The 115343-nt window shown below is 70.7% G+C and carries 94 protein-coding genes and 1 pseudogene (1 of these 95 only partly in view); 58 read left to right on the top strand and 37 right to left on the bottom strand.

What is annotated here, in order from left to right; genetic code table 11:
- Positions 1 to 102 precede the first annotated feature (102 nt).
- From IEY88_RS11680 to IEY88_RS11640, 9 genes are all read left to right on the top strand, one after another.
- Positions 103 to 1074 carry a TerC/Alx family metal homeostasis membrane protein gene (locus tag IEY88_RS11680; RefSeq protein ID WP_229693289.1) on the top strand — a complete coding sequence of 324 codons (972 nt, stop codon included), beginning with the start codon at positions 103 to 105 and terminating at the stop codon, positions 1072 to 1074.
- A gap of 149 nt (positions 1075 to 1223) precedes the next feature.
- Positions 1224 to 2030, top strand: a complete 807-nt coding sequence (locus IEY88_RS11675; protein WP_189154712.1) for an IclR family transcriptional regulator domain-containing protein — start codon at positions 1224 to 1226, stop codon at positions 2028 to 2030.
- Positions 2031 to 2104: 74 nt separating this feature from the next.
- Entirely contained in the window at positions 2105 to 3523 is a 1419-nt protein-coding gene (locus IEY88_RS11670; RefSeq protein ID WP_189154711.1) for an amidohydrolase family protein, read from the top strand.
- The gene (locus IEY88_RS11665; RefSeq protein ID WP_189154710.1) at positions 3523 to 4656 is read left to right on the top strand and encodes a CaiB/BaiF CoA transferase family protein; all 1134 of its coding nucleotides are present in this window, start codon (positions 3523 to 3525) and stop codon (positions 4654 to 4656) included. Before IEY88_RS11670 ends, IEY88_RS11665 begins: the two co-directional genes overlap by 1 nt.
- The gene (locus tag IEY88_RS11660) at positions 4653 to 5429 is read left to right on the top strand and encodes a citryl-CoA lyase (protein ID WP_189154709.1); all 777 of its coding nucleotides are present in this window, start codon (positions 4653 to 4655) and stop codon (positions 5427 to 5429) included. The genes IEY88_RS11665 and IEY88_RS11660 overlap by 4 nt, the downstream gene beginning before the upstream one ends.
- Positions 5430 to 5432: 3 nt before the next feature.
- On the top strand, positions 5433 to 6299 hold the full coding sequence (locus IEY88_RS11655) for a dioxygenase family protein (protein WP_189154708.1): 867 nt from the start codon (positions 5433 to 5435) through the stop codon (positions 6297 to 6299).
- Positions 6284 to 7180, top strand: a complete 897-nt coding sequence (locus tag IEY88_RS11650) for a quinone oxidoreductase family protein (RefSeq protein ID WP_189154707.1) — start codon at positions 6284 to 6286, stop codon at positions 7178 to 7180. Before IEY88_RS11655 ends, IEY88_RS11650 begins: the two co-directional genes overlap by 16 nt.
- A 41-nt stretch (positions 7181 to 7221) precedes the next feature.
- The gene (locus IEY88_RS11645) at positions 7222 to 8661 is read left to right on the top strand and encodes an FAD-binding oxidoreductase (protein ID WP_189154706.1); all 1440 of its coding nucleotides are present in this window, start codon (positions 7222 to 7224) and stop codon (positions 8659 to 8661) included.
- A 126-nt stretch (positions 8662 to 8787) separates the two neighbouring features.
- The gene (locus tag IEY88_RS11640) at positions 8788 to 9459 is read left to right on the top strand and encodes a DJ-1/PfpI family protein (RefSeq protein ID WP_189154705.1); all 672 of its coding nucleotides are present in this window, start codon (positions 8788 to 8790) and stop codon (positions 9457 to 9459) included.
- 125 nt (positions 9460 to 9584) lie between these two features.
- On the opposite strand, the gene IEY88_RS11635 is transcribed toward IEY88_RS11640, so the two are convergent.
- On the bottom strand, positions 9585 to 10487 hold the full coding sequence (locus IEY88_RS11635; RefSeq protein WP_189154704.1) for a S1 family peptidase: 903 nt from the start codon (positions 10485 to 10487) through the stop codon (positions 9585 to 9587).
- A 149-nt stretch (positions 10488 to 10636) separates the two neighbouring features.
- On the opposite strand from IEY88_RS11635, the gene IEY88_RS11630 reads away from it, so the two are divergent.
- A complete protein-coding gene (locus IEY88_RS11630) occupies positions 10637 to 11908 on the top strand; it encodes a cation:proton antiporter domain-containing protein (RefSeq protein WP_189154703.1) in 1272 nt (423 codons plus the stop codon).
- Here the strand turns inward: IEY88_RS11630 and IEY88_RS11625 are convergent.
- On the bottom strand, positions 11854 to 12300 hold the full coding sequence (locus IEY88_RS11625; protein ID WP_229693288.1) for a GNAT family N-acetyltransferase: 447 nt from the start codon (positions 12298 to 12300) through the stop codon (positions 11854 to 11856). The genes IEY88_RS11630 and IEY88_RS11625 overlap by 55 nt on opposite strands.
- Positions 12301 to 12417: 117 nt before the next feature.
- A complete protein-coding gene (locus tag IEY88_RS11620) occupies positions 12418 to 14697 on the bottom strand; it encodes a M28 family peptidase (protein WP_229693287.1) in 2280 nt (759 codons plus the stop codon).
- A 199-nt stretch (positions 14698 to 14896) separates the two neighbouring features.
- On the opposite strand from IEY88_RS11620, the gene IEY88_RS11615 reads away from it, so the two are divergent.
- On the top strand, positions 14897 to 15766 hold the full coding sequence (locus tag IEY88_RS11615) for an XRE family transcriptional regulator (protein ID WP_189154701.1): 870 nt from the start codon (positions 14897 to 14899) through the stop codon (positions 15764 to 15766).
- A gap of 29 nt (positions 15767 to 15795) precedes the next feature.
- Here IEY88_RS11615 and IEY88_RS11610 read toward each other — a convergent pair whose 3' ends face one another.
- Together IEY88_RS11610 and IEY88_RS11605 are read right to left on the bottom strand one after the other, a co-directional pair.
- Complete coding sequence (locus IEY88_RS11610; protein WP_229693286.1) at positions 15796 to 17796, bottom strand: fibronectin type III domain-containing protein; 2001 nt, start codon at positions 17794 to 17796, stop codon at positions 15796 to 15798.
- Between the two features lie 122 nt (positions 17797 to 17918).
- Positions 17919 to 19205 (bottom strand): MFS transporter, encoded by a 1287-nt coding sequence (locus IEY88_RS11605; RefSeq protein WP_189154699.1) that lies wholly within the window; start codon positions 19203 to 19205, stop codon positions 17919 to 17921.
- A gap of 68 nt (positions 19206 to 19273) precedes the next feature.
- Here IEY88_RS11605 and IEY88_RS11600 point away from each other — a divergent pair, with 68 nt between their 5' ends.
- On the top strand, positions 19274 to 19900 hold the full coding sequence (locus IEY88_RS11600; protein WP_189155377.1) for a class I SAM-dependent methyltransferase: 627 nt from the start codon (positions 19274 to 19276) through the stop codon (positions 19898 to 19900).
- Here the strand turns inward: IEY88_RS11600 and purU are convergent.
- Genes purU through IEY88_RS11575 form a run of 5 tightly spaced genes read right to left on the bottom strand, consistent with a single transcriptional unit; the run spans position 19897 to position 25651 of the window.
- On the bottom strand, positions 19897 to 20739 hold the full coding sequence (gene purU / locus IEY88_RS11595; protein ID WP_189154698.1) for a formyltetrahydrofolate deformylase: 843 nt from the start codon (positions 20737 to 20739) through the stop codon (positions 19897 to 19899). The genes IEY88_RS11600 and purU overlap by 4 nt on opposite strands.
- Complete coding sequence (locus tag IEY88_RS11590) at positions 20739 to 21317, bottom strand: sarcosine oxidase subunit gamma (RefSeq protein ID WP_189154697.1); 579 nt, start codon at positions 21315 to 21317, stop codon at positions 20739 to 20741. The genes purU and IEY88_RS11590 overlap by 1 nt, the downstream gene beginning before the upstream one ends.
- Complete coding sequence (locus IEY88_RS11585) at positions 21307 to 24123, bottom strand: 2Fe-2S iron-sulfur cluster-binding protein (RefSeq protein ID WP_189154696.1); 2817 nt, start codon at positions 24121 to 24123, stop codon at positions 21307 to 21309. The genes IEY88_RS11590 and IEY88_RS11585 overlap by 11 nt, the downstream gene beginning before the upstream one ends.
- Complete coding sequence (locus IEY88_RS11580; RefSeq protein WP_189154695.1) at positions 24120 to 24401, bottom strand: sarcosine oxidase subunit delta; 282 nt, start codon at positions 24399 to 24401, stop codon at positions 24120 to 24122. Before IEY88_RS11580 ends, IEY88_RS11585 begins: the two co-directional genes overlap by 4 nt.
- A gap of 20 nt (positions 24402 to 24421) precedes the next feature.
- Positions 24422 to 25651 carry a sarcosine oxidase subunit beta family protein gene (locus IEY88_RS11575; RefSeq protein WP_189154694.1) on the bottom strand — a complete coding sequence of 410 codons (1230 nt, stop codon included), beginning with the start codon at positions 25649 to 25651 and terminating at the stop codon, positions 24422 to 24424.
- Positions 25652 to 25719: 68 nt separating this feature from the next.
- Between IEY88_RS11575 and IEY88_RS11570 the strand changes: the two genes are divergently transcribed.
- Positions 25720 to 26379 (top strand): GntR family transcriptional regulator, encoded by a 660-nt coding sequence (locus IEY88_RS11570; RefSeq protein WP_189154693.1) that lies wholly within the window; start codon positions 25720 to 25722, stop codon positions 26377 to 26379.
- On the opposite strand, the gene IEY88_RS11565 is transcribed toward IEY88_RS11570, so the two are convergent.
- The 6 genes from IEY88_RS11565 to IEY88_RS11540 all read right to left on the bottom strand — a co-directional run bounded on the left by IEY88_RS11565 (position 26326) and on the right by IEY88_RS11540 (position 33730).
- Positions 26326 to 27936, bottom strand: a complete 1611-nt coding sequence (locus IEY88_RS11565) for a BCCT family transporter (RefSeq protein WP_373294066.1) — start codon at positions 27934 to 27936, stop codon at positions 26326 to 26328. The two genes, IEY88_RS11570 and IEY88_RS11565, sit on opposite strands and share 54 nt — an antisense overlap.
- 20 nt (positions 27937 to 27956) lie before the next feature.
- A complete protein-coding gene (locus IEY88_RS11560) occupies positions 27957 to 29087 on the bottom strand; it encodes an aromatic ring-hydroxylating oxygenase subunit alpha (protein ID WP_189154692.1) in 1131 nt (376 codons plus the stop codon).
- Positions 29084 to 31531: a GcvT family protein gene (locus IEY88_RS11555; protein ID WP_229693284.1), complete on the bottom strand. Its 2448-nt coding sequence runs from the start codon at positions 31529 to 31531 to the stop codon at positions 29084 to 29086. The genes IEY88_RS11560 and IEY88_RS11555 overlap by 4 nt, the downstream gene beginning before the upstream one ends.
- Positions 31528 to 32613, bottom strand: coding sequence for an S-(hydroxymethyl)mycothiol dehydrogenase (locus IEY88_RS11550; protein ID WP_189154691.1), 1086 nt, complete (start codon positions 32611 to 32613; stop codon positions 31528 to 31530). The genes IEY88_RS11555 and IEY88_RS11550 overlap by 4 nt, the downstream gene beginning before the upstream one ends.
- Before the next feature lie 14 nt (positions 32614 to 32627).
- A complete protein-coding gene (locus IEY88_RS11545) occupies positions 32628 to 32777 on the bottom strand; it encodes a hypothetical protein (protein ID WP_189154690.1) in 150 nt (49 codons plus the stop codon).
- 179 nt (positions 32778 to 32956) lie between these two features.
- The gene (locus IEY88_RS11540; RefSeq protein WP_189154689.1) at positions 32957 to 33730 is read right to left on the bottom strand and encodes an IclR family transcriptional regulator; all 774 of its coding nucleotides are present in this window, start codon (positions 33728 to 33730) and stop codon (positions 32957 to 32959) included.
- Between the two features lie 113 nt (positions 33731 to 33843).
- Between IEY88_RS11540 and IEY88_RS11535 the strand changes: the two genes are divergently transcribed.
- Positions 33844 to 34161 (top strand): bifunctional 3-phenylpropionate/cinnamic acid dioxygenase ferredoxin subunit, encoded by a 318-nt coding sequence (locus IEY88_RS11535; RefSeq protein WP_189154688.1) that lies wholly within the window; start codon positions 33844 to 33846, stop codon positions 34159 to 34161.
- On the opposite strand, the gene IEY88_RS11530 is transcribed toward IEY88_RS11535, so the two are convergent.
- Positions 34162 to 34932 carry an SDR family NAD(P)-dependent oxidoreductase gene (locus IEY88_RS11530; protein ID WP_189154687.1) on the bottom strand — a complete coding sequence of 257 codons (771 nt, stop codon included), beginning with the start codon at positions 34930 to 34932 and terminating at the stop codon, positions 34162 to 34164. It abuts the gene before it with no gap.
- Between the two features lie 338 nt (positions 34933 to 35270).
- Here IEY88_RS11530 and IEY88_RS11525 point away from each other — a divergent pair, with 338 nt between their 5' ends.
- Complete coding sequence (locus IEY88_RS11525) at positions 35271 to 36440, top strand: MFS transporter (protein WP_189154686.1); 1170 nt, start codon at positions 35271 to 35273, stop codon at positions 36438 to 36440.
- 5 nt (positions 36441 to 36445) lie between these two features.
- A complete protein-coding gene (locus IEY88_RS11520; RefSeq protein ID WP_189154685.1) occupies positions 36446 to 37057 on the top strand; it encodes a TetR/AcrR family transcriptional regulator in 612 nt (203 codons plus the stop codon).
- Positions 37058 to 37059: 2 nt separating this feature from the next.
- On the opposite strand, the gene IEY88_RS11515 is transcribed toward IEY88_RS11520, so the two are convergent.
- On the bottom strand, positions 37060 to 39957 hold the full coding sequence (locus IEY88_RS11515) for an ATP-binding protein (RefSeq protein ID WP_229693283.1): 2898 nt from the start codon (positions 39955 to 39957) through the stop codon (positions 37060 to 37062).
- Between the two features lie 135 nt (positions 39958 to 40092).
- On the opposite strand from IEY88_RS11515, the gene IEY88_RS11510 reads away from it, so the two are divergent.
- Together IEY88_RS11510 and IEY88_RS11505 are read left to right on the top strand one after the other, a co-directional pair.
- Positions 40093 to 41670: a S8 family peptidase gene (locus IEY88_RS11510; protein WP_189154684.1), complete on the top strand. Its 1578-nt coding sequence runs from the start codon at positions 40093 to 40095 to the stop codon at positions 41668 to 41670.
- Positions 41671 to 41691: 21 nt separating this feature from the next.
- On the top strand, positions 41692 to 43227 hold the full coding sequence (locus IEY88_RS11505) for a S8 family serine peptidase (RefSeq protein ID WP_189154683.1): 1536 nt from the start codon (positions 41692 to 41694) through the stop codon (positions 43225 to 43227).
- 75 nt (positions 43228 to 43302) lie between these two features.
- Here the strand turns inward: IEY88_RS11505 and IEY88_RS11500 are convergent, their stop codons facing one another.
- Both IEY88_RS11500 and IEY88_RS11495 read right to left on the bottom strand, forming a co-directional pair.
- Positions 43303 to 45108 carry a trypsin-like serine protease gene (locus tag IEY88_RS11500; RefSeq protein WP_189154682.1) on the bottom strand — a complete coding sequence of 602 codons (1806 nt, stop codon included), beginning with the start codon at positions 45106 to 45108 and terminating at the stop codon, positions 43303 to 43305.
- Positions 45109 to 45243: 135 nt separating this feature from the next.
- Complete coding sequence (locus tag IEY88_RS11495) at positions 45244 to 46809, bottom strand: phospholipid carrier-dependent glycosyltransferase (protein ID WP_229693282.1); 1566 nt, start codon at positions 46807 to 46809, stop codon at positions 45244 to 45246.
- 166 nt (positions 46810 to 46975) lie between these two features.
- Between IEY88_RS11495 and IEY88_RS11490 the strand changes: the two genes are divergently transcribed.
- From IEY88_RS11490 to dinB, 3 genes are read left to right on the top strand one after another with little or no spacing between them, the layout of a single operon-like run.
- Positions 46976 to 48304: an MFS transporter gene (locus IEY88_RS11490; protein ID WP_189154681.1), complete on the top strand. Its 1329-nt coding sequence runs from the start codon at positions 46976 to 46978 to the stop codon at positions 48302 to 48304.
- Between the two features lie 9 nt (positions 48305 to 48313).
- Positions 48314 to 49276 (top strand): serine hydrolase domain-containing protein, encoded by a 963-nt coding sequence (locus IEY88_RS11485; RefSeq protein WP_189154680.1) that lies wholly within the window; start codon positions 48314 to 48316, stop codon positions 49274 to 49276.
- A gap of 30 nt (positions 49277 to 49306) precedes the next feature.
- Positions 49307 to 50497 carry a DNA polymerase IV gene (gene dinB, locus IEY88_RS11480; RefSeq protein ID WP_189154679.1) on the top strand — a complete coding sequence of 397 codons (1191 nt, stop codon included), beginning with the start codon at positions 49307 to 49309 and terminating at the stop codon, positions 50495 to 50497.
- A gap of 66 nt (positions 50498 to 50563) precedes the next feature.
- Here the strand turns inward: dinB and IEY88_RS11475 are convergent, their stop codons facing one another.
- On the bottom strand, positions 50564 to 50767 hold the full coding sequence (locus IEY88_RS11475; RefSeq protein WP_189154678.1) for a cold-shock protein: 204 nt from the start codon (positions 50765 to 50767) through the stop codon (positions 50564 to 50566).
- A complete protein-coding gene (locus IEY88_RS11470; protein ID WP_189154677.1) occupies positions 50764 to 51012 on the bottom strand; it encodes a hypothetical protein in 249 nt (82 codons plus the stop codon). The genes IEY88_RS11475 and IEY88_RS11470 overlap by 4 nt, the downstream gene beginning before the upstream one ends.
- A 148-nt stretch (positions 51013 to 51160) precedes the next feature.
- On the opposite strand from IEY88_RS11470, the gene IEY88_RS11465 reads away from it, so the two are divergent.
- The 4 genes from IEY88_RS11465 (at position 51161) to IEY88_RS11450 (ending at position 54753) form a co-directional block, all read left to right on the top strand.
- Entirely contained in the window at positions 51161 to 51391 is a 231-nt protein-coding gene (locus IEY88_RS11465) for a hypothetical protein (RefSeq protein ID WP_189154676.1), read from the top strand.
- An 80-nt stretch (positions 51392 to 51471) separates the two neighbouring features.
- Positions 51472 to 53130, top strand: a complete 1659-nt coding sequence (locus IEY88_RS11460; RefSeq protein ID WP_189154675.1) for a glycoside hydrolase family 99 protein — start codon at positions 51472 to 51474, stop codon at positions 53128 to 53130.
- Between the two features lie 67 nt (positions 53131 to 53197).
- Positions 53198 to 54277, top strand: coding sequence for an NAD(P)H-dependent amine dehydrogenase family protein (locus tag IEY88_RS11455; RefSeq protein WP_189154674.1), 1080 nt, complete (start codon positions 53198 to 53200; stop codon positions 54275 to 54277).
- Positions 54274 to 54753, top strand: coding sequence for a carboxymuconolactone decarboxylase family protein (locus tag IEY88_RS11450; RefSeq protein ID WP_189154673.1), 480 nt, complete (start codon positions 54274 to 54276; stop codon positions 54751 to 54753). The genes IEY88_RS11455 and IEY88_RS11450 overlap by 4 nt, the downstream gene beginning before the upstream one ends.
- 18 nt (positions 54754 to 54771) lie before the next feature.
- Here the strand turns inward: IEY88_RS11450 and IEY88_RS11445 are convergent, their stop codons facing one another.
- Positions 54772 to 56286 (bottom strand): GMC oxidoreductase, encoded by a 1515-nt coding sequence (locus IEY88_RS11445; RefSeq protein ID WP_505744120.1) that lies wholly within the window; start codon positions 56284 to 56286, stop codon positions 54772 to 54774.
- Positions 56287 to 56609: 323 nt separating this feature from the next.
- Here IEY88_RS11445 and IEY88_RS11440 point away from each other — a divergent pair, with 323 nt between their 5' ends.
- Together IEY88_RS11440 and IEY88_RS11435 are read left to right on the top strand one after the other, a co-directional pair.
- Positions 56610 to 58550: an FAD-dependent oxidoreductase gene (locus IEY88_RS11440; protein ID WP_189154671.1), complete on the top strand. Its 1941-nt coding sequence runs from the start codon at positions 56610 to 56612 to the stop codon at positions 58548 to 58550.
- A gap of 128 nt (positions 58551 to 58678) precedes the next feature.
- Positions 58679 to 59227, top strand: a complete 549-nt coding sequence (locus tag IEY88_RS11435) for a DUF1062 domain-containing protein (RefSeq protein WP_189154670.1) — start codon at positions 58679 to 58681, stop codon at positions 59225 to 59227.
- Here the strand turns inward: IEY88_RS11435 and IEY88_RS11430 are convergent.
- Positions 59217 to 60080 carry a LysR family transcriptional regulator gene (locus IEY88_RS11430; RefSeq protein WP_189154669.1) on the bottom strand — a complete coding sequence of 288 codons (864 nt, stop codon included), beginning with the start codon at positions 60078 to 60080 and terminating at the stop codon, positions 59217 to 59219. The two genes, IEY88_RS11435 and IEY88_RS11430, sit on opposite strands and share 11 nt — an antisense overlap.
- A 74-nt stretch (positions 60081 to 60154) precedes the next feature.
- On the opposite strand from IEY88_RS11430, the gene IEY88_RS11425 reads away from it, so the two are divergent.
- Both IEY88_RS11425 and IEY88_RS11420 read left to right on the top strand, forming a co-directional pair.
- Entirely contained in the window at positions 60155 to 60760 is a 606-nt protein-coding gene (locus IEY88_RS11425) for a dihydrofolate reductase family protein (RefSeq protein WP_189154668.1), read from the top strand.
- 96 nt (positions 60761 to 60856) lie between these two features.
- A complete protein-coding gene (locus tag IEY88_RS11420; protein ID WP_189154667.1) occupies positions 60857 to 63841 on the top strand; it encodes a TIM-barrel domain-containing protein in 2985 nt (994 codons plus the stop codon).
- On the opposite strand, the gene IEY88_RS11415 is transcribed toward IEY88_RS11420, so the two are convergent.
- A complete protein-coding gene (locus tag IEY88_RS11415) occupies positions 63819 to 64520 on the bottom strand; it encodes a FadR/GntR family transcriptional regulator (RefSeq protein ID WP_189154666.1) in 702 nt (233 codons plus the stop codon). The two genes, IEY88_RS11420 and IEY88_RS11415, sit on opposite strands and share 23 nt — an antisense overlap.
- Before the next feature lie 130 nt (positions 64521 to 64650).
- Between IEY88_RS11415 and IEY88_RS11410 the strand changes: the two genes are divergently transcribed.
- From IEY88_RS11410 to IEY88_RS11400, 3 genes are read left to right on the top strand one after another with little or no spacing between them, the layout of a single operon-like run.
- The gene (locus IEY88_RS11410; RefSeq protein ID WP_189154665.1) at positions 64651 to 65973 is read left to right on the top strand and encodes an SLC13 family permease; all 1323 of its coding nucleotides are present in this window, start codon (positions 64651 to 64653) and stop codon (positions 65971 to 65973) included.
- 4 nt (positions 65974 to 65977) lie between these two features.
- Entirely contained in the window at positions 65978 to 67384 is a 1407-nt protein-coding gene (locus tag IEY88_RS11405; RefSeq protein ID WP_189154664.1) for an acyl-CoA synthetase, read from the top strand.
- Positions 67368 to 68732, top strand: a complete 1365-nt coding sequence (locus IEY88_RS11400; protein WP_189154663.1) for a carboxyl transferase domain-containing protein — start codon at positions 67368 to 67370, stop codon at positions 68730 to 68732. Before IEY88_RS11405 ends, IEY88_RS11400 begins: the two co-directional genes overlap by 17 nt.
- Here IEY88_RS11400 and IEY88_RS11395 read toward each other — a convergent pair.
- Positions 68710 to 69363, bottom strand: a complete 654-nt coding sequence (locus tag IEY88_RS11395; RefSeq protein ID WP_189154662.1) for a winged helix-turn-helix transcriptional regulator — start codon at positions 69361 to 69363, stop codon at positions 68710 to 68712. The genes IEY88_RS11400 and IEY88_RS11395 overlap by 23 nt on opposite strands.
- 122 nt (positions 69364 to 69485) lie before the next feature.
- Here IEY88_RS11395 and IEY88_RS11390 point away from each other — a divergent pair, with 122 nt between their 5' ends.
- A complete protein-coding gene (locus tag IEY88_RS11390) occupies positions 69486 to 70703 on the top strand; it encodes an MFS transporter (protein ID WP_189154661.1) in 1218 nt (405 codons plus the stop codon).
- Here the strand turns inward: IEY88_RS11390 and IEY88_RS11385 are convergent.
- A complete protein-coding gene (locus IEY88_RS11385) occupies positions 70690 to 71271 on the bottom strand; it encodes a helix-turn-helix domain-containing protein (protein WP_268241228.1) in 582 nt (193 codons plus the stop codon). The genes IEY88_RS11390 and IEY88_RS11385 overlap by 14 nt on opposite strands.
- 67 nt (positions 71272 to 71338) lie before the next feature.
- On the opposite strand from IEY88_RS11385, the gene IEY88_RS11380 reads away from it, so the two are divergent.
- Entirely contained in the window at positions 71339 to 72289 is a 951-nt protein-coding gene (locus IEY88_RS11380) for an alpha/beta fold hydrolase (RefSeq protein WP_189154659.1), read from the top strand.
- Here IEY88_RS11380 and IEY88_RS11375 read toward each other — a convergent pair.
- The 5 genes from IEY88_RS11375 to IEY88_RS11355 all read right to left on the bottom strand — a co-directional run bounded on the left by IEY88_RS11375 (position 72279) and on the right by IEY88_RS11355 (position 78032).
- On the bottom strand, positions 72279 to 73751 hold the full coding sequence (locus tag IEY88_RS11375; RefSeq protein ID WP_189154658.1) for an amidase: 1473 nt from the start codon (positions 73749 to 73751) through the stop codon (positions 72279 to 72281). The two genes, IEY88_RS11380 and IEY88_RS11375, sit on opposite strands and share 11 nt — an antisense overlap.
- Before the next feature lie 4 nt (positions 73752 to 73755).
- Positions 73756 to 74622, bottom strand: coding sequence for an alpha/beta fold hydrolase (locus tag IEY88_RS11370; protein ID WP_189154657.1), 867 nt, complete (start codon positions 74620 to 74622; stop codon positions 73756 to 73758).
- Positions 74619 to 76010, bottom strand: a complete 1392-nt coding sequence (locus IEY88_RS11365) for an amidase (RefSeq protein WP_189154656.1) — start codon at positions 76008 to 76010, stop codon at positions 74619 to 74621. Before IEY88_RS11365 ends, IEY88_RS11370 begins: the two co-directional genes overlap by 4 nt.
- Positions 76007 to 76582, bottom strand: coding sequence for a TetR/AcrR family transcriptional regulator (locus tag IEY88_RS11360; protein WP_189154655.1), 576 nt, complete (start codon positions 76580 to 76582; stop codon positions 76007 to 76009). The genes IEY88_RS11365 and IEY88_RS11360 overlap by 4 nt, the downstream gene beginning before the upstream one ends.
- Before the next feature lie 520 nt (positions 76583 to 77102).
- Positions 77103 to 78032: a patatin-like phospholipase family protein gene (locus IEY88_RS11355; RefSeq protein ID WP_189154654.1), complete on the bottom strand. Its 930-nt coding sequence runs from the start codon at positions 78030 to 78032 to the stop codon at positions 77103 to 77105.
- A 218-nt stretch (positions 78033 to 78250) separates the two neighbouring features.
- Here IEY88_RS11355 and IEY88_RS11350 point away from each other — a divergent pair, with 218 nt between their 5' ends.
- The 4 genes from IEY88_RS11350 to IEY88_RS11335 are packed head-to-tail and all read left to right on the top strand — an operon-like array spanning position 78251 to position 83237.
- Positions 78251 to 79861, top strand: coding sequence for an ABC-F family ATP-binding cassette domain-containing protein (locus tag IEY88_RS11350; RefSeq protein ID WP_189154653.1), 1611 nt, complete (start codon positions 78251 to 78253; stop codon positions 79859 to 79861).
- Positions 79854 to 81440, top strand: coding sequence for an ABC-F family ATP-binding cassette domain-containing protein (locus IEY88_RS11345; RefSeq protein WP_189154652.1), 1587 nt, complete (start codon positions 79854 to 79856; stop codon positions 81438 to 81440). The genes IEY88_RS11350 and IEY88_RS11345 overlap by 8 nt, the downstream gene beginning before the upstream one ends.
- 30 nt (positions 81441 to 81470) lie before the next feature.
- Entirely contained in the window at positions 81471 to 82439 is a 969-nt protein-coding gene (locus IEY88_RS11340; protein ID WP_189154651.1) for a hypothetical protein, read from the top strand.
- 48 nt (positions 82440 to 82487) lie between these two features.
- Positions 82488 to 83237 carry a DUF899 family protein gene (locus IEY88_RS11335; RefSeq protein ID WP_229693281.1) on the top strand — a complete coding sequence of 250 codons (750 nt, stop codon included), beginning with the start codon at positions 82488 to 82490 and terminating at the stop codon, positions 83235 to 83237.
- Here the strand turns inward: IEY88_RS11335 and IEY88_RS11330 are convergent, their stop codons facing one another.
- Positions 83238 to 83975 (bottom strand): class I SAM-dependent methyltransferase, encoded by a 738-nt coding sequence (locus IEY88_RS11330; protein ID WP_189154649.1) that lies wholly within the window; start codon positions 83973 to 83975, stop codon positions 83238 to 83240.
- Positions 83976 to 84412: 437 nt separating this feature from the next.
- On the opposite strand from IEY88_RS11330, the gene IEY88_RS11325 reads away from it, so the two are divergent.
- Both IEY88_RS11325 and IEY88_RS11320 read left to right on the top strand, forming a co-directional pair.
- The gene (locus IEY88_RS11325) at positions 84413 to 85729 is read left to right on the top strand and encodes a cytochrome P450 (protein WP_189154648.1); all 1317 of its coding nucleotides are present in this window, start codon (positions 84413 to 84415) and stop codon (positions 85727 to 85729) included.
- Between the two features lie 135 nt (positions 85730 to 85864).
- Positions 85865 to 86791, top strand: coding sequence for a hypothetical protein (locus IEY88_RS11320; RefSeq protein ID WP_189154647.1), 927 nt, complete (start codon positions 85865 to 85867; stop codon positions 86789 to 86791).
- Between the two features lie 50 nt (positions 86792 to 86841).
- On the opposite strand, the gene IEY88_RS11315 is transcribed toward IEY88_RS11320, so the two are convergent.
- Both IEY88_RS11315 and IEY88_RS11310 read right to left on the bottom strand, forming a co-directional pair.
- Positions 86842 to 89319 carry an FtsX-like permease family protein gene (locus IEY88_RS11315; protein ID WP_189154646.1) on the bottom strand — a complete coding sequence of 826 codons (2478 nt, stop codon included), beginning with the start codon at positions 89317 to 89319 and terminating at the stop codon, positions 86842 to 86844.
- A 3-nt stretch (positions 89320 to 89322) separates the two neighbouring features.
- The gene (locus IEY88_RS11310) at positions 89323 to 90054 is read right to left on the bottom strand and encodes an ABC transporter ATP-binding protein (protein WP_189154645.1); all 732 of its coding nucleotides are present in this window, start codon (positions 90052 to 90054) and stop codon (positions 89323 to 89325) included.
- 236 nt (positions 90055 to 90290) lie between these two features.
- On the opposite strand from IEY88_RS11310, the gene IEY88_RS11305 reads away from it, so the two are divergent.
- From IEY88_RS11305 to IEY88_RS11245, 13 genes and pseudogenes are all read left to right on the top strand, one after another.
- Complete coding sequence (locus IEY88_RS11305; RefSeq protein WP_189154644.1) at positions 90291 to 91667, top strand: serine hydrolase domain-containing protein; 1377 nt, start codon at positions 90291 to 90293, stop codon at positions 91665 to 91667.
- A complete protein-coding gene (locus IEY88_RS11300) occupies positions 91667 to 92515 on the top strand; it encodes a serine hydrolase (protein ID WP_373294091.1) in 849 nt (282 codons plus the stop codon). Before IEY88_RS11305 ends, IEY88_RS11300 begins: the two co-directional genes overlap by 1 nt.
- A complete protein-coding gene (locus IEY88_RS11295; protein WP_189154642.1) occupies positions 92512 to 94080 on the top strand; it encodes an ABC transporter substrate-binding protein in 1569 nt (522 codons plus the stop codon). Before IEY88_RS11300 ends, IEY88_RS11295 begins: the two co-directional genes overlap by 4 nt.
- Positions 94077 to 95024: an ABC transporter permease gene (locus IEY88_RS11290; RefSeq protein ID WP_189154641.1), complete on the top strand. Its 948-nt coding sequence runs from the start codon at positions 94077 to 94079 to the stop codon at positions 95022 to 95024. The genes IEY88_RS11295 and IEY88_RS11290 overlap by 4 nt, the downstream gene beginning before the upstream one ends.
- The gene (locus IEY88_RS11285) at positions 95024 to 95200 is read left to right on the top strand and encodes a hypothetical protein (RefSeq protein ID WP_189154640.1); all 177 of its coding nucleotides are present in this window, start codon (positions 95024 to 95026) and stop codon (positions 95198 to 95200) included. Before IEY88_RS11290 ends, IEY88_RS11285 begins: the two co-directional genes overlap by 1 nt.
- Positions 95188 to 97014, top strand: coding sequence for a dipeptide/oligopeptide/nickel ABC transporter permease/ATP-binding protein (locus IEY88_RS11280; RefSeq protein WP_189154639.1), 1827 nt, complete (start codon positions 95188 to 95190; stop codon positions 97012 to 97014). The genes IEY88_RS11285 and IEY88_RS11280 overlap by 13 nt, the downstream gene beginning before the upstream one ends.
- Positions 97011 to 97706 (top strand): annotated as a pseudogene (locus tag IEY88_RS11275) (ABC transporter ATP-binding protein); the annotation flags it as partial. The gene IEY88_RS11280 and the pseudogene IEY88_RS11275, both read left to right, overlap by 4 nt.
- A gap of 8 nt (positions 97707 to 97714) precedes the next feature.
- Entirely contained in the window at positions 97715 to 98746 is a 1032-nt protein-coding gene (locus tag IEY88_RS11270; protein ID WP_189154637.1) for a dipeptidase, read from the top strand.
- A complete protein-coding gene (locus IEY88_RS11265) occupies positions 98743 to 101961 on the top strand; it encodes a serine hydrolase (protein ID WP_229693280.1) in 3219 nt (1072 codons plus the stop codon). The genes IEY88_RS11270 and IEY88_RS11265 overlap by 4 nt, the downstream gene beginning before the upstream one ends.
- Positions 101961 to 103025 (top strand): M20 family metallopeptidase, encoded by a 1065-nt coding sequence (locus IEY88_RS11260; protein ID WP_189154636.1) that lies wholly within the window; start codon positions 101961 to 101963, stop codon positions 103023 to 103025. The genes IEY88_RS11265 and IEY88_RS11260 overlap by 1 nt, the downstream gene beginning before the upstream one ends.
- Positions 103022 to 103819: a GNAT family N-acetyltransferase gene (locus tag IEY88_RS11255; protein WP_189154635.1), complete on the top strand. Its 798-nt coding sequence runs from the start codon at positions 103022 to 103024 to the stop codon at positions 103817 to 103819. The genes IEY88_RS11260 and IEY88_RS11255 overlap by 4 nt, the downstream gene beginning before the upstream one ends.
- Positions 103816 to 104913 carry an o-succinylbenzoate synthase gene (menC, locus tag IEY88_RS11250; RefSeq protein ID WP_189154634.1) on the top strand — a complete coding sequence of 366 codons (1098 nt, stop codon included), beginning with the start codon at positions 103816 to 103818 and terminating at the stop codon, positions 104911 to 104913. The genes IEY88_RS11255 and menC overlap by 4 nt, the downstream gene beginning before the upstream one ends.
- Positions 104914 to 104933: 20 nt before the next feature.
- On the top strand, positions 104934 to 106595 hold the full coding sequence (locus IEY88_RS11245; protein WP_189154633.1) for a PucR family transcriptional regulator: 1662 nt from the start codon (positions 104934 to 104936) through the stop codon (positions 106593 to 106595).
- Here the strand turns inward: IEY88_RS11245 and IEY88_RS11240 are convergent.
- Positions 106501 to 107355 (bottom strand): LysR family transcriptional regulator, encoded by an 855-nt coding sequence (locus IEY88_RS11240; RefSeq protein ID WP_189154632.1) that lies wholly within the window; start codon positions 107353 to 107355, stop codon positions 106501 to 106503. The two genes, IEY88_RS11245 and IEY88_RS11240, sit on opposite strands and share 95 nt — an antisense overlap.
- Before the next feature lie 69 nt (positions 107356 to 107424).
- Between IEY88_RS11240 and IEY88_RS11235 the strand changes: the two genes are divergently transcribed.
- Positions 107425 to 108015: a short chain dehydrogenase gene (locus IEY88_RS11235; protein ID WP_189154631.1), complete on the top strand. Its 591-nt coding sequence runs from the start codon at positions 107425 to 107427 to the stop codon at positions 108013 to 108015.
- A gap of 4 nt (positions 108016 to 108019) precedes the next feature.
- Here IEY88_RS11235 and IEY88_RS11230 read toward each other — a convergent pair whose 3' ends face one another.
- Positions 108020 to 108601, bottom strand: a complete 582-nt coding sequence (locus tag IEY88_RS11230) for a TetR/AcrR family transcriptional regulator (protein WP_189154630.1) — start codon at positions 108599 to 108601, stop codon at positions 108020 to 108022.
- Between the two features lie 101 nt (positions 108602 to 108702).
- Here IEY88_RS11230 and IEY88_RS11225 point away from each other — a divergent pair, with 101 nt between their 5' ends.
- The 4 genes from IEY88_RS11225 to IEY88_RS11210 all read left to right on the top strand — a co-directional run.
- A complete protein-coding gene (locus IEY88_RS11225) occupies positions 108703 to 110226 on the top strand; it encodes an MDR family MFS transporter (protein ID WP_189155371.1) in 1524 nt (507 codons plus the stop codon).
- A 16-nt stretch (positions 110227 to 110242) separates the two neighbouring features.
- Positions 110243 to 110728, top strand: a complete 486-nt coding sequence (locus IEY88_RS11220; protein WP_189154629.1) for a universal stress protein — start codon at positions 110243 to 110245, stop codon at positions 110726 to 110728.
- A 213-nt stretch (positions 110729 to 110941) separates the two neighbouring features.
- Entirely contained in the window at positions 110942 to 113071 is a 2130-nt protein-coding gene (locus IEY88_RS11215) for a DUF8189 domain-containing protein (RefSeq protein ID WP_189154628.1), read from the top strand.
- A gap of 206 nt (positions 113072 to 113277) precedes the next feature.
- On the top strand, positions 113278 to 115343 hold the 5' portion of the coding sequence (locus tag IEY88_RS11210; protein ID WP_229693279.1) for a glycoside hydrolase family 95 protein. Its footprint extends 184 nt past the window's final position; the window shows 2066 of its 2250 coding nt (coding positions 1–2066); its start codon is at positions 113278 to 113280; its stop codon lies beyond the right edge, outside the window.

Here is a 115343-nt window from a genome sequence, read left to right as displayed (position 1 = left end):
CAAGCGCCTGCCCGGTCAGTACGGACATCCCCAAGGTGTCCCCGGGAGGCCACCCCGCAGCGGGTGAAGGAGACCTCGAACGATCCTGTTCGAGGAGGTCCTGTGCCCGTGGCATCCGTGGCATCGCCCGCACTGTGGTTCATCAGCATCGCGGTGCTGCTCGGTCTGCTGGTCGTCGACTTCCTGGTCACGCGGCGCCCGCACGAGGTGTCGATCAAGGAAGCGACCGGCTGGTCCGTCTTCTACCTCGCCCTGCCGTTCGTGTTCGGCCTCTGGCTGTGGTTCGAGTTCGGCAGTGGTCAGTCGCTGGAGTTCATCACCGGGTTCGTGGTCGAGAAGTCCCTCTCGGTGGACAACCTGTTCGTCTTCATGCTGCTGCTCGCGGCGTTCAGCGTGCCGTCCGAGATCCAGCAGCGCGTGCTGCTCTACGGCATCGTCGGCGCACTAGTGCTGCGCGGCATCTTCATCGCGGCCGGAGCGGCGATGCTGTCGGCCGGCACCTGGGCGTTCCTGGTGTTCGGACTCGTCCTGTTCGCCTCGGCGATCAAGATCCTGCAGTCGGCCCTGTCCGGCGAGCCCGCCGAGAAGGACACCTCGAAGATGCGGTCGGTGCGGCTGCTGCGCAGGCTGATGCCGGTCACCGACGACTACCGCGGCACGAAGATGCTCGTCCGCGAGAACGGGCGGCGTGCTTTGACCCCGCTCGCGATCGTGGTGGTGGCGATCTTCGCGACCGACGTCGTGTTCGCGATCGACTCCGTGCCCGCGGTGTACGGCATCACCGAGGACCCGTACCTCGTGTTCACGACCAACGCGTTCGCACTGCTCGGTCTGCGCGCGTTGTACTTCGTGCTCCAGTCCGTCCTGGCCAAGCTCGTGCACCTCAACCACGGTCTCGCGATCATCCTGGCGTTCATCGGGGTGAAGCTGGTGCTGCACTGGGCGCACGGCGTGTGGCCGGCCGTGCCGACGATCCCGACCCCGCTCTCGCTGGCGGTCATCGTGGTGACGCTGGGCGTCGTGACCCTGACCAGCCTCCGTGCCAACCGCAGGGAACCAGCCAGTTTGGACTGATCGTCATGGCCACCGCGCGCCTGATCGGCTTCCTCGTGGACGTCAGCGTGACACTGCTCGTGCTCACCGCTCTGGTGATCGCGTGCGCGGTGCTGCTCTCCAGGCCGTAGGCCCGCGCACAACGGACAGGTGTCCGTTATCGTGGGTCTATGCCTGCTCGACCTGACACCGGCCCCGACTTCATCGAGGCGCTCGCCCGCGGCCTGGAGGTGATCCGCGCCTTCCAGCCGCTGCGCCCGGTGATGACGCTCAGCGAGGTCGCCGCGGCCACCGGGCTCGCGCGGCCGACCACGCGCCGGATCCTGCTGACACTGGTCGAGCTCGGGTACGCGCGGCAGGGCGCGACCGGTTTCGCGCTGACGCCGAGGGTGCTCGACCTCGGCGTCGCGTACGTGCGGTCGATGGGTCTGTGGGACGTCGCGCGCCCGCACATGGAACGGCTGTGCGCCCGCACGAACGAGTCGGTGTCGATCGCGCAGCTCGACGGGTCGGACATCGTCTACGTCGCCAGGGTCGCCGTGCCGAAGATCGTCACGCTGTCGGTGCAGATCGGCACGCGGTTCCCGGCACTGCCGACCTCGCTGGGGAAAGTGCAGCTCGCCGCCTTGCCGCCGGCCGAGCTGGAGGCCGTGCTCGCGCAGCCGACGCGGTCCGGGCTGACGTCGCGGTGGCAGCCGGACGCCGCCGAACGCGACGCGGTGCTGCGGGACGTCCGGGCGCGCGGGTGGGCGATGACCGACGAGCAGCTCGCGCTCGGCATCCGATCGGTCGCGGCGCCCTTGCGGGACGGGAACGGCGCCGTCGTCGCCGGGATCAACGTCAACTGCCACGCGTCCGAGACCTCGGTCGAGCACATGGTCGACCACCACCTGCCCCTCCTGCTGCAGGTCGCGGGCGAGATCAGCGCGGACTTCGCGCGGCTCGGCACGGTGCCGCACGAGGTCGTCGCGTCCTGAGGGGTTGACCGGCGGGCGCCGAAGGTTGAGGATTCAACGGACACCTGTCCGCTAGACGGTCAAGGAGTTCCCCGATGAGTTCCACAGTCCTCAGGAACGGCACCGTCCTGACCATGGACGGCCGTCAGCCCCTGGTCGACCACGACGTCCTCGTCACCGGCGACCGGATCGCCGCGATCGGGCCACGGCTGGAGGTGCCGGAAGGGACCGTGGAGATCGACGCCGCGAACGGCATCGTCATGCCGGGCATGATCGACACGCACCGGCACATGTGGCAGACCGCGATGCGCGGCTACGGCGCCGACTGGACGCTCACGCAGTACTTCGTCTGGTACTACCTCGAGTGGGGCAAGGTCTTCCGGCCGGAAGACATCCACGCGGGCAACCTGCTCGGTGCTGCCGAGGCGCTCGACGCGGGTGTCACCACGACCGTCGACTGGTCGCACGGCCTGCAGACCACCGACCACGCGGACGCCGCCGTCGACGCGCTGCGGGCGGTGCCGGGCCGGTTCGTGCTGGCGTACGGCAACATCCAGGACAGCCCGGCCTCGTGGACGGCCAAGCCCGAGTTCCGCGACTTCGTCTCCCGCCGCATGACCGGCGACGACATGCTGGGCTTCCAGCTCGCGTTCGACGTGACCGGCGACCCGTCGTTCCCCGAGAAGCCCGCCTTCGAGGTCGCCCGTGAGCTCGGCGTCCCCGTCACGACGCACGCGGGCGTGTGGGGCGCGACGAACGACGACGGCATCAGGCTCATGTACGACAACGGGTTCATGACGCCGCAGTCGATCTACGTGCACGCGGCGACCCTGTCCGCCGACTCCTACCACCGCATCGCGGCGACCGGCGGGTCGATCTCCGTGTCGACCGAGAGCGAGCAGAGCGCGGGCCAGGGCTACCCGCCCACCTGGGCGATCCGCGAGCACGGCATCCCGGTGTCGCTGTCGATGGACACGTCGGTCTGGTGGAGCGGCGACCTGTTCTCCGCGATGCGCTCGACATTGGGTGCGGACAGGGCTCGTGAACACATGTCCGCGCACGGCAACAACGACACCGTCACGCACTCGTCGTTGCGGGCCGAGCAGGTCGTGGAGTGGGCGACGATGGGTGGCGCGCGGGCGTTGGGACGCGCCGCGGACCTCGGCAGCCTCGAAGTGGGCAAGAAGGCCGACATCGTGTTGCTGCGCAACGAGAACTCCCCCGCGATGTTCCCGATCCTCAACCCCTACGGGCACGTGGCGTTCCAGGCACAACGGTCCGATGTGGACACCGTGCTCGTGAACGGCCGCATCGTGAAGCGCGACCACAAGCTCGTCGGCGTCGACCTCGGCTCGATCCGCTCCCAGGTCCTGAACACCGTCGACCACCTGCGCGCCCAGCTGGGCGAGGAAGCGTGGCACAAGGGCATGAACCCGGACATCCCGGAGTCCAAGGTGCTGGACAACCCCTACATCTACACCGAGTACCGCGGCGACACCCGGACGTCAGTCTGATGGGTGGTCCACTCGAAGGCCTGCTCGTCGCCGACTTCTCGCGCGTGCTGGCGGGCCCGTACGCGACCATGCTGCTGGCCGACATGGGCGCCTCAGTCGTCAAGGTCGAAGGTCCGGCCGGGGACGAGACCCGCACGTGGACACCGCCCGTGCGCGAGGACGTCTCGACCTACTACCTCGGGATCAACCGGGGCAAGCGGTCGATCGCCCTGGACTTCCGCGACCCGGACGACGCCGCACTGGGACGGGAGCTCGCCCGCCGCGCGGACGTGGTGATCGAGAACTTCAAGCCGGGCGGCCTCGCCAAGTTCGGTCTCGACCACGCGTCCGTCAGTGCGGACAACCCGCGCGTCGTCTACGCGTCGATCACGGGTTTCGGCTCTGGTGAAGGCAAGCACGTCCCCGGCTACGACCTGATGGTGCAGGCGATCTCCGGGCTGATGAGCCTGACCGGTGACCCGGACGGGCCGCCGTACCGCGCGGGCATCTCGGTGTTCGACGTGATGGCGGGCAACCACGCCGTGATCGGCATCCTCGCCGCGTTGCGCCACCGGGACGCGACGGGCCAGGGCCAGCTCGTCGAGGTGAACCTGCTGTCGTCCGCGTTGACGGGGCTGGTGAACCACAGCTCGGCGTACGTCGCGGGCGGTGTCGTGCCGTTCCGGATGGGCAACGCGCACCCCAGCGTGTTCCCGTACGAGCCGCTGCCGACCGCCGACAACGACCTGATCGTCGCGGCCGCCAACGACGGCCAGTTCCGGCGGTTGTGCGAGGTGCTGGGGCTGTCCGAGGTGCCGGACGACCCCAGGTTCGCCCGCAACGCCGACCGCACCCGCCACCGCGAGGAGCTGCGGCCGGTGCTGGTCGAACGGCTGCGGACCCGTGGCGCCGTCGAGTGGTTCGACCTGCTCGTGGCGGCCGGGGTGCCGTGCGGGCCGATCAACACGATCGACGGCGGGTTCGCGATGGCCGAACGGTTCGGGCTCGACCCGGTCGTGGTGGTCGGGGACGTGCCGACGACGCGGCACCCGATCCGCTTCTCGGAGACACCGGCGGTCTACCGGCTGCCGCCGCCGCTGCTCGACGAACACGGCGAGGAACTGCGGAGCTGGCTTAAGGAGGAGCAGGCGTGACGGTCGAACGACCGGTCTACGAAACCGCACTGGGCGCGTCCACGCCCGACACGATCACGTTGCTGGGCAAGGACCTCGCGCGTGACGTGATGGGCACCGTCGGGTTCGGCGAGCTGGCGTTCTGGCTCGCCACCCAGCGGCGGCCGAGTCCCGGTGAGACGCGGTTGTTCGAGGCGGTGCTGGCCGCGCTGGCCGACCACGGGTTCACGCCGACCGCGATCGTCAGCCGCCTGACGTTCCTGTCCGCGCCCGACTCCGTGCAGGGCGCGCTCGCCGCCGGGCTGCTGGGCGGCGGTTCGCGGTTCCTCGGGGTCACCGAGGACGCCGGCCGGTTCCTGAACGCGGTCGTGCGCGACAACCCGTCGCAGGACTGGGACGCGCTCGCGCTGGAAACCGTGCAAGCGCAAGGTAAAGCGCGGATCCCCGGACTCGGCCACCACGTGCACAAGAACGGTGATCCCCGCACCGCCCGGCTCTACGAGATCGCCGAGGAGGAAGGCCTGGTCGGCCCGCACCTCTCGTTGTTCGCCGCGATCGGACGGGTGCACCCGCAGGTGCTCGGCAAGACGTTGCCGCTCAACGGCGCGGGGACGTGCGGCGCGGTGCTCGCCGACCTCGGCCTGCCGCTGGAGCTGTTGCGGGGCTTCGCGTTGCTCGCTCGCACCGCCGGCCTGATCGGGCAGCTCGCCGAGGAGCTGCGCAACCCCGTCGCCAACGAGATCTTCCTTTCCGTCGACGAGAACACCAGGTCCGTCGCACCTGTCGAGGAGTGAGCAATGCAGCTCGTCACCGAGGACAACATCACCGCGCTCGCGGAGCAGCGCTGGGCCACCGCGAAGGACCCGCGGACCGCGCTGCTGATGACCGCGCTGGTCCGGCACCTGCACGACTTCGCGCGCGAGGTGCGGCTCACGGAGGCCGAGTGGATGGCGGCCGTCCAGTGGCTCACCGCGACCGGGCAGATCAGCGACGAGAAGCGCGAGGAGTTCATCCTCGCCTCGGACGTGCTCGGGCTGAGCATGCTGGTCGTGCAGATGAACCACCGGTTCGAGGAGGGTGCGACTCCGGCGACCGTGCTCGGGCCGTTCCACATCGACGGCTCCCCCGAGCTCGGGTTCGGCGGTGACATGTCCGACGACGTCGACGGAACCCCGCTCTACTTCACCGGGACCGTGCGGTCGCTGGACGGGACGCCGGTGGCCGGGGCCGTGCTGGACGTCTGGCAGGCCGACGCCGAGGGCGCGTACGAGGCGCAGCTCGACGTGGACGAGGCGCGGTTGCGAGCGAAGTACCACGCCGAACCGGACGGCACCTACTGCGTCCGCACGATCACGCCCAAGGGCTACTCGATCCCGATGGACGGCCCGGTCGGCGCGTTGATCGGGCAGACCGGGATCAGCCACTTCCGGCCGGCGCACGTGCACTTCCTGCTCACCGCGGAGGGGTTCGAGCCGCTGATCACGCACCTGTTCGAGGAGGGCGCCGAGTACCTCGACAGCGACGTCGTCTTCGGCACCAAGCAGGAGCTGGTCGTCAGCTTCGAGCAGCACGCGCCCGGCCCGACGCCGGACGGTGGCAGCTCCGCCGTGCCTTGGGTTCTGGCCGTGTACGACTTCGTCTTGCAGCCGTGCGCGCCGCAGTAGTCGTTCGTCCCGGTCAGCCTCCGTCGCTCGTTGACCGGGACGAGCCTTCCGGCGAGGTCGTCGTGGACGTCCTCGCCGCACCCATCACACCGTTGGACCGCTTGTGCGCCAGCGGCACGTCGTACTTCGGCGTGCCCGCGACGCCTTATGTTCCTGGTGTGCAAGGGATCGGCACCGTTGACGGACGTGCCGTGTGGTTCCCGACCAGCGCGGGGATGGCTCCCGGCGACGGGAGCATGGCCGAGAAGGCGTTGGCGCGGCCGGAGGACCTCGTTTTCCTGCCGGACGTCGACCCGGTCGTGATGGCCGCGCTCGGCTTGTCGGCCGTGGCCGCGCACAGGGCGTTGAGCTCGCTCACACCGGGCGAGTCCGTGGTCGTGCTCGGCTGCGGCGCGGTCGGTCAGTCCGCGATCCAGCTCGCGCGCCTCGCCGGTGCCGGACGGGTGGTGGCCGCCGTGCGTTCGGCGGAGGGACGCGAACGCGCGGCACGGGCGGGGGCGGACGTCGTGGTGGCGCTGGAGGACGTCGCCCAGGCCGCCCAGGGCGCCGACCTGCTGATCGACCCGTTGTTCGGGCCTCCCGCCGCCGCGGCCGCCCAGGCGTTGCGTCCGGGTGGCCGGTGGGTGAACCTCGGCGGGTCGGCGGGCGAGACGAGCCCGATCACCTCGTCCACGTTGCGCAGCAGGTCGTTGCGGCTGACCGGTTACACGAACAACGAGCTGACCTCGCACCAACGGGCCGACGCCATCTCCGCGGTCGCCCGGTTCGCGGCAGCGGGTGCGCTCACCGTCGACCACGAGGTGGTGCCGCTCGCCGACGTCGCGCACGCCTGGCACCGCAACGCTCACGGCCGGGTCGTGCTGGCCACGCGGTCCGCCTGAGGTGGTGGCACGGAGTGCGGAGCTGATCACGGCGTGCCACCATGGGCCGGGTGGATCGACGCAGGTTTCTGAAGGTCGCGGGGCTTGCCGGTGCCGGTGCGGCGCTCGCGGCCTGCTCCTCCCCCGGTTCTCCCACTCCCCCGGTTCCGCCACCGTCCAGTTCGTCCGTTCCGAGTGGACCGCCCGACTGGACCGCTCTGCGCTCCGAGCTGTCCGGCCGGCTCGTGCTGGCGAGCGACGACGGGTTCGCCTACCAGGGCTTCAACCCCGTGTGGGACGGCCAGAAACCCGCCGCCGTCGCCAAGGTGACCTCGGCCGCGGACGTGCAGGCGTGCGTTCAGGCCGTTCGTGGGCGCGCGGCCATCGCGGCCCGCAGCGGCGGGCACAGCTATGCCGGGTACTCGTCGCCCGCCGGTGGGCTGCAGGTCGACGTGCGCGGGCTGGCCGGCGTCGAGATCCTGCCGGGTGACCAGGTGCGCATCGGGTCCGGTGCCGCTCTGGGGGACGTGTCGAAGGCTCTGCTGGCCTCCGGCCGCTGCCTGCCGACCGGCACGTGCCCGTCCGTCGGCGTCGCGGGCCTGACGCTGGGCGGCGGCATCGGCGTGCTGTCGCGCAAGTACGGGCTGACGTGCGACCACCTGGTGTCGGCTACGGTGGTGACGGCGTCCGGCCAGTTGGTCACCGCGTCCGCGCAGCAGGAGCCGGACCTGTTCTGGGCGTTGCGCGGCGGCGGCGGCGGCAACTTCGGGATCGTCACCGAGTTCGTGTTCTCCACCGTGCCCGCGCCGGACGTCACGGTGTTCTCGCTGTCGTACCCGGACGCGGCGGACGCGCTCGGCGCGTGGCAGGGGTGGATCGCCGAGGCGCCGGACGAACTCTGGTCCAACGTGGTGGTGCGCGGCGGGCCCCAGCCGAGCTGCAAGATCGGCGGGTGCTTCGTCGGATCGGTCGGTGAGCTCGCCGCGCTGGTCAACCGGTTGCCGGCCCCGGCGCAGCGGTTCGTCCAGCCGCAGACCTACGCCGAGGCCGTCCAGTACTTCGCGGGCGGCCCGATCACCCGCGAGTCCGCCGTGGCGTCGTCGCGCATCGTGCGTGAGCCGATCGCCGATCCCGCGAAGGCCGTGGCACTGCTGGCGGGCCAGTCGGACGAGACCTACCTGATCTTCGACGGCCTGCGCGGCGCGGTGGCCGCGGTCGCTCCGGACGCGACCGCGTTCCCGCACCGCACGGCACTCGCGAACGTGCAGATCTACCTCAAGACACCGCCAGAGGCCGCGCAGGAGGCGCGCGGCCGGCTGGCGGCGATCCGCGACGGGCTCGGCGCGCTGGTCGGCGACGGCGGGTACGTCAACTACATCGACCCGCAGATGCCGCAGTGGGCGCAGGCGTACTACGGCGGCAACCTCGCCCGGCTGAAGGAAGTCGCCGCCAGGTACGACCCGGACCACGTGTTCGCCTTCGCCCAGGCCGTGTCCCGGTGACGCCGGACAGGTGAACGCATGACCGGTCCGGCGTGACCCGTCCACTGGTCGGCCGGGGACGCGGGGAAGTTCCCGGCTTCATCCCTTCGAGGGAACCGGAGGCGCTCCCCCACCGACCTGTGAGCCATGGAACGCCGAACCTTCTTGCGCGCGTCCGCGCTCTCACTGGGACTCACCACGACCGCCACCGCGACCGCCGCGAGCCCGTTGCGGGTGCAGGTGCTGATGTTCGACGGGGTCGAGGAGCAGGACTTCATCGCCCCCGTCGAGGTGCTCGGCCTGGCCGGCAAGATCAGCGGAGCCCTTCGCAGCACGCTCGTCTCGACGGACCGCCCGCGCACCGTGACGTGCACGTACGGCACGCAGGTCAAGGTGCCGAACGCCTGGTCGCCGGCCGACGCGGACGTCCTGGTGGTGCCGGGAGGTGGTTACGCCAACCGGACCGGACCGGGTGTGCACCAGCTGATCGGCGACAGGGCGTTCCTGCGCAGGCTGACCGAGTCGAAGGCACTGCCGGTCGGCATCTGCACCGGCACGATGATCCTGTCCGCGGCGGGGATCACCAGGGGCCGCAACGCGACCACGCACTCCGGCGCCAAGGCCGACCTCGCCGCCCAGGGCGCCACGGTGGTCAACGCCCGCGTCGTCGACGACGGCGACCTGGTCACCGGCGGCGGCATCACCTCGGGCCTGGAGGTGGCGCTGTGGCTGGTCGAACGGTTCGTCGGCGCGGAGGTGGCCCAGCGCACCGAGACCGTCCTCGAGTACGAGCGCCGCGGCACGGTCTGGCGCCGCTGAGCGACATCGTTGGCGCACAACGACACCGCACGCGACACCCTCCAGCGCGGTGGACCTTGCTGGACCGCGTCGCGTGCGGCGCCGGATCAGGCCGCGTCCCGTGAGCAGGCGGGACGCCGCCTGGGTCAGGGGATGCGCGCGCCGACCGCGGCGAGCGCCCTGGTGACGGGCTGGAAGAACGTGACGCCACCCTGGCGGCAGTCGCCACTTCCGCCCGAGGTGAGACCGATCGCGTTGCCGTTGGCCGTGAACATCGGCCCGCCGCTGTCGCCGCCCTCGGCGCAGACGGTCGTCTGGATGAGGCCGGTGACGCGGCCCTCCGGGTAGTTCACGGTGGCGTTGAGGCCGGTGACCCGGCCGGCGCGCAGGCCGGTCGTGCTGCCCATGCGCTGGACCTGCGTGCCGACCCGCGCCTCGGCCGCGCGCTGGATCCGCACCTTGCGGCCGTTGCCGGTGTCGACCTCGCTGGGCGCGGCGGTGTCGCGGTTGTTGTAGGTGAGCAGGGCGAAGTCGCCCGCGCCGGGGAAGGTCGAGCGCGCGACCGTGGCGGCGGCCCTGCCGCCCGGTGTCAGGGAGAACTGCCTGCCTGCCGCCGTGCAGTGGCCGGCGGTGAGGATGGCGGGCCGGTTGTCGTTCGTCACGACGTTGAAGCCGAGCGAGCAGCGGTTGTTGCCGGCGAAGATCGCGTCACCACCCTCGGCGAAGAGCCGGAACGTGCCGGCGGTGCGTTGCAGCTTCACACCGGAGCCCATGGAGTTCACCGTGGACACCAGGTTGTCCCACTTGGCGCCGGTCACCGTGCTGTCGGCGGTGACGAGGACCTCGTTCGTCGCCGGGTTCACGGCCCACGCCGTGCCCGGCACGGACGCCTTCTCGCGCAACGTCTCGGTGGCCCGGGCGGGGTCGGCGCGCTGCTCCGGTGCCGCCTGGCTCGCCGTGAACGTCGAGGCGGTGATCGCCACGGCGACCAGCCCGATGGCGCCCGCGATCACCTTGGCCCGGCGGTTGTCATCGTGGTGTTTGCCCATGTGGCGCCCTCTCGTTACCGGACTGAGATCCGCTCATGTCTGGGTGTACGTACAGCGCCGCGTTCCGGTTTAGGTGAATCGCCGGAGTCCAGACGATCGTCGGGTCGCCTGCGGATGTCCTCTTAGGACACGGAGGCCAATATGAGCGGATGAACTCGCTGTTGCTCGCCGCCGCGTTCGCCATGGTCGTGAGGTCGCTCGCCGCGAACCGGCTGGACCGCTGGCTGCTCGGCGCGCCGCTGGTGATGGTGCTCGCCGGGGTCGCGGTCGGGTTGTCCGAGCCGGCCGGCATCGCGGAGGGTCTCAACACCGAGTCGGTGCAGCACGCGGCCGAGATCATCCTCGCGGTGCTGCTGTTCGTCGACGCGACGGAGGTCCGCGCGGGCCGGTTGTGGGGCGCCTACCCCGGGCTCGTGGCGAGGGTGCTGCTCATCGCCATGCCGGTGAGCATCGCGGTGGCCGCCGTGCTGGGGTGGCTGCTGTTCCCCACCCTGCCGTGGGCGGTCCTGGTGCTGATCGCGTGCGTGACCGTGCCGATCGACTTCGCGCCGGCGGAACGCGTCGTGCGTGACCGCGCGCTGTCGGTGCGGGTGCGCGGCACGTTGAACGTCGAAAGCGGCTACAACGACGGCCTCGTGACGCCGCTGTTCCTGTTCGCGCTGATCCTGGCCGGGGACGAATCCCAGGAACGCACGCCGCTCGAGGCGCTGGCCACGGTGCTGCCGTTCGCGGTGAAGGCCCTGGTGGCCGGTGTCGTGATCGGTGCCCTGCTCGGCTGGCTGATGGACCTCGCGCACCAGGCGGGCTGGGTGAGCGACCAGTCCGCGCGCGTCGCGGTGCTGCTGGCGCCGCTGCTCACCTACACCGCGACGGTCGCGATCGACGGCAACGGCTTCGTCGCGTCGTTCGTCTGCGGCATCGCCTTCCGGTACGTGCACCGGCTGCTCAAGGCCCGCCGGGTCCGCACCGGACGGGCCGAGGCGCGCACGGACGCGTTGAACAGCGACCTGCACCTGCTGGAGGACGTCACCGGGCTGCTGACGATGACCATGTGGTTCGTGGTGGGCATCGCCGCCGTGCTGACGTTCTACCTGGGTGTCTCGTGGCAGGTCTTGCTCTTCTGCGCGGCCGTGCTCACCGTGGTCCGGCTCGGGCCCGTGTTCCTCGCCCTCACCGGCTCACGGCTGCGCCGCCGCGAACGCCTGCTGGTCGGCGCGCTGGGCCCGCGCGGCACGACGACGATCGTGTTCGGCCTGCTCGCGTTCAACCGGCTGCCGGTGGGGGACGCCGCCGACACGATCCTGACGATCACGGTCGTGTGCGTCCTGGGCAGCGTCGCCCTGCACGGCGTGGGCGCGACACCGTTTCAAAGGCTCTTGGCGAAGTGGAACGCGGGGATCACGAAGCCCGACGCCAGGTAGAGCCGGTGGGCGTCGTGCCGGGGCGTGCCGGAGTCGAGGTGCACGCCCGCGCAGCCCAGGCGGCGGGCCTCCTCGTCGACCCACCGCAGGAGGGCGCCGGCGTGGCCCTGGCCGCGCGCGGACGGCAGGGTGCTCAGGTCGTCGATGTACAGGTGCGAGCCCGCGTAGAGGCTGTTGAGGTGCCGGAACCCGGCCAACGAGACGAGACGTCTCGTCTCATCGAAGGCCACCACGAGGCGGTAGCCCTCGCGCCGCTGCTCGCGCACGCGCTCGGCGAACTCGTCGGCGTCGGTGAGGTGCGGGCGGAGTTCGTGCATCACCTCGAACGCCTGGACGATGTCTCCGGCGTCGAGTTCGGCGATGGTGCGGGCGGCGGTGTCGTGAGTGGTCACGGGGCTGATGCTCGTCCGGCAAGTGGCATCACAGAAGGCCCATTCACGCCGTAAACCAAGAGTCCACTCACGCGCGAGGGCCCTGGCGGAACCAGGGCCCTCGCGAACCGAGCGCTGCTACGGGGCCAGGTTGATGCCCCACGTGTCGATGGTGCCGACATCGGACGCCGCGAGGTCACGGACGCGGAGCTTCCACGTGCCGTTGGCGCCCTCGCCCGACACGTTGGCCGTGTAGGTGCGGTCGATGTTGTCCGCGGAACCACCCGAGCGGTTGTGCAGCGTGTACGACGAGCCGTCCGGCGCGATCAGCGCCACCGTCAGGTCACCGACGTACGGGTGCACGATCCGCACCGTCACCACCGAGGCGGCGGACGGCGTGGAGGAGCAGCCGGAGATCACGACGTCGCTGTCGACCGCGGCGCCCGCGTCCGGGATGGCGACATCATTGGGGTTCGTGCCGGAGCAGCTGCCGCCACCGCCGCCCGTGACCGTCAGCGAGTAGCCGGCCGTGCGGGTGCTCGAACCGGTCGCGGTGATCGTCACCGGGTAGGTGCCCGGCGCGACGGACGCCGTGGTGCTGATGGTGAGCGTCGAGCTCGATCCCGTTTGGACGGACGCCGGGCTGAACGAAGCCGTTGCGCCGGAAGGCAGTCCGGACGCGGACAGCGTGACGGTCTGCGGGTCGCCGCTCACCGTCGCGGTGCCGACGGTGGCCGAGACGGACGAGCCCGCCGCCACCGAACCGGACGCGGGCGACACCGAGACGGAGAAGTCCGCGCCCGGCGTGCCGGTGCCGACGGCCGACTTCCACACGGTGTAGGCGATGCCGTCGACCGCGCGGTTGAGGTGCGTGTCGCTGATGTTCGCGGTGGTGTCGCACGAGGCGTGGTAGCAGGGGTCGAACGCGGCACCCGAGGTACCGCCCCACTTCGTCGCCTGCGCCGCGGTCTTGCGGGCGCTCGCGCCCATCGCGTAACCGGACGCCGGGATGCCCGCGTTGGTGAAGGACGCGTCGTCGGAACGGTTGCGGCCCTCGGTGTTCTCCTCCGGCTGCAGGCCCAGGGAGTCCCAGTACGCCTTCATGTGCGTGGACTGCGCCGAGGTGATGTTGTTGATGAAGTAGCCGCCGTTGGTCGAGCCCACCATGTCGAAGTTGTGGTAGGTCTTGATCTTCGTGCGCTCGGCGGACGGGAGCTGCGAGACGTAGAAGCGCGAGCCGTTGAGGCCCTGCTCCTCGTCGGTCCACCAGGCGAAGCGGACCTTGTTCAGCATCGACGGGTTGCGCTGGGCGAGCACGAGCGCGGTCTCCAGCAGCGCGGACGAGCCGGAGCCGTTGTCGTTGATGCCGGGGCCCGCGGACACGCCGTCGAGGTGGGCGCCGAACATGTAGACGTTGTTCGCGTTGCCGCCGGGCCACTCCGCGATGACGTTCGGACCGGCGCCGGTGGTGCAGCCGGAGGTGCAGGGCTGCTCGGTGACCGAGTAGCCGGCCGCGGTGAGCTTGTCCTTCACGTACGTCACCGACGCGCGGTAGCCGGCCGAGGTCGAACGCCGGTTGCCGCCGTTCTGCGAGGCGATCGTGCCGAACGCGGTCAGGTGCGCCTTGACGGCGTTGATGTCGATGTCCGGGATCTGCGGGCCGGTGCCGCCGGTGACCGTCAGCGTGTAGGTCGCGGTCTTGGTCGTCGTGCCCGCGGCCCGGACGGTGATCGGGTAGGTGCCCGAGGAGATCGACGCCGTCGTGCTGATCGACAGCGTGGAGTTCGACCCGGAGGTGACCGAGGACGGGCTGAACGACGCCGTCGCGCCGGAAGGCAGGCCGGTGGCGGTCAGCTGCACCGTCTGCGCCTGGCCCGCCGTGGTCTGGGTCTGGACGGTCGTCGAGGCGGAGGAACCCGCCGCCACCGAACCGGACGCGGGCGACACGGCGACGGAGAAGTCGTTGGCCGGGGTGGAGCCGCCGAGGTTCAGCGACCAGGTGTCGATCCGGCCGGTGTCGTTGTTCGCGTTGTCGTTGACCCGCAGCTTCCACGTGCCGTTCGACGTCTCACCGGACAGGTCGACGGTGTAGGTCTGGTCGATGTTGTCCGCGGAGCCGCCGGAGCGGTTGTGCAGGACGTAGGCGGAACCGTCCGGGGCGACGAGCGACACCTGGAGGTCGCCGATGTAGGTGTGGACGATCTTCACCGGCACCGTGGCGGTGGCGGACGGAGCCGTCGGGCAGTCGGAGATGACGAGCGGCGACTCGACGGTCTGGTTGTCGCCGATCGCCACGTCGGTGTCGTTGGTGCCGGAGCACCCGGCTGCCAGGGCGGGCGCGCTGCTCGCAGGGAGAGCGAGCGCGGCCGTCGTGACAGCCACCAACGCCGTGGCGAGCAAGGATCTTCTTCTTCGCACTTCCGGGCTCCTTCGCAGGGCTGCAGGGTCACGCGACGGTAGCTGCCGGAACCCCCGCCGACATCCGGCCTTTCGGATGGTTGTCGTCACGGTTGACGTGCGGTGATCCGCCGATGCCCGGTTTCACTTTTAAGTCCCGGCTCTCGTTGCGCCATCGGGGGGATAGCGTCGGAGCGACCCCGGCCGGAAGGAGACATCGATGTCGCTCCCGCTGCCCGGCTTCGCGGAGAGCCTCCGGTCGGCCGTGGCCGCACGGGGCCTGTCGCTGGAACGGATCCGCGAGCACCTCGCCCGCCGCGGGGTGTCGGTCAGCCTCGCGACGCTGAGCTACTGGCAGACGGGCCGCAGCCGGCCGGAACGCCGTGCGTCGCTCACGGCCGTCGCGCATCTCGAAGAGGTGCTGGACCTCGAAGCCGGTGCGCTGTCCGCGTTGCTCGCGCCCGCGTTGCGCGGCGGTCGCCTGCAGAGCAGCATCAGCGCGTTCTGGCCGGTGCCGTCGGTGATAGACGACGTTGTCGGCGGGGTCGACACGCGCTGGGACTCGCGGCTGACCCGGATCAGCCAGCACGACCGCGTGACGGTCGGATCCGATCGCGGCGAGCGGTCCTTCCTGTCGCGGCAGGTGTTGCGGGCCGAGGAGGACGGGCCGGACCGCTGGGTCGTGATCCTGCACATCGACGAGCACGACCGGGCGCTGCCGGTGATCACGCCGCTGCACAACTGCCGGCTCGGGCGGGTGGTGACACGGCCCGCGGACGGGTTGCTGGTGGCGGAGTTGCTGTTCCGGACGCCGTTGCGCCGCGGGCAGACCGTGATCACCGAGCACGAGCTGGTCAACCAGGCGCCGTGCCCGCTGGCCACCAACTACTCCCGCAAGTTCCGGCGGCCGGTGCACGAGTACGTCCTGGAGGTCGTGTTCGACGCGCTGCCCCGGACGGTGCGCCGGGTCGTCCAGGACGCGGACGGGACGCGGCAGTCGTTCGGCGTCCAGGTGGACGAGGGTGGCTCGGTGCTGGGGGTCGCGCTGAGGTTCGGGCCGGGTTCCTACGGTTTCGAGTGGACCTGGTGAGCGGGGATCACCCACCAGGTCCACCCTTCCTAGACCGTGAGCGACCAGCTGCTCAGGACGCCCGTGTCACCGGGACCGTTGTCCCCGATGCGCAGCGTCCAGGTGCCGCTCGCGGTCTCCCCTGCACCAGGGACCACGGAGAACGTCCTGTCCGCCGGGAACGGGTGGCAGCTGTAGCCGCCTCCGGGCGTGCGCATCAGCGGGTACGCGCGGCCGCTGGGTGCGACGAGCGTGACGTTCAGGTCTTCCAGACAGGTGTGGGTGGCGTCCACCTTGACCGTGATGGGGTTCTTGGCGGAGCCGGTGGCGGTGGATCGCACCGCGCTGATCGCCACCTGGTAGTCACGGATCGGGTAGTCCGTGTCGTTCGTGAACGTGCGGCCGCCCGTGTTGCCGGACGTACGCGCGTTGACCTCGGCTGACAGCTTCGACTGGTTTCCGGCCGCGTCCACCGCACGGACGGAGAACGTGTACGCGGTGTCGGCGTTGAGTCCGGTCACGGTCGCGGCGGTGCTCGTGACCGTCGCGGCGACGGTGCTGCCGTTGAGCACCTGGTAGCCCGTGACTCCCACGTTGTCCGTTGAGGCGTCCCACGCCAGCGAGACGCTCGACGCCGTGACGCCGGTCGAGCGCAGGTTGGCCGGGACAGTCGGGGCTTCCCCGTCCGCCGCGCCCGGCCTGGTGCGGGCGGTGACGGCGGCGCTGGCGGCGGAGGTGTTGCCGGCGGCGTCCTTGGCCTTGACGGTGAACGTGTAGTCGTTGTCCGCCTTGAGACCGCTGATGGTCGCGGTGGTGCGGGTGACGGTCGTGGCGAGCGTGCTGCCGTTGTACACGTCGTAGCCCGTCACGGCGACGTTGTCGGTCGAGGCGTCCCACGCCAGCGAGACGCTGGACGCGGTGGTGCCGGTCGAGCGCGCGTTGGCCGGTGCGCTCGGTGCGGTGGTGTCACCGGAACCGGTCACCAGGGTCAGGTTCCACTTGCGCAGGGCCTCGTTCACCGGCTGGAAGATCGACAGGTCGGCGTCGTTGGTCGGGTTCTGCACGCACTGCGACGGGCCGCCGTCGTGCAGGCCGACCGCCTTGTCACCGAGCAGCCACGCGCCGCCGGAGTCGCCGCCCTTGGAGCACGCGGTCGTCCAGGTGAGCCCCTCGATCACCAGGCCGCCGCCGTAGTCCACGGCCTTGTTCGTGTACTTCACCTCGCCGCACTGCCACTTCGAGGTGTTGCCGGAGTGGCAGACGCGGTCGCCGACCATCGCCTCGGCCGAGCCGGTGACGGTGATCGCGGGCGAGCCGTAGGTGTTGACCGCGGCGGACAGGTTCCAGCCGGACTCGGTCACCGCGACCACGCCCATGTCGCCCTCGCGGGCGTTCACGCTGCGGCTGCCGCCGACGTTCGAGGTGCCGATCCGGTTCTGCTGGCCGGTCTGCCCGTACGCGGCCTGGTTCGCGTCGTTCGTGCAGTGCCCGGCGGTCAGGAAGTGCTTGCCGCCGTTGGCATCGGTCGCGGCGAACCCGACCGAGCAGTACGTCTCCGACCCCGGCCACCACGGGCTGCCGGCCTGCACGGTGCCGGCCTGCTGCCGTTGCTGCGACCGGGTCTCGGCGATGTGGACACCGTCGCCGAGCGCGCGCACCTTCTCCAGGAACCGTTCGGTGGCCTCGGTCTTGCGCGTGGTGTTGACCGTGACGTCGACCTGGTTGTCGCGCACGTCGACGCCCCAGCTGAACACGCCGGGCACGCCGTCGCCGATCAGCTCCTTGACGTCGGCGAGCAGCTTGTCGAGGTCGGCGGCGCTGCGTTGCACGACGACGGCGTTGGCGCCCTGTTCTCGGGCTTGCCGTGCCGCGTTCTCGGACGGGACCGCGAGGGTGAGCTTGCCCGCCGACGCGTCGAACCAGTGCCCGGCGAGCTGGCCGCGCAGGTCCTGGGACAGGCTCTGGAACCGCTGGTGCGCCTCGTCCTGCTGCTGCTGGACGCTGACGTCCGCTGACGCGCTTTGCACGGCCGTGAACGCACCGATCGTCATGACCGATCCGCACGCGGCAGCGACTATTTTGCTGCGCATTCGCATGAGTGGAACTCCTTCAAAGGCAGGGTGGGGAAACGGTATTCCGGCCTGCCCAGAAGGCGCATTGTTTAACTGTTCAGTCAGCGCGGCCAGCGCACGTGGTCGTCGTTGATGCGGAACTCGTGGGAATGCGTCCACACAACACCCGCCGCGTCACGATGTTCGTGTTCGACGACTTCCGGGTCACGCGTGGGCCAGAACCTCACAGCGATCGCCGCGGCCACGGCGGTCACGCCGCCGAGGACGAGGAAGGCCGTCGCGGCGCCCCCGGCCGTCGCCACCCATCCGGCGAGCGGGTAGCAGAAGAGCCAGCAGGCGTGGGACAGCGCGAAGTCCGCGGCGAACAACGCCGGACGGTCGCCTGGGTCCGCCGAGCGACGCAGAAGACGCGCACCGGGCGTGAGGGCGAGCGAGCACCCCGCACCGATCAACGCCCACAACACCAGCAGAGTCTGCCACTGCCCGGCGAACACCGTCCCGGCCGCGAGCACGACCACGAGCATGATCGAAGCGCGCAGCACCACCACGCGATCCGCGAACCGGTCGAGCAGCGCCGGGAGCGTGAGCGCCGCGACGAGCGACCCCATCCCGTTGGCGGCCAGGGCGATGGCGACATCGGACGCGTCGCGGCCAAGCCCGTTCCGTACGTGCGCCACGGTGTTCACGAACACCATCGACCCCGCGGCCGCCGCGGCGAGGTGAACCGCGAGCAGCCCGCGCAACCGTGGCGTGGCGAGGTAGATGCGGATGCCACGGGTGGTGGCGCCGTACCAGCCTCCCCTGCGCGGCAACGGTGTCGGGCGGGGCAACACCACCGACAGCACCAGCAGGGCCGATCCCGCGAACCCGAGCGCGGTGCCGACGAAGAGCTGGTGGAAGCTCACCAAGGCCAGTGCGGCGGCGGCGAGTGCGGGACTGAGCAGACTCTCCAGGTCGTAAGCGGTGCGGGACAACGTGATCGCGCGGGTGTACTCGCGTTCGCCGGGCAGGACGTCCGGGATGGTCGCCTGGAACAACGGCGTGAACGCGGCGGATCCGGCCTGCAGCAGGAAGATGAGCACGTAGACCTGCCACACCTCGTCCACCCACGGCAGCATCGCCGCGACCACGACCCGCACGAGGTCCAGCGCCACGAGAACCGCGCGACGGGGCAACGCGCCGAGCAGGGCCGTGGCGACCGGCGCCACCGTGACGTACGCGATCATCTTGATCGCCAGCGCCGTGCCGAGCACCTCACCCGCCCGCGGTCCGGCGAGGTCGTGGGCCAGCAGGCCGAGTGCGACGGTCGCCAGTCCCGTTCCGGTCAGCGCCACGACCTGGGCGCCGAACAGATTCCGGTAGACCGGATCGCGCAGCACGGAAATCACGGCGGAACTATAAGCACGAGAACAGGTTTGCGTCGACGGTGCAACAGCAGATCATTGGCAACAGCAACATGCTGACAACAAAAGAATGTAGGGTTTTCGAGGTGACCCCCTACGACTCCGTCGCGCCCCTCTACGCGGAGCTCTTCAGTGACATGCTCGACACCAGGCCGCTCGAACGCGCGATGCTTTCCGCGTTCGCCGAACTGACGAACGGCCCGGTCGCCGACCTCGGCTGCGGCCCCGGCCACCTCACCGCACACCTGCGCTCACTCGGGCTCGACGTCTTCGGGCTCGACCTCTCCCCCTCGATGATCGCCCTCGCCCGCGAGGCGCACCCGGACCTGAGGTTCGAGCTGGGGTCGATGACGGCGCTGGAGCTGGAAGACGGAGTTCTCGGCGGCGTTCTGGCGTTCTACTCGGTCATCCACATGCCGCCACCCGAGCTGCCGGTCGTGTTCGCCGAGTTCTTCCGCGTGCTGAAGCCCGGTGGCCACCTGATGCTCGGGTTCTACGCCGGGGACGACCCGGAGCCGCAGGAGTTCGACCACAAGGTGACGCTCGCCTACCGCTGGTCGCCTGCCACGATCTCGGAGCTGCTGCGGAAGGCCGGGTTCGCCGAGGTGGGCAGGCTCGTGCGGGAACCGATCGACGGCGAACGGTTCCTGCAGGCCCAGCTCATCATGCGCAAGCCCTAGCGGAAGACCACCGTCCCGTTGCCGTTGAGCAACACGCGGTGCTCGCAGTGCCACCGAACGGCCCGCGACAGCGCCAAGGCCTCGGCGTCCCGGCCGGCGGCGGTCAACGCACGCGGGTCGTAGGAGTGGTCGACGCGCAGCACCTCCTGCTCGATGATCGGCCCCTCGTCGAGGTCCGGCGTGACGTAGTGGGCCGTCGCCCCCACGTACTTCACGCCCCGGTCGTAGGCCTGGTGGTAGGACTTGGCGCCCTTGAAGCCCGGCAGGAACGAGTGGTGGATGTTGATCACGCGGCCGGCGAGCTTCGCGCACAGGGCGTTCGACAGCACCTGCATGTACCGCGCCAGCACGACCAGGTCGGCCTGGTACTCCTCGACGAGCTCGATCAGGCGTTGCTCGGCCAGGTCCTTGGTGGCGGCGGTGTTCGGGACGTGCACGAAGTCGAGTCCCGCCGCCTCCGCCATCGGCCGCAGGTCCTCGTGGTTCGACACGACGGCGGCGATCTCCCCGCCGAGGCTGCCCGCGCGCCAGCGGAAGAGCAGGTCGTTCAGGCAGTGGCCGGCGTTCGAGACCATCACGAGCAGGCGCGGCGGCCGTTCGTCGTGCAGCTCGAACTCCATCTGGAACTCCGTGGCCACGGCGGCGAACTCGCCCGCGAGCGAGTCGACCGTCGCGTCGGCGCAGGAGAACGCGGTGCGCAGGAACAGCTTGCCGCGCACGTCGTCGTCGAACTGCTGGTGCTGCACGATGTCGCAGCCGTGGTCGACCAGGAACGACGTGACGGCGTGCACGATGCCCGCCCGCTCCGGGCAGTGCAGGGTCAGGGTGAACCGGGGCATCACGGCACCGCCAGGTACTCGGTGCAGGCGTCGGCGAGCCAGGCCGCGAAGTACTCGGCGAACGACGAGCGCACCAGGACCGTGAGCGTGTCCTCGCCGGTCACCTGCAGGACGATCCCGGTCCTGGCGAGGAGTGTCTGCACGCAAGTGCCGACGGGAGCCGCAGCCGGGTGCAGGTCCACGGAACATCCGTGAGCCAGCACTTCTCTGCCTTGCGCCCCTTGAAGAACCACGGTCGTGCGTTGAGCCGAAGTGTCCACGACGGACCCTCTGACAGTCCCGAGCGCGCCACGCAACACCTCCTCGATCGTGACCCGCAGGCCGGGCGAGGCCGTGACGAGGAACTCGTCCGGTCCGAGCCAGAGCACCTCGACGTCCCCGAATCGTCCGGTGCCGGACGTGAAAGTGCAAGCAGCGGAAGGAAAAAGCACACCGAGCGTCGCACCCATCGCCGCGATGGCGTCCGGGTCGGACACGCGGACGGTGAGCTGCGAGCGGAACGGCACCTCGGCGACGTCCAGCACGGGGGCCAGTGCCGCCAGCCGGTCGCGCCAGGCGGCGAGGGGACTAACCGTCACGACGGGCTCCTTCCTTGTCGTACAGCACGGATTCGGTGACGGTGACCGGCACCAGTGAGTCCTCGACGGGCACGTAGAGCGTCTCGCCGATGCGTTCGTGACCCGAGCGCACCAACGCCAGGGCGAACGTCCGGCCCAGCGCCGCGCTCGGGTAGCTGGACGTGACGTGCCCGAGCATCCGGACCGGCGGTTCGGGCAGCCGGTCGGTCTCGACGATCTGCGACCCCTCCGGCAGCAGCACCGCGGGATCGACGGGCAGCAGTCCCACGAGCTGCTTGCGGTCCGAGCGGTTGTTCTCGGCACGGGCGAACGAGCGCTTGCCGATGAAGTCCGGCTTCTTCTTCGACACCGCCCACGACATGCCCAGGTCCTGCGGCGTGACCGTCGCGTCGGTCTCCTGCCCGATGATCGGGTAGCCCTTCTCGGCGCGGAGCACGTGCATGGTCTCGGTGCCGTACGGCGTGATCCCGTACCGCTCCCCCGCCGCCATCAACGCCTCCCACACGGCGAGGCCGTGCCAGGCGGTCACGTTGATCTCGTACGCGAGCTCGCCGGAGAAGCTGATCCGGCAGACCCGCGCCGGCACACCCGCGACCTCGGTGTCGTGCCAGGTCATGAATTCGAACGCCTCGTTGGAGACGTCGAGAGAAGGCGCCACCGCAGCGAGCACGGCGCGGGACTTCGGCCCCACCAGCGGAATCGTGGCCCAGTGCTCGGTGACCGAGGTGCAGTGCACGTCGAGGTGCGGCCACTCCGTCTGCAGCCACTCCTCCATCCAGTCGAGGACCTTCGCCGCGTTGCCGGTGGTCGTGGTGACGATGTACCGCTCCTCGCCGACCCTGATCACGGTGCCGTCGTCGATCACCATCCCGTCGACGCCGCACATCACGCCGTAGCGGATCTTGCCGACCTTCAGGTTGCTCATCATGTTCGTGTAGAGCATGTCCAGGAACTCGCCGGCGTCGCGGCCCTGCACGTCGATCTTGCCGAGCGTCGAGCCGTCCATCATGCCGACGCTCTCGCGCGTGGCCCGGCACTCGCGCAGCACAGCGGCGTGCAGGTCCTCACCCGGCTGCGGGTAGTACCAGGGCCTCTTCCACTGGCCGACGTTCTCGAACAACGCGCCGTGCTGGACGTGCCACGGGTGGATCGACGTGACGCGCACCGGGTCGTGCAGGTCGCCGCGATCGCGTCCGGCCAGTGCGGCGAACGACACCGACGTGAACGGCGGGCGGAACGTCGTGGGCCGCTGTTCGGACAGTTCCACGCCCAGCGCCTCGGCGACGATGCCGGCGGCGATCATGCCGGACGTCTTGCCCTGGTCGTGCGCGGTGCCGATGGTCGTGTAGCGCTTGATGTGCTCCAGCGACCGCAGCCCAGCGCCCGTCGCGCGCAGCACGTCCGCGACCGTCGAATCCCTTTGCAGGTCCACGAAGCTCGCGTCGTCGTTGCCAGGGACGCGCCACAGGACCAGGCCGGAGCGGGCGGTGCAGCGGGAGTCGGAGGCGGGTAGCGGAACCTGGCTACCGGACGTGAACCCGGCCGCGGCGGCAGCCCCGGCACCGGCGTCACGGCCCTGGCGGGTGCACGCGGTCAGGTCGAGCTCACCGGTCGCCGAGCCGGCCACGCGCACGGTGGCCAGTTCCCGGCCCGGGACGAAGGCGCCGAGCTCGGCGTCGTAGCGCAGGGTGCCGCGGGCCTGGCTGAACAGGCTGACGACCGGGTTCCAGCCTCCCGAGACGAGCAGCGCGTCGCACGCGATCCGGTCGTCTCCGACCTGAACCGCCGTGACCCGACCAGGTCCTTCGGTGCCGGTCACGAGCTGCCCGGCGCGGACCTCGATCCCCCGCGCCGCACATTCCGCCGCGAGCCGGGCAGGAGCCTCCGGCCGTGCGTCCACGACCACCGCGATGTCCACACCGGACTCGGCCAGGTCGATCGCCGCGCAGTAGGCCGAGTCGTTCGTCGTGAACACGACCGCTCGCGAACCGGGCAGCACGCCGTAATGGTGCAGGAACGTGCGGGCGGACGAGGCCAGCATGATTCCGGGCCGGTCGTTGTCGGCGAACACCACCGGGCGTTCGTGGGCACCGGTGGCGAGCACGGTCTGCCGCGTCCTGATCCGCCACACCCGCTGCCGCGCAACCGATGCGGGCGCCGCGAACCCGAGGTGGTCGGTCCGCTTCTGCAACGCGAGCACGAACCCGTCCTGGTACATGCCGAACGCCGTGGTCCGTTCCAGCACCAGCACATCGGGCGTCGACTTCAGCTCGGCCACGATGTCCGCGACCCACTCGGCGGACGGCCGGTCGTCCAGGTACTCGTCCACGCCCAGCAGCGCGCCACCGGCCTGGTTCTGCTCGTCCACCAGCACGACACGGGCGCCACTGCGGGCCGCGGTCAGGGCCGCCACGAGCCCGGCGGGCCCGGCGCCGACGACCAGCACGTCGCAGTGCTCGTGCTTCGCGTCGTAGCGAGCCGGGTCCGGTTCAGAAGACAGCTTTCCCTGACCGGCCAGGCCGCGCGCCACGAGGCCGTCGTACAACTCGACGGTCGTGGCGAGCAGCATCGGCTCGGAGAACGGCGCCTCGACCTGCACCAGCGAGGTCGGGTCCTCGGAGCCCGCCGCGACGACGCCGCGCGGCCGGCCGAGCTTTACGCTGCTGCCGATCTCGTGCACGCCGTTCGCCAGCAACGCCGACGCCAGCGTGTCGCCGGGGTGCCCGGTGTGCTCGACGCCGTTGAAGGTGAAACGCAGCAGGGTGTTCCGGTCGATCGCGCCACCGGTGTCAGTGCGGAAGCTCATGCGGTCACCTCGGGCATGGGCTCGCCCACGCGGTAGACGGCCAGCAGGTCGTGGGTGCGGGTGTCGCGGACGGCGTTGAACCAGCGCCGGCACCCGGCGTTGTGGCTCCAGCGCTCGGCGAACGGGCCGCTCGGGTTCTCGCGGAAGAACACGTACCGCGCCCACTCCTCGTCGCTCAACGCCGACGGGTCCCCGGGGTACGCGACGTGGGCCTGGCCGCCGTAGTGGAACTCGGCTTCCTCACGCGGCCCGCACCACGGACACGGGATGAGTTGCATCGCAGGCTCCCAGTAGTTTCTCAGTGGGCCACGGCGGCGGCGCCGTGCTCGTCGACGAGGGCGCCCGTGGTGAAGCGCTCGAGGGTGAACGGCTCGTTGAACGGGTGCGGCTTGTCGTGGGCGATGGTGTGCGCGAAGCAGTCACCGACACCGGGAGTGGCCTTGAAGCCGCCGGTCCCCCAGCCGCAGTTCAGGTACAGGCCGCCGACCGGCGTTAGCCCCACGATCGGCGAGGCGTCCGGACTGACGTCGACGATGCCCGCCCACGTGCGCAGCAGGTGCGCCCGCGCGAAGACCGGGAACAGCTCCAGCGCCGCCGCCATCTGCTGCTCGATGATGTGGAACGAACCCCTTTGCCCGTAACCGTTGTAGCTGTCGATGCCCGCGCCCATCACCAGTTCGCCCTTGTGCGCCTGGGAGACGTAGACGTGCACGGCGTTCGACATCACGACGGTCGGGTGGACGGGTTCGAGCAGTTCGGACACCAAGGCCTGCAACGGGTGTGAGGCGATCGGCAACCGCAGGCCGACCATCTTCGCGAGCACCGAGCTGTGGCCGGCCGCGCACAACGCGACCTTCCCCGCGGCGATCCGCCCGCGCGAGGTCTCGACGGCGGTGATCCGGCCCTGCACCGTCTCCAGTCCGGTGACCTCGCAGTTCTGGATCAGGTCGACGCCCAGGGCGTGCGCCGCCCGCGCGTAGCCCCACGCCACGTAGTCGTGCTTCGCGATGCCCGCGCGCGGCTGGTAGGTCGCGCCCAGCACCGGGTGACGCACGTCCGGCGAGGTGTTGACGATCGGGCAGATCTCCTTGACACCGGCGGGATCCACCCACTCGGCGTCGATGCCGTTGAGCCGGTTGGCGTTGACGCGGCGGACGCTGTCCCGCACGTCCTGCAGGCTGTGCGCCAGGTTCAGCACACCGCGCTGGTCGAACAGGATCGGGTAGCCGAGGTCGTCCTCCAGGCCCTCCCACAGCTTGAGCGAGTGCTCGTAGATGCCGGAGCTCTCGTCCCACAGGTAGTTCGACCGGATGATCGTGGTGTTGCGGGCCATGTTGCCGCCCGCGAGCCAGCCCTTCTCCAGCACCGCGACGTTCGTGATGCCGTGCACCTTCGCGAGGTAGTACGCGGTCGCGATGCCGTGCCCTCCGCCGCCGACGACCACGACGTCGTAGGAGGACTTCGGTTCCGGGTTGTCCCAGAGGAAGTCCGGGTGCTCGGGCAGATGTGCTCCGGGCGGGCTGGTCATGTGCGACGCCTCCAGCGAATCATCTGGTCGACTCCTGATATATCAGTCTGTGCGTTACGGTAGGTCACATGAACGCACGGGTCAACGACGAGCCCGCCTCCGCCTCACTCACCGAGCAGGCGTACGCGGTCCTGCGAAATCGCCTGGTCATGCTGGAGATCAAGCCCGGTGAGCCCATCAACGAGGAGCGGCTGCGCACCGAGCTCGGCGTCGGCCGCACCCCGATCCGCGAGGCCCTCAAGCGCCTGGAGCAGGAACGGCTCGTCGTCGCCTTCCCGCGCCGCGGCACGTTCGCCACCGACGTGAACATCTCCGACCTCTCCCACATCTCCGAGGTGCGCCGGACGCTGGAACCCCTCGCGGCCGCAGCCGCGGCCGACCGCGCCACGCCCGCCGACCGCGCTGCTTTGACCGAACTGCGCTCGCGGCTCGACACGGCGGCGCCGACGGGCGACAACACGGAACTGCTGCGCGCCGACGTCGGCGTCCACCGCGCGATCTACGGGTGCGTGCACAACCCGTTCCTCGAGGACACCCTGGTCTCCTACGACAACCTGGCCACCCGGATCTGGTGCGTCTTCCTGCCCCGGCTGTCCGGGATGGCCGGTCACGTCGACGAACACGTGCCCCTCCTCACCGCGATCATCGAGGGTGACGCGAAGAAGGCGAGCGAGCTAGCCTCGCAGCACGTCGTCGGTTTCGAGCGGGCGATCCGGGCGTTGATCTAGGACGAGCGGGTCGCTGCGCAGGTCCTTCACCAGCGCGACGCACGCCACCACCATGACGAGCCCGAACGGTGCCGCGGCGATGATCGTGAGGTTCTGCAACCCGGTCAGCGCGGTCGCGCCTCCTCCGCCGACGAGCAGCATCACGGCGGCCACACCGCCGGTCGCCACGCCCCAGAACACCACCAGCCGCCGATGCGGTTCGCCGTCCCCACGTTGGGACAGGGTGCCCATCACCAGCGAAGCCGCGTCGGCACCGGAGACGAAGAAGATCGCCACCAGCACCATCACGACCACACCCGCGACCGCGCCCAGCGGGAACTGGTCGAGGACGCCGAACAGCTGCGACTCCGGGTTCGCCGCGCCCGCGAGGTCGGTGCCGTCGCGCTGCACCGAGATCGCGGTACCTCCCATGATCGAGAACCAGACGAGGCTCACGACCGACGGCACGAGGATCACGCCCTTGACGAACTGCTTGATCGTGCGGCCGCGGCTGATCCTGGCGATGAACATGCCGACGAACGGCGTCCACGAGATCCACCACGCCCAGTAGAAGATTGTCCAGCCGGACAGCCAAGATTCCATGGCGTTGCCGCCGGTGCCGGCCGAGCGGGAGATCATCTCGCCCATGTCCCGGAAGTAGTCGCCCACGGCCGCGGGCACCAGGTTCAGGATCAGCACCGTCGGCCCGACGACGAACACGAACACCGCCAGCACGGTCGCGAGCACCATGTTGATGTTCGACAACCACTGGATCCCCTTGGCCACGCCGGAGACGGCCGACGCCACGAACGCGACGGTCAGCACCGCGATGATGCCGATGAGCACGCCGACACCGGGGTTCTCGCGGACGAACCCGCCGGCCTTCAACCCGCTGCCGATCTGCAACGCGCCCAGCCCCAGGGACGCGGCCGAGCCGAACAGCGTCGCGAAGATCGCCAGCACGTCGATCAGCCGGCCCAGCGGCTTCTCCGACACGTGGTCGCCGAACAGCGGGGCGAACATGGCGCTGATGAGCTGCTTGCGGCCACGCCGGAACGTGCCGTAGGCGATGGCGAGCCCCACGACAGCGTAGATCGACCACGGGTGGATGGCCCAGTGGAACAACGACGTGGCCATCGCGACGTCGATCGCCGCGTCCGTGCCGCCCTCGGCCGACCCCGGCGGCGGCTTCACGTAGTGCGCCAACGGTTCCGCGACGCCGTAGAACATCAGGCCGATGCCCATGCCCGCGCTGAACATCATCGCGACCCAGGAGATCGTCCGGAACTCCGGCCGCTCCCCGTCCTGGCCGAGCGGGATGCGGCCGTACTTGCTGAAAGCCAGCCACAGCGCGAAGATCACGAACCCGGTGGCCGCGGTCAGGAACGCCCAGCCGGTGTTGCGGATGAACCAGCCGAGCACGGTCTTCGAGACGCTGCCGAGGCTGTCCGTGCCGAAAGCTCCCCACGCGAGGAACGCGGCGGCGACGACGGCGGAGACGGTGAACACGACCCGGTCGGTGTGGGATCTCGTGGTGGGCAAGAACGTCTGTTCGGGTTTGACTGACACAGCTACCACCTCTTCGTCGAGTTGGCGATCTATGCGTTCCCCTTGGTCAGCTTCATCTGCACCCACTCGTGGAACTCGCCGATGTGGTGCTCCGACGGCACCAGCACCCCGCCATCGCGGTAGGCGCGCGACGACATCGCGGGCTGGCACCGTTCGCAGGCCTCGAAGTCCTGCTCGTTCACGCGGTGGAACAGCTCGACGGACCGCGACACGTCCTTGCCGCTCGCGACGACGTCCTTGGCGTAGAGCCAGTCGCACTCGACGATCGTGCGGTCGGCGGTCATCGGGTACATCCGGTGGATGATCACGTGGTCGGGCACGAGGTTGATGAACACCTGCGGCCGCACGGTGATCGCGTAGTAGCGGCGGTCCTGCTCGGAGTCCACTCCGGACAGGTTCTCGAACCCCTCGCCGCCGTCGATCGTGAAGCCCTTGATCTCCTCGCCGAACACCGCCCCGTGCCCGACGTAGTACTGCGCGGCGTAACCGTCGGCGAACTCCGGCAGGACCTCCGTGAGCTCCGGGTGGATGGTCGCGCAGTGGTAGCACTCCATGAAGTTCTCGATGATGAGCTTCCAGTTGGCCTTGACGTCGTAGGTGATCCGGCGGCCCAGGTCGAGCTCGCTGACCTGGTAGTTGCCGATCGCGTCGAGGTTGCCGAGGCGTTCGCGCACGTCCTGCTGGACGGTCTCCTCGAACGACGCCGGGTCCCGGGCCAGCGAGATCCACGCGTAGCCGAGCCACTCGCGCAGGTGCACGGTCTTCAGGCCGTACTCGACCCGGTCGACGTCCGGCATCGACGTGAGGTTCGGCGCGGCGACCAGCTTGCCGTCCAGGCCGTAGGTCCAGGCGTGGTACGGGCACTGGAAGTTGCGCTTGACCGTGCCCGTCTCCTCGACGCACAGCTTGGCGCCGCGGTGCCGGCAGATGTTGAGGAACGCGCGCAGCGAGCCGTCGCGGGCGCGGGTCACGAGCACGCTCTCGCGTCCGATCTGGACGGTGCGGAAGTTGCCGGCGTCGGGCAGGTCGGCGCTCCTGACCGCGCAGAACCACATCTCCTCGAAGATGTTCCGCTGCTCCAGCTCGAAGATCGCCGGGTCGGTGTAGGTGTGGCCGGGCAGCGTCGGGATGAGGCTCGGCGGCAGCTGGGTCTGGGTCATGAGCGGATCCGCTTCATCTCGGGGTCGAACAGCGGTTCCGCCGCCACGACCGCTGGGACACGTTCACCGAAGTACTCGATCTCGACCTGCGTTCCCTCTCGAGCGACGTCAGCGGGCAGCCAGGCGTAGGCGATGTTCTTGCCGATCGAGTAGCCGCGAGCCGCACTGGTCACGTACCCGACCGCCACTCCGTCCGCCAGCACCGGCTCCGATCCCATGACGACCTGGTGGTCGTCGTCGATGACCAGGCAGGTGAGCTTGCGGGCCACGGTCTCCTCGGACTTGCCCTCCAGAGCCTGGCGGCCGTGGAAGTAGCCCTTGTTCATCCGGACCGCGAAGCCCAGCCCCGCCTCGAACGGGTCGTGCTCGGTGGTCACGTCCGTTCCCCACGAGCGGTAACCCTTCTCCAGCCGCATGCTCGTGAACGCGCTGCGGCCGGCCGCGATGACACCGTGCCGCTGCCCGGCCTCCCACAGCGTGTCCCACAGCTTCCGGCCCATGTCCGCGGTCGTGTAGAGCTCCCAGCCGAGCTCGCCGACGTACGACAGGCGCATCGCGGTGACCGGCACCTCGCCGATGAACGCCTCCTGGGCCTTGAAGTAGCCCATGGCCTCGTGCGAGAAGTCCGTGCGGGTCAACGGCTGCAACAGGTTTCGTGCTTCCGGCCCCCACAGGCCGATGCAGCAGGTGCCGGGCGTGATGTCGGTGATGTGCACGCCACCGTTGGGAGGCATGCGCCGGCGCAGCCAGTCGAGGTCGAGCGGGCCGTTCGCGCCGACCTGGAACCGGTTCTCGCCGAGCCGGGCGATGGTCAGGTCGCTGCGCACTCCCCCGTCCTCATCGAGCAGCAACGTGTACACGACCGCGCCCGGCTTGCGGTCGAGCTGGTTGGTGGTCATGGTCTGCAGGAACGTCAACGCCTCCGGGCCGCTGACCTCCAGCCGCTTCAACGCCGTCATGTCGAACATCGCGACCCGCTTGCGCGCCACCAGTGCTCCGGCGCCGGCGATCGGCGACCAGAACCGGGACGCCCACTCGTTGCGTTCCGGGATCTCCGCGACCTCGGGCAGGGTCGCGTTGGCCTCGTACCAGTGCGGTCGTTCCCAGCCCGACGCCTCCAGGAACACCGCGCCGAGTTCCTGCTGCCGCTCGTAGAACGGGCTGGTGCGCAACGGCCTCAGGTTCTCCGCAGGCTGCAACGGGTGCAGGACGTCGTAGACCTCGACGAACGCCCGGCAGCTGCGTTCGTGCACGTACCCGGGCGAGCGCTGGACGTCCTCGAACCGGTTGAGGTCGCAGCCGTGCAGGTCGATGTCCGGCTGCCCGTCGACGAGCCACTCGGCCATCGCCTTCGCGACACCGGCGGAGTGCGTGATCCACACGGCCTCGGCGACCCAGAACCCCTGCAGGTCCGGGTGTTCGCCGAGCAGCGGGTTGCCGTCGGGGGTGAAGGAGAACAGGCCGTTGACGCCCTCCTCGACCTTCGAGTCGCCGAGGACCGGGAGCAGGTCGACGGCGGCGTCCCAGGAGGTCTCGAAGTCCTCGGGGGTGAACCCGATCTCGGACGGCATGGTCGGCGCCACGTCGAAGTCGAGGATGTCGTCGGCGGAGATGGGCATGGGCCGGTGCCCGTACGCGCCGATGCCGATGCGGTCAACGTGCTCGCGGAAGTACAGGTCGGCGTCCTGGTGGCGCAGCAACGGCTTCGACATCTCGGACAGCTCGGTGTTGACGCCCTTCAACGCCTGCAGGGGTGCCGTTTTCGCGTACTGGTGGGCCATCGGGACCAGGGGGATGTCGAGGTCGACCATCCGGCCGATCCGCGGGCCCCACATGCCGGCGCACGACACCACGACGTCGGCGGGGAACGTGTCGTGCTCGGTGACGACGGCCTTCACGCGGCGGCCGTTGCGTTCGATGCCGATGACCTTGTGGTGTGCCAAGAACTTCGCGCCACGTTCCATCGCCCGGCGTGCCTGGGCTTCGACCGCGCGCAACGGCTTCGCGATGCCGTCGCTCGGGATGTGGAAGCCGCCGAGGATCTTCGAGGGATCGAGCAGCGGGTGCAGCCGCGCGCACTCCTCGGGGTCGCGCAGGAAGCTCTCGACGCCCCAGGCCGTGGCCCAGCCGTGGCGGCGTTTGACGTCCGTCCAGCGTTCCGGGGTGGTGGCGACCTCTAGGCCGCCGAGCTGCTGGAAGCACCACATGTCGTCCATCGTCAGCGCCGTGTACTTCTCGACGGTGTACTTGGCGAACGACGTCATCGTCTTGCAGCCGGTGGTCTGGAAGACCAGGCCCGGTGCGTGCGAGCTGGAGCCACCGGTGGCGAACAGCGGTCCCTGTTCGAGCACGGTGACGTTGGTCCAGCCCCGCGCGGTCAGTTCGTCGGCGATCGCGCACCCGACGATGCCCGCGCCGATCAGCACGACTCTCGGCTGGGTCACAGGACCACCACCGAACGGAGTACCCGGCCGTGGTGCATGTCCTCGAACGCCTTCTCGACGTCGCCCAGCCCGATCGTCTCCGAGACGAACGCGCCGAGGTCGAGCCGGCCCTGCAGGTGGAGGTCGATGAGCATCGGGAAGTCGCGACTGGGCAGGCAGTCGCCGTACCAGGACGACTTCACCGCGCCCCCGCGCGAGAACACGTCGATCAAGGGCAGTTCGAGCTTCATGTCCGGTGTCGGCACGCCGACCAGCACCGCGAGACCTGCGTGGTCGCGGGCGTAGAACGCCTGCTGGAACGTCTCGGGCCGGCCGACCGCGTCGATCACGACGTCGGCGCCGTTGCCCTCGGTGAGTTCGCGGATCGCCTCCACGACGTCCTTCTCCCGGGCGTTGATCGTGTGCGTGGCGCCGAATCCCCGCGCCCACTCCAGTTTCGTGTCGTCGAGGTCGACGGCGATGATCGTGCGCGCGCCGGCGAGCCGGGCGCCCGCGATGGCCGCGTCCCCGACACCGCCGCAGCCGAGCACGGCCACGCTGTCGCCGCGGGTGACGCCGCCGGTGTTGATCGCGGCGCCGATGCCCGCCATCACGCCGCAGCCGAGCAGGCCCGCGACCTCCGCCGGGGCCTGGGGGTTCACCTTCGTGCACTGTCCGGAGTGGACGAGGGTCTTCTCGGCGAACGCGCCGATGCCCAGCGCGGGCGACAGCGGAGTGCCGTCCTCCAGCGTCATGGGCTGCGCGGCGTTGTGGGTGTTGAAGCAGTACTGCGGACGGCCGCGCAGGCAGGAGCGGCACGAACCGCACACCGCACGCCAGTTGAGGATCACGAAGTCACCGGGTTCGAGTCCGGTCACGCCGTCGCCGACGGCCTCCACGACCCCCGCCGCCTCGTGCCCGAGCAGGAACGGGAACTCGTCGTTGATCCCGCCCTCCCGGTAGTGCAGGTCGGTGTGGCAGACCCCGCAGGCCCGCACCTCCACCAGCGCCTCGCCGGGGCCGGGGTCCGGCACGAGGACGGTCTCGACCGAGACCTTCGCCCCACGCCCCCTGGCCACGACACCGTTCACCGCATGTGCCACGTCGAATGCTCCTGTCAGAGGTGGGGGTGCTTGGCTGCCAGGGCGTCGACGCGGGCGACCAGGTCACCCTCGTCGAAGTCCGGCTGGAGGGCGGCGACGACGTCGGGGGCGAGCTCGTCGAGGTCCTGGTCCAGAACTGTGGTGGTGGGAACGGAGAGCGACAACGGACCAACCCTTCCGAGCGAGTTCCGTAATACGCAACGAGATTCGCATTATGCAACTACAGCGCATTACGGTGAAACCCACACGAGCCGTTGTCAAGCCCTTGTCGCACGGACGGAGGCACCCGAAAAGAGGAAGAGCCCCCGGCCGCGGCCGAGGGCTCTTCGTTCGTGAAGGTCTTTCACAGCACGGAATGCCCCATTCGGACCGAGAGGTCGCGGGACGCCACGCGCAGTTGCTCGACGATCTCGGGCATGCGCTTCTGCGAGAGCCGGTAGGCCGGGCCGGCGGCGCTGATCGCCGCCACGACGTCCCCCTGCGAGCCGAACACGGGCACCGCGACGGCGTGCAGTCCGGCCTCCAGCTCCTCCATGCAGGTGGCGAACCCGTCCTCGGCCGTCCGCCGCAGTGCGCCCCGCAGCTTCACGGGATCGGTGATCGTGCGCGGGGCGCAGGACTCCAGGTCGCCCGACAGCAGGCGGTCCTGCTCGTCGGCGGACGCGGCGGCGAGCAGGACCTTGCCGCTCGACGTCGCGTGCAACGGCGTGCGCTGGCCGACCCAGTTCTGCGCCGCCACCGCGGAACTCCCGCGCGCCTGGCTCACGTTCAGCGCGACGTCGCCGTCGAGGACCGCGATGTTGACCGTTTCGCCCAGCCGGTCCGCGAGCTCGGTGCAGACCGGCCCGCCGACCCGGACGTAGTCGAGCTGCCCGGTCACCGCGTCGGCGAAGCGGAGCATGCCGATGCCGATCCGGAAGGGACCACGTTCGCCGTCCTGTTCGACCAGCTCACGGGCCTGGAGCGTGTAGACGAGCCTGGACGCGGAGGACTTGTGCACACCGAGCTCGGCGGCGATCTCCGTGATCCCCGCCTCCCCGTTGCGGGCGAGCAGCTCGAGCACCGCCACCGCCCGATCGACCGACTGCACCAGCGCGGGGTCGCGGTTGTTGCTCATCACGCAACAGTATCCGATTGGCGCAACCCGTCTTGACGACGTTCATGATCCTGAGCCATTCTGCAGTTGCGTATCGCACACCCAGTTCCGTAGTACGCAACGGAGGGTTTCTGATGATCACCGCATGCGCCGTGGACCGGCTCCCCGAGGGCGAGTCCTTGCGCATTCCGGGCGAACCCGCCATCGCCGTCTTCCACACGGACGGCGAGTTCTACGCGATCGACGACACCTGCAGCCACCAGGACGCGTCCCTGTCCGAGGGCTGGCTGGAGGGGTGCTTCGTCGAGTGCCCGCTGCACGCCGCGCTGTTCGACCTGCGCACCGGCATGCCGACGTGCCTGCCGGCCAAGAAGGCCGTGCGCACGTACCCGGTCGTCGTGCGGGACGGCGTGATCTACGTGGACACGGGCAGCACCGAGGCCGTGGCCTGATCACAACGCGTCGAGCAGCGCCTTCATCCGCTGCTCCAGATGTGGCCGCACGTCGTAGCCGGTGAAGATCCACGGCGACCGCTTCTCCATACCCGCCACCACCATCTCCCCCACCTCGTCGATGCCCGGCCCGCTCCTGAGGAACTCCTCGACGGCGGGCACGAACTCGTCCCGCAGCGCGACGCCGGCACTCGACGCCCTGGTGTTCGCGACGATGTCGGTGTCGACCGGCCCCGGACACAACACGCTGACGTCGATGCCGTGCGCGGCCACGTTGAGGCGCAACGACTCCGAGAGCCCGACGACGGCGAACTTGGCCGTCGCGTACAGCACGTTCGGGTCGGACACGAGACCCGCCGCCGACGCGGTGTTCACGACGTAACCCGTTCTGCGTTCGATCATGCGCGGCAGGAACGTCTGGATCCCGTTGATCACGCCGGTCAGGTTCACCGCCAGAGCCAGGTCCCACTTGTCGTAGGTCAGGTCGGTGACCACGGCGTGCGGCACGATGCCGGCGTTGTTGAACAGCAGGTCCACCGGGCCCAGCGCCCGCTCGGCCTCGTCGGCGACCTTCGCGAACTCCTCGCGGTCGCGAACGTCCAGCACGTAGGTCTGTGCGGACAGTTCTTTGGCGGCTTGTGCCAGTGCGGGTTCGTCCACGTCGGCCAGTGCGAGCCGCACTCCGCGCTTCGCCAGGGCTCGCGCGATGCCCAGGCCGATGCCTCTCGCTCCGCCGGTGATGAAGGCGGTCGAATTCGTCCAGTCCTGCATGGGGGCACCTCGCTGTGTTGGGATGACATCTCTATGTTGACTGACACAGTAGCCTGGTCGTCATGCCTCCAGGGTCAGAAGGATCCGCAACCACGGTCCCGTCAGCGGGATCGGACGCCCACCCGCCCCCACCAACCGGATCAGGCCGCCACGCACCCGCAGGGCCAGACGCCAACCCGACCCCGCCATCCAGACCGGCCTACCGCACACCCGCAGAACCAGCCGCCCACCCGGCCCCGCCGCCAGAACCGCCCCCGTCCCCGCAGTCGTCGACATCGCTCAAGCACCTCCTCTCCACCGGCGGCCGAGCCACCATCGGCGTCCTGGCCGGCCTCCAGGTGCTGGACAGCGTCGACGGCGCGATGTTCGTGGTCTTCGCGCCCGAGATCCGCGAGTCGCTCGGCATCAGCACGGCGGCCATCGGTGTGGTCGGCGCGTTGACCGGGCTGATGGTGGCCGTCGCCGCGCTGCCGCTCGGTCTGCTGGGCGACCGGCGCCGCCGCACGTCGATCGCCGGCGTCGCGACGCTCGTGTGGGCCGTGGCGGCCGGGGTGCTCGGCCTGGTGCAGAACCTCTGGCAGGCCGTCGCGGTGCGCGTGGTCGCGGGCATCGGCAAGGCCAACGAGGGGCCGATCCAGTCGTCGTTGCTGGTCGACGCCTATCCGCCGGAGGTGCGCGGGCGGGTGCTCGGGTTGCACCGCGGCGGGCAGCCGCTCGGGATCGTCGCCGGGCCCCTGCTCGCGGCGGCGTTCGCGGCGGTGATTCCCGAGGAGCATGAGCCGTGGCGCTGGGCGTTCGCGTTCCTCGCCGTGCCGGCGGTGCTGCTCGGGCTTGCCGCGTTGCGTTTGCCCGAACCGGCTCGCGCGCACTCGACGGCGACGCCGCGGGGTGCGTTGAAGGACTTGAGGAAGATCCCGACGCTCGTGGGGGTGGTGGTGGCGCTCGGTGCGTTCGGCGTGTCCGTGACGACCGTGCCGATCTACCTCAACGTGATCCTCGAGGAGCAGCTCGGGCAGGGCGCCGCGGCTCGCGGCCTGATCATGTCGGTCTGCGCGGCCGGCGGGTTGCTCGGGGCGGTGCTCGGCGGGGTGTCGAGCGACCGGTTGTTCCGGCGCAGTCCTCAGGCCTGCCTGCACCTCGCGGCCGGTGCGCTTTCCGTGCTGGGCATCGGGTTCGCGGCGCAGGCGTACACGACGGACGTCACCACCTACGTGGTGATCGGGGCGGTGGTGCAGGCGATGACGTTCGCGGGCATCGTCCCGCTGAGCCTGGTCGTGGCCTCGGTGACGCCGGCGGAGTTCCGGGCTACGGCGTTCGGGCTGGTCGGGGTCTTCACGGCGGCGGTCGGCGGGCTCGGTGGCGCGGTGGTGAGCGGTGTCGCCGAGAAGCTCTGGGGCGTGCAGGCCGCGGTGGCGCTGGTGGCTCCGGTGGCCTCCGTCGTCGCCGGACTGGTGCTGGTCTGCACGGCTCGTCACGTGCCGGGCGACATCGCGCGGGTCGTACGATGATCGCCGTGACCTCGCCTGGGACGCGCCGGATCGACGAGATCGGCGACGAGAGCCGCCGCCGCATCCTGGACGCCGCCGAGGAGCTCTTCGCCGAACGCGGGTTCGACCGCACGTCCTTTGTGGACATAGCGAGGAGGTCGGGCATCAGCCGAGGCTCGATCCCCTGGCACTTCAAAAACAAGGACGGCCTCGTGATGGCTGTCGTCGAACGGGCCGTCGGCCGGATCTGGCCCGCCGAGCGGTACGAGGCCGTGCCGTCGCTCGCGGAGGTGTTCGCCGAGACGGCCGAACTGCTGCGGACCGGCAACTCGGCACTGGTGTTCATGATCCTGGTCGAGGCGCTCGGCGACCGCGGCGTGGTGCACGACCAGTACCGGGAGTTCTTCGGCCGCAGGCGCGAGGGCATCGAGGAACTGCTGCGGTTCAAGCGTCCCGCCGGCGTCGACCCGGACAGGGCCGCCGCGCAGGAACGCACCGCCGCGGTGGCGCTGAACGGCGCGCTCCTGGGCATCCACCTGCAGGCGCTCGTCGATCCGGAGAACGTCGACCTGGACGCCGCGCTGGTGTCGGTCGCGACCATGTTCGACCGGAACCTCGCGGACGTCTGGCGGGACTGACGTCAGGCGAGGTCCTCGGCCTGCAACTCGGCCCGCGACGACACCCCGAGCTTGCGCAGCACCCGTGCCGCGTGCTGCTCGACGGTCCGCGGCGACAGGAACAGCACGTCCGCGATCTTGCGGTTGGTGTGCCCGGCGACGAGAAGCCGGGCGACCTCCTGCTCGCGGGGTGACAGCTCGTCGCCGTACCCGCGCCGGCCGCGCCGCGACGGTTTGCCGCCGCCGATGCCGCGCAGCTGGTGCCGGCACCGGGCCGCGTCCCGGGTGGCGCCCAGGCCGTCGAACGTGTCCACCAGGGCCGACAGGATCTCGGCCGCCTTCTCCTGGTCCGACGGCAGCAGGCAGGCGGCCTCGCGTTCGGCGACCAGCGCGGCGTAGTAGGGCGCGGGCAGTGCCGTGTAGCGGTCAGCGGCTTCGCGGAACAGCGACACGGCGGCGTCGAGCCGGCCGCGCGCCTCGGCCAGCAGACCGCGGCACCACGCCAGCGCGGCGAACGCCATCGGCGCGTCCCTGCCCTCGATCCCGGCGGCGAACTCCAGGATCAACGACTCGGCGTCGGTCTCCCGCCCGGCCGCCAGGAACGTGGCCACGGCGACCGGGCCCAGTTCGGTCGCCCACACCCACACGCCCTTCGCCCGGACGATCGCGAGACCCCGGTCGACGTCGACGCAGGCACGGGTGATCTCGTCCTGCTCGAGCATGGTCCTGGCGAGGGCCGCGCAGCCCGCGACGGCGACCGGGATGATCGACTCCTCGGGGGCGAACGCGCCGGTCTCGGTGAGGTGGTCGGTCGCCTCCGCCCACTCGCCGCGCGCCGTCGCCAGCGAGCCCAGGACCAGGCAGAGCTCGCTGGCCAGCGGGAACAGGTCGCGGTACTCGTCGAGCAGGGTCTGCGCGCGCACGGCCAGGCCCTCCCAGTCACCGCGCAGCCAGTCGAGGCGGGCCCTCGTCGCGTGCGCGGTGCTCGCGGTGAACGGGGCACCGCACTCGGCGGCAAACCGCAGGCCGTCGCGCAGCATGTCGGCGCACAGGCCGAAGTGGCCGGTCGTGGTCAGGGCGTCGGCGAGGTTGCAGTGGGCGCGGGCGAGCTGGCGCAGTTCACCGGACGTCGTCGCGGGCGGGCACTCCCACTCGGCCAGCACCGACGGGTCGCCTGTGTGCATCTTCGACCCGACCTCGTTGGCGTACAGCGCCAGCTTCTGCTCGAGGTCGGTCTCGGCCGCGCGAGCCCGGCTGATGCGGTCGAGCCAGGGCTGGACCTCGCTCATCGGGGTCATGCCCAGGTAGGACAGGCCGAGCACGGCCTCACCACGTGCCGCCAGATCGGGGCGTTCGGTCAGGTCGGCGACGGCCCGTTCGAGCTCGGAGCGGGCCTCCTCGATGCCGCCGGCCTGGCGGATCAGCAGCACGCCCCGGTAGTGCCGGACCTGTCCGCGCGCGGACGTCGACAGGCGCCGGTCCGACAGCAGGCGTTCCAGCGCCTCGGTCGGGTCGAGCTGGTCGAGGCCCTGGTGGGCGATCTGGCCGAGCTTGATCGCGAGCCGGTCCACGTCGGCGGCGGGCACGGCCGCGTCGAGCAGCAGTCGTTGCAGCAGGGCGGTGGCGGTGCCCGCGTCGCCGTTCTCGACGGCCCGGTCCGCGGCGGCCTCGCCGTAGCGCAGCCACGCGGACGTGCGCCCAGCCCGTTCGCTGTGTTCGGCGAGCTGGACGAGCGGTCGCGGTTCGACCTGGTCGAGCACCTCGACGGCGCGGTGGTGCAGTTCCTGCCGGTCGGGACCACTGAGAGTGTCGTAGACGGCCTGCTGGGCCAACGCGTGCCGGAAGCCGTACCGCCGTGCGTCGACCTCGTGCAGAACATGCCCACTCAGCGCATGCGTCAACGCCGCGCGGCTCTCGCTGATCTGGGCCACCTCGCCGAGCAGTTCGGCGGACGCGGGCGCGCCCAGCACGGCGGCGGCCTGGACCAGTCTCGTCGCCGCCTCGGGCAACGCGGCGAGGCGTTCGGCGATGGCGTCGCGCAAGAGCACCGGGACGTCCACGTTGTCGAGCAACCGGCGGGCGGTGGCGCCGTCCGCGTGCACGGCGCCGGCGGGATTTCGCAACGCCCGCAAGGTCTCCTCGACCACGAACGGGATGCCCGCCGTGCGTTCGTGCAGCTTGGCCGCGAACTCCGCCGACACCGGTTCGCCGTCGAGGATCCCGGACGTCAGCGCCCGCACCTCGGCCACGTCGAGCGGTTCGAGCTCGAGCAACGCGCTGGTGATGCCCGTGGGCGGCCGGTACGCCGAGCCCAGCGGCACGCCGCCCGGCACGTCCTCGCGCCGGTACGTGACCACGATGGACAGGTTGGCCGGCGGATCGCCCATCAGGAACCGCAGCAGCTGCCGGGATCCGTCGTCGGCCCAGTGCAGGTCCTCCACGACCAGCAGCACTGGTCCGAGCACGCCCAGCAGTTCGCGCAGAGCCCGGAACAGCCGATGGCGGTCGGCGCGCGGATCGCCGGTCGAGGGCAGCGGCGCGGGCAGGTACCCGGCCAGCTCCGGCAGCAGCGCGCCGAGCGCACCCGACACCGGGCTCAGCCGCGAGTGGTTGCGCGCCAAGCGATCCGTGCAGTCGCGCAACGCCTCCAGCACCGCGCCGTACGGGAACGGCTCCCCCACCGGCTGGCAGTGGCCCATGAGGACGGAGATGGGCCCCAGGTCGGCGTCGAGGAGCTCCCGCACCAGGCGTGACTTCCCGACGCCCGCCTCGCCCTCGATCATGATCACCGCGGGGTGGCTCGGCACGGCGGCTCGCAGCGCGCCGAGCTGGTCACCTCGCCCCACCAGCACCGGCGAGCTGGTGCGCATCAGTCCGCTGGGGTCGCAGCGCCGCGCCCTGGACTTCGGTGTCCGGCTCATCCGCACCGATCGTAGGTGAAAGACGGGTATCCCTACGTAGAGATATCCGGATTGTTCGCCGTTGCGGGCCGACCGATGGTGATCGGCACGTGGTCGCCCACCCCTGCCGAGGCGGCCGAGAACGGAGAACCAGAGATGCGACTCGATCGCACAACACGCGTGCTCGCGGCGGCCGGTATCGGTCTGGCCGTCGCGGCGGCGGTGAGCAACCCGGTTGCCGCCCAGACGGGTTCGAGCCAGACGGGGTCGGTCCAGAAGACCGACAGGCCCGTCGCGGGCAGCTACATCGTCGTGTTCAAGGACGGCGCGAGCGACGCTCCCACCACCAACGCGAAGGCGCTCGACCTCGCCCGCAAGCACGGCGGCAAGGTCAGCAACACCTACGTCGCGTCGGTCCGCGGCTTCGCCGTGAAGCTCGACGAGGCGGCGGCGAAGCGCCTGGCCGCCGACCCCGCCGTGGCCTACGTGCAGCAGGACGGCTGGGCGAGCATGTCGGACACCCAGACGAACCCGACCTGGGGGCTCGACCGGATCGACCAGGCGAACCTGCCCGTCGACGCGAAGTACACCTACCCGAACACCGCGCCGAACGTGACCGCGTACGTCCTCGACACCGGGATCTACAAGCAGCACACCGAGTTCGAGGGCCGGGCCAAGGACGGCTACGACTTCATCGACAACGACGCCGACGCGTCGGACTGCCAGGGCCACGGCACGCACGTCGCCGGCACGGTCGGCTCCAAGACGTACGGCGTGGCGAAGAAGGTCAACCTGGTCGCGGTCCGCGTGCTCGACTGCTCCGGCAACGGCCAGTACTCGCAGATCATCAAGGGCATCGACTGGGTCGCGCAGAACGCGAGGAAGCCGGCCGTGGCGAACATGAGCCTCGGCGGCGGCGCGGACTCCACTGTGGACAACGCGGTGAAGCGCGCGATCGCGGCGGGCGTGACGTTCGGCCTGGCGGCCGGCAACAACAACGGCAACGCCTGCAACACCTCCCCCGCCCGCGTGCCGGAGGGCATCACGGTGGCCGCCAGCGACTCGGCCGACAAGCGCTCGATCTACACCGGCGGGCAGGCCTCGAACTGGGGCTCCTGCGTCGACCTCTTCGGGCCCGGCTCGAACATCACGTCGACCAAGAACGGCGGCGGCACGACGTCCATGGGCGGCACCTCGATGGCCACCCCGCACGTCGTCGGTGCCGCCGCGCTGTACGTGTCCGCGAACCCGTCCGCCACCCCTGCCCAGGTTCGCGACGCGCTGGTGAACAACGCCACGACCGGCAAGATCACCGACCTGCAAGGGTCGCCGAACAAGCTGCTCAACATCAGCTTCATCGGCGGCGGTGACCCCGACCCCGAGCCGTGTGCCGCGGCCACCAACGGCGACGACGTGTCCATTCCGGACACCGGCACCGCCGTGTCCTCGTCCGTCAGCGTGACCGACTGCACGGGCAAGGCCTCGACCGCCACCAAGGTGAAGGTGGACATCAACCACCCGTACACCGCTGACCTGGCCATCGACCTGGTCGGTCCGTCCGGCGCCACCTACAGCCTCAAGAAGGCCAAGGGCGCGACCTCGTCCGCCGGTGTGCACGAGACCTTCACGGTCGACGCCTCCGCGGAGAACCGCAACGGCACGTGGAAGTTGCAGGTGACCGACGTCTGGACCTACGACGCCGGGAACATCGACACCTGGACCCTGACGTTCTGACGAGCACCGGAAGGACTTCCCATGCACCGCACCACCTGCGGGCTCGCCGTACTCGCCCTCGCCTCGGCTGTGCTGGTCACCCCGGCACAGGCCGCTGAGGCCGACTTCGTCAAGGCCAAGAACCCCGCGGCCGGCGGCAGTTTCATCGTGTCGTTGAAGCCCGGCGCCGCCATCCAGGCGTCGTCCCAGGCACTCACGCAACGCTACGGCGGCAACATCGACGCCGTGTTCTCCCACGCCATGCGCGGTTTCCAGGTCAAGAACCTGACCGAGGCCGCGGCGCGGAAGCTGGCGGCCGACCCGGCCGTCAAGGCCGTCTACCAGGACGGCACCGCGCGAGCGCTCGACGTGCAGACCAACCCGACGTGGGGTCTTGACCGCGTCGACCAGGCGAACCTGCCGCTGGACAAGAAGTTCACCTATCCCAGCAGTGGCGCGTCGAACGTGACGGTCTACATCACCGACACCGGCGTGAAGACGAACATCGCCGACTTCGAGGGTCGCGCGTCCGTGGGCGCCGACTTCATCGAGGACGGCCAGAACGGGCAGGACTGCTCCGGCCACGGCACGCACGTGGCCGGCACGGTCGGCTCGAAGACCTGGGGCGTGGCCAAGAAGGCCAAGCTGGTCTCGGTCCGCATGCTCGGCGCCAGTTGTGGCACCAGCGGCCCTGACTCGGCCGGTGTCAAGGCCATCGAGTGGATCACGGCGAACGCGCAGAAGCCGGCCGTGGTCAACGCCTCGTGGACCTTCGACACCGCCGACATCGGCAACGACGCCGTCGCGGGCATGATCGCCTCCGGCGTGCAGATGGCGGCCGCGTCGGGCAACAGCTCGACGAACGCCTGCTCCACCGGCCCCGCCAAGATCGCCTCACTGATCACGGTGAACGCGACCTCGTCCAACGACGCCCGTGCCTCGTTCTCGAACTACGGCAACTGCACGGACATCTTCGCGCCGGGTGACAACATCACCTCGCTCGGACTGAACGGCGTCAGCACCAACATGTCCGGCACGTCCATGGCCACCCCGCACGTCGCGGGGGTCGCGGCCCTGTACCTGTCGGCCAACCCGTCCGCGAGCCCCCAGGCCCTGCGCGACGCGCTGGTGAACAACGCCACCGACGGCAAGGTCACCAACCCGGGCTCCGGTTCGCCGAACAAGCTGCTGTACAGCGGTTTCATCGGCGGCGACCCCAACCCGCCGCAGTGCGGTCCCGGCACGAACGGCGACGACGTGTCCATTCCGGACACGAACACCGCTGTGTCGTCGTCGGTGACGATCTCGGGCTGCGCCGGCAACTCCACGGCCTCGGCGTCCGTCAAGGTCGACATCAACCACACCTACACCGGCGACCTGGCGATCGACCTCGTCAGCCCGTCCGGCAAGTCCTACGTGCTGAAGAAGTCGGGCGGCGCCTCGTCCTCGGCGGGGGTCCACGAGACCTACACCGTCGACCTGTCTTCCGAAGCTCGTAACGGCACCTGGAAGCTCCAGGTCAAGGACGTCTACACCTACGACACCGGCAACATCGACACCTGGACCCTGACGGTCTAGAGGTCCCGCACCACGCGAAGAGCCCCGGAGCCGACTGGCTCCGGGGCTCTTCCCCTGCTCCCCCAACGGGGTCTGCTACCTGGTGACGGTCAGCGTGAACGTCGTCGTGCCGGTCTTCCCGTCGGCCGAGGTGGCCTTGATCGTGATCGGGTAGGTGCCGGGCGGGGTGGAGAAGTTGGTGAAGATCCAGACGTTGCTGCTGCCGTTCTGGCCGATCGTGGCCGGGTTGAACGACATCTGCGCGCCGGCCGGAACACCGGACGCGGTGAGCGCCAGGTTCCCGGTGCCGCCACTGGCCTTCACCAGGGTCTGGCCGAGCATCCCCTGCTTCACCGTCGCAGACGACGGCGTCGCGGTCACGGTGACCTCACCGGTCGGCGGCTCACTGCCTTCCACCGTCAGCGAGACCGTGGTGGTGGCGGTCTTGCCGCCCGCGTCGGTGCCGGTGACCGTGATGCCGGAGGTCCCGGCGGTCGCGGTGGTGGAGACGTCCAGCGTCAGCTTGGCCGAACTGCCCGCGCTGATCGACGTCGGCTGGAAGGTCGCCTTCACGCCGCTCGGCACACCCGACGCCGACAGGGTGATCGTCTGGCCGTCACCGTTCGACGAGATCGTCGTGGAGGCGTACTTCCCCTTGGCCGCCTTGACACTGCTCGGTGAGGCGCCCAGCGTGAAGTCGCCCGGCTGCGGGTCGCCCCCACCGGTGACGGTCAGCGAGTACTTGCCGGACGCCGTCTTGCCGCTCGGCGTCGTGCCGGTGACCGAGACCTCGTAGGTGCCGTTCGGTGCCGAGGCGCTGACGTCGAACGTGACCTTGGCCGAGCCGCCGGTGGTGACCGACGTCGGCTGGAAGACCGCCTTCACACCGCTGGGCAGGCCAGAGGCCGAGAGCGTGGCGTTCTCCGCGCCACCTGAGCCCGCCGTGGTGGTGATGCCGGCGGAGATCGTCTTGCCCGCCGCCACCGAACCGCTGCCCGGCGCGACGGTGAGCCCGAAGTCACCGACCGGGGGCTGCTCGCCGACCTCGGTCTTGACCCAGTCGCCCATCTCGTTGTCGAGGCGGCCGTAGATCGAGTACCACTTGAAGTCCGACCGGCTCCACGACGCGACGCCGTAGATCTTGCCGTCGAAGATCAGCGGGCCGCCGCTGTCACCGGGCAGGATCGAGATCCGGCCGTCGGAGTACCCGGCGCAGATCATGGTCGCCGACTTGAAGCCCGCGCCGACGCCCTGGCAGACGCTGTCACCGTTCACGACCGGCAGGCTCGCCTTGTCGAGGGTGACGTCGGCGGAGTTGTCGTTGAAGTCCTTCTTGCCGTAGCCGAAGCCGAGGCCGGTCTTGCCCGGCGCCGCGCCACCCGCGTCCGCGGAGGTCGCGAACTTCGGGTAGGCGGCACCGCCCTTGAGCGCGATGTCGCGGTCCACGGTCACGACGGCGACGTCGAAGCCCTGGTCGAAGTTGACGTACTTCGGGTGCTTCTTGTAGCTGACGACGTTCACGGCGAACCCGGTGCCGTTGCCGTTGTTGTAGTCCTTGAGGTCGTCGAGCCCGTAGACGAACTTCTTCTCCCCCTGGGCGTCCGCGCAGTGCGCCGCGATCAGGATCTTGCGCGGCGCCACGACCGTGCCGGTGCAGGTCTGGCCCTGCGGCCGGGTGCCACCGGCGCGGATGCCGGCGACGATGCCGGGGAACTCGCTCACGGTGGCGTTCTGCCCGCCGACGAACATGGGCGAGGCGTCACCGAGGTTGGCGGGGACGGTGTCCCCCAGGTAGTTGGCCGCAGGGGCGTTCGGCGGTGCGGCGTTCGCGATGCTGACGGGCGCCAGCACCGTGGCCGCGACCAGGGCCAGCAGGCCCCAGGACCGTGGTGTTCTCGTCACGTTGGTTCCTCTCCGGATCTCGGAACGGACCACCTCAGGGCAGGGACGGGGGCCGTTCACTGCGATCACTGTCGGAGCAGGACACGTGCGGAACAATCAGGGTCCGCATCCGTAGGGGTACGGAACTTTCGCTACCTATGCTCGGCGGAAGATCGTGATGGAGTGGCCGACGATGTCGATCGGCGCGCTCGTGTCGATCAGTTCCCGCAGCGCGTCGTCGGCCTTCGCGATGGCCGTGTTGGACACGACGAGCAGCCCGTGCACCTGGTCCGAGGCGACCTCGCGCGGGTCGGCCGCGCGGATGCCGTAGTGCTCGGGTACCCCGGAGCCCTTGTAGACGAGCCACTTCCGTTCGCCGGGGTAGCGCTTGAGCCGTTCGGCGAGCCTGCCGAGGTCCTGACCCCAGTCGGCGTTCGAGTCGTGCAGGTGCAGGTGGGTCTTGGACGGGCCGCCGAACACCTCGTTGGAGTACGGCAGGTAGAACGGGAACGTCCACAGTGAACTGGCGGCGACCAGCGCGACCGCGATCGCCGCGTAACGCCGGTGGGCGACCATCGCGGCGGCCACCGCGAGGAACATCGGCACGAAGATCGCGTACCGGACGCCCAGGTCGCGGTTGCCGGTCATCGCGAACAGCAGCAGTGCGGCGGCGGGGGCGAGGACGTACGCGGCCGCCGGGCGTCTGATCATCGCGACGGCTCCGGCCGCCCAGAGCAGCAGGGCGCCCACCGGTGTCTTCACCAGCAACGCCGCCGGCAGGTAGTACCAGTGCGACCCCTCGTAGTGCGTGCCGAAGAGGTAGCCGCCCCAGACGCGGTGCTCGAACCCCAGCTGGACGCGCAGCCCGTCGAGGTAGGGCTCGGGGAACGGCAGCAACCAGACCGGTGCTCCCGGCAGGCCGGGCGGGGTTTCCCAGCGCAGCAACGGATCCACCGCGAGGTACGACGCCCACACCACGGCGATCGCGATCAGCACCAGGGCGAGCGCGGCCTTGACCCGTGCCTGCCAGAGGACCAGGAACAGCAGCACCGGGACCGCGGCCAGGGTGTTCGTCTTCGTCGCCAGCGCCGCGCCGAGCGCGAGTCCGGCGAGGGGCAGGTAGAGCGCGGGATCGGCGCGTGCCCGCCACAGCAGCCAGGCCGACGTGAGCAGGAACCCGGCCGCCGGAACGTCCAGCGTGGCCAATGATCCGTGGGCGATGACGTCCGGCGAGAACGCGTAGAGGGCCAGCGCGACGAGCCCGCCCGACCGGTTCGTGACGTCCGCGGCGAACAGGAGGACGACCAGCCCGAACAGCAGCGTGAGCACGATCATCGGAAGTCTGGCCGCGAGCAGCAACGCGCCGGGGTCGTTGCCCGACTCGTAGAGCAGGTGCCGGCCCAGTTCGGTCTGGTCTCCCCGGAAGCCCGGGTCGAGGCGCGCATCGGCGAACGCGAGGCCGGTCGCCATGATCAGCTTGCCCAGCGGCGGGTGTTCCGGGTTGTAGCGCAGGCTGCGCTGCTCCAGGTAGACGACCGTGGCGCCGATGTAGACCGGCTCGTCGACGGTCGGTGTCTGCCCGACCGCCGTGGTGATCATCGCGATCGCCATCTGGGCCAGCAGCACGGCGGCGGCCAGCACGAACAGCCATCGCCGCGGTGCACGCGCCCGCTCTGGCGGCAGGGGCACCTCGACAGGGCGCTGGACGGTGGCGAGCGACAAGTCCGCTCGGTCCTTTCAGGGGGTGGGACAAGCCCGACACTTCCCGAAACGGGGCGTCCGCCGGTTTGGTTGCTCGGTGATTCCGCTACAGATTGTTGCGGAAAACCCTGTCGGATTTCAGCTACACCTTGTAGCTTTACTGGCCCCCGGACGAGGGAGACCAGCCGTGACCACACCCCGCTCCACCCGGCCCGCGATGGCGGTCCTGGCCGCCCTGGCCGTCACGATCGGCGCGCTCGAAAGCATCCCGTTCCCCGCACTGCCCCTGCTGCAACGCGAGCTCGGCCTCGACCCGGCCCAGGCCGGGCTGCTGTCCACCACGCTGATCATCACGTCGGCGATCACCATGCCGATCGTCGCGAAGATCGCCGACGACCGCGGCGGGCGCCGGACCCTGCTCGTGCTGACCTGGTGCATCGTCGCCGGGGCCGTGCTGTCGGCGTTCGCGGCGTCGTTCCCGGTGATCCTGCTGGGACAGTTCCTGCAGGGCCTCGGTGGTGGTGTGCTGCCGGTGGCGTTCGTCCTGGCGCGGCAGCTCTTCCGCGACTCGACACCGGTGGCGGTCGGTGTGCTCACCGGCCTGTTCACCGTCGGCAGCGGTCTGGGCGTGCTCATCGCCGGGCCGCTCGCGGACGCGCTGTCGCGCCAGTGGATGTTCCTGCTGCCCGCGCTGGTCGTCGCCGCCGTGGCGATCGTGGCGCCGTCCGCGCTGCCTGACCCTCTCACCGTCCGACGCACCCGGCTGGACTGGCCGGGCGGAGTGCTGCTGGCGTTGTCCCTCGCCACGCTGATGCTGGCTGTCTTCCTTGCGCCGCAGGGTCTTCTCGCCGCGGCGGTGCTGCTCGTGGTGGCGCTCGCGTTCGGTGCCGGGTGGGTGGTGGTCGAACGGCGGGCCGCACATCCGATGGTCGACCTCGGCATCCTGCGCACGCGCGGGGTGTGGACGGCGAGCATCACGGCCGGAGCGCTCGGGGCGAGCTACTCGGCGTCGTACTTCCTGGTGCCACAACTGCTTTCCGGCTTCGGTGCCACCGCCAGCGAGATCAGCCTGCACCTCTTCCCCACGGTGCTGGTCGCCGTCGTGGTCGGCCCGTTGTCCGGGGTGCTCGTGCGGCGTCTCGGGACGCGCGCCGTGCTGGTGGCGGGGCTCGCGCTCACCGCCGCCGGGACGTTGTTCGTGGCCGCGTGGCACGACGAGCCGTGGCAGATCGCGGCGGGGATGCTGGTGACGCTCGGGCTCGGTGTCGGGACCGCGTCCACCGCCACCTACACCACCGTGATCGCCTCAGTCGGCGAGCAGGACACCGGCGTGGCCTCGGCGGCGTGCGGGATCGCCAGGGCGATCGGTGCGGCGCTGGGGGTCCAGGTCGTGGCGGCGTTGCTCGTGACGGGGGGCTCGTTCCGGCTCGGCTTCGTGCTCGCCGCGGTCGTCGTGCTGCTACCTCTCGCACTGCAGCGGAAAAACCGTTTCAGCGAAGCGGTTCCACAGGGCTAGCCTGCTCGGATGCCGTTGGGAGACTTGGACAAGATCGCCGCGGACACCGGTTTCTCCGGCGTGGTCCAGATCGACCGCGCCGGGGAGATCGAGTTCGCGAAGGCCTACGGGCTCGCCAACCGGGCGTACGGCGTGCCCAACACCGTGGACACGAGGTTCGGCATCGCCAGCGGCGGCAAGGGGTTCACCGCGCTGACCGTGCTGTCCCTGATCCGCGAGGGGAGACTGGCGCTCGACACCACCGCCCGTTCGCTGCTCGGCGACGACCTGCCGTTGATCGCCGACGACGTGACGGTCGAGCACCTGCTCACGCACACGTCCGGCATCGGTGACTACCTCGACGAGGAAGGCGACTGGGAGGCGAACGACTACGTGATCGGCGCGGTGCACGTGCTGACCACGACCGAGGCCTTCCTGCCGTTGCTGGACGGGATTCCCACGAAGTTCAAGGCCGGCGAACGGTTCGGGTACTGCAACGGCGGCTACGTGGTGCTCGCACTGCTCGCCGAACGGGCCAGTGGCGAGGGCTACCACGACCTCGTCCGCTCGAGGGTGCTCGGCCCGGCGGGCCTGAGCAGGACCGGCTTCCTGCGTTCCGACGAACTGCCCGCCGACGCGGCCGTGGGCTACCTGGAGGGCCTCGACCGCTCCAACGTCTTCCACCTGCCGGTGCTCGCGACCGGTGACGGCGGCATCCACACCACCGCGGGTGACATGTCGAAGTTCTGGCGCGCGCTGTTCGCCGGACCCGACGCCGAGGTGGTGACGAGACCGCGCCACCACGTCCCCGAGGAGTCGTTGCGCTACGGGCTCGGGTTCTGGCTGCACGAGACCAGCGACACCGTGATCCTCGCCGGGTACGACGCCGGGGCGTCGTTCAAGTCCACTCACGACCCGCACACCGGCACCACCACCACCGTCCTGTCGAACACCTCCCCCGGCGCCTGGCCGATCGCGCGTGCGCTCATGTGACTGTTCTAAACGGGTGAGCGATGCGAACATGTGTTCGTGAGCACCCCGATCCTGCACGCCGACCTGGACGCGTTCTACGCGTCGGTCGAGCAACGGGACGCCCCCGAACTGCGGGGCCGCCCGGTGATCGTGGGCGGCGGCGTCGTGCTGGCCGCGAGTTACGAGGCCAAGGCGTTCGGCGTGCGCACGGCGATGGGCGGCGCGACGGCACGCCGGCTGTGCCCGCACGCGATCGTGGTGCCGCCGCGGATGTCGGCCTACTCCGCCGCGAGCAAGGCCGTGTTCGAGGTGTTCCGCGACACGACGCCGCTGGTCGAGGGCCTGTCGATCGACGAGGCGTTCCTCGACGTCGGCGGCCTGCACCGGATCGCGGGGCCGCCGGAGGTGATCGCCGCACGCCTGCGGGCGGACGTGCTGGCACAGGTCGGCCTGCCGATCACGGTCGGGGTGGCGCGGACGAAGTTCCTGGCCAAGGTCGCGAGCGGGGTCGCGAAGCCGGACGGGCTGCTCGTCGTTCCGGCGGACCACGAACTCGCGTTCCTGCACCCGCTGCCCGTCGAACGGCTGTGGGGTGTCGGCGAGGTGACGGCGGCCAAGCTGCACGCCCTGGGTCTGCGCACGGTCGGCGAGGTCGCCGCGCTCGGCGAGATGGCCCTGGTGTCGATGATCGGCAGGGCCGCGGGCCGGCACCTGCACGCGCTGGCGCACAACCACGACCCGCGTCCGGTCCACACGGGACGGCGACGCCGTTCGATCGGCTCGCAGCGCGCACTGGGCCGCCGGGAACGCACCCGCGACGACCTGGACGCCGTCCTCGCGTCGCTGATCGACGGCATCTCACGCCGGCTGCGCACGGCCGAGCGCGCGTGCCGGACCGTGGTGCTGCGTCTGAGGTTCGCCGATTTCACGCGCGCGACCAGGTCGCACACGTTCAGGAATCCCACCACGGAGACCGAGGTGCTGCTGGCGGCGGCGCGAGAACTGCTCGGCGGTGCGATGCCGATGATCGAGAGCCGGGGCATCACGTTGCTGGGCGTGTCGCTCACCAACCTCCAGGACGACGCGCCGATGCAGTTGCCGCTGCCGTTCGAGGAGCGGAAACCGGCCGCCCTGGACGCCGCGCTCGACCACGTGCGCGACCGCTTCGGGTCGAAGTCGGTGACGCGGGCAGCGCTGCTCGGCCGTGATCCGGGCATCTCCGTGCCGTTGCTGCCGGATTAGCTGAACCACGCGCCGTGGAGTGAGCGGCAGGCGACCGATCACTCCACAGTGGACAGCGTGACGGAGCTAGACGAGGCGCACGGACAGGGCCTGCGGCCCCTTCTGCCCTTCACCGATCTCGAACTCGACGGGCTGGTTGTCGGGTATGCCGTGGAAGCCGTACCCCTGCACCTCGGACTGGTGCACGAAGAGGTCAGGCCCACCGCCCTGCGGGGCGATGAAGCCGAAGCCCTTGCTGCCGTTGAACCACTTGACGGTTCCTCGATTCACCTGCGGGCTCCTTCGGCGGCGAGAGCGGTGGACACCGGCAGGTTCGCCAGGCCGAGCATGGACAACAGGTCGAGGCAGTCGCCTGCGTCGCGGGAGCGTTCCGCGACCCTCCTGGCGGCCTGGCGCTGCTGGTGGAGCTCGGAGATCTCGGCTGCCAGCCTCGCCTGCGCGAAGTCCTGGGCCGCGTGACGCGACTTGTCGAACCGGGGAGAGGAAGGAGGTGACGCTTGGAATTCCGGCTGCAAGCCGGTGCTCCGTTCTCCGGCCGGAGACACCGGACCGGACGGGATCGAGGACCGCGGCGGCTGGTTGCCGTCAACTGGTGCCCCAACCCGTCCCACAGTAGCCCACCGGGCGGGGGCGGGAGGCAGGCGCGCCGCGTAGGGTCGGCCCATGCCCGAAGACGAAGGTGGACCAGCGCTCGCGCCCACGCTGTCCGAATGGCTCATGGCACGTGAGGAGACCGCTCGCCACCTCGCCACGGGTGCCGCGCGCATCGTCGACGAGGCGTGGGTCCAGCGGCTCGCCGACCTGCTCGCCACCGAGAGGTCGTGGCAGGAGCAGTACACCGAGCTCGTCGCGCTCGGCAGCGCGGACGGCCGGTTCCCGCCCTCGAACCGCTGAAAGACCGGTTCGTCAACTTCTTGCGTGATCCTGTAGACATCTTGCACTCTGGAGTCGGGTCGCCGACAAAGGAGTTCGCGATGTCCCTGTCACGCCGAACACTGCTCAGCACCGCTCTCGCCGCACCCGCCCTGGGGCTCCTGCCCGCCCCGGCGCACGCGGCCAGCCCTCCCGGCGACGTCGTCGGCAAGATCACCGTCGGGTACCAGGGCTGGTTCGCCTGCCGTGACGACAGCTCCCCCATCAACGGCTGGTGGCACTGGAACAACGACTGGAGTCAGCCGCCCGCGCCGCCGACCAGCTCCATCGTCGCGTGGCCGGACGTCCGGGACTACGCGCGTACGTACCGAACCGCGTTCGCCGACCTCGGTGACGGGCGGCCGGCGACGCTCTTCTCCAACTACGACCGCCAGACCGTCGACGTCCACTTCCAGTGGATGCGCGAACACAACATCGACACGGCGGCGTTGCAGCGCTTCAACCCGACCGGCGGCGAGGGCCCGATCCGGGACGCGGTGACTGCGCACGTGCGGCCTGCGGCCGAGGCCACCGGGCGCAAGTTCTACATCATGTACGACGTCACGAACTGGAGGAACATGCAGTCGGAGATCAAGACCGACTGGCTGGACAAGATGTCCGCGTACACGTCGTCGCCCGCCTACGCGCGGCAGAACGGCAAGCCCGTCGTCTGCGTCTGGGGCTTCGGCTTCAACGACCCCGGCCGGCCCTTCACACCGGCGGCCTGCCAGGACGTCGTCGACTGGTTCAAGGCACGCGGGTGTTACGTGATCGGCGGCGTCCCGACGCACTGGCGCCTGGAGATCGAGGACTCGCGGCAGGGGTTCGGCGCCGTCTACCGCAGCTTCGACATGCTCTCGCCGTGGATGGTCGGCCGGATCGGCACCCCGGCGGACACGGATCGCTTCCACACCAACGTGAACTCGCCGGACCAGGCCGAGTGCGACGCTCGCGGGATCGACTACCAGCCGTGCGTGCTGCCGGGCGACGTCGGCTCGCGGCAACGGTTGCACGGCGACTTCATGTGGCGGCAGTTCTACAACATGGTCCGCCTCGGCGCGCAGGGCATCTACATCTCGATGTTCGACGAGTTCAACGAGGGCAACCAGATCTGCAAGACCGCCGAGACGCTGGCGGACGTGCCCGCCGGCTCCGGTTACCTCGCGCTGGACGAGGACGGCACGCGCTGCTCCGCCGACTACTACATGAGGCTGACCGGCGACGGCGGCCGGATGCTCAAGGGGCAGATCGCGCTGACCGCGGTCCGGCCCACCCAGCCGTGGATCGGCGGACCGCCCACCCCGGACGCCGACCTGGCCGCCGGGCGCCCGACGACGCGGAGCTCGCAGACCCAGCACTACGGCAGCGGGTTCGCCGTCGACACCGATCCGCACTCCTACTGGGAGAGCGCGAACAACGCCTTCCCGCAGTGGATCCAGGTCGACCTCGGCACCGCCGCCGCCCCGGAGCGGGCCGTGCTCGCGCTCCCACCGAATCCCGCCTGGGGACGGCGCACCCAGACCGTGACGATCGAGGGCAGTGCCGACGGCCAGTCGTTCAGCCCGCTCGTCCCGTCTGCGGGCTACGTGTTCGACCCCGCGACCGGGAACTCCGCCACGGCCACGCTGCCCGGCACGCAGGTCCGGTACGTCAGGCTGACGTTCACCGGGAACACGGGCTGGCCTGCGGCCCAGCTCGCGGCGTTGAAGCTCCACGCCTGATCGAGGACCGCTTTCTCGCCGGATGGGCGCTGTACAACTAGAACGTGTTCTAGGTACTCTGCAGCACATGATCGCCACAGTGGTGTGGGGCACCGGCAACGTCGGCCGGGCCGCCATTCGCGCCGTCGATGCCCATCCGGCGCTGAAACTGACGGCCGTGGTCGTCCACAACCCCGAGAAGGCCGGCCGTGACGCGGGCGATCTCGCCGGAATCGATCAGAACCTCGGAGTCGAGGCCACCAACGACATCGACGCGGTGCTCGCCACGAGCCCGCGCGCCGTCGTGTACGCCGCGTCGGGTGACATCAGGCCGGACGACGCGCTGGCCGACATCACCAGGGCGATCCGCGCGGGCGCGATCGTCGTCACGCCGTCGCTCTACGCGCTGTACGACCCGAAGAGCGCGCCGCCGGAACTTCGAGAACCGGTTCTATCCGCCATCAAGGAGGGCGGCGGATCGCTGTTCGTGTCCGGCGTCGACCCGGGCTGGGGCAACGACGTGCTGCCGTTGCTGGTCAGCGGACTGGGCCACACCGTCGACGCGGTGCGCTGCCAGGAGATCTTCGACTACTCCACCTACGACCAGCCCGACGCGGTGCGGTGGCTGATCGGGTTCGGGCAGCCGCTCGACTACCAGGCGCCGATGCTGATGCCGACGGTGCCGACCATGGTGTGGGGCGGGCAGATCCGGCTGATGGCACGGGCGTTCGGCGTGGAGCTGGACGAGATCCGCGAGACCGTCGACCGGCGTGCGCTCGACGAGACCGTGACGACGCGGACCATGGGCGAGTTCGAGAAGGGCACGCAGGGCGCGATCCGGTTCGAGGTGCAGGGCATCGTCGGCGGGGAGCCGCTCATCGTCATCGAGCACGTGACGCGCATCCACGCCTCGTGCGCGACGGACTGGCCGATGCCCCCGTCCGGCGACGGCACGCACAAGGTGATCATCGAGGGCCGGCCGCGCATCGAGGTCTCGGTCGAGTCCGCCGACGAGGGCGAGAACCGGTCCGCGGGAGGCAACGCGACCGCCGTCGGCCGGATCGTGAACGCCATCGACTGGCTCGCGCAGGCCGAGCCCGGACTCTACGACGCGCTCGACGTCCCGCTGCGGCACGCGGCCGGCAAGCTCGGAAGGGGCAGGCCATGAACATCGACATCCCCGAGGGCAAGGACCCCATCGGGTACGTGTGGGGCGAGCTCGTGCCGGGCATCGGCGTGGCCGCCGCGAACCTCTCGCTGTCGGTCTACCAGCACACCACGCTGGGGCTGCGCGAGTTCGAGGCGGCACGCCTGCGGATCGCGCAGATCAACGGGTGCATGTTCTGCCTGGAGTGGCGGACCGACCGCGAGGGCGAGAAGGTCGAGGACGACTTCATCCACGCGGTGACCCAGTGGCGCACCACCGACGCCTTCGACGACCGGGCGAGGCTGGCCGCGGAGTACGCCGAGCGGTACGCACTGGACCACCACGGTCTCGACGACGAGTTCTGGTCCCGCATGACCGCGCACTACAGCCAGACCGAGATCGTCGAGCTCACGATGAGCATCGGGGCCTGGCTCGTGTTCGGCAGGCTGAACCGGGTGTTCGGCCTCGACGCGATGTGCGTGCTCCCGAAGATCTGAGCGGTCCGGGAAGGACTGTCAGAGATCGGTAGCGATGATCTTCTCGATGTTCCTCTCGGCCAGCGCCGTGATCGTGACGAACGGGTTCACCACGGTGCTGCCGGGGATCAACGACCCGTCCATGACGTACAGGCCCGGATAGCCGTGCAGGCGGCCGTGGTTGTCGGTGGCCCTGTTGAGGATCGCGCCGCCGAGCGGGTGGTACGTGAGGTGGTCGCCCCAGATCTTGTAGACGCCGAAGAGGTCGGTCCGGTAGATCGTCCCCTCCTTCGAGTTGATCTTGTCGAAGATCGTCTTCGCGGCGTTGATCGAGACGTTCTTCCACGCCGTCTGCCAGCTCAGGTCGACCTTGCCCGCGGCGGCGTTCCAGGTGAACTGGGCGCGGTTCGGGGTCTTCGTGATCGAGAGGTAGAACGACGCGTAGGTTTCGATCCCGGTCGGCAGCGGAGCGACCTCGGCGAAGGCGCCGCCCGCCGCCCAGTTGTCGATGCCCAGGGTCGGGATCGACGACTGCAGCTTGCCGGTCGGGTCCCACATGTGGTTGGCGCGACCGCACATCACGTTGCCGTTGTCGCCCCAGCCCTTGCCGACCTCGCCGTTCAGGTTCGGCAGCGCGCCCGTGGCCTTGAGCTTGACCAGGAGCTTGCTCGTGCCGACGCTGCCCGCCGCGAAGAACACCTTCGCCGCGGTGACCTCCTTGACGGCGATCGGGTCACCGTTGGTGTTGAGCTGCTCGATGGTGACCTTGTAGCCGCCCGTCGCGGGCCGGACGTCGACGACCCGGTGCAGCGGTGAGATGGTGACGCGACCGGTCGCCCGGACCTTGCTCAGATAGGTCTTCTGCAACGACTTCTTGCCGTAGTTGTTGCCGTAGAGGATCTCCCCCACCAACGCCGACTTCGGTACCGTCCCCGCCGCCTCCTGCTCCATGTAGTTCCAGTCGTACACGGTGGGCACGAAGACGTACGGGAAGTTCGACCGCTGGGCGTGCTTCCGGCCGACCCGCGCGTACTGGTAGGCCTCGGTCGTGTCGAACCAGGCGGGCCTGATCATGTTGACGCCGAGTTCCGCGTTGGCACGCGGGTAGAAGGTGTTGTACATCTCGTCGGCGTTCACCGTCGGGAGGATCTCGCCGAAGTTCTCCCGTTTCGGCGTCACGGCCATGCCGCCGTTGACGAGAGAACCGCCGCCGACTCCGCGTCCCTGGTAGACGGTGATGCCGGCGAAGTCCTCGGCGTCGAGGATGCCGGTGTAGCGCGGGATCGCCTTGTCGATCGGGAAACCCAGGAAGTTGCTCAGCGGCTGTTTCGTCTTGGTCCGCAGCCAGAACGACCGCTGGTCCGGCGTCGTGGTGTTGGCGAAGATCTTCCCGTCCGCGCCGGGGGTGTCCCACGCCATGCCCATCTCGACCATGTGGACGTCGACGCCCGCCTGAGCGAGCCGCAGGGCCGCCACGCTTCCGCCGTACCCGGTGCCGATCACCAGGGCGGGAACGACCGCCGCGTCCGAGATCGAAGCCGCCGCCCGTGCCACCGGAGCGACGCCTCCCAGGGCGACAGCCCCAAGAATAGAACCTGTTCCAGCAATGAACGAACGTCGTGAAGGACCCTCGAAACCGTTGTCACACGTCATTGTGTGGGTCATGTGATCTTCCTCACTGTGAGCGCATGAGAACAAGTTATACCGGCGGTTGTAGATCAAGTCACTACCTGGTAGTACCGGTTCCCTCGGGGAGCGCAGCGCTGGTGACGAGGTCGGAGCCGGTGTCCGGGGCGCGCGCGGACAACCCGGACGGCCCAGCGCGAGCACACGATCCGGGAATGTTCGGGCACGGATGGTTGCCCGACAATCGAGCGATGCCCTCGGTATCTGGTGGTGGTGGTGGTGGTGAGGACGCGAGACCGAGCGTCCTCGTGGTGGGAGCGGGGATCTCCGGCCTGGCGGCGGCACGCGCGCTGCACGAGCTCGGCCACCCCGTGACCGTCTTGGAGGCGAGGGACCGCGCCGGTGGCCGGATCTGGACCGACGAGCACGGGGTCGACCTGGGCGCGCACTGGATCCACGGCACGGACGGCAACCCCGTCACCGAACTGGTGGAGGACCTGGGGATCCCGTACAGCTACGTGGGCGGGGACAGCGCCTACACCGGCGGGTTCGACAGCCTCGACCTGTTCGGAGCGGACCGGCGCGCGGTGAACCACCGCTACAAGAGCCGGACGGTGGAACTGGCCGACGAGGTCCTGCACGAACTGGAACACCGCGCCGACGTGGCGCGCAAGGGAGACCACCCGGACGTCCCGCTGGGTCAGGCGATGATGGAGGTCCTCGCCGCACGCGGACTGTCCCCGGAGGACGAACAGGCCGTCCGGTACCACCTGAACGTGATCCTGCGCGAGGACGCGGCGGAGGACCCGGACAAGCTCTCCCTGAAGCACTGGGAGGACGGCTACCTCGTCTACGGCTACGGCGACAGCACGTTGCACCAGGGCTACCAGTCCGTTGTGGACGCTCTGGCCGAAGGGCTCGACATCCGGCTCGGCCACGTGGTCTCGCGCGTCGAGGCCGGCCGTGTCACCACGGACCGGGGAGTGTTCGAGGCGGACAAGGTGCTCGTCACGCTGCCGCTCGGGGTGCTGAAGGCGGGCGCGGTCGAGTTCGTGCCGCCGCTACCGGCGGCCAAGCGGTCCGCGATCGCCCGGCTCGGCTTCGGCACGCTCAACAAGATCGCCCTGCACTACGCCGAGCCGTTCTGGCCGCGCGACCAGTACGTGTTCGGGTACCTCTGCCGCGACACCGATCGCTACCCGACCGTCGTGATCAGCATGTGGAAGTCGCACGGCAAACCGGTCCTGGTGATGCTGCTCGGCGCCTCACTCGGCCGTGAGATGGAGACCTGGTCCCCGGACACCGTCTCGGCGTACGCGGCGGAGGTCGTCCAGGACCTCTTCGGCGAAGACGCGCCCGCGCCGGAAAGCGTCTCGCGCACCACGTGGTCGTCGGACCCGTACGCGCTGGGCTCGTACACCTGCATCGGCGTCGGCTCGTCGTCCAAGGACATCGCGACGCTCGCCGAACCGGTGGGCGACGGCCTGTTCTTCGCCGGCGAGGGCACGAACCCGTACCACTGGGGCTGTGTGCACAGCGCCTACGAGTCCGGCCGCCGCGAGGCCGCGCGGGTCAGCGGCCAGGCCGGCCTCTACACCCCGCCGAGCGCCGGGAAGTCCCGCGCCCAGTCGCGCAACACCGACCGGATGCTGCGGTTCGTGCGGATGCGGATGAACCACATCACCGAACGCGAGCTGACCGACCGGGTGGCGTGCCTGCGCGAGAGCGTCGACCCCCACGGCGTGCGGTTGTTCGGTGCGCTCGCGGACGCCGAACTGGAGACGCTCGCGTCGATGTTCGACGAGATCCCTTACACGGCGGGCGACATGCTGTTCCGGGAGGACGACGAGGCGCACGGCGTGTTCCTGGTCGCCTCGGGTCGGGTCGAGGTCGACTTCGGCGGGATCTACGCGCGGTCGGTGCTCGGCCGCGGCGGGCTGCTCGGCCACTACGACCTGTTCTTCAAGGCCCGCACCACTTCGGCGACCGCGCTGACGGACGACGTGGTGGTGTTCTACCTGGACCACTACCGCTACCAGAGCTTCCTGTACGCCTTCCCCGACGTGATGATGCTGATGCTCGCGGACCTCGTGACGCGGTGGGAGCGGCTGGAGACCGCGCTCGGGCCCGCGACCCTGCCGAAATTGGGTGGAATCGTGCCGCCCCAGGCCGTTACGTTCCTGCCCGACTGAGTCGTCGAGGCTGGGACGTGCCGTTGTACACCGTTTGAGTTCTCCCCAAGCGCTGGTCTTCGTTGCGCGCCGCTCTCCGAGCAGCGCGCTCCCTTTGCTGCGGAATTCTCACCGAACGGTGTACCTCTGTGCTCAACACCTGGGCCGTCGTGCCCACCTGCCTTCCTCTCGTCCACCGCCGTTGCCACGTGTGCGCCGCCGACCGCTTCCGGGCGAGCGGCAAGTTCCGGGTCAACGCCAACCACAAGGTCCTCGACGCCTGGCTGCTCGTGCTCTGCACGGGGTGCGGCGACACGGCCAAGCTCACGATCTTCGAGCGGGCCCACGTCCGCACGGTCCGGCCCGCGCTGCTGGACCGGCTGCACGCCAACGACCTGTCGCTCGTCGCGGAACTGTTGCAGGACACCGTTCTGCAGCGCCGCAACCACGTCTCCCCCGACTGGGAGGGCGCGTGGCGGCTCGACACCGGCGGGTCCGGTCACCTCGACCTGGAGGTGGCCGACGTGGCGGTGCGGTTCGAGGCGCGGATCCCGATCAGGCCGATCCGGCTGATCGCGGACGGGTTCGGCCTGACCCGCGGCGAGGTCGAACGGCTGATCGCCGAGGGCAAGGTCGTGTCGGCGATCCGGTTGGCCGGCAAGGTCTCCGGCGACTTCACCTTCACGCTCAAGCGCTGAACGACTGAGCGAGCGCGGTGAGCACGGCGGCCACGCCCGGAGGATCGGGCGGGTCGCCGTACGTCACGGCGTGGATCTCGCGGTGGAAGCCGGCGATCTCACCGGCTTCCACGTCCGGCCGCCGATGTGCCTGCAACCCGAGACCGGCGAGGATCGCGACGCCGGCACCGGCCGCCACGAGAGCCTGCACGACCACCATGTCGTCGCTGTGCGAGACGATCCGTGGCGCGAACCCCTCGCTGCGGCACACGGTCTCCAGCTCCTCCCGGCAGGCGTCGCACCCGCCGATCCAGGCCGACTCCCGGTGGTGCGCGAGGCTGTCGCCCGGCTGCCTGCTGATCAGGTGGATCGGGTCGTCGCCGAGGTGGACGAACCGGAAGCCCTCCTCGGGCGGGGAGCCGGCCCGGCGGAACACCAGCGCGATCTCGACCTCCCCGTGGCGCAGCATCCGCAACGCCTCGACGGGGTGCCGTTCGACCAGGCTCAGCTCCAGCCCGGGGTGGCTGTCCGCGAGCCTCCTGGCCGCTCTCGGGACGATCGTGGCGGCGGTGGAGGCGTTGGCCGCCACCCGGACCCGTCCCGCCCGCAACCCGGCCTGGGCCGCGAGCTCGGTGGCCGCCGCGTCCACCCGGCCCACGATCTCCGCCGCCCGGCCGGCCAACAGCCGCCCCTCCGGCGTGAGGCGGATCCCCCGGCCGGCGCGCTGGACGAGCCGCACACCCGTGGCCGCCTCCAGCCTCGCCAGGTGGTGGCTCACCGACGGCTGGGAGTAGTGCAGCTGCTTCGCGGCCTCGGTCACCGAGCCGCACCGGGCCACCGCCGCCAGCACCTCGAGCTGCACCAGGCTGAGCATTCATCAAGGTTATCAATGAGAATTCCGGCTTTTTGGCATTGGACGTCATGGATCAGCGAGGTCAGGCTGAGGGCATGACCAAGGTGACGTGCGATCTCTCGATCTCCCTCGACGGCTACGCGGCGGGGCTCGGCCAGACCGAGGACCGCCCGTTCGGGGACGACGGCGGCGACGGCTGGGGCAGCACCCTGCACGCGTGGATGGAGGACGCCGAAGAGCAGAGGTGGCAGCGGGACCGGCTGGCCGAGACGAAGGCGTTCATCATGGGCCGCAACATGTTCGGCCCGGTGCGCGGCTCGTGGGACCGCCCGTGGAACGGCTGGTGGGGCGACAACCCGCCGTACCACGGGCCGGTCTTCGTGCTCACCCATCACGCGCGTGAACCACAGCCGATGGAGGGCAGCACGACGTTCCACTTCGTGACCGAGGGAGTGACGGCGGCTTTCGAGCGCGCTCGAGACGTAGCCGGGGACGGCAACATCTCCATCCACGGCGGCGCTTCGACCGTCAACCAGTACCTGGCCGCGGGCCTGGTCGACGAGCTGCGGCTGCGGATCGTGCCGATCACGCTGGGCGCTGGGACGCGCCTGTTCGACGGCGTTCCCGGGCTGGTCCTGGAGCAGCTGTCGTCGCGCTCGGGCCCGGCGTTCACGCATGTGACGTATCGCGTGGTGCGCTGATTGGCGTCTTGATCGCTCCACAACGTCACGCCAAGGTGAGGAAGGTTCAGCTACCTGAACACCTCGGAAGCCGACGGCGTCAGACGAGGAGCACGAATGCGGAAACGCACGACGATCGTCCCTCTGCTAGCCCTCCTGAGCCTGGCCCTCCCCGCCCCCGCGACCGCCCAGCCGAACGGCACGGTCGTCTCCGGGCAGGCCAGGTTCCAGATCCTCTCCCCCACCCTGGTCCGCTCCGAGTTCGCCGGGGACCGGCGCTTTGAGGACCAGGCCACTTACAACGTTGTAAACCGCACCTTCCCCCGCACGGCCTACACCTCCGCGGTGCGGGACGGCTGGCTGACGATCACCACGTCGGCCATGACCGTGCGGTACCGCGTGGGGTCCGGGCCGTTCCGCGCGGACAACCTCGAGATCAAGACCGGTGGCACGACCGCGTCCCCGTGGCGGCGGGTGGTCTGTGCGACCGGGCAGCTCTGCGAGGCCGAGGACCAGTTGCGCGAGGGCCTGCTCGTGGCGGCCGACCACCCCGGTGCCACCGGTGCGGGGTTCGTCGCCGGGTTCTCGTACACCAACAACGGGATCACGGCGACGGTGCGCGCGGCGAGCGCGGGCAGGCACCGGGTGGTCGTGAGGTACGCGAACGGGCGGGGTGGTGACGGCAAGCACGAGAACCGCACCCTCGGGCTCTCCGTCGACGGGCAGGCTCCCCGCCAGATCACGTTGCCCGCGACGGCGGACTGGAACGCCTGGCAGCAGGTCTCCACGGACGTCGACCTGGCAGCGGGTGAACACCGCGTCTCGCTCACGCGCGGTGCGGCCGACTCGGGCAACGTCAACGTTGACAGCCTCGCTTTGCTGTCGCCGGACCAGGCCTATCCCGCTGTCCGGGCCGTCGACGACTGCCGGTTCGGCACGAGCTGCGAGGCCGAGAACGGCGTCGTGAGCGGTGCTGCCAAGATCGCCGGCGAGCACGCCGGGTTCGCGGGCACCGGGTTCGTCGCGGAACTCGTCGGCGGGACGCGGCTGAGCCAGCGCGTGACCAGCGTGCCGGCGACGGGCACGTACCCGGTGGTGCTGCGCTACGCCAACGGCGTCGGCGGCGACGGCAAGCACGAACCCCGGACGGTGCTGATCAACGGGCAGCCGGTCACACTGCCCGTCACGGCGAACTGGGCCACCTGGGCCACGGCGACGGCCCAGGTCTCGTTGCCGGCAGGCACTTCCGACCTCACCGTCACGTGCCCGGACACCGGGTGCCACGTCAACCTCGACACCGTCGGGGTCAACACCTCCACGCAGCACCTGGCGCTCGGCGGCTACCGGCGTTCGCTCGACGGGTACACCGGCAACAACGGCGACCCGCAGCTCACGCCGGGCCTGATGTACCGCGACGGCTGGTACCTGCTGGACGACACGCCTTCGGCTCTGCGCGACGGGAACCCGCGCGTGGACCGGGGCGCGCAGCCGTACCAGGACGGGTACGTGTTCGGCTACGGCACCAACTACAAGGCCGCGCTCGGTGATCTCACCGCGCTGACCGGCGGGCCGAAGTTGTTGCCGCGCTGGGCTTACGGCGTCTGGTACTCCGAGTACATCGACCGGACGGCGGCCGACTACCGCGACCGGATCCTGCCGAAGTTCCGGGAGCACGGCGTGCCCCTGGACGTCCTGGTGGTCGACACGGACTTCAAGGGCCACAACCTGTGGAACGGCTGGCGGATGGACCAGCAGAAGTTCCCCGACCCGCAGGGCTTCCTCGACTGGGCGCACGGCGAGGGCCTGCACAGCACGTTGAACATCCACCCGAGCATCCAGGGCGACGACCCGGACTTCGCGCAGGCCCAGGCCACCGCGAAGGGCAAGCTGGCGAAGGGTTCCTGCGCGAACTGCTACGTGTTCGACTGGGCCGACCCGGACCAGCTGCGGGCCTACGTCGAGCTGCACCAGAAGATGCCGACCGACTTCTGGTGGCTCGACTGGTGTTGCGACGGCTCTGGTTCCTCGAAGCGCGGCGTGACCGCGGACTCGTGGATCAACGAGCAGTACTCGAAGATGGGCGCGTTCGCGTTCTCGCGCGGGTTCGGCTCGTTGCAGGCGGGCGGGTACAGCGGCTCCGGGCCGTTGCCGACCGGGCCGTGGGCGGAGAAGCGCACCACCCTGCACTTCACCGGCGACACCTCGTCGACGTGGGGCACGCTGAAGGCGACGATCGGGTACACCTCCGCCGAGGGGGTGTCGACCGGGATGTCGAACATCAGCCACGACATCGGCGGCCACAACGACACCACCGGGCTGCGGGGTTCGGAGACCTACCTCGACAACGGCCAGGTCCGCTACACCACCAAGATGCCGGACGACATGTACGCCCGGTGGGTGCAGCTGGGCGCGTTCCAGCCGATCACGCGGCTGCACAGCAACCACGGCGACCGGCTGCCGTGGCAGTACGGACCGGCCGCGCAGGCGTCGGCGACGAAGTTCCTGAACCTGCGGGAACGGCTCGTGCCGTACATCTACTCGCTGGCGGAGCAGGCCCAGCGGACGGGTGTGCCGCTCCAGCGGCCGGCGTGGCTCGAGTACCCCGGCAGCCCGGAGGCCTACTCCACAGTGGACAGCCAGTTCCTGCTCGGGCCCGACCTGCTGGTCGCGCCGATCACCACGCCCGGTGACGTCGGTTCGACGCGGGTCTGGTTCCCGCCCGGCCAGTGGACGGACTACTTCACCGGACAGGTGTACCAGGGCAACACCTGGGCGACCGTCAGCGCGGGCCTCGACACCATGCCGGTGTTCATGCGGTCGGGTGGCGTGCTGGTCGAGCGCAGTGCCGACGTCTCCAACGACGCGAAGAACCCGGTGGACGCGCTGACCGTGCACGTGACGGCGGGCGCCAAGGGCGAGTTCACGTTGTACGAGGACAAGGGCAAGCGCACGCGGATCAAGCAGGCCGGTGACGTCCTGATCGTGCAGTCGTCCTCGCCGTCCAAGCGGAAGTGGACGGTCGTGGTGCACGAGCGGGACGGCTCCAGCCGGACGGTGCAGGGCTCGGGCTGGCCGGTGATCAGTCTTCGGGCACCCAGGTGAGCAGCCGGACCTTCGCGACGGTCCGGACGTGCTTGCGCATCGCCGCGGCGGCCTTCTTCGCGTCGCCCGCGGCGATGGCCTCGTAGATCGCCGTGTGCTGCGCCAGTGAGCGGGACGGACGGCCCGGCTGGCGCAGCGACTCGGTGCGGCTCTCGGTGATCTGACCGGCGATGGTCTTCATGAAGTCGGCCAGCAGCGAGCTGTGCGCGGCGGCGGTGACGGCGGCGTGGAAGCGGCGATCCCCTTCCACGCCGTTGTCGCCGCCGGCGATCTCCTCGCGCATGTGGTCCAGCGCCTCGCGGATCGTCTCCAGCTCGGCGTCCGTGCGGCGTTCGGCGGCGAGCTCGGCGAGCTTCGTCTCGAGTGCCTCGCGGGCCTCCAGCACCTCGGGCAGGCGCTTGCGGCGTTCGACGAGCTGCTCGACCGGTTCGACGTCGAGGGTGTCGCGCACCAGGTACGTGCCGCCACCGTGCCGCGCCTCGACCAGGCCCTGGACCTCCAGCACCACGATCGCCTGCTTGACCGACGCGCGGCTGACCCCGAGGCTCGCGGCGAGGTCGCGTTCGGCGGGCAGCCTGTCCCCCGCCTGGAGACCGGCCTCGGCGACGTGCGCGCGCAGCCGTTCGAGCACCTGCTCGTACAGGCGGGACTTCACCATCGGCCGCAGCGCCTCGGACATCTGCCCAGGATAACCGGTCAAGTGGCTCAGCCACTAGGCCACCTCTTGACAGCGACCGGACTGCGGGCGGAAAGTGGCTCATCCACTTGGCCACCGAGCCACCGGACAGCCCCAACGACGGGAGCCCCGCATGTCCGCCGAACTGATCTCGATACTCGTGCTGGTCGTGGTGTTCGTCATCGCCACGACCAGGTCGATCAACATGGGTGCGCTCGCCTTCGCCGCGGCCTTCGGGGTCGGCACGCTGGTCGCGGATATGAAGGCCGACGACATCTTCAAGGGCTTCCCCGGCTCGCTGTTCGTCGTGCTGGTCGGGGTGACGTTCCTGTTCGCCATCGCCCGCGCCAACGGCACCACGGACTGGCTGGTGCACATGGCGATCCGGCTGGTCGGCGGGCGGATCGCGTTGATGCCGTGGGTGATGTTCGCGATCACCGGCGTGCTGACGGCGATCGGCGCGGTGAGCCCGGCCGCGGTCGCGATCGTGGCACCGATCGCGATGGGGTTCGCGGCCAAGTACAAGATCAGCCCGCTGCTCATGGGCGTGATGGTCGTGCACGGCGCGCAGGCGGGCGGGTTCTCGCCGATCAGCATCTACGGCACGATCGTGAACGGCATCGTGGCCAAGGAAGGGTTGCCGGGCAACGAGGTCGTGCTGTTCCTGGCCAGCCTCGTGGTGAACCTGCTGATCGCCGTGGTGGTGTTCGTGGCGCTGGGCGGGATGAGGCTCGCTCGGCAGCCGCTGGCCGCGGACGCGTTGGTGAAGGTGGGCGACGGAAACGGAACCACTGCCGGCGGCAGCGGTGGCTCGGGTGAAAGTGCTGGTGACGGCACCGAGCCCGAGGAGCGCGTCACCCTCACCGCGCCCCGCCTCGCCACCCTGATCGGCCTCGCGGCGCTCGTCGTGGCGGCGCTGGTGTTCGACCTCGACGTCGGCCTCGCCGCCATCACCGTCGCCGTGCTGCTCAGCGTCGTGTGGCCGGAGACCTCGAAGCAGGCGATCAACCAGATCACCTGGCCGACCGTGCTGCTGATCTGCGGCATCCTCACCTACGTCGCCGTGCTGCAGACGATGGGCACGATCAAGTGGGCGGGCGACTCGGTGGCCGGTGTCGGCGCTCCCCTGCTCGCGGCCTTGCTGATCTGCTACATCGGTGCGATCGTGTCGGCGTTCGCCTCGTCGGTCGGCATCATGGGCGCGTTGATCCCGCTGGCCGTGCCGTTCCTGTTGCAGGGTGAGGTCAGCGCGATCGGCCTGATCGCGGCGCTGGCGGTGTCGGCGACCGTGGTCGACGTGAGTCCGTTCTCCACCAACGGTGCCCTGGTGCTGGCCGGTGCGCAGGACGTCGACCGCGACAAGTTCTTCAAGCAGCTGATGGTCTACGGCGGGATCATGGTCGCGGCAGCGCCGCCGCTGGTGTGGCTCGCCCTCGTCGTCCCGGGAATCTGGTGAGTCGATGTTCGCCTTGCAGTCCGACCGCGTCGCCCTCCGCTTCGGCGACCGCGCCCTCACCCACGCCGAACTCGCTGCCTGCGCCGGAGCCCTGGCGCGGCAGCTGGCCGGCTTCCCCCGGGTCGCCGTGTGGGCGACGCCCTCGCTGGAGACCTGCGTCGCGGTGGTCGCCGCCCTGCTCGCCGGGGTGCCCGCCGTGCCGCTCAACCCGAAGGTCGGCGAACGCGAGCTCGCGCACATCGTGGCCGACAGCGCGCCCGCGAACGTCCTCGCCGCTCCTGGGGTCGTGCTGCCCGCGGGCCTGGACTCCGTGCCACGGCGGGACGTCACGCTCGACGGTGGGGATGTCGAACCGTTCACCGAACCCGGTGACGAGGCTCCCGCGCTGATCGTTTACACCTCCGGCACCACCGGGGCGCCGAAGGGCGTCGTGCTGCCGCGCCGTGCGATCACGTCCACTTTGGACGCGGTCGCGCAGGCCTGGGAATGGACCTCCGAGGACGTGCTGGTGCACGCGTTGCCGTTGTTCCACGTGCACGGGCTGATCCTCGGCGTGCTCGGTCCGTTGCGGCGCGGCGGTTCCCTGCACCACCTGGGCAAGTTCTCCACCGACGCCGTGGTGGAGGCGCTGAACGGGGACGGCACGATGATGTTCGGCGTCCCGACGATGTACCACCGGATCGCCGAGGAGGTCGGCTCCGCTCCCGCCCTCGCCGCCGCGCTGGGCAAGGCGCGGTTGCTGGTGTCGGGCTCGGCGGCGTTGCCGGTGCGCGACCACGAGCGGATCGCCGCCGCGACCGGCCAGCGCGTGGTCGAGCGGTACGGCATGACCGAGACGCTCATGAACACCAGCGTCCGCGCGGACGGCGACCGCAGGCCGGGCGCGGTCGGCCTGCCGCTGCCGGGTGTCGAGGTGCGGCTGGTCGACGACGGCGGTCTGACGCTCGGAGACGCGGGCGCGATCGGCGAGATCCAGGTGCGCGGGCCGAACCTGTTCACCGAGTACCTGAACCGGCCCGACGCCACCGCGGAGGCGTTCGCGGACGGCTGGTTCCGCACCGGCGACGTCGGCACCCGCGACGACGACGGCTACTACCGCATCGTCGGGCGCAAGGCCACGGACATCATCAAGAGCGGCGGCTACAAGATCGGCGCGGGCGAGATCGAGAACGCCCTGCTGGAGCACCCCGGGGTGAAGGAGGTCGCGGTGACCGGCGAGCCCGACGACGACCTGGGCGAGCGGATCGTCGCGTGGGTGGTGCCCTCCGACGCCCAGCCCTCCCCCGCTGAACTGGCGGACCACGTCGCCCGCCTGCTCACGCCGCACAAGCGGCCTCGGGTGGTGCGGTTCGTGGAGTCGTTGCCGCGCAACGACATGGGCAAGGTGATGAAACGTGCCCTGCGGACGTGAGGCGGCCCGCGACCTGATCGGGAGGGTGGCGTCGTCGTTCGCCGAGTTGCCGGACGAGTCGGTGCTGTCCGAAGTGGATGGTGTGCTGCCCGGCGCCGCTCCGGCGGCCGGCGGGCCGCTCGGCTGGACCGGCTACGACGACCAGCTCTCCCGCGCGGCCGAGCTGACGGGCGAACAGGAGTCCGTCGTCTGCGGCGTCGCGGAGATCGGCGGTGTGCGGGCCGTGCTGGTCGCGTTCGAGTTCGGTTTCCTCGGCGGCTCGCTCGGCACCCGCACCGGCGCGCGCATCGAGCAGGCCTTCACCCACGCCCGTGAGCACCGGCTGCCGGTCGTGTCCCTGGTCGCGACGGGCGGCAGCCGCATGCAGGAGGGCACCCCCGCGTTGATGCAGCTGCCCCGGATCGCGCGGCAGATCACGCTGACCCGCGCCGCCGGGCTGCCGCACGTCTCCGTGCTGCGCGATCCCACCACCGGCGGCGGCTGGGCCACCCTCGGCGCGGGTGCCGACGTCGTGCTCGGGTTGCGCGGCGCCCAGGTCGGGTTCGCCGGGTCGCGGGTGCGGCCGCCGGGGTACTCGGTGACGCAGCAGTTCGCGGCCGGGCTGGTCGACCAGCTGCTGCCGTCCGGCGAGCTGCGCGGCAGGCTGGAACGCTGGCTGCGGCTGCTCACATCGCCCGGTGACACCGCTGAGGTGCCGGGGGCACTGGGACAGGTGACGACGCCGGCGACGGGCTGGGACGCGGTGGTGAACGCTCGCGCGCTGGGGCGGCCGCGCGCGAAGCAGTACCTCCAGGCCTACTTCGACTGGCACGAGCCGATCAACGGCGACCGCGCCGGCGGGGTCGATCCCGGTGTGCTGTGCGGCTTCGGGCTTCGGGGCGGCCGCACCGTCGCCTACGCGGCACAGTGCGGCACGGCGACGAGACCGGCCGGGTTCCGGACGGCGGCGCGGCTCGTGCGCCTGGCGAACCGGCTGGGGATCCCGGTGCTGACGCTCGTCGACACACCGGGCGCGGCCAACGACGCGGCCGCCGAGAAGGCCGGGGTGGGAGCGGCGATCGCCGACATGTTCACCGCGGTCGCCGAGGTGAGCGTGCCGGTGACGACGCTGTTGATCGGTGAGGGCGGGTCCGGTGGCGCGCTCGCGTTCGCCGCGCCGGACCGGATGTGGGTGACGCCGGACAGCTACCTCGCGGTGATCTCACCGGAGCTGGCGGCCGCGATCCTCAAGCGGGAACCGGCACGGGCGCGGCAGACGGCCGACGAACTGCGGTTGCGGCCCCAGGACCTGGTCGAGCTGGGCGTGGCGCGGGGAATCGCCCAGCTCAGCCCAAGCGTGGAACGGTGAACACCCGCAGGAACGTGCCGAGCAGCTTCCGGTCGCCGTTCAGCTCGACCTCGCCGTCCCGCATCGACCCGACGATCGCGCGGTAGGACGACAGCACGTCGTCGCCCAGAGACACGGTGATGGTCAGGTCGGGCCCGGCCGGGGCGGGGCCGAGGCCCGTGAGCAACGAGCCGTCGTCGAGCACGGCGTGCACCACAGTGTCGCGGACGTGGATCTCCCACGACGCGGTCAGGCCGGCCGCTTCACCGGACTGGAAGACGGCGCGCAGGTTCAGCACCATGCCCTCCGGTGTGACGACGTCGCCTTCCTGCGGTTCGCCCAGCTGCGTCGCGCCCCAGCGGGCCAGCGACAGCAGGGCCGGTTCCAGCGACTGGCCCACCGGGGTCAGGGCGTAGACGACGCCGCGCGCGGGTGCGGGGGCCACCTGGCGTTCGACGATGCCCGACTGCTCCAGCTCTTTCAGGCGGGTGGCCAGGACGTTCGTCGGGATGCCTGCCAGGCCCGTCTGCAGCTCCGTGTAGCGGCGCGGCCGGACGACGAGGTTGCGGACGATCAGCAACGCCCACCGTTCGCCCACCAGCTCCAGTGCGCGGGCGAGGCCGCAGTACTGGCCGAAGTCACGTCGCTTCATGCCCAAACCATAGCAAGCTTGTCTAAAGCTAGCCAGCTGCGTGACTCAAAGCTCACTTGCAAAAACGAAGTGAGCAGGTTTACCGTCGTCCCACACCGCTCCCGGACTCCGAAGGACAGGCGATGACCGCACTGCTCGAACGCACCGACACGGCCGCGCGCAGGCCGTTGCTGTCACGCGGCGTCGGCTTCGCGGGCATCTCGGCCGCGATGGTCGTGATCCTCGTGGCGGCCGGCGCGCCGACGCCGTTGCTGCCGATCTACCAGCACCAATGGGGGTTCGCGCCGTGGGTGCTGACCCTCGCGTTCGGCATCTACGCGTTCTCGTTGCTCATCGCGATCCTGGTGATCGGGTCGCTGTCGGACTACGTGGGACGGCGGCCGCTGATGATCGCGGCGCTGGCCGTCGACCTCGTCGCGATGGTGATGTTCCTGTTCGCGCCGAGCATCGGCTGGGTCATCGCGGCACGGGTCGTGCAGGGTGTCGCCACTGGCGCGGCGTCCAGTGCGCTCAGCGCCGCCGTTGTGGAGCTTGCACCCGAGAAGTTCAAGAAGCTCGGCGCGCAGATGACGAGCATGGCGCCGCTGGGCGGGCTGGCGATCGGCGCGCTCTTCGCGGGGCTGCTGGCCGAGTTCGCGACCGACGCGGCGTTCGAGGTGTGGCTGGTGCTCGCGATCGTCATGGCAGCCGGGACGCTGTTCGCCGTCTTCACGCCGGAGACCGCGACGCGCAAGCCCGGTGCGGTGGCGTCGCTGAACCCCCGCATTTCACTGCCGGCGCAGGTGCGCAGGCTCTACTGGACCTCGGTTCCCGGCATCGTCGGCGGGTTCATGACGATGACGGCGTTCATGGGGCTCGTGCCCGCGTTGCTCGTCGCGGTGTTCGCCGTGAAGAGTCCGATCGTCGGTTCACTGCTGGCTTTCGTCGCGCTCGGAGCGTCCACTGTGGCCTCCGCGTTCAGCAGTGGCCTGAAGGCGCCACACCTCCGGCTCGGTGGCATGGTCGCGATGGTCCTGGGCGCCGTCCTCTTCATCGGCAGCATCGGCGCCACCTCACTGCCGTTGCTCTGGGCGGCCGCGGTCGTCGGGGGCGGCGGGATCGGCGCCTCGTTCGCCGGGACGACCCGCGGGCTCGTGCCCGAGGTCGCGCCGCACGAACGCGCCGGGTTGTTCACCGCGATCTTCTTCGTCGGTTATCTCGCGATGGGCAGCGCGGCGATCGTCGCGGGGCTGTTCATCGGTGTCGCCGGCGCGGTGACCACGGCGATCGGGTACGGGGTGGTCGTCGCGATCGTGACGCTCGCCGGCGTCATCGGGACGGCGCGCCTCAACCGGAGGTGATCCGGTCGGCGTGGACGTGCGTGCGCACCCCCTGGGGGTCGAACAGGATCAGCAGCTCGACCGCGCCGCCGTCCGCGCTGCCCAGCCAGTGCGGTTTCGCGGTGTCGAACTCGGCGGCCTCACCGGGCGGCAACGTCAGGTCGAGGTCGTCCAGCACGAGCCGCAACCGTCCATTCAGGACGTAGAGCCACTCGAACCCGTCGTGCGTCTTCAACGCGGGCTCCAGCGGCTCGGGCACGGCGGGGATGAGCATCTTGAACGACTGCACCCCGCCCGGCCGCCGCGACAACGGCACGAACGTCATGCCGTACTTGTGGATCGGCTTGAGGTGGATGCGCGGGTCGCCGGTCCGCGGGGCGCCGACGAGGTCGTCCAGCGGCACGTCGTAGACGCGCGACAACGGCAGCAGCAGTTCCAGCGTGGCCCGGCGCTGCCCGCTCTCCAGCCGGGACAGGGTGCTCTCGGAGATCCCGGTGGTCGTCGCGAGGTCGGCGAGGGTGATGCCGCGGTGCCGGCGCATCGTCCGCAGCCGCGCGCCCACCCCGTCGAGAACGTCTTCGGTGTTCACGAGGCCGAGCTTGCCACACTGGCAAGTTTTCGTGCCACAAACAGCAACCGCATTGCACGCTGACGACATGAAACGCCTTGTACTCGCCCTACTGCTCGTGATCACCGCCTGCTCCACCGCGGAAACCCCGTCCCACTCCACCGTCACCGAGGACGACCCGGTGTTCCAGCAGACCTTCCGGCACGAGTTCGCTGACGTCGACGGCCTGCGGATGCACTACGTGAAGGGCGGCACCGGCAGCCCCGTGGTGCTGATCCACGGCTGGCCGCAGACCTGGTACGGCTGGTGGCCGATCATGCCCGCCCTCGCCGAACGCCACACCGTCTACGCCCTCGACCTGCCCGGACTCGGCGACAGCACCGGCACGCCGAAGAGCTACGACAAGGCCACGCTCGCCCGGTACGTCCACGCGCTGACCAGCGAGCTCGGCCTGGAAGACCCTTCTGTCGTCGGCCACGACCTCGGCGCGGCCGTCGCGTTCCAGTACGCCAGCCAGTTCCCCGAGGACACCGCCCGGCTGGGCTACCTCGACCTGCCGCTGCCGGGCCCCGCGATCGACGCACGCACCTACCGCGGCCTGAGCTGGCACATCGCGTTCCACTCACAGCCGCAGGTCCCCGAGACCGTCGTCCAGAACGACGTCCGCGACTACCTGAAGCTCTTCTACCCGCAGGTCTCCTACCAGGGCAGCGCTTTCGGCGGCACGTCGACCACGTCCCCGTTCGACGACAAGGAGATCGACGAGTACGCGCGCACCTACGGCACCACCCTGAAGAACGGCTTCGAGCTCTACCGCGCCCTCGACCAGGACGTCCGCGACACCGAGGCCGCGCAGCCCGTCCAGGCACCGACCCTGGTCATGGCCGCGGAGGGTCAGGCCGAGGCGATCAAGGGCACGGCGGCGCCGCGGATGACGAACATCGTGCGCACGCTCGACGTCCCGAACGCGGGACACTGGCTCGTCGAGGAGAACCCGGGGTTCGTCACCGCCGAACTGCTGCGCTTCCTCAGCTCATGACCGGGAACCGGTCGTCCCACGGCAGCGCTTCCTCCAGCTGCGCCGCGAGCTTGATCAGCAGCGCCTCCCCCGCGAGCGGCGCGACGAACTGGACGCCGAGCGGCAGCCCGTCCGCCGTCCAGTGCAGCGGCAGCGAGAGCGCGGGCCTGCCGGTGATGTTCGCGAGCTGCGTGTACGGCACCCAGCCGAGGTTGTCGGAGATCATGTCGTCGACGATCTTGGTGTGCTTGAGGAACCGGGCGGTGCCGGTCTTGAGCAGCACGTCGGTAGCGCGTTGCAACGACACCGGCAGGTCGAACTGGCCGACCTTCGGCGGCGGGGTCGCGAGCGTCGGCGTCAGCAGCAGGTCGTAGGACTCGAAGAACGTGCTGAGGCGGCGGGTGTGCTCGTGCCGCCGTTGCACCGCGTCCACGTAGTCGACGCTGCTCGTGGCCCGTCCCAGCGCGGCCATGAGCAGCGTGTCGCGTTCGAACGCGACGTCCGGCGCCCCGGTCAGGCGCTTGGCGTCGGCGACCTTCCACGCGAGGTTCACGAACCACGTCAGCAGGAAGTCCTTGGCCAGCACCGCGTCGTCGAACGGCGCCTGCGGCAGTTCCTCGACGTGGTGACCGAGGTCGGTGAGCACGCGGACGGCGGACGCGACGGCCGCGACCGCCTCGGGGTGCGGGTTCGGGTTGATCGCCGACGGCACCCGCACGCCGATCCGCAGCTTGCCGGGCTCCTGGCCGACGTACGAGGCGAACGGCTCCGGGGGCAGCGCGGGAGAGTACGGCCCGGCCGGCTCACCGCCGCAGATGACGTCGAGCATCGCGGCCGTGTCGCGGACCGTGCGAGAGACGACGCCCTGCACCGCCGCGCCGTGCATCATCTCGGCGGTCTCCGGCCCGAACGGCATGAGGCCACGTCCCGGCTTCAGCCCGACGAGCCCGCAGCACGCGGCCGGGATGCGGGTCGAGCCACCACCGTCGTTGGCACCCGCGCAGGGCACGATCCCGGCGGCGACCGCGGCGGCCGACCCGCCCGACGACCCGCCGGGAGTCCGGGTCAGGTCCCACGGGTTGCGCGCGGGACCCCACGCGACCGACTCGCTGATCGCCTTCGCGCCGAACTCCGGCAGGTTCGTCTTGCCGAAGATCACCAGGCCGGCGTCGATCCAGCGCCGCACGACCGTCGAGTGGGAGGCGACCTTCAACGCCTTCAGCGAGTTCGAGCCGTTCGAGGTCGGCAGGCCCGCGTGGTCCTGGCCGAGGTCCTTGATCAGGAACGGCACGCCGGCGAACGGCCCGGTGAGGTCGTCCGACGGTTCGGCGGGCACGTCCCGGACGATCGCGTTGAGCCGCGGGTTCACCTCGGCGGCGCGTTCCCTCGCCACCGCGAGGAGTTCAGCCGCGGACACCTGCTTGTCCGCGACGAGCCGGGCCAGCCCGGTGGCGTCGTACTTCCGGTACTCGTCGAAGTCCACGCGCTCAAGGTAGCTGCTCGGCCACCGAGAAGACGGTGTCCCGCACCACCGCCGGTGTTTCCTGGGGGATGAGGTGCCCCGCACCCTCGACGACGATCATCTTCCCCTGCGGTGCGGCGTCCATCAGGTCGGCCGCGTACTGGTTGAACAGCGGGCGCCACTTCGCCATCCCCTTCTCGACCAGCCCCGCCTGCAGGCAGACCACCGGCACGTCCGGGGTGCCTTTCTCCTGCACGCGGCGCAGCACGGGCAGCGCGGACGAGATCTGCGCGGCTTCCCTGCTGCCCGCTTTCATGGCCCGCGCGGTGGCGTAGTCGCGCGTCATGGCCTCCACGTCGGCCGCGGAGATCTCCGCCGAGACGCCGTTGCGGAACGTCTGCCGCTTGATCAGCCCCTTGCCGCCCACCCGTGCCAGCAGCGCCATGAAGCCGAAGAACCGGGCCGCGACCTTCGCGTTGCGCGTCGACATGATCTCGGCGAGCGTCGCGTCCACGAACACCATGCCGGCCACGCGTTCCGGGTACCGATCGGCGAAGACGCGGATGATCGGCCCGCCCCAGCTGTGCCCGACGAGCAGCACCGGCGCGGTCTCGCCGAGAGCGTCGAGCAACGCCGTCAGGTCGTCCGCGATCCGGTCGAGCGTGCGGTCGTGCGGGTCGACGTCGCTGCCGCCGTAGCCCGCGCGGTCGTAGGACAGCGTGCGGTACCGCGCGCTCACCTCGCGTTGGGTGTGGATCCAGGACGAACCGGGCGCGCTCATCCCTGCCTCGAAGACGACCAGCGGCCCGGGGCCCTCCCCCGCCGTGACCGCGCGGATCACCCGCCCGTCCGGCAGGGTGACGCTCTTCTCCTGCATCGCGAGGTCTTTCACCGGTGCCAGCTCGGAGGGTGGAGCTCGTCCCACAGCGCCGCGCTTTCCAGTTGTGCGGCGAGAGCGAGCAGTTCGGCGTCCTGCCGGTTGCGGCCGACCAGGTGCACGCCGTGCGGCAGTCCGTTGTCGTCCACATGCGACGGGAGCGAGATCGCGGGCACACCGGCGAGGTTCGCCCACGGCGTGTGGCAGGACCACTTCAGCATCAGGTCCGCCTCGTCGCCGGTGTAGTGGCCGATCGGCACCGGCGGGCCGTTCGTCGTGGGCGTGAGCACGACGTCGTAGCCGTCGACCGCGGCCAGGAACGTGCTGGCGTAGCGGGCGAGCAGGGTCTGCGCGGAGACGATGTCGTTGGCGGACAACGTCTCGTTGACGTCGAGGAGGTGCCGGGAGTACGGCCGCAGCAGGTGGGTGCGCTCCGGCGGCACGACCAGCCGGGCGACGGCGGCCACCTGGTAGGCGAACCAGACCAGGACCGCGCGGCTCACGGGCTCGTCCCAGCGCGCGGGCAGCGGGATCTCCCGCACCACGTGGCCGAGTCCGATCAGCACCTCCGCGGTGCGCCGCACGGCCAGTTCCGCCTGCGGGTCCGTGTCCTCGTCGGTGCCGGTGTCGGTCCACAGGGCGATCTTTAGTTTGCGCCGGAGCACCGAGGAGAAGCCACCCTCGTGGCGCCACCCGTACAGGTCGCCGGGCGCGGGTGACGCCATCACGTCCAGCAGGAGTGCCGCGTCCTCGACCGTGCGCGCGATCGGTCCCTCGGTGCTCGCGACGAGGAACGAGCTGGCGGGCGCCGGACTCACCAGCCCGCGGCTCGGCTTCATCCCGACGAGGTGGCAGGTGGCGGCGGGCGTGCGGATCGAGCCCGCGCCGTCGCTGGCGTGCGCCACGGGCAACAGACCTGCTGCGACCGCTGTCGCCGCGCCACCGCTCGACCCGCTCGAGTAACGCGTTGGGGCGTAAGGGGTCACGGCCGGGCGTGGCGTGACGTCGTTCTCGGTGTAGCAGGTGGCGCCGAACTCCGACGTGTTCGTCTTGCCCAGCACGACCGCGCCCGCCTGCCGCAGCAACCCGACCGTCCAGGAGTCCTGCGACGGCACGGTCCTCGCCAGTGCCGCTGACCCGAACGTCGTGCGGATTCCCGCCGTCGCGGCGAGGTCCTTGATGCCCAGCGGCAGTCCGAGCAGCGCGGCCTGATCCCCCTGCGCGAGCCGCTCGTCCGCGCGCGCGGCCTCTTTCGTCGCGTTCTCGTTGAGCGTCACGAACGCGCCGAGGTCCGCGTGCCGCTCGGTGCGGTTCAGGTAGTGCTCGGTCAGTTCGCGGGAGCTGATCTCCTTGGCGCGCAATGCTTGCAGCTGCTGCGCCGCCGTGAGTTCGTGCAGGCTCATGGCTTCACCGCGGCCCCGGTCAGCAGGCGGTGCACCGACCACGTGACCACGTCGAGCTCGTCGGACGTCAGCGGCGCGCCACCGAACATCCGCCGGTGCATCAGCGGGCCTTCGAGCAGGTTGCCGACGAACGGCAGCTCCGGCACCTCGGCGATCTCCCCCCGCCGCACCGCCCGCGCGATCGCGTCGACCAGCGGCTGCGACCGGCGCGAGACCAGCGCGCGGAACGTCCGCTCGGCCTCACCGTCCCCGCGCAGGTCCGCGAGGAAGCCGACCAGGCCGTCGTTCCACGGCTCGTTCCAGGCGCCGGCCAGGTCCTCCGCGAACGCCCTGAGGTCGCCGAGCAGCGTGCCGGTGTCCGGGTCCGGCACGGGCGGCAGGTACGCGTCGAGCACGTCCGCCACCAGCCGCACCTTGCTGCGCCAGCGCCGGTAGACATCGGTCCTGTGGGCCCCCGCCTGGGCCGCGACCTGCGTCAACGCCAGCGCGTCGTAGCCGTTCGAGGTCAGCAGCGACCACGCGGTCGCCAGCAACCGCTGTTCGAGCTCGGGATCCCGCGGTCGCCCCGCCACCGGCAGCCCTCCAATTCGCAACAGGTTGTTGCGATACCGTAGAGGGGGCGGCGGGCCCGCACAAGGGCGGGTCAGCGGCGTGGCTCGCGGCCGGCCTGCCCGCATGTGAGAGGTCAGCGGCGTGCCTCGCGCCGGTTTGCACGCACGTGAGCGGTCAGCGCGTGACTCGGTCCGACTGGCCCGCACAAGGGTGGTCAGCGGCGTGGTTGGCGGCCCGCCTGCCCGCACCTGGGCGATCAGCGCGTGACGCGCGGACGGGCCGCCCGCACGCGAGCGGTCAGCGGCGTGGCTCGGGCTGGATGGCCCGCACAGGGGAGGTCAGCGGCATCGTTCGCGGCCCGCCTGCCCACACCTGGGCGGTCAGCGCGTGACTCGCCGGACAGCCCGCCCACACCCAGGCGGTCAGCGGCCTGACTCGCAGCCGGCCTGCCCATACCTCGGCGGTCAGCGAGTGACTCGCGGAAGGCCCGCCCACACCCAGGCGATCAGCGGCGCAGCCCGCCCGCCTACACCTGAGCGGTCAGCGGCTCACCTCGACCGCCGCCAAATCGCGCATCGCGGCCGCCACCCCCACGTCCAGCGCGCCCTGCATGACCTGCGGCCGCCGCTCCGTCCGCCCGATCACCGCGCTCCCGAGCGGCGGCCTGATCTGCAGGCACGCCGGGTGCGTGGCGAGCAGTTCCTCGTCCTGCGCCCGGATCTCCTCGCGGCCCAGCCAGTTCGCCACGACTCCCGGCGCGTGCCGGGCGAACCAGCGCGACAGCACGAAGCGTTCACCCCGCGACGGCGGTGTCCCCAGGAACTCGTCCTCGCGCCGCGTGCGCAGGGCCACGACGTGCGTGGCGCCCTGCGCGATCGCCGTGCCGACGGGGATCGTCTCGCTCAGGCCGGCGTCGACGTACGGGCGGCCGTCGATCACCACCGGGTCGCCGGCGAGGAACGGCATCGCGGTCGAGGCCCGCAGCGCGGTCTGCAGGCTCAGCTGGTCGCGGACGTGGGAGTGCAAGTCCACCGGCTCGCCGGTGAGGCCGTCGGTGGCCATCGGGTGGAACTCGACGGGGTTGTCGAGGATCTCCTGGAACCCCATCGGGTGGACCTCGGTGTAGATCGTGTGGACGAGGTGCCGGGTGTCCACGACCGGGCGGCGGCTGAACGCGCGGCGCGGGTTGATCGTCGTGCGCATGACGGCCGGGTCCCACCACGCGTGCTTGCTCCGGTCTGCGCGGCCGCACAGCAGCCAGGCGGCGTTCAGCGAGCCCGCCGAGCTGCCGTAGACGGCGTCGAAGAGCGGGAGCAGGCCGAGGCGTTCGATCGCGACCGTCATGCCGCTGGAGTAGACACCGCGCGAGCTGCCGCCTTCGACCAGCAGGACCAGGCGGGCGTCGTCCTCCCGTTGTCCTGGAACGCTTTGGTGCTGCCTGCGCTCACGCAGCAAGTCGAGAACGGTCATGCCGAAACCCTATCTGCGCGGTTCCCGGGGCGCTGCTACTGTGGACGGCGAGATCAACCGCCTCCTTGAGGAGCTCGACGTGCTGGTGGGTGAAGACGACATCTCAGGGTGAGCCCTGGATGTGCCAGGCCATCGACAGCTGATGGCCGTTTCGTCGTCCCCTTTTCTCCACGCGCGTGGTCGTTCCGCGCGCGGCACATTCCCGAGGTCTCACACCCATGTCCGACGCATTCATCGTCGTGTCGTCCCTGTCCTTCTCGTGGCCGGACGACACCCCCGTGTTCGACGGCCTGTCCGTCTCGGTGCCCGGCGGGCGCACCGGTCTCGTCGCCCCGAACGGTGCCGGGAAGTCGACGCTGCTCAAACTCGTGGCGGGAACTCTGGCGCCATCCGAGGGCTCCGTGTCCGTCGAGGGTGTCCTCGGCTACCTCCCGCAGGACCTGCCGCTCACCGCCGGGCTGACCGTGGCCGAGGTGCTCGGTGTCGCGGACGTGCTGCGCGCCATCGCCGCCGTCGAGTCCGGTGACGTCGGCGAGGAGCACTTCACCACCATCGGCACCGACTGGGAACTGGAGCAACGCACGCGCGCGCAGCTCGACCGGCTCGGGCTCGGCGACCTCGCGCTCGACCGGGTGCTCGGCACGCTGAGCGGCGGGCAGGTCATCTCGCTCGGGCTCGCGGCCCAGTTGCTGAAGCAGCCGGACGTGCTGCTGCTCGACGAGCCGACCAACAACCTCGACCTCGACGCCCGGCACCGGCTCTACGACGTGCTCGACGACTGGCGCGGGTGCCTGCTCGTGGTGAGCCACGACCGGGCGTTGCTCGACCGGATGGACCGGATCGCGGAGCTCGACGGCGGCGAGGTCCGCTTCTACGGCGGGAACTTCTCCGAGTACGAGGAGGCCGTGGCGGCCGAGCGCGAGGTGGCGGAGAAGAACGTCCGCAGTGCCGAGCAGGAGGTCAAGCGCGAGAAGCGGGAGATGCAGCAGGCCCGCGAACGTGCCGCGCGCCGGGCGTCCAACGCGCAGCGGAACCTCTCGAACGCGGGCCTGCCAAGGATCTTCGCGGGCAACATGAAGCGCAACGCGGAGGTGTCGGCGGCCAAGGCCGACGGCACGCACGCGGCCCGGCTCGGCGCGGCCCGCTCGAAGCTCGACCAGGCCGAGCGGGCGCTGAAGGACGAGCAGAAGATCAGCCTGGAGCTGCCGCAGACCGCGGTGCCGGCCGGACGCACGTTGTTCCTCGGCTCGGACATCCGGGTGCGGGACCTGTTCGACGACCTCTCGCTCGCGATCCGGGGTCCGGAGCGGATCGCGCTGGCCGCACCGAACGGCGTCGGCAAGTCGACGTTGCTGCGGGTCGTCCACGGTTCGCTGACGCCGGACAGCGGTGACGTGAAACGGGCCGACGGTCGCGTCGCCTACCTATCGCAACGGCTGGACCTGCTCGACGACTCCCGCACGGTCGCGGAGAACCTGGAGGCGTTCGCCCCGGCGATGCCCCCGGCCGAGCGGATGAACCTGCTGGCGCGCTTCCTGTTCCGAGGTGCCCGCGCGCACCTGCCGGTCGGGGTGCTGTCCGGTGGCGAACGGCTGCGGGCGACGCTGGCGTGCGTCCTGTTCGCCGAGCCCGCGCCGCAGCTGCTGCTGCTCGACGAACCGACGAACAACCTCGACCTGGTCAGCGCCGGGCAGCTGGAGAGCGCGCTCAACGCGTACCGGGGCGCGTTCGTCGTCGTCAGCCACGACGAGCGGTTCCTGAGCGAGGTGAGGATCGACCGCCGGCTGCGCCTCGACGGCGGCAGGCTGCTGGAGGCCTCGCATGGCTGAGGCACTGGTCGCCACCGAGCTGGTGCGCGGGTTCGGCGGCCGGCGGGTGCTCGACGGGGTGTCTCTGACCGCGGCACCCGGCCGCCGCGTCGGGCTGATCGGCGAGAACGGCGCGGGCAAGTCGACGCTGCTGCGCCTGCTCGCGGGTGTCGACCAGCCCGACGGCGGTGTCGTCACGCGGCCGCACGACCTCGGGTTCCTGCACCAGGAGATGCCGTTCCCGGACTCGGCGACCGTCGCCGACGTCCTCGACGACGCACTGGCCGAGGCACGGGCAGACCTGGCCGAGCTGGACCGGCTGGGCGCGCTGGTCGCCGATCCGGCGTACCTGGAGGAGTACTCGGAACGCCTGGAGCTCGCGCAGCAGCACGAGGCCTGGGACGCGGACCACCGCGCCGGGATCGTCCTCGGTGGACTCGGGCTCGGTGACGTGGCGCTCGGCCGCACGCTCGGGTCGTTGTCCGGCGGTGAGCGGCGCCGCCTCGACCTGGCCGCGCTGGTGATCCGCCGGCCGGCCGCGTTGCTGCTGGACGAGCCGACGAACCACCTCGACGACGACGCGGCCGCGTTCCTGGAGGAGCAGCTGCGGTCGCTGCCCGGCGTCGTGGTGCTGGCGAGCCACGACAGGGCGTTCCTCGACGCGGTGTGCACCGACCTCGTCGACCTCGACCCGGCTGTGGACGGGCCGGTGCGGTTCGGCGGCACGTACAGCGAGTACCTGCGGCAGAAACGCGCCGACCGCGACCGCTGGGAACGCCGGTACGCCGAGGAGCAGGAGGAGCTGACGGAGGTGCGCGACTCGCTCGGCCTGATCGCGGGCCGCGTCGCGCCGAACCGGGCGATGCGCGACAGCGACAAGATGGGCTACGGCGTGCGCGCGAACCGCGTGCAGAGCCAGATCTCCCGCCGCATCCGCAACGCCACGCGGCGCCTCGAGGAGCTGGAACGCCACGCCGTGCCCGCTCCCCCGCGCCCGCTGCGGTTCGAGCCCGACGTCGTGGCGGTGCAGGCCGAGGACCTGGTGTCGCTGCGGGAGGTCCGGGTGCCCGGACGGCTCGCGCTCGATCTCCTGGACGTGCGCGACGGCGACCGGCTGCTCGTGACCGGCCCGAACGGCGCGGGCAAGTCGACGTTGCTGCTCGTACTGGCCGGGCTGCTGGACGTCGAGGGCGTGCGACGGCAGCCCGGTCTGAAGGCGGGACTGCTCGACCAGGACACGTCGTTCGCCAACCCGCGCCTCACCGCCCGAGGCACCTACGGCCGGGCGCTCGGTGCCGAACGGGTCGCGCAGGTGCCGCTGGAGTCGTTGGGGTTGCTGCACAAGTGGGACCTGGGCAAGGCGGTCGGCACGTTGTCGGTCGGCCAGCAACGCCGACTCGCCCTGGCGATGATGGTGGCGGACCCGCCGCACCTGCTGCTGCTCGACGAGCCGACCAACCACCTGTCGCCCACGCTGTGCGACGAACTGGAGGACGCGCTGGGGCCGGGTCCGGGTGCGATCGTGGTCGCGAGCCACGACCGGTGGCTGCGGCGGAGGTGGCGGGGTGCGGAGGTCGGGCTGACTCGGGAGACGGGTTAAGTCGGTGGACGGGCTCCGGATGATGGTGCCGTGGTGGTGTTCGAGTGCGTGGCGTGCGGTGCGGCGCTGACCGTTCCGTTGAGGCAGGTCGACCGGCCCGACCACGAGCACTACGAGTGGGCGAACAGCACCGAGTTCACGCCGTCGCTCCTGCCACCGGGCACTTACGCCGCACAGGGGGACCCTCTCGTCGGTCCCGGTGACGTGCGTGGCCTGTCCTGGGTGGACGAACACCCCGAGGGCTGGTGCTGCGGGGTGGACGGACTCGACCCGAACCTCGCGTGTGCGTGCGGGCAGCCGGTCGCGACGCGCGTGGACGACTGTTCGCGCTGGCAGGTGGTGCGGTTCGTGCCCGGTGCCGTGCGGGCTGCCGGTGAGCCGGAGCCGGTGCGGGCCTGGGAGGCGGACGACTGGGACAGCGCGCCGCTGACCGACAGCGAGCTGTGGTGGCCCCGGCGTGTGGGGATCGCTGCCGGGGTCGCTCTCGCCCGCGTGCTGCTCGCGGCTGGGGACGCGCGTGTGGTGGCCGCGGCCGGGCCGGTCGCCGACCTGTTCCGGAGCCACCTCGACGCGCACGTGGCCAACCCCCTCCCGAGCCACCTCGACGCGCGGACACCGCCAAACGCCCCCTCCAGAACCCTGGCGCCGGCCGGACCGAGCCGGCACGCCTCCTCCAGAACCCTGGCGCCGGCCGGACCGAGCCGGCGCGCGCCCTCGAGAACTCTCGCGCTGGCCGGACCGGGCCGGCCCGCCCAAACCGATCTCCTGCTGGTGCCCCGCCACCCCCAGACCGGCGAGCCGTGGCCCGCGCCCGGGACGGTCGTGCCGATCTCGGCCGAGCTGTGGCGGTGGCTCGCGAACGACGCTCCGGCGCCTCTGCCGCGGACCGGCGGCCAGTGGGAGCCCTACTTCCGCCACGACCCGCTGCCGGCCCGTCCGAAAGAACTCTGGCTCGACACCGGTGCCGCCCGGCGTGAGATGTCGAAACGGCGGACCTAGCTTCGACGTAGGTGTGGAAGGACGACCGCACACCACGGAGGAATGATCATGACCGGACGCCCGCCCGTCACCGACCTCGCCACCTGGCAGCAGGCCCGGGACGCGCTGCTGGTCCGCGAGAAGGCCCACACCCGCGAGGGCGACGCGATCGCGGCCGAACGCCGGAAGCTGCCGATGGTCGAGTTCGACGGGAAGGTCGAGGTCGTCGGCGCCGGCGGGCCCGTGCCGTTCGTCGACCTCTTCCAAGGCCGCGACGAGCTCGTCGTCTACAAGCACATGTGGTGGGACGGCGCGCCGCACCAGGGGCAGTGCGAGGGCTGCACGCACGTGCCGTGGCACTTCGACAACGCCGCCTACCTCAACGCGCGCGGGGTGTCGTTCGCGATGCTGACCACCGGCGAGTGGGACGAGGTGGCGCCGTTCGTCGAGTTCATGGGCTACACGCAGCCCTGGTACTCGGTGCGCGGGGCGGACGGTCCCGCCGGCGGCGAGATGGGGTACCTGACCAGTTACCTGCGGGACGGCGACCGCACGTTCCTCACCTACTCCACGACCGGGCGCGGCTGTGAGCGCGTCAACGGGTCGCTGAACTTGCTCGACATGACCGTGCGCGGGCGCGGTGAGGCGTGGGAGCGGCACCCCGAAGGCTGGCCGGAGGCACGGCCGGCGGGCTGGTTCTGGCGGACGAACGCGGACGGCGAGTCGAGCTGGGGCGAGGACAGCAGGCCCGTGCCGCAGTGGACCCGGCCGGGGGCGGGGGCCGTCGAGACCCTGGGCAGGCAGGGCCACTGCCACTGATCAGCGCGGTCTGGTCGCGGTGGCGAGGACGCGGCGCTTCCGGTCGAAGCCGGCCAGGACGCTCCGCGCCTCCTGCTGCATCGAGACCATCGCGGGGTCGTCGGGCGCGTCGGTGGCGAGGGCCTCCTCCCACATCCGCTTCTCCTGCTCGCGCCAGGCGGGACGGTCGGTCACCTCGACGTCGGTGAACCCGGCGTCGGGGAGCTGGCGGGCGAGGTCGAGCTCGCGGATGCGGCGCCAGACCCGTTCGTCCTGCGGGTCGGCCGGCTGCCAGCAGGTGATGGCCAGCCGGCCGCCGGGCCGCAGGACGCGCAGGCACTCCCGCAGCGCGTCCGGCTTGGACTCGGCGAACTGCATCGCGTCGACGACGAGCACAGCGTCCACAGAGGAGCTGCTCAGGCCGGTGGCGGTGAGCGTGCCGACGCGGAAGTCACCGCCGCCGCTGCTCCGCCTGGCCTGCTCGACGGCCACGGCGGAGAAGTCCACCCCGACCAACCGGCACCCGGTGCGGCGCGCGATCTCCAGGCCGTAGCCACCACGGCCGCAGGCCAGGTCCAGCAGCACGCGGCCCTGGCCCAGGCGCAACGCCGCCACGACCTCGTCGAGGCCGGTCCCGCCGAGCAGGCTGGTCGAGTCGAGGTCCGGCGGGAGGCCGAGCGTCCGCCGCACCAGGTCGTCGGCCAGCGGCGACGCGGCCCGATCGGCGTACCAGCGGTCGAAGTCCTCAGCGCTCGTCACGGCGCAGACACTGCCAGAGCGGGTGGCGACCGCGCGCGGGGGTTGATCGGCGAGCTCGTGCTCGACGTCACAGACCCGTTTCTCCGGGGAACAACGCCGTCCGCCGGCCGGAGGGCCGAATGTGCGGGGACGACCCGGGATCCGGACCTGTCACCGGACCCGCCGGACAGGAGTTCGATCTATTTGGGAGGATCGCTCCCAGCGCGTTCGTCCGTGCCGGACACGTCCAGGCGCACGGACACAGCGCGAAGGTTGACGCTCCGTACCGTTTCGAACGCCCTCCGCACCGCCCGCACCGGTTCTGATCGACATCTGGACCAAAGTATGACGGCGCGTTAGGCCCAGGGATGACGCGTGCGGGCGGCAGCGTCGTTATTGTCCGTTCCGATGGACATCATCAGCTCGTAACCCTTTTTCCGCCGAAGGGCAGCCGCGTCATGTGGGAAGTTCTGCAGTCAGCGACCGACGTCCGGTCGCGCGTGACCGAGTGGATGGGGAAGCGGTTCCTCGCGCACCTCAGCAAGACCGGGTTCGACCTCGAGTCGTCCTGGTTCGTCCCCTCGCGCGTGCTCGCCCCGCTGCGGCGCAACGGCTTGGACCCGGTGCCGGAGCTGGCGCGGATGCAGGCCCACGGGCCGGTGACACGGCTGCCGCTCCCGGTCACGGTGTGGCTGGTGACGGGGTACGAGGCGTCCAAGCAGGTGCTGGTGGACTCCGAGGCGTTCAGCAACGACTTCGGCCACCTGCGCGAGCTGGGGCTGTTCTCCGACGAGGCACCGGGCGGGCTCGGGTTCAGCGACCCGCCGGAGCACACGCGGCTGCGCAAGGTGCTGACGCCGGAGTTCACCATGCGGCGGCTCTCCCGGCTGGTGCCGCGGATCGAGCAGATCGTGGCGGACCAGCTCGACCTGATGTCCATGAAGGACGGTCCCGTCGACCTCGTCGAGCACTTCGCGATGACGGTCCCCGCGCTCACGATCTGCGAGCTGCTGGGTGTGCCCGCGAGTGAGCGCGAGGAGTTCCAGCGGCGCAGCGTCTCGCGGTTCGACCTGGGCGGTGCGGCCACGACGTCGTTGTCGGCCGTGTCCGAGTCGATCGTCTACTTCCGCGAGCTCGTGCAGGCCCAGCGGCGCAACCCGACCGACGGGCTGCTCGGTGAGCTCGTCCGCAAGCACGGCGACGACCTGGGCGACGACGAGCTGGCGGGCCTCGCCGACGGACTGCTGACCGGCGGGTTCGAGACGACGGCGAGCATGATCTCGCTCGGCGCGCTCGCCATGCTGCGCGACCCCGGCCTGCGCGAGCAGGCGCTCGGTGACGAGAAGGCCGTGAACGGGCTGGTCGACGAGCTGCTGCGGCACCTCAGCGTCGTGTCGGTGGCGTTCCTGCGGATCGCGCGGCACGACATCGAGGTCGCCGGGACGAAGATCAAGGCGGGCGACATCGTGGCGTGCTCGCTGTCCCAGGCGAACCGCGACCCGAGCGCGTACCCGAGCCCGGACGTGATCGTGCCGGAGCGGGCGGCGGGCCAGCACCTCGCGTTCGGCTACGGCGCGCACCGCTGCATCGGCGCCGAGCTCGCGAAGATGGAGCTGCGGATCGCCTACCCCGCCCTGGTCAAGCGGTTCCCGGAGATGCGCCTCGCGGTCGCGCCGGGCGACCTGTCGTTCCGCAAGCTCTCGATCGTCTACGGCCTGCATTCGATGCCGATGCACCTCGGCACGCAGCCCAGCCCGATCCAGCAGGTTCTTTAGCGGAGGCGCGTGGGGGATGGCCTGATACACCCAACTTTTTCCCGTTGGGGTTGAGGGGTCATCCCTCATGCCTTCGTGCTCGCGATCGAACAGTCTTTGCCTACCAACGCATTCCGCGAACGGAAGGTAGAGACCATGATCCGCCAGGCCATCATCGCCGCCGCCACCCTCTCGACCATCGCCCTGCCGGCCGTGGCCGCTGCGGACCCGATCATCGGCCAGCCGGTGCCGTGCGTGAAGGTCGCCGACCTCGCGGGTGCCGACTTCTCGGTGAAGCAGTGCGGCGTCAGCGACGTCGACCAGTACCGCGCCGGTCTGGAGAACAACGGTGGCTCCTACTGCGGGCCGTCGTCGCTGTACAACGTGCTGCACCACTGGGCGCACGACCGCAACGCGCCGGTCGGGTGGCTGACCACGAAGGTCAAGAACCTCGACCCGAACGACCCCGCCGACTTCGGCGTGATCACCAACTCGATCGGGCGGATCGGGGTCGACGCGAAGTACACGAGCAAGGGCACGAAGCTCAGCAACCTGCGGACCGCGTGGACCATCGCCACCAAGCCCGCCCGTGACGCCGGGTGGAGCACCGCCACCGAGGGCATCAGCCCGCACGGCAACGCGGACTTCGGCGGCGACATGGCGAAGAAGCTGGCCCGAGGCCCGTTGCAGGTGCTCTACGGCCGCTACTCGGCCGGCCCGCAGAACAGCCTGCAGCGCGGTGGCGGACACCTCGTCACGCTGACGGCGGTCGAGGGGTCGTTCGGTGGCAACACCGTGCAGGTCCGCTACACCGACCCGGCCAAGGCGGCCGACCACGGCGTGGGTGACTACCTGAAGACCCAGTCCTCGACCGCGACGGTCAACGCGACGCTGACGAAGAGGTCCGTCTACGAGTACATCCCGGTGACCGACAACCCGGACACCGACACCGACGAGAGCCTCACGCCGGGCACCTACCGGACCGTGACCCGCTGGCAGCTCACCACGGCGGGCTCGACGTCGACCACCACGGTGCTGGTGGAGGGCTTCAACTGGTTCGACATGGCCCCGCCCGTGGGCTGACCCCCCGCACGCGACAAGGCCACCCGGTCTCGGGTGGCCTTTTCGCGTGTTCACTCGCGGGTGCCGATGGCGTCGATGGGTTTGGCGCGCAACGACAACCTGGTGGACACCGCGATCGACACGACGCCGAGCAGCGCGGCCCCGGCGAGTGCGCCCAGGTAGACCTGGATCGGGCCGTCGGGCAGAGGGCTCCCGGTGAGACCGATCGCGAGCATGCCCAGCGGCACCGCCGCCACCAGCGACCCCAGCACCGCGGCCAGTCCGACCGTGAGCAGCGCCTCGGTCCGCATCATCCGGACGATCTGCCGGCGTCCGGTGCCGACGAGGCGCAGCAGGGCGAACTCGCGGCGGCGGGCGGCCGTGGACATCACCAGCGTGTTCGACACCGAGATCGCGACGTACCCGAGGATGACGCCGACCGCGACGAGGTTGAGCAGGAACTGGGTCCGCTCGGCGCTGCGGTCCTGCGCCGCGACCCGCTCGGTCACCTGCAGGCCCGGATAACGGCTGGTCAGTGCGTTGAGCGCGGTGGTGTCAGCCGACTTCACGAGCACCGCGCTGTCCATGCCGGCCCTGGTGTGGGCGCGGGCGTCGGCGGCGGAGAGCACGTAGTCGCCGAACGCGAGGTCGTGGGTGTAGGTCGCGACTACCTTCAGCTTCGCCTGCTGACCGTCGGCGAACCAGAACTCGACCGTGTCGCCGATCTTCTTGTCCTCCCAGGAGGCGTGCGCGTCGCTCAACGCGACCGTGCCGGGCCTGAGGTCGTCGATGGTGCCGGAGACGACGCCGAGGTCGACCAGGCCGCTCGCGGTGGGGTCGAGACCGTTGGCCGGGCGGCTCTGCACCTCGACGGTGTCGCCGGTCTTGCTCGCGGTGATCACCTGGGTGCGCACCAGCGACGTGGCCGTGCCGCCGCCGATCTGCCCGACCACCTCGGCGGGCACGCCCATGACGCCGGTGATCACGTGGTCGGCGGTGATGGACCGCTCGGTCTGCTGCTGCACGGCGGCCGTGAGGGTGGTCTGGCTGTAGAAGTTCACCACCGCGAACCCGATGGCCAGCATCAACGGCGTCACCGCTGCCGCGAGCCTGCGCGAGTTCTTCAGCACGTTCGCTGAGGCCAGATATCCGCTCACGCCGGACTTCGCCAGCGCCGGCGCGATCACCCGGACCGCCGCCCCGATCAGCCGCGGACCGGTGAGCGTCAGGCCGATGATCAGCACCAGCGCCGCCATCACCGACATCGCCGCGCCGAGCTGCCCGCCGAGGAACATCGGCACCACCGTCGCACCCAGCCCGAGCACGAAGAGGCCCCAGCCGATGGCCAGCCGGACCTTGCCGACGTCCCGCTTCTGCACCGCGGCCTCGCCCAGCGCCTCGACGGGGTTGATCGACGACGGCCTGCGCGACGCGCTCCAGGCCGCGAGCCGCGCCGCGCCCACACCGATCAACAGGGCCGCGACCAGCGGAATCGGGCTGATCGAGAGGGCGAAGTCGGCCGGCACCACGCCGATACTCGCGAACGCGGCGCGCAGTCCCTGGCTGACCCCGATGCCGAGCAGGCTGCCGAGCACCCCGGCGATCACCGAGACGACCGTCGTCTCGACGCCGATCAGCCTGCGGATCTGCCGCGGCGTCGCGCCCACGGCCCGGAGCAGGGCGAACTCACGTCGGCGTTGCTCGACGGTCAAAGCGAGGGTGCTGGCCACGACGAAGATCGCGACCAGGACCGCGTACCCGCCGAACGAGCCGGCCAGGATCGCGAGGATCGACTTGGTCTGGCTGACGTCGTCGAACTCGGCGGCGCTGCGGTCGGCGCCTTCAGACACGGTGACGTTGTCGCCGGCGAGGGCGTCCTCGATCCGCTGCGCCGGGGCACCCAGCACGCCGATCGCACTCACGCGGTCGGGGTTCCCGGCGAGTTCGGTCGCCGTGGCCTCGCTGAAGAAGAGGGAGGCCTGGCGTGCTTCCCCGGCCGCCTCGGCGACGCCGGACACGCGGTAGGTCACGGGAGCCGAGCGGGTCATCACCTGCACGTCGGCACCGACGCCGGCCCCCGCCTCGGCCGCGAGACCCGAGTCCAGGACCACCTCGCCCTGCTTCGGCTGGTTCCCCTCCTTCAACGTGAACGGCGCCAGCACGGCGGAGTCCCAGTTGTGGCCGAAGGACGGCTTGCCGGCGAGGGGCTGCCCGTCCTTCCCGACCACCACGGCCGGGAAGGTCTGCTCGGGAACGGCGCGCGCCCCCGGCACGGCCGCGATCTTCGCGACCAGCGCGGCGGGAAGGGAAGGCTGTTCGGCGGCGTGCTCGAACGCCATCACGTCGCCACCGGGTGGCCGCACGGTCCGGTCGGCCGTGACGACCACGTCGGCGGCCGCGTAGCGCTGGGTCGGGACGCCGCCGCGGAACCCGGACTCCATCAGGATCCCGCAGGCCGCGACGAGCGCGGTGCCGCACAGGATGGCGACGAAGGCCCCGATGAACCCGCTGGTGCGGGCCTTGACGGTCTGCCAGGCGAGAGTCAGCACGGCCTACCACTCCCCCAGGTGCGTCATGCGCTCGGCGACCTTCTCCGGCGTCGGCGAGACCAGCTCACCCGCGAGCCGTCCGTCCGCCAGGAACAGCACGCTGTGCGCGGCCGAGGCGGCGACCGGGTCGTGCGTGACCATCAGGACCGTCTGCCCCATGTCGTCCACAATGGACCGCAGCAGGCTCAGCACCTGGTGTGCCGTACGGGAGTCCAGCGCGCCGGTCGGTTCGTCGGCCAGCACGACCTCGGGCCGGGCGACCAGGGCGCGGGCGATCGCGACGCGCTGCTGCTGGCCGCCGGACAGCTCGGCCGGGAGCCGGTCGAGGCGCCCGTCGAGGCCGACGCGGCCGACGATCTCGCGCAGCCAGCCCCGGTCCGCCGCACGGCCCGCGAGGCGCAGCGGCAGCGTGATGTTCTGCTCGACGGTCAGCGACGGCAGCAGGTTGTAGGCCTGGAAGACGAAGCCGATCCGGTCGCGCCGCACCTGCGTCAGCGCGGCCTCCTTCAACCCGCCGAGGTCGGTGTCGCCGAGCAGCACGCGCCCGGACGTCGGCCGGTCCATGCCCGACGCGCAGTGCAGGAAGGTGCTCTTGCCCGAGCCCGACGGCCCCATCACGGCGGTGAACGTGCCCCGCCGGATGGCGACGGTGACCTCGTCCAGCGCGGTGACGGCGCCACCACCCGAGCCGTACACCTTCCGCACCGCCTGCAGCGACAGCGCGTCTGCCCTCATCACGTTCTCCTTGGCTCGCAACGACTTCTGACCAAGAAGTTAGTTCCGCGACCCCGCGGCGATCGATCACGCAGGCTGCCCGGACCGAGGTGGAGCAGGCTCCACCTCCCGCGCGGTTCGTCGGCGGGGACAGATCGCGGAGGCCAGATTCGTCGGCTGCGACGAGGTGTCCGCCGGGGCGCCGAACCTAGCGTTGCCGGTGACCGGAGTCACGTCGACCTGGATGGGGCGCGCGCATGTCGAAGCTCAACGAGATCAACGACTGGCTGCGGGAGAACCTCCCGAGGCTGCTGGCCGAGCACGGGGTGCCGGGCGCGGCGGTGGCCGTCTCCGTCGGCGACGACGTGGCGGAGGCCGCGGCCGGGGTGCTCAACAAGAACACCGGCGTCGAGACGACGACCGACTCGCTGTTCCAGATCGGGTCGATCACCAAGGTCTGGACGACGACGCTCGCGATGCAGCTCGTCGACGAGGACCTGCTGGACCTCGACGCGCCCGTGCGGGACTACCTGCCCGAGTTCGCCATCGCCGACGAGGACGCCGCCGCGCGGATCACGGTGCGGCAGTTGATGAACCACACGTCCGGCTTCGAGGGCGACCTCTTCACCGACACCGGCCGCGGCGACGACTGCGTGGAGAAGTACGTCGCCACGCTGCACGACACGCCCCAGCTCTTCGCGCCCGGCGAGATGTTCAGCTACAACAACGCGGGCTACTGCGTGCTCGGCCGGATCGTCGAGGTCATGCGGGGCAAGTCGTACGACGACTGCCTGCGCGAGCACCTGTTCGCACCGCTCGGCCTGACCCACGCCGCCGCGGACGCCTACGAAGCGATCCTGCACCGCGCCGCAGCCGGGCACCTCACGCACGACGAGGAAACCGGGCCGCAGGTGGCGCCGGTCTGGGCCCTGGTGCGCTCGAACGCACCGGCCGGCTCGATGCTCGCCATGAGCCCGCGCGAACTGCTGAAGTTCGCGCGGATGCACATGAACGACGGTGCCGGCATCCTGTCGCCCGCCAGCGTCACGGCCATGCGGCAGGTCCAGGTGCAGGTGCCCGACCTGGCGTTGATGGGGGACGCGTGGGGGCTGGGCTGGGAGCTGTTCCACTACCCGCAGGCGACGGTCATCGGGCACGACGGCGGCACGATCGGGCAGAACGCCTTCCTGCGGCTGGTTCCCGAGCACGGCGTCGCGGTGGCGTTGCTGACCAACGGCGGCAAGACCGTCGACCTGTACCAGGCGATCTTCCGGCACGTGCTGCGCGAGCTCGCCGGCGTCGAACTGCCCGCGATGCCCGAGCCCGCCACCGAACCGCCGAAGGTCGACGGGGAGCGGTTCACCGGCGTGTACGTCTCGGCGGTCGGCGAGCGCGTGGTCACCCAGGACGGGGACGGCCGGATCTGGATGGAGGTCATCCCGAAGGGGATCATGGCCGAGCTGAGCCCGGAGTCCGCCGGCAAGACCGAGCTGGTGCCGTGGCGCGACGACACGCTCGTCGCCGCCGAACCGGTCATGGGCATCCACATGCCGCACGCGTTCGTCGGTGACGACGGCACCGGACGGGCGCTGTTCCTGCACACCGGCCGTGCGGACCGCAGGGTGGACCGGTGATCGCGGAGGCCTTCGCCGAGGCGGGCGTGGAGGGGTTCGTCCACGCCCGCGAGATCGGGGCGGACGGTCGTGAGTCCGGACTGGGCGCGGACGAGCCGGTGGTGCTGGCGTCGGTGTTCAAGATCCCGGTCGCCGTGGCCTACGCGGCCGAGGTGGCGGCGGGACGGCTCGACGAGACCGAACGGACGCGCGTCACGTCCCGCTACCGCATCGGCGGGATCGGCACCGCGGGGTGTGCCGACGACGTCGAGATGAGCTGGCGCGACCTGGCGCTGTTCATGATGACCATGAGCGACAACGCCGCGACGGATGTCGTCTTCCACCGCGTCGGGCAGGCCGCCGTCGACGCGGTCGTGGCCGGGCTGCCGCGCACCAGGATCCTCGGCTGCTGCGAGGACCTGTTCGCCTCGGTGGTCGCGGACCTCGGCACCGAGGACGTCGAGGAGGCGATGACCGACCCGGTCCTGGTCCCGAAGCTGTCCATTGTGGACCCCGAACGCACCACTTCCTTGACACCGAGGGAGATCACTTCCCTGCTCGACGCCATCTGGACCGACCGCGCGGCCGCACCCGAGGCGTGCGAACGGGTCCGGTCGATCATGGCCCAGCAGATCTGGCCGCACCGGCTCAGCTCGGGCTTCCCCGCCGACGTCCGGGTCGCCGCCAAGACCGGCACGTTGCCGGGCGTCCGCAACGAGGCCGGCGTCGTCACCTACCCGGACGGCCGCGGCTACGCCGTCGCGGTGTTCACCCGCTCGCAGTCGCTCGACCTGCGCGACCCCGCCGCCGACGCGGTGATCGGCCGGGCAGGACGCCTCGCCGTCGACGAGATCCGGAGGACGTCATGAAGCGTGCGGTGGCAGTGCTCGCGGCCGTGGTCCTGGCCGGATGCGGAACGTCGGCCCAGTCCGGCAGCCAGGACCTGGCCGAGGGCAAAACGTTCACGATGTCCATCGGCGCCGATCCGGGGACGCTCGACCCCGCGCTGACGGTGCTGTCAGCGGCACGGCAGGTCGGGCGGTTCCTCTACGGCAGGCTGATCGAGCGCACGTCGAACGGTGACATCGTCGCCGGGCTCGCCGAGAAGTGGGAGGCGACCGTCACGACGGCCACCTTCACGCTGCGCCAGGGCGTCACGTGTGCGGACGGGGCGCCGCTGACCGCCGCGGACGTCGCCGCGAACATCAACTTCGTCGGCGACCCGGCGAACAAGTCGCCGCTCGCCGGACTCCAGGTCGCCCCCGGCACGACGGCGAAGGCGGACGAGGCGACCCGCACCGTCACCGTCACCAGCGGCGCTTCGGACGCGTTCCTGCTGACCAACGCCGGCACGCTGCCGATCGTGTGCGCCAAGGGTTTGAGCGACCGCTCGCTGCTGGCGAAGGGCGAGCAGGGCACGGGCATGTTCAAGATCTCCGAGATCGTGCCCAACGACCACTACACCCTGGAGCGGCGCAAGGACTTCGCGTGGGGACCCGGCGACTGGCAGAAGGACCAGCAGGGTCTCCCGGACAAGGTCGTCGTGCGGGTGATCGCCAACGAGACGACGGCCGTGAACCTCTTCCTGTCCGGTCAGCTCACCGCCGCGACCGTGGCGGGCCCCGACCAGGAACGCCTGCTGGCCCAGAAGCTCGACCACGTCGACAACGCCACCCCGCTCGGCACGCTGTCGTTCAACCAGGCCGACGGGCACCCCGGCAAGGATCCCGCGGTGCGGCGCGCGCTCGTCCAGGCGCTCGACCTCGCGCAGGTCGGCAAGGTGCTGACCAACGGCAAGGGCAGGCCGTCCAAGAGCCTCGTGACGGTGGAACCCCGGCCCTGCACCGGTGACAACGTGGGTCCGAACCTGCCCCCGTTCGACAAGGCGGCCGCCACGGGCGCGCTGGACTCGGCGGGCTGGCGTGCCGGGTCGGACGGCACGCGGGCCAAGGACGGCAAGCAGTTGACGGTGAAGCTGCTCCAGCCGACCGTCCTGGGCCCGACGCTGACGGCGACCGCCGAACTGGTGCAGCAGGCGTGGCAGGGAATCGGTGTGCGCGTGGAGATCGCACCGGTCGACGCCGCCGGCATCAACCAGACGTTGTTCGGCACCGGCGCGTGGGACGCGTCGATGGTGCCGCTGACGTTGTCGCTGCCGAGCCAGTTCGTCCCGTTCGCCTCGGGACCGGTGCCGCCGCAGGGCGTGAACTTCGGCCACATCGACAACGCCGAGTTCACCGCGTCGTCGAAGCAGGCCGCGTCCCTGGCCGGCGCGGAGGGCTGCGAGCACTGGAACAGGGCGGAGGCGGCCCTGGTCCGCGACGCCAGCTTCGTGCCGTACTACGACGCCGTCGTGCCGACGTTCGTGAAGGGCGCGAAGTTCACGATCAGCGACAGCCTCGACCCGACCTCGATCCGGATGCTGGCCTCATGACGGGCTGGGCCCCGTTCGCCCGGCGGCGGGCACTCCGCTTCCTGACCTCGCTGTGGGTGCTCGTGACCGCGGCCTTCCTGATGATCCACCTGATCCCGGGCGACCCGGTCCGCGAGTCCCTGGGCCTCGCCGCGCCACCGGACCTCGTCGCGGCCCGCCGCGCCGCGCTGGGCCTCGACGACCCGTTGCCCGTGCAGTACTGGCACTACCTGAGCGGCCTGTTCCGCGGCGAGTTCGGCACGTCGCTGATCAGCGGCACCCCCGTGGCGTCGCTGATCGGCGACCGCCTGCCCGCCACCGTGCACCTGGCGGTGCTCGCGTTCCTGGTCGTGGTCGCCGTGGCGGTGCCGGTGGGCGTCGGGATGGCGGTGCTGACCAAGGGCGGCCGCCGGCGTGGCGGCGAGCTGGCGTTCACCTCGTCCAGCGTGGTGCTGGCGGCGATCCCGGAGTTCCTGCTCGCGGTGGGGCTCGTGAGCCTCTTCGCGGTGCAGCTCGGGCTGTTCCCCGTCGCGGGCAACGACGCGTCCGGCTCGTGGGTGCTGCCGGTGCTCGCCCTCGCGATCGGCCCGGCCGCGGTGCTCGCCCGGATCGTGCGGGTGGAGCTGCTCTCCGTGCTGGGCAACGACTACGTGCGCACCGCCAGGGCCAAGCGCCTGCCGGCCCGGCTGGTGTACGTGCGGCACGCGCTGCCCAACGCCGTCACGGCGACGCTGACGCTGGGCGGCATGATGCTCGCCGCCCTCGTCGCGGGGACCGTGCTGGTGGAGAACGTGTTCGCGTGGCCAGGGCTCGGGTCGACCATCGTCGGTTCGATCCAGCAGAAGGACTACCCGGCGGTGCAGGGCATCGTGCTGGTGTACGGGGCCGGGGTGCTGCTGGTGAACCTGGTGGTGGACGTGGTGCTGGCGTTGCTCGATCCGCGTTCGACGATCAGGGAGGCGTGATGCGCCCGGTTCAGCGCCCGCTGGGCACGCGGCCCGGCTCCAGGGAAGGCGTGATGCGCCCAGCTCTGCACCCGCGGTCCTCTGTGGACACCCGTGGAGGTCTCGCGCGCCACCCGGCCATCCCACGCTCCCCCGGCACGAACCTCGTCTCCGGGGAGGCCGCGTGCGCCGCCTGACCGTCCTCCGCTCCCCCGTCGGCGCCTCGTCCGCCGTACTCCTCACCGTCCTCGTCGCCCTCGCGATCTTCGCCCCGATCCTCTGGGGTGACCGGGCCGCCGCCATCGACACCGACGCCCTCCAGCAGGGCCCGTCCGCCGGCCACCTGCTCGGCACCGACCAGCTCGGCCGCGACATCTTCTACCGGGTCCTGGTGGCGACCCGCCTCACCATCGGCCTCGCGCTGCTGGCGACCGTCATCGGCGTGACGACGGGGCTGGTGCTCGGTTCGATCCCCTCGGTGCTGCCGAGGTGGGCGGCGAGGATCGTCACGTCCGCGGTCAACATCGCCGTCGCCTTCCCAGGGCTGTTGCTGGCCCTGTTCTTCGCCGTCATCTTCGGCACCGGCACGATCGGGGCGGTGCTGGCCATCGCGTTCGCGATCGCGCCGTCGTTCGCGCGCCTCACCCAGACGCTGACGGCCTCGGTGAGCGGGCGGGACTTCATCGCGGCGGCGAAGGTGTGCGGGGTGGGGCGGTTCCGGCTGCTGACGCGGCACGTCCTGCCCAACATCGCCGAGCCGCTCGTCATCAACGCGACCCTCGCGGCCGGGTCGGCGCTGACCGCGTTCGCCGGGCTGTCGTTCCTGGGGATCGGGGTGCAGGCGCCCTCCTACGACTGGGGGCGGCTGCTCGGCGAGGGCCTCAACCGCATCTACATCTCCCCCGCGCCCGCGCTGGGGCCGGCGATCGCCGTGGTGGTCGCGGGACTCGCGTTCAACCTGTTCGGCGAGGCCGCCGCGGCCGGTCACCGCGACCAGCCGCGAGGTGCGGTGGCCCCGCGACCGCGGGCCGGCGGGCAGGAGCCCGAGGACGGGCTGCTGACCGTGCGGAACCTGCACGTCACGTTCCCCGGTGGCATCACGCCGGTGCGCGGGGTGTCGTTCACCGTCCACAACGGAGAGATGATCGGCGTGGTCGGCGAGTCCGGCTCCGGCAAGAGCCTCACCGCGCTGGCCGTGTCCCGGCTCGTCGAGCATCCCGGCACGGTCACCGCGGACACGTTGCAGTTCAACGGAAAGCCGCTCGAGAAGACTCCCGACCGCGAGCTGGGCACGCGGCTGGCGATGGTGTTCCAGGACCCGATGACGTCGTTCAACCCGACCAAGCGGATCGGGCGGCAGCTCGCCGAGGTGTCCGAGGTGCACCAGGGGTTCACGCGCAAGGCCGCGTTCAACAAGGCGGTCGACCGGCTGAAGGCCGTGCGGATCCCGGATCCGGAACGCCGTGCGAAGCAGTACCCGCACGAGTTCTCCGGGGGCATGCGGCAGCGGGCGATGATCGCGATGGGGCTGATGGGCGAACCGCAGCTGGTGATCGCCGACGAACCCACCACCGCGCTCGACGTCACCGTGCAGAAGGAGGTGCTGAAGCTGCTGGCGCGCATCAGGAAGGACCGCAGTGCCGCGGTGTTGCTGATCAGCCACGACATCACCGTCGTCGCGCAGACCTGTGACCGGGTCCTCGTGATGTACGCGGGCCGGATCGTCGAGGAACTGCCGACCGACGAGCTGTTCACGGCCGCGCGGCACCCGTACACGACGGCACTCCTCAAAGCCGTGCCCGATCTCGACACGGACCGGAACGCGCCGCTCGCGGTCATCCCCGGCCGGCCGCCGGAACCCGGTGAGATCGGCAAGGGCTGCCCGTTCGCACCGCGCTGCCCCCTCGCCACCGACCAGTGCTGGGAAGAAGAACCCGAACTCAGGAGCTTCCAGCCTGGCCACCAGGTCGCGTGCTGGAAGTCCGAGAGCGAACTGGCAGGTGTCCGATGAGCGCACTCGGCTTCACGAACGTCACGGTCCGCTTCGGCCACCACACGGCGGTCGACGACGTCAGCCTCACCGTGCCGTCGGGGCAGGTCGTGGGCCTCGTCGGCGAGTCGGGGTCGGGCAAGTCGACGCTCGCCGCCACCGCCGTCGGCCTGCGCAAGCCCACCAGCGGCCACGTCACGACCGACGGCAGGGTCCAGATGGTGTTCCAGGACCCGTACTCGTCGCTCGACCCGCGGATGACCATCGGGAACTCGATCGCCGAGGCCATGCCGAGGCGCAAGGACAAGAAGGCCGAGGTCGCACGGCTGCTCGAACTGGTGAACCTCGACCCCGGCCGGGCGACCTCCCTGCCGGCGAGGCTCTCCGGCGGGCAACGGCAGCGGGTCGCGCTCGCCAGGGCACTGGCCGGGCAGCCGAGGGTCGTCATCGCCGACGAGATCACGTCCGCGCTCGACGTGTCCGTGCAGGGCGCGGTGCTGAACCTGGTGCGTGACCTGCAACGACAGCTCGGCCTCTCGATGCTGTTCATCTCGCACAACCTCGCCGTCGTGCGGTACGTGAGCGACCGCATCGCGGTCATGAAAGAAGGCAGGATCGTGGAGGAGGGGCCCGCGGAACAGGTGCTCGGGGATCCACGGCACGAGTACACGCGCGAGCTGCTCGCGGCCGCGCCGAGGCGTCACACGAGGCTGGAGGCTTCATGATCGACGATCTGCACGGGCGCAGCGTCGTCGCGGACACGCACAACGACCTGCTGGACGCGATCGCGCACCGGCCCGTCGAGCGGTGGGTGCCGCACTTCCGCGAGCGGTGGCTGCCGCAGTTGCACGCCGGCGGGGTGAACCTGCAGGTGCTGCCGGTGTTCGTCGACGACGTGTTCCGGCCGGAAGGCGCGCTCAGGCAGACCCTGCGGATGATCGAGGCCGCCCACCGCATCGCCGCGGCGAGCCCCGAGACCCGGCTCTGCCACGACGCCGCCGACATCGACGCCGCCCTGGCGAACGACCAGATCGCGTTCGTGCTCGCGCTGGAGAGCGCACCGGGCGTCGGCGAGGACGTCGAACTGCTGGAGACCCTGTACCGGCTGGGCGTCCGGATCGCGTCGCTCGCCCACTTCGGCCGCACCGCGCTGGCCGACGGCAGCGGCGAGGACGGCACCGGCAGCAGGCTGACCAGGGCGGGCGTCGCCGCGCACGCCGAGATGGAACGTCTCGGCATGATCTTCGACGTCAGCCACCTGGGCGCGGCGGGCGTCGAGCACGTGCTGGAGCTCTCGACCCGTCCGGTGATGGCGACGCACTCGTCGGCACGGGCGTTGCGCGACCACCACCGCAACCTGACCGACGCCCAGCTGAAGGGCATCGCGGACAACGGCGGCGTGGTGTGCGTGAACTTCTTCGCGCCGTTCCTGCACGAGTCCGACTTCACGATCGACCGCCTGGTCGACCACATCGAGCACGTCGCGGGCGTCATGGGCGTGCGCCACGTCGGTCTCGGCCCGGACTTCGTCAAGGAGGTCCTGGAGGACGTCACCCCGCCGTGCTGCGAGGCGCAGGTGATCGAGGGCGTCCCGACCGACCGGTTCCTGCCAGGGTTGGAAGGGCCCTCGGGCCTGCCGCTGGTGACCGAGGCACTGCAGAAGAGGGGTTGGCCCGAGGGCGACGTCGTCCGCGTCCTGGGCCAGAACGTGCTGGACCTGTTTCGTTCCGAGCTGAGGGGATCCGCAACGTGACCACCATCGAGGACCTGTACGGCCACGCGCTGCCGGAACAGCCCGCCATCTCACCCGACGGATCCGGGATCGTCTACGTCCTGCGCACCACCGATCGCGAGAACGACCGCGACGAGCGCGCGCTGTGGCGGGTAGTGAATGGCACCGCGAAGCAGCTCACCAGGGGGAAGTCCGACACCTCACCCGCCTTCGCACCGGACGGGAAGCTCGCGTTCCTGCGCGCCCAGGACGGCCCGGCCCAGCTGTGGCTGCTGGACGGCGAACCGGAGCGGCTCACGGACCTCCCGCTCGGTGCCGGGGCGCCGGTGTGGAGCGAGGACGGCACGAAGCTCGCGTTCACGGCGCCCGTCGACATCGCCGACGCCTCCGCGCCGATCGTCACGAGCCGTCTCGACCACAAGGCCGACGGCGCGGGCTACCTGCGCAGCCTCCGCTCCCACGTGCACGTCCTCGACCTGGAGACCCGCGAGGTCCGGCAGCTGACCAGCGGCGACTGGCACGCGAACAGCCCGTCGTGGTCACCGGACGGCACGAAGATCGCCTTCACCGCGGCGCGCGACGAGGACGCCGACCTGACGTTCCGCGCGCCGGTGCACGTCGTCGAAGCCGACGGGTCGGAGGAACCACAGGTCGTCGGCCTCGCCGAGGGCCAGGCCGCGACGGTCACGTGGACCGAGGCCGGGTTGCTCGTCATCGGGCGCACGTCCGCCGACGCCGGGCACCTCGACCTGCTGCTCCTGACGCTCGACGGCGAGGTGCGCAGCCTGTCCGCGCCGCTCGACCGCAACGTCATGCCCGGCATGGCCGGATACCCCGGCGGGCTGCCGGTCCAGCGCGGCGGTGAGGTGCTGTTCTGCGCCCGCGACCGCGGCTGCACCCAGCTCTACTCCGTCGACCTGGAAGGGAGCGAGCCGCGCCTGGTCCTCGGCGGGGAGTCCCGTCTGGTGGCAGGGCTTTCGGTCGCCGGTGACACCGCAGCCGTCGTCCTCTGCTCCCCCACCTCGTACGGCGAGATCGCCACCGTCGACCTGACCGACGGCTCGATCACCGTCCACACCGGACACACCGAGATCGAGCCGTTCGTCCGCGAGGAGCGCGAGTTCACGATCTCGGACGGCACCGTCGTGCACGGCTGGCTGGTCCGCAACCCGGAACGCACCGGCCCGTCGCCGCTGCTGCTGGACGTCCACGGCGGCCCGCACAACGCGTGGAACGGCACGGCCGACCCGGTCCACCTCTACCACCAGGTGCTGGCTCAGCAGGGCTGGGCGGTGCTGCTGCTCAACCCGCGCGGCAGCGACGGCTACGGCCAGGACTTCTACCGGGCCGCGCTCGGCGCGTGGGGCAAGGCCGACGCGAAGGACTTCCTGGAGCCGATCGACCAGCTGGTGGCCGAAGGCCTCGCCGACCCGGCCAAGCTCGCCGTGACCGGCTACAGCTACGGCGGCTACATGACCTGCTACCTGACGAGCCGCGACCCCAGGTTCGCCGCCGCCGTCGCGGGTGGTGTGGTCAGCGACCTGACGAGCATGGCGGGCACGTCCGACGGCGGCCACTACCTGACCGCGCTGGAGCTGGGCGGCGCCGGCGACCACCTCGCGGAGCTGTCCCCGCTGACGCGCGTCGGTGACGTCCGCACGCCGACGCTGGTCTACCAGGGCGCCTCGGACGACCGGTGCCCCGTGGGCCAGGCGGAGCAGTGGTTCACCGCGCTGCGCCAGAACGGCGTGCCGGCGAAGCTGGTGCTCTACCCCGGCGAGTCGCACCTCTTCATCCTCGACGGCAAGCCCTCGCACCGCGAGGACTTCAACCGCCGGGTCGTCGACTGGGTGCGCGAGCACGCGGAGAACCGCAGGCCCCTGGACCAGAAGCACTGGCAGCGCAAGCTTTCCGCGCTCGCGAAGAAGCACGATCTGCCCGGCGCGGCGCTCGGCATCCTCTACCAGGGCGAGACAGCCCTCGCGCACCACGGCGTGCTGAACCTGTCGACCGGGGTGGAGGTCACCGACGACACGATCTTCCAGATCGGCTCGATGGGCAAGGTGTGGACGACGACGGTCGTCATGCAACTGGTCGACGAGGGGCTCATCGACCTCGACGCGCCGATCGCCGACGTGCTGCCGGAGCTGAAGCTCTCCGACCCGGTGGTCGAGCAGAAGGTGACCATGCGGCACCTCCTCACCCACACCAGCGGCATCGACGGCGACAACTTCACCGACACCGGCCGCGGTGACGACTGCCTGGAGCGCTACACGGAACTGCTCGCCGGCGCGGCGCAGAACCACCCGCTCGGCGCGACCTTCTCCTACAGCAACGCCGGTTTCGTCCTCGCCGGCCGGGTGATCGAGAAGCTCACCGGCAAGACGTGGGACGTGGCGATGCGGGAGCGGCTCTACGAACCGCTGGGCCTCACCCGCGCGGGCACGTTGCCGGAGGAGGCGCTGCTGCACCGCGCCGCCGTCGGCCACGTCACCAGGGACGAGAAGCTCGAAACCGTGCCGGTGTGGATGTTGCCGCGCTCGCTCGGCCCGGCCGGGACGATCTTCGCCAGCACCGCGGACGTGCTGAAGTTCGCGCGGATGCACCTCAGCGGCGGGCTGGCCGAGGACGGCACGCGGGTGCTGTCGGAGGCCTCTGCCGCCGCGATGACCGAGAAGCAGACCGACGTGCCGGATCCGGAGGCGCTGGGCGACTCCTGGGGCGTCGGCTGGATCCGGTTCGGCTGGGACGGGCAACGGCTGATCGGCCACGACGGCAACACCATCGGGCAGTCCGCGTTCCTGCGCATCCTGCCGGGGCACGACCTCGCGGTCACGTTGCTGACCAACGGCGACACGGCCCGTGAGGTGTACCTGGAGCTGTACAAGGAAATCTTCGCGGAACTGGCCGGCGTCGACATGCCCATGCCGCGCAAGCCCGCCCCGCAACCGCCCGCTGTGGACACCTCCTCGTACGCCGGCCGGTACGAGCGGGCCTCGATGATCCTCGACGTCCTCGAGGGTGAGAACGGGCTGCGGCTCGACGTGACGGCCACCGGTCCGCTGGCCTCCTCGTTCCCCAAGCCTCCCGTGGTCGATCTCGTCCCGGCGGGCGACGGGCGTTTCCTCTACCTGTGGCCGGACTCGAAGAGCTGGTCGTCGCTCGTGTTCTACGCGCTGCCGACCGGCGAGCAGTACGTGCACATGGGTGTCCGCGCCACGCCGAAGGTGTCCTGATGAACCTGCTCAACGACATCGAACGGCTCGTGTCCTGCGAGTCCCCGTCCACCGACCTGGCGGCGGTCGCCCGCAGCGCGGAGGTCACCGCCGAGGTGGGTGCCGCGCTGCTCGGTGCCGAACCGGAACGGATCGTGCTCGACGGCCGCACGCACCTGCGCTGGCGGCTGGGATCGGGACCGCGCAAGGTGTTGCTGCTCGGCCACCACGACACGGTGTGGCCGATCGGCACGCTTCAGCGGATCCCGTTCAGCGTGCGGGACGGCGTGCTGCGCGGGCCCGGCTGCTTCGACATGAAGACCGGCGTCGTGATGATCTTCCACGCCGTCGCAGCGCTGGGTTCTCCCGACGGCGTCACGGTGCTGATCACCGGTGACGAGGAGATCGGCTCGCCGTCGTCGCGCGGGCTGATCGAGGCCGAGGCCGTCGAGCACGCGGCCGTGCTGGTCTGCGAGGCCTCGGCGGACGGTGGCGCGCTGAAGACCGAGCGCAAGGGCACGTCGATGTACGAGGTGACGCTGCACGGCCGTGCCTCGCACGCCGGGCTGGAGCCCGAGCGCGGGGTGAACGCCACGATCGAGGCGGCGCACCAGGTCCTGGCTGTCTCCCAGCTGGCCGACGCCGAACTCGGCACCACCGTGGTGCCGACCGTGCTGTCGTCCGGTACGACCACGAACACCGTTCCCGCGCAAGGGAAGTTCATGGTGGACGTGCGCGTGCGGACCCTCGAGGAGCAGGCCCGGGTCGACGAGGACATGAACGCGCTGAAGCCCGTGCTCGACGGTGCGAAGGTCGAGGTGGCCGGCGGCCCGAACCGCCCGCCCCTGGAGCTCACCGCCTCCGGAGCGTTGTTCGAACTGGCGTCCGGGCTGCTGCCGGGGATCACCCAGGCCGCGGTCGGCGGCGCGTCCGACGGCAACTTCACGGCCGGGGTGGGCGTGCCGACGCTCGACGGGCTTGGTGCCGTCGGGGGCGGGGCGCATGCTGAGCACGAGCACGTGCTGGTGTCGGAACTGGTCCCGCGCACCGAGCTGCTCGCGGCGCTGGTGAGGGAGCTGACATGACGTTGGTGAAACACGACGTGGTGGTCCGTCAGCTCACGGACTACGCGGAACTCCTTGCCACGCAACGGCTGTACGAGTCGATCTGGCGATCGGACAGCACTCCCCCGGTCACCGCCGAGCTGCTGCGGGCGATGACCAAGGCGGGCAGCTACGTCGCGGGTGCGTTCGACGGTGACGCGCTGGTGGGTGCCTGCATCGGGTTCTGCTCGCCGCCCGCCGCGGGCGCGTTGCACAGCCACATCGCCGGGGTGGCGGCCGGTATGCGCGGCCGCAACGTCGGGTACGCGCTCAAGCTCGACCAGCGGACGTGGGCGCTCGAACGCGGGATGACCGAGGTCACCTGGACGTTCGACCCGCTGGTGCGCCGCAACGCCTACTTCAACCTGGGCAAGCTCGGGGCGGACGCGACCGAGTACCTGCCGGACTTCTACGGCCACATGGACGACGACATCAACGGCGGCGGCGAGACCGACCGGCTGCTCATCAGCTGGCGGATCGCCTCCCCCGAGGTCGCGTCCGCGTGCTCCGGGCAGCCGCGAACCGCCAGCGCGACGGGCGTGGTCGGCCTCGGCATCTCCGAGGACGGCCTGCCCGTGCCCGGAGTGTGTTCAGGCAGCACGGTTCTGGTCGCCGTGCCCGCCGACATCGAGACGCTGCGGGCCACGAACCCGGCCGCCGCGCAGGAGTGGCGCTACGCCGTGCGGGAGGTGCTCGGCGGATTGCTCGCCGACGGCGCCGCCATCACCGGGTTTGACAGGTCGGGCTGGTACGTCGTGGAGAGGAGCGGTTCGTGAAGCTGGACGGGGTGGAGCTCCGCTGGGTCGAGATGCCGCTGAAGTCGCCGTTCCGCACCTCGTTCGGCACGCAGACCGTGCGGCAGTTGCTGGTCCTGCGCGCGGTCACGGACGAGGGCGAGGGCTGGGGCGAGTGCGTCGCGATGGCCGACCCCGTGTACTCCTCCGAGTACCTGGAGGGCTGCGCGGACGTGCTGCGGCGGTTCCTGGTCCCCGCGCTTACCGGGCCGATCGACGGCATCTCGGTCGCACCGCGCGTGGCGCGGTTCCGCGGTCACCGGATGGCCAAGGCGGCGCTGGAGATGGCGGTGCTGGACGCCGAACTGCGCGCGCGAGGGGTGTCGTTCGGCCGTGAGCTGGGCGCCGTCCGCGACCGCGTGCCGTGCGGGGTGTCGGTCGGGATCATGAACTCGATCCCGGAGCTGCTGGACGCCGTCACCGGGTACGTCGACGAGGGCTACCAGCGGATCAAGCTCAAGATCGAACCGGGCTGGGACCTCGCCCCCGTGCGAGCGGTGCGCGAACGGTTCGCGGATGTCCTGCTGCAGGTCGACGCGAACACCGCCTACACCCTCGGCGACGCCCGGCACCTCGCGAAGCTCGACCCGTTCGACCTGCTGCTGATCGAACAGCCGCTGGACGAGGAGGAGCTGCTCGCGCACGCCGAGCTCGCGAAGGTCGTGCGGACACCGATCTGCCTCGACGAGTCGATCACCTCGGCGTCGTCGGCGGCCGACGCGATCAAGCTCGGCGCCTGCCAGATCGTCAACATCAAACCCGGTCGCGTCGGTGGTTACCTGGAGGCGCGGCGCATCCACGACGTCTGCGCGGCGCACGGGATCGCGGTGTGGTGCGGCGGGATGCTCGAGACCGGCATCGGGCGGGCAGCGAACGTGGCGCTGGCGGCGTTGCCCGGCTGCACGCTGCCCGGCGACACCTCGGCGTCCGACCGCTACTACCGGATGGACGTCACCGAGCCGTTCGTGCTGGAGGACGGGCACCTGACCGTGCCGACGGGGCCGGGGCTGGGTGTCACGCCGTTGCCGGACGCGCTGGACGCGGTGACGGTGAAGACGGAGTGGATTCCCCTGTAGACGGTTGGCAAGGTGGAGGTATGAGTCCGCGAACAGGCCTCACCCGCGTGCTGGACGACCTGGGCACCACGCTGATCGACCTCGTGCGTGGTGATCCGGGTCGTGCCGCCGACATCGGCGGTGTGGTGATCCACGACCCGGACGACGACCAGGCGTTGCCCGTGGGGGCGCTGGTGCTGGGCGTCGGCGTGCGCGAGCCCGCCCCGTTGCTGCACCTGCTGGGCAAGGAGGGGGCGGCCGCGCTGGTCGTGCGCGGGCCGATCGTCCTCACCGAGGAGGTCTCCGCAGCGGTCGACAGCTCCGGTGTGGCCCTGCTCGGCCTGGCGCCGGGGGCGTCGTGGACGCAGCTCGCCGCGATGCTGCGGTCGCTGCTGGCCGAAGGTGAGGTCGACCCGTCCGAGACCCTCGGCGGAGTGCCGGCCGGGGACCTGTTCGCGCTGGCCAACGCGGTGGCGTCGCTGATCAGCGCCCCGGTGACGATCGAGGACCGCAGTTCGCGCGTGCTCGCGTTCTCGGGGCGGCAGGACGAGGCCGATCCGTCGCGCGTCGAGACGATCCTCGGCAGGAAGGTGCCCGCGCGCTACACGCAGATGCTGGAGGCGCGCGGGGTGTTCCAGCGGCTCTACCGCAGCGACCAGCCCGTCTACATCGAGGGGCTGCCCGCTGACGACGGGTCGGTTTGCTTGCCGCGTCTCGCCGTGGCGGTGCGGGCGGGCGACGAGTTCCTCGGCTCGATCTGGGCCGCCGTCCGCGCGCCGCTGTCCCCCGACAGCTCCACCGCGTTCGGGGACGCGGCCAAGCTCGTGGCGTTGCACATGATGCGGCAGCGGGCGGGCGCCGACGTCGAACGGCGGCTGCGCGCGGACCTCGTCTCGACCGCGATCGAGGGAGGCGCGGGCGCGGCGGAGGCGGTGCGGCGGCTGGGTCTGGCCGACCAGGCGTGCGTGGTGCTGGCGCTGGCGCTCGCCCACTCGCACGGCGACGACCCTGCAGCGCACGCCCGGCTGCTGGCCGAACGCCAGCAGATCGCCGACGCGCTCGCCATGCACCTCACGGCCGTGCACCCCCGTGCCGCCGCCGCGTTGATCGGCGACGTCGCCTACGCGATCCTGCCCGCGGAGTCGGACGACCGGGCGTTGCGGATCGCCACGGACTTCCGCAACCGCGTCGGCAACCCCGTGCTGGTGGGCGTCGGCGAGGTGTCCGACGGCCTGACGCTGTCGCGGTCGCGCGCCGGTGCCGACCTGGTGCTGCGGGTGTTGCGGGCCGGACGCGCGTCCCGGCCGGTCGCTCGGGTGTCCGACGTGCACGGTGAGGGGTTGCTGCTGGAGCTGTCGGACCTGATCGCCGAGCGCGGGGACACGCTGACCGGGCCGGTCGCGCGGCTGATCGCGTACGACCGCAAGCACAGCGCGTGCCTGGTCGAGACGCTCGGGGCGTGGCTCGACGCCTTCGGTGACGTCGCTGCCGCCTCGGCCGCGGTGTTCGTGCACCCCAACACGTTCCGGTACCGGCTGCGGCGGCTCTCGGAGGTCGGGGAGATCGACCTCGGCGATCCGGACGCGCGGTTCGCGGCGATGTTGCAGCTCAGGTTGTGGCGCCCAGATGGCGCCGCGCCAGCGCCACGAACGCCTCGGTCGACGGGTGCGCCGTCGCCTCCGGCCACGCCAGGTGCACGGTGATCGGGCCGGCGTCGGTGATCGGCAGGTAGGTCACGCCGGGGTGCGGGTGGTGGTGGCTCGTGCCGGCCGCCGTGACGCCGACGGTCGTGCCGGTCGCGATCGACGTCAGCCACTCGACCACGCCGGGCACGTCCACCGTGCGCGGGCGGGCTCCGGCGGGCCAGAGGTCGGCGCTCGTCGTCGCGGCCGTCTCGCACACGGCGACGCACTCGCCCACGAGGTCGTCGAGCGTGAGGGCGGCGCGGGACGCGAGCGGGTGGTCGTCCGCGACGGCGGCGATCCGGGGTTCCTCGATGAGCGCGGCGTGGCCGAGGTCGCCACCGGCCGGGGGCGTGCGCAGGACCGCCACGTCCGCCTCGCCGCGCCGCAGCGCCGCCTCGGGGTCGTCGGCCTGGCGGATGCGGACCAGGACGTCCGGGTGCTCCGCCCGCCACTCGCGCAGGAACGGGATGGTGAACCGGCCGAGCGCGGCCCAGGCGAAGGTGAGCCGGACGGGCTGCGGGCGGGCGGCCTCGGCCAGTGCCGTGTCCAGCGAGGTGAGGATGCGGTGGCTGTGCTCCCACAGCCGGTGGCCGGGATCGGTCAGGGCGACGTGCCGGGTCGTGCGTTCGACCAGCCGCACCCCGAGGCGTCGTTCGAGCTGGTCGAGCGTGCGCGAGAGCGCGGGCTGCGTGACGTGCAGCGACTGGGCGGCCGCGGTGATCGACCGGTGGTCGCCGATCGCGGCGAGTGCCCGCAGGTGGCGCAGCTCGACATTCATAACCACCGATCATAAGTGCTGCACGAACGGCATTTCACTCCTTCCCGCAGCGCTCCTAGCGTCGAGGGCATGAGGATTCTGCTCGTTGGAGCCACCGGCCTGCTGGGTACCGCGGTGCACGAGGTGCTCACCGAACGCAAGCACGACGTCGTGACCGTCTCGCGCACCGGGGGCGACCTCCAGTTCGACGTGACCGACCCGGCCCAGGTGGCCGAGCTCTACCGGACCGCGGGCCGGGTGGACGCCGTCGCGTCGGCCGCCGGTCACGTGCCGTTCAAGCCGTTCGGTGAGCTGACCATCGCGGACTACCAGGCCGGGGTGACCGGGAAGGTGCTGTCCCAGGTGGCGCTCGTGCGTGAGGGGCTCGCGCACGTGACCGAGTCGTTCACGCTGATCACGGGCGTGCTGGCGCGGGAACCGATCGTCACCGGCGCGGCCGCGGCACTGGCCAACGGCGCGGTGGAGGCGTTCGTGCGCGCCGCCGCGATCGAGATCGCCCCGCAGCGGATCAACGCCGTCAGCCCGACGGTCTTCACCGAGGCGCTCGACGTCTACGGCGACTACTTCCCCGGCATGAGGCCGGTGCCGCTGGCCGACGTGGCGCAGGCCTACGTCCGGTCGATCGAGGGACGGCAGACCGGCCAGGTCTACGTGCCCTGAACCTCTACGTGCCCTGAACCCGCACCCGCCCGAGCAGGCGGTCCACGAGGCCGGGCAGCTCCTGCTCGCCCGCCCCCTCCAGCCACAGCGCGATGCCGATGCGGATCGTGGTGAGGAACGTCGCGGCCATCAGCCGGGCGGCCTCCTCGTCCGGTTCGCGCCGGACCAGCACGGCGGTCAGGTCGCGTTCGAGCGCGACCTGGTCACCTGCCTGTCGTGCGAGCAGTGACGGATGACGGCGCAGCAGCCGCAGCTGGGCCATCCACTCGACGTCCGGGAGGGGCCGGACGCGGTACAGCTCGGCCGTGGACGCGCGCAGGGCCTGCCAGGCGTCCTCGGCCTCGGGCCTGGCCTCGACCAGGGAGACCAGTGCCCTGAGGCGCTCGCGGTCGGCGTCGAGGACCGCGTCCTCCTTGCTGGTGAAGTAGTTGGAGAACGTCCGGCGGGACACCCCGGCCGCGTCCGCGATGTCCTCGACCGTCACCCCGTCCAGGCCGCGCTCCACCGCCAGCCGCAACGCCGCCCCGGCCAGCGACCGCCGGGTCGCGGCCTTCTTGTGCTCGCGCAGTGTGGGGAGGGTCTCCATGCGTCCAGCCTAACCGGAGTATGTTGCTCATTGCGCAAATTTGCACAACGCGCAAGAATTAAGGCGACGAAGGGGCGGTTGTGTTGATCGAGACTCGGGCGATGGGGCACCGGCAGGTGCTGGAGTCGCTGTCCGGACTGCTGCTCGCGCTGTTCGTGGCCATGGTCAGCTCCACGGTGGTGTCCACCGCGCTGCCGCGGATCATCGGCTCGCTGAACGGCACGCAGACCCAGTACACGTGGGTGGTCACGGCCACCCTGCTCACGGCGACGGCCACGACCCCGATCTGGGGCAGGCTCGCCGACCTGTTCAACAAGAAGACGCTGGTCCAGGCCGCGATCGTGATCTTCGTGGTCGGCTCGCTGCTCAGCGGGTTCGCCCAGGACACCGGCCAGCTCATCGCGGCCCGCGCGTTCCAGGGCATCGGCGTCGGCGGCCTGCAGGCGCTGGTCCAGGTCGTGATCGCCGCGATCATCCCGCCGCGCGAACGCGGCCGCTACAACGGCTACCTCGGCGCGGTCATGGCCGTGGCGACGGTCGGCGGCCCGCTGCTCGGCGGCCTCATCGTGGACGTGTCGTGGCTCGGCTGGCGCTGGTGCTTCTGGGTCGCCGTGCCGATCGCCGCGCTGGCGTTCGTGGTGCTGCAGGCGACGTTGAAGCTCGAGACCGTGCGCCGCGAGAACGTGAAGATCGACTACCTGGGCGCGACGCTGATCGCCGCGGGCGTGAGCGTGCTGCTGATCTGGGTCTCGTTCGTGGGCAACTCGTTCGACTGGATCTCGTGGCAGAGCGCGGCCATGGCCGGCGCCGGCCTCGTGTTGCTGGGCGCGGCGATCGCGGTCGAACTGCGCGTCAAGGAACCCGTCGTGCCGCTGCACATCGTCGTCCAGCGCACCCCGGCGCTCGCGATCATCGCCTCGCTGTCCGTGGGCATGGCCATGTTCGGCGGCGCGGTGTTCCTCGGCCAGTACTTCCAGATCGGCCGCGGCTACAGCCCGACCGAGGCGGGCCTGCTGACCATCCCGCTGATGGCGGGCGTGCTGCTGTCGTCCACGATCTCCGGCCGCATGATCAGCAAGACCGGCAAGATCAAGCCGTACATCGTCTCGGGCACGATCATCCTGGTGCTCGGCTTCCTGGGCCTGGGCTTCGTGGACCACGCCACCGCGCTGTGGATCGTCGGCATCGCGATGGCCGTCGTGGGCGTCGGCGTCGGCATGACGATGCAGAACCTGGTGCTGGCCGTGCAGAACAGCGTGCCGCTGAGCGAACTCGGCGCCGCGTCGGCGTCCGTGACGTTCTTCCGCTCGCTGGGCGGCACGATCGGCGTCTCGGTGCTCGGCGCCGTGCTCGCCAACCGCGTCACCGCCGACCTCTCCGCCGCGCTGCACGTGCCGGCGGGCCAGTCGACCGGCAGCACCAGCGCGTTGAACCTCGCCGCGCTCCCGCCCGAGGTCCAGACGATCGTGCACACCGTCTACGGCGACGCGACGGCGCACATCTTCCTGATCTCCGCCGCCGTCGGCCTCGTCGGCATCGTCGCGGCACTGCTGCTCAAGCCGATCACGTTGCGCACGACGATCGATCTCGAGAAGAAGGAAGCAGACTCAGCGGTCGCTCGCTGAACTCCGAGGGGGAACCATGAGCGCCGGCCTCAACAACGCCTTCGAATCCACAGTGGACTCCTACGGCCCTGCCCCCCTGCCGTCGTCGAGAACCATCATGGTGGGCATCGACGGCACCGACACCGCGATGCGCGCGGCGGCCTCCGCCTTCGGCCTGGCCCGCCGCCAGGGAGCCCGGCTGGTCGTCACCTTCGTGGCGTGCCACTCCTCTCTGGCGGCGCTGAGCCCGGCCGTCGCGTCGGTGTTCGAGCACGAGGCGACGGCCTGCCTGTACGCCGAGTTGGCGCAGCAGGTGCGGTCGTCCGCCGAGGAGCTCGACGTGCCGGTGACGTTCCTGAAGGCGTTCGGTGACCCGTTCACGGTGCTGCGCGACTCGGCGGACCAGTGCCAGGCCGACATGGTGGTCGTCGGGGCGTCGCAGCAGGCGGGGCACCGGTTCGCCGGGTCGGTGGCGACGCGGCTGATCCGCACGGGGCGGTGGCCTGTGCTCGTGGTGCCCTGACCCCACACCTCGGACCACCGGATGCCCGCACTCGATCGCCGAGTGTGGGCATCACTGGTTTCACCAGCATTTTCACACCTGCGGACAGATGTGTAGGTTTGCGCGCTCAAGATGTCTCGCTGTCATAGGTCGGAGCAATGTACGGTACGAGCGGGCGCAGGGAGATCGAGTGGCAGAACATGCTTCGGCCACTCGACGACGAGAGGTACGGGTATGCCGAGAACCCTGCTGTCCGTGGCCACCATCGCCTTAACGCTGTCAGCGCCCACGGCGGTCGCCACCGCCGGACCGTCCGCACCGGTAGAACACGCGGGCGTCGACCAGGGCGCGCCCACCTACTACGACTCCGGCCTCGCACGCACCCCGTACATGGGGTGGAACTCCTACTTCGCCGGGGGCGCGGCGTCGGAGGAGAAGGTGCTCGGGGTCGCCGACCACCTCGTGAGCAGCGGCCTGGCGAAGGCCGGGTACGACATCGTGTGGATCGACGGCGGGTGGAACGCGAGCCCGCCGCGGGACGGCAAGGGCTCGCTCGTGCCCGACCCGGCGCGGTTCCCGTCCGGGTTCACCGAGCTGGTGGACACGTTGCACGCCAAGGGGCTGAAGGCGGGCATCTACACCGACGCGGGCGCGTGGGACGGCAAGAACTGCGCCGCCGGCAGCGGTGGTGGGTACTACGAGGCGGACGCGAGGCAGTTCGCCGGGTGGAAGTTCGACGCCGTCAAAGTCGACTTCCTGTGCGGCATCGCGCAGAACATGGACCCGGCCGTCGCCTTCACGCAGTTCTCCGCCGCGGTGCGGAAGGCCGGGCGCAAGATGATCCTCAACCTCTGCAACCCGGTCACCGACGAGTGGAGCGTGCCGCACCGCTGGGACCAGACCGCCTACGTGGCCTACACGTACGGGCCGCGCGTCGGCGACTCGTGGCGCACCAGCACGGACGTCGCGTTCGGAACGCCGTACGAGGGCATCTGGCGCGACGTGCTGCGCAACATGGACCGCAACCTCTACCGGCCCGGCGCGCAGGGACCTAGGCACTACAACGACCCGGACTACCTGATCCCGATGCGCAAGACCGAGCGGGGCACGTACGAGCTCGACGAGGAGGAGTCGACCTCGCAGCTCGTCATGTGGTCGGTGATGGCCTCACCGCTGATCATCGGGTCGGACCCGCGCACGCTGCCGCCGTCGATGATCGAGACGCTGAAGAACCCCGAGATCATCGCGGTCGACCAGGACCCGCTGGCCATCCAGGGCGTCCGGGTCGCGGGCTCGAACAACGTCGACGTCTACAGCAAGGTGTTGTCCGGCAGGGGTGAACGGGCCGTCGCGGTCCTCAACCGCAACGACCGGCCGGCCGAGTTCACGGTCGACCTCGCCGATACCGGACTCCAGGGCAGCGTCGCCGTCCGCGACCTGCGCGCCCGCGCCGACCGCGGCACCGCGACCGGCACGTACACCGTCACGGTTCCCGCGCACGGCACCGCGTTCCTCAAGCTGCGCGGCGAGACCGCGGTCCCCGGCACCGACCTCGGCGGCGAGACCTCGGCCAGCCCCGCGCTGATCCGCTGGGACGACAGGAACCTGGCCACCTTCGCCCGGGACAGGTCAGGACGCCTCACTCAGCGTTCGATGGTCGACGGCGAGTGGCGCGGCTGGGTCGTGCTCGGCGGGCCGCGGGGCGGCCAGGTCCTCGGTCAGCCGTCCGCGTTCGCGAGCCCGGACGGCCGCATCGACCTGTTCGTCCGCGGCACCGACAACGTGGCGTACCACCGGATTTTCGCGAACGGCAGGTGGGGCGGCTGGACCTCGCTCGGCGGCTCGCTGACCGACTCCGTGTCGGTGGCGTTCACCGGACCGGACAGCTGGAGCCTGTTCGGCCGCGGCGCCGACGGCCGCGTGTGGACGCGCGACAAGAACACCAGCACCTGGACGTCGGCCGGTTCGCCCGGCAACCAGCAGATCTACGGCAGGCCCTCCGCCGCGACGGTGGCGTCCGGCACGTTCGTCACGGTCCGGCTGCAGGACGACTCCGCCTGGTACCGCAGGCGCACCGCGAACGGCTGGTCCGCGTGGACCTCGCTCGGAGGCGTGATCAGCGGCAGCCCGACGGCCGTGGCCAACGGTGACCGGGTCAACGTCTTCGTGCGCGGCAGCGACTACACGCTGTGGCAGCAGGACCTCGTCGGCGGCGCGGGCACCTGGTGGACCAGGCGCGACCAGTTCGTCAGCAACGCGCTGACCGGCGCGGTCGGCGGGGTGGCCGGTGCGAACGGCTCGACGTGGGTCGCCGTGCGCGGGCCGGACGACGCCGTGCACGTGGCCGGCCTGACGGCCCCCTGACCCGCCGGCTTCCAGGAGCACCTCATGAACAGGCCCACCGCACACCCGCCGCCGAGCGCTCGCCACCCCTCGCCGACGCCCACCGCGCACCCGCCGCCGAGCGCTCGCCACCCCTCGCCGACGGCCACCGCACACCTCCCCGGAGCACACCGATGACCTCACGCCGCACTTTCCTGAAGGCCTCCGGAGCGTTAGGACTGGGAGCCATGGTCCTTCCGACGTTCTCCGCCCACGCCGAACCCCAGCGGCCGGCCGGCAACCCGCTCGCCGCCGACCCGACCACCCTCTGGTACCCCGCTCCCGCCGACGAGGCGAAGATCATCGAGCAGGGGCTGCCCATCGGCAACGGCCGCCTCGGCGCGCTCGTCGGCGGTGGCGTCGAGAAGGACTTCCTGTACCTGACCGACGTCACGCTCTGGACCGGCGAGCTCAACGACGCGCTCGAAGGCGACGGCCAGCTGCCGTACGACCCGACGCACTTCGGCACGTTCTCGATGCTGGCCAAGCTCTACGTCGACGTCCCGGGCCACGCGGGTGCGACGAACTACCGCCGCGCGCTCGACCTGAGCAACGGCCTCGTCACCACGAGGTACACCCACGGCGGCAAGCAGTACCGGCGCGAGGTCTTCTCGAGCCACCCCGACGACGTGGTGATCGTCCGGCTCACCGGCCCGGACCAGTCCGGCACGATCACCCTCACCGGCGCACACGGTGAGCCGACCGTCGGCGACGCGCCGCACACCGCGGCCGTCTTCACCGGCTCGTTGCCGAACAAGCTGGCGTACAGCGGCGTCGTCACGGCGTTCAGTCCTGACGGAACGGTCACTGTGGACGGTGCGAACCTCGGGTTCACCGGCTGTTCGGATCTCGTGATCGTGTTCTCCGGCGGTACGAACTACGTCCCGGACGCCTCGGCCGGGTTCATGGACCCGCTGGTAGAACCGGCGAAGATCGCGTTGCGGAAGGCCGGGGTGCGAGCCAAGGCCGACGCCCTGCTGCGCACGCACGTCGCGGACTACCGCAAGAAGTACGACCGGCAGAAGGTCGACCTCGGCCGTTCCACCGACGCCCAGCGCGCGATGGACACGTGGACCCGTTTGCGGGCAAGGGCTTCGAGCACAACGCCCGACCCGGAGCTGGAGGCGAGCTACCTCCAGTTCGGCCGCTACCTCGCCATCACGGGCTCGCGCGACAACCTGCCGATCAACCTGCAGGGCCTGTGGCTGTCGAACAACAACCCGGACTGGTACAGCGACTACCACACCGACATCAACATCCAGATGAGCTACTGGCTCGCGGACCGGGCCGCGCTCTCGGACACGTTCGAGGCGCTCGCGAACTACTGCCTGGCGCAGCTCCCGGCGTGGACGAACACCACGCAGTCGGTCTACCAGGACGAGCGCAACCGGTTCCGCAACACCAACAATCGGGTGGCCGGGTGGGCGGTCGCCTTCTCCACCAACATCTACGGCGGCAGCGGCTGGTGGTGGCACCCCGGCGGCAACGCGTGGCTGTGCATGTCGTTGTTCGAGCACTACGAGTACACGCTCGACCGCGACTACCTGGCCAAGATCTACCCGTTGCTCAAGGGCGCCTGCGAGTTCTGGGAGGCCCGGCTCGTCGAGACCCCGCAGGGCCTGGTGGACGACCACGACTGGTCGCCGGAGCACGGCCCGCAGGACACCCGCGGCAACACCTACAACCAGGAGCTGGTGCACTACCTCTTCGGCAAGTACCGGATCGCGACGGACGTGCTGCGCCGCGACCAGTCCTACGGCCGCAGGATGTCGGCGCTGCGGGAGAAGCTGTACCTGCCGGTCGTCAGCCCGAAGACCGGCATGCTGCAGGAGTGGATGTCGCCCGACGACCTCGGCGAGACCACCCACCGGCACCTGTCGCCGCTCGTCGGCTTCTTCCCCGGTGACCGCGTCAACCGCGACGACTCCCCCGCCGCGGTGGTCGAGGGCGTGCGGCAGCACCTGATCACCCGCGGCATGGAGAGCTTCGGCTGGGGCCTCGCGTGGCGGGCGGCCTGCTGGGCACGCCTGAAGGACGCCGACCGGTCGTACGAGCTGTTCCTGAAGGTCATCCGGCCGTCGATCGACCACGCGAACGGCACGGCGCCGAACTTGTTCGACATGTACAGCTTCGGCGACCGGGCGATCTTCCAGATCGACGCCAACCTGGGTGCTCCGGCCGCGATGCTGGAGATGCTGCTGTACGCCCGCCCCGGCGTGATCGAACTGCTGCCGGCGCTGCCCTCGGCGTGGAA

Source organism: Lentzea pudingi (assembly GCF_014646255.1).
GTDB classification, from domain to species: domain Bacteria; phylum Actinomycetota; class Actinomycetes; order Mycobacteriales; family Pseudonocardiaceae; genus Lentzea; species Lentzea pudingi.
This window is presented reverse-complemented; position numbering and strand designations above follow the sequence as displayed.

Coding starts and splice junctions, on each gene's coding strand:
- IEY88_RS11655 (WP_189154708.1), top strand. CDS start 5,433: ATGCAGCTCGTCACCGAGGACAACATCACCGCGCTCGCGGAGCAGCGC.
- IEY88_RS11290 (WP_189154641.1), top strand. CDS start 94,077: ATGACGGGCTGGGCCCCGTTCGCCCGGCGGCGGGCACTCCGCTTCCTG.
- IEY88_RS11585 (WP_189154696.1), bottom strand. CDS start 24,123: ATGAGCTTCCGCACTGACACCGGTGGCGCGATCGACCGGAACACCCTG.
- IEY88_RS11270 (WP_189154637.1), top strand. CDS start 97,715: ATGATCGACGATCTGCACGGGCGCAGCGTCGTCGCGGACACGCACAAC.
- IEY88_RS11665 (WP_189154710.1), top strand. CDS start 3,523: ATGGGTGGTCCACTCGAAGGCCTGCTCGTCGCCGACTTCTCGCGCGTG.
- IEY88_RS11320 (WP_189154647.1), top strand. CDS start 85,865: ATGATCCGCCAGGCCATCATCGCCGCCGCCACCCTCTCGACCATCGCC.
- IEY88_RS11610 (WP_229693286.1), bottom strand. CDS start 17,796: ATGACGATCGGTGCGTTCACGGCCGTGCAAAGCGCGTCAGCGGACGTC.
- IEY88_RS11440 (WP_189154671.1), top strand. CDS start 56,610: ATGCCCTCGGTATCTGGTGGTGGTGGTGGTGGTGAGGACGCGAGACCG.
- IEY88_RS11415 (WP_189154666.1), bottom strand. CDS start 64,520: ATGTCCGAGGCGCTGCGGCCGATGGTGAAGTCCCGCCTGTACGAGCAG.
- IEY88_RS11485 (WP_189154680.1), top strand. CDS start 48,314: ATGCCGTTGGGAGACTTGGACAAGATCGCCGCGGACACCGGTTTCTCC.
- IEY88_RS11465 (WP_189154676.1), top strand. CDS start 51,161: ATGCCCGAAGACGAAGGTGGACCAGCGCTCGCGCCCACGCTGTCCGAA.
- IEY88_RS11225 (WP_189155371.1), top strand. CDS start 108,703: ATGGGGCACCGGCAGGTGCTGGAGTCGCTGTCCGGACTGCTGCTCGCG.
- IEY88_RS11430 (WP_189154669.1), bottom strand. CDS start 60,080: ATGCTCAGCCTGGTGCAGCTCGAGGTGCTGGCGGCGGTGGCCCGGTGC.
- IEY88_RS11645 (WP_189154706.1), top strand. CDS start 7,222: ATGGGCCGGGTGGATCGACGCAGGTTTCTGAAGGTCGCGGGGCTTGCC.
- IEY88_RS11345 (WP_189154652.1), top strand. CDS start 79,854: ATGGCTGAGGCACTGGTCGCCACCGAGCTGGTGCGCGGGTTCGGCGGC.
- IEY88_RS11395 (WP_189154662.1), bottom strand. CDS start 69,363: ATGAAGCGACGTGACTTCGGCCAGTACTGCGGCCTCGCCCGCGCACTG.
- IEY88_RS11530 (WP_189154687.1), bottom strand. CDS start 34,932: ATGCAGGACTGGACGAATTCGACCGCCTTCATCACCGGCGGAGCGAGA.
- IEY88_RS11295 (WP_189154642.1), top strand. CDS start 92,512: ATGAAGCGTGCGGTGGCAGTGCTCGCGGCCGTGGTCCTGGCCGGATGC.
- IEY88_RS11410 (WP_189154665.1), top strand. CDS start 64,651: ATGTCCGCCGAACTGATCTCGATACTCGTGCTGGTCGTGGTGTTCGTC.
- IEY88_RS11570 (WP_189154693.1), top strand. CDS start 25,720: ATGAACGCACGGGTCAACGACGAGCCCGCCTCCGCCTCACTCACCGAG.
- IEY88_RS11560 (WP_189154692.1), bottom strand. CDS start 29,087: ATGACCCAGACCCAGCTGCCGCCGAGCCTCATCCCGACGCTGCCCGGC.
- IEY88_RS11630 (WP_189154703.1), top strand. CDS start 10,637: ATGAACTCGCTGTTGCTCGCCGCCGCGTTCGCCATGGTCGTGAGGTCG.
- IEY88_RS11635 (WP_189154704.1), bottom strand. CDS start 10,487: ATGGGCAAACACCACGATGACAACCGCCGGGCCAAGGTGATCGCGGGC.
- IEY88_RS11600 (WP_189155377.1), top strand. CDS start 19,274: ATGCTGACAACAAAAGAATGTAGGGTTTTCGAGGTGACCCCCTACGAC.
- IEY88_RS11355 (WP_189154654.1), bottom strand. CDS start 78,032: ATGACCGTTCTCGACTTGCTGCGTGAGCGCAGGCAGCACCAAAGCGTT.
- IEY88_RS11460 (WP_189154675.1), top strand. CDS start 51,472: ATGTCCCTGTCACGCCGAACACTGCTCAGCACCGCTCTCGCCGCACCC.
- IEY88_RS11325 (WP_189154648.1), top strand. CDS start 84,413: ATGTGGGAAGTTCTGCAGTCAGCGACCGACGTCCGGTCGCGCGTGACC.
- IEY88_RS11510 (WP_189154684.1), top strand. CDS start 40,093: ATGCGACTCGATCGCACAACACGCGTGCTCGCGGCGGCCGGTATCGGT.
- purU (WP_189154698.1), bottom strand. CDS start 20,739: ATGCCCCGGTTCACCCTGACCCTGCACTGCCCGGAGCGGGCGGGCATC.
- IEY88_RS11420 (WP_189154667.1), top strand. CDS start 60,857: ATGCGGAAACGCACGACGATCGTCCCTCTGCTAGCCCTCCTGAGCCTG.
- IEY88_RS11580 (WP_189154695.1), bottom strand. CDS start 24,401: ATGCAACTCATCCCGTGTCCGTGGTGCGGGCCGCGTGAGGAAGCCGAG.
- IEY88_RS11390 (WP_189154661.1), top strand. CDS start 69,486: ATGACCGCACTGCTCGAACGCACCGACACGGCCGCGCGCAGGCCGTTG.
- IEY88_RS11425 (WP_189154668.1), top strand. CDS start 60,155: ATGACCAAGGTGACGTGCGATCTCTCGATCTCCCTCGACGGCTACGCG.
- IEY88_RS11450 (WP_189154673.1), top strand. CDS start 54,274: ATGAACATCGACATCCCCGAGGGCAAGGACCCCATCGGGTACGTGTGG.
- IEY88_RS11535 (WP_189154688.1), top strand. CDS start 33,844: ATGATCACCGCATGCGCCGTGGACCGGCTCCCCGAGGGCGAGTCCTTG.
- IEY88_RS11230 (WP_189154630.1), bottom strand. CDS start 108,601: ATGGAGACCCTCCCCACACTGCGCGAGCACAAGAAGGCCGCGACCCGG.
- IEY88_RS11305 (WP_189154644.1), top strand. CDS start 90,291: ATGTCGAAGCTCAACGAGATCAACGACTGGCTGCGGGAGAACCTCCCG.
- IEY88_RS11670 (WP_189154711.1), top strand. CDS start 2,105: ATGAGTTCCACAGTCCTCAGGAACGGCACCGTCCTGACCATGGACGGC.
- IEY88_RS11255 (WP_189154635.1), top strand. CDS start 103,022: ATGACGTTGGTGAAACACGACGTGGTGGTCCGTCAGCTCACGGACTAC.
- IEY88_RS11285 (WP_189154640.1), top strand. CDS start 95,024: ATGCGCCCGGTTCAGCGCCCGCTGGGCACGCGGCCCGGCTCCAGGGAA.
- IEY88_RS11235 (WP_189154631.1), top strand. CDS start 107,425: ATGAGGATTCTGCTCGTTGGAGCCACCGGCCTGCTGGGTACCGCGGTG.
- IEY88_RS11515 (WP_229693283.1), bottom strand. CDS start 39,957: ATGAGCCGGACACCGAAGTCCAGGGCGCGGCGCTGCGACCCCAGCGGA.
- IEY88_RS11350 (WP_189154653.1), top strand. CDS start 78,251: ATGTCCGACGCATTCATCGTCGTGTCGTCCCTGTCCTTCTCGTGGCCG.
- IEY88_RS11335 (WP_229693281.1), top strand. CDS start 82,488: ATGACCGGACGCCCGCCCGTCACCGACCTCGCCACCTGGCAGCAGGCC.
- IEY88_RS11540 (WP_189154689.1), bottom strand. CDS start 33,730: ATGAGCAACAACCGCGACCCCGCGCTGGTGCAGTCGGTCGATCGGGCG.
- IEY88_RS11640 (WP_189154705.1), top strand. CDS start 8,788: ATGGAACGCCGAACCTTCTTGCGCGCGTCCGCGCTCTCACTGGGACTC.
- IEY88_RS11455 (WP_189154674.1), top strand. CDS start 53,198: ATGATCGCCACAGTGGTGTGGGGCACCGGCAACGTCGGCCGGGCCGCC.
- IEY88_RS11505 (WP_189154683.1), top strand. CDS start 41,692: ATGCACCGCACCACCTGCGGGCTCGCCGTACTCGCCCTCGCCTCGGCT.
- IEY88_RS11405 (WP_189154664.1), top strand. CDS start 65,978: ATGTTCGCCTTGCAGTCCGACCGCGTCGCCCTCCGCTTCGGCGACCGC.
- IEY88_RS11260 (WP_189154636.1), top strand. CDS start 101,961: ATGAACCTGCTCAACGACATCGAACGGCTCGTGTCCTGCGAGTCCCCG.
- IEY88_RS11245 (WP_189154633.1), top strand. CDS start 104,934: ATGAGTCCGCGAACAGGCCTCACCCGCGTGCTGGACGACCTGGGCACC.
- IEY88_RS11380 (WP_189154659.1), top strand. CDS start 71,339: ATGAAACGCCTTGTACTCGCCCTACTGCTCGTGATCACCGCCTGCTCC.
- IEY88_RS11310 (WP_189154645.1), bottom strand. CDS start 90,054: ATGAGGGCAGACGCGCTGTCGCTGCAGGCGGTGCGGAAGGTGTACGGC.
- IEY88_RS11615 (WP_189154701.1), top strand. CDS start 14,897: ATGTCGCTCCCGCTGCCCGGCTTCGCGGAGAGCCTCCGGTCGGCCGTG.
- IEY88_RS11575 (WP_189154694.1), bottom strand. CDS start 25,651: ATGACCAGCCCGCCCGGAGCACATCTGCCCGAGCACCCGGACTTCCTC.
- IEY88_RS11220 (WP_189154629.1), top strand. CDS start 110,243: ATGAGCGCCGGCCTCAACAACGCCTTCGAATCCACAGTGGACTCCTAC.
- IEY88_RS11675 (WP_189154712.1), top strand. CDS start 1,224: ATGCCTGCTCGACCTGACACCGGCCCCGACTTCATCGAGGCGCTCGCC.
- IEY88_RS11240 (WP_189154632.1), bottom strand. CDS start 107,355: ATGAATGTCGAGCTGCGCCACCTGCGGGCACTCGCCGCGATCGGCGAC.
- IEY88_RS11215 (WP_189154628.1), top strand. CDS start 110,942: ATGCCGAGAACCCTGCTGTCCGTGGCCACCATCGCCTTAACGCTGTCA.
- IEY88_RS11365 (WP_189154656.1), bottom strand. CDS start 76,010: ATGAGCCTGCACGAACTCACGGCGGCGCAGCAGCTGCAAGCATTGCGC.